General features: G+C 48.3%; 96 protein-coding genes. 52 read left to right on the forward strand and 44 right to left on the reverse strand.

The window, feature by feature from the left end; genetic code table 11:
* A partial coding sequence (locus EQP46_RS11320) for a VCBS domain-containing protein (protein WP_129493758.1) occupies positions 1-7,856 on the forward strand: 7,856 nt, incomplete at its 5' end.
* Between the two features lie 215 nt (positions 7,857-8,071).
* Positions 8,072-8,695: a thiol:disulfide interchange protein DsbA/DsbL gene (locus tag EQP46_RS11325; RefSeq protein WP_129493759.1), complete on the forward strand. Its 624-nt coding sequence runs from the start codon at positions 8,072-8,074 to the stop codon at positions 8,693-8,695.
* A 120-nt stretch (positions 8,696-8,815) separates the two neighbouring features.
* Here EQP46_RS11325 and metC read toward each other — a convergent pair whose 3' ends face one another.
* The gene (gene metC, locus EQP46_RS11330; RefSeq protein ID WP_129493760.1) at positions 8,816-10,006 is read right to left on the reverse strand and encodes a cystathionine beta-lyase; all 1,191 of its coding nucleotides are present in this window, start codon (positions 10,004-10,006) and stop codon (positions 8,816-8,818) included.
* 299 nt (positions 10,007-10,305) lie between these two features.
* Here metC and EQP46_RS11335 point away from each other — a divergent pair, with 299 nt between their 5' ends.
* Together EQP46_RS11335 and EQP46_RS11340 are read left to right on the forward strand one after the other, a co-directional pair.
* On the forward strand, positions 10,306-11,181 hold the full coding sequence (locus tag EQP46_RS11335) for a phosphate/phosphite/phosphonate ABC transporter substrate-binding protein (protein WP_129493761.1): 876 nt from the start codon (positions 10,306-10,308) through the stop codon (positions 11,179-11,181).
* Positions 11,182-11,194: 13 nt separating this feature from the next.
* Positions 11,195-13,843, forward strand: coding sequence for a hybrid sensor histidine kinase/response regulator (locus EQP46_RS11340; protein ID WP_129493762.1), 2,649 nt, complete (start codon positions 11,195-11,197; stop codon positions 13,841-13,843).
* 102 nt (positions 13,844-13,945) lie between these two features.
* On the opposite strand, the gene EQP46_RS11345 is transcribed toward EQP46_RS11340, so the two are convergent.
* The 4 genes from EQP46_RS11345 to mak form a co-directional block, all read right to left on the reverse strand.
* Positions 13,946-14,428 carry an NfeD family protein gene (locus EQP46_RS11345; RefSeq protein WP_129493763.1) on the reverse strand — a complete coding sequence of 161 codons (483 nt, stop codon included), beginning with the start codon at positions 14,426-14,428 and terminating at the stop codon, positions 13,946-13,948.
* Positions 14,428-15,375, reverse strand: a complete 948-nt coding sequence (locus tag EQP46_RS11350; protein WP_129493764.1) for an SPFH domain-containing protein — start codon at positions 15,373-15,375, stop codon at positions 14,428-14,430. The genes EQP46_RS11345 and EQP46_RS11350 overlap by 1 nt, the downstream gene beginning before the upstream one ends.
* A 335-nt stretch (positions 15,376-15,710) precedes the next feature.
* Entirely contained in the window at positions 15,711-16,253 is a 543-nt protein-coding gene (locus tag EQP46_RS11355) for a dihydrofolate reductase family protein (RefSeq protein WP_129493765.1), read from the reverse strand.
* Positions 16,254-16,361: 108 nt separating this feature from the next.
* Complete coding sequence (gene mak, locus EQP46_RS11360) at positions 16,362-17,261, reverse strand: fructokinase (RefSeq protein WP_129493766.1); 900 nt, start codon at positions 17,259-17,261, stop codon at positions 16,362-16,364.
* A gap of 578 nt (positions 17,262-17,839) precedes the next feature.
* Between mak and cspE the strand changes: the two genes are divergently transcribed.
* From cspE to EQP46_RS11405, 9 genes are all read left to right on the forward strand, one after another.
* The gene (gene cspE / locus EQP46_RS11365) at positions 17,840-18,046 is read left to right on the forward strand and encodes a transcription antiterminator/RNA stability regulator CspE (protein ID WP_005504837.1); all 207 of its coding nucleotides are present in this window, start codon (positions 17,840-17,842) and stop codon (positions 18,044-18,046) included.
* 231 nt (positions 18,047-18,277) lie between these two features.
* Positions 18,278-19,108 carry an AraC family transcriptional regulator gene (locus EQP46_RS11370; protein WP_129493767.1) on the forward strand — a complete coding sequence of 277 codons (831 nt, stop codon included), beginning with the start codon at positions 18,278-18,280 and terminating at the stop codon, positions 19,106-19,108.
* A gap of 46 nt (positions 19,109-19,154) precedes the next feature.
* Positions 19,155-19,931 carry an AzlC family ABC transporter permease gene (locus EQP46_RS11375; protein WP_129493768.1) on the forward strand — a complete coding sequence of 259 codons (777 nt, stop codon included), beginning with the start codon at positions 19,155-19,157 and terminating at the stop codon, positions 19,929-19,931.
* A complete protein-coding gene (locus EQP46_RS11380; protein WP_129493769.1) occupies positions 19,928-20,233 on the forward strand; it encodes an AzlD domain-containing protein in 306 nt (101 codons plus the stop codon). The genes EQP46_RS11375 and EQP46_RS11380 overlap by 4 nt, the downstream gene beginning before the upstream one ends.
* Positions 20,234-20,364: 131 nt before the next feature.
* Positions 20,365-21,378 (forward strand): response regulator, encoded by a 1,014-nt coding sequence (locus tag EQP46_RS11385; protein WP_129493770.1) that lies wholly within the window; start codon positions 20,365-20,367, stop codon positions 21,376-21,378.
* A gap of 12 nt (positions 21,379-21,390) precedes the next feature.
* The gene (locus EQP46_RS11390) at positions 21,391-25,419 is read left to right on the forward strand and encodes a hybrid sensor histidine kinase/response regulator (RefSeq protein WP_129493771.1); all 4,029 of its coding nucleotides are present in this window, start codon (positions 21,391-21,393) and stop codon (positions 25,417-25,419) included.
* A gap of 296 nt (positions 25,420-25,715) precedes the next feature.
* Positions 25,716-25,943, forward strand: a complete 228-nt coding sequence (locus EQP46_RS11395) for a hypothetical protein (RefSeq protein ID WP_240671713.1) — start codon at positions 25,716-25,718, stop codon at positions 25,941-25,943.
* 365 nt (positions 25,944-26,308) lie between these two features.
* Positions 26,309-27,895, forward strand: coding sequence for an HlyD family efflux transporter periplasmic adaptor subunit (locus EQP46_RS11400; RefSeq protein WP_129493773.1), 1,587 nt, complete (start codon positions 26,309-26,311; stop codon positions 27,893-27,895).
* Positions 27,892-29,400: a glycosyltransferase gene (locus tag EQP46_RS11405; protein WP_129493774.1), complete on the forward strand. Its 1,509-nt coding sequence runs from the start codon at positions 27,892-27,894 to the stop codon at positions 29,398-29,400. The genes EQP46_RS11400 and EQP46_RS11405 overlap by 4 nt, the downstream gene beginning before the upstream one ends.
* Here the strand turns inward: EQP46_RS11405 and EQP46_RS11410 are convergent.
* Complete coding sequence (locus EQP46_RS11410; RefSeq protein WP_017007732.1) at positions 29,391-29,714, reverse strand: DUF4156 domain-containing protein; 324 nt, start codon at positions 29,712-29,714, stop codon at positions 29,391-29,393. The genes EQP46_RS11405 and EQP46_RS11410 overlap by 10 nt on opposite strands.
* 230 nt (positions 29,715-29,944) lie before the next feature.
* Between EQP46_RS11410 and imuA the strand changes: the two genes are divergently transcribed.
* From imuA to EQP46_RS11425, 3 genes are read left to right on the forward strand one after another with little or no spacing between them, the layout of a single operon-like run.
* Positions 29,945-30,682 carry a translesion DNA synthesis-associated protein ImuA gene (gene imuA / locus EQP46_RS11415; RefSeq protein ID WP_129493775.1) on the forward strand — a complete coding sequence of 246 codons (738 nt, stop codon included), beginning with the start codon at positions 29,945-29,947 and terminating at the stop codon, positions 30,680-30,682.
* Positions 30,679-32,085 (forward strand): Y-family DNA polymerase, encoded by a 1,407-nt coding sequence (locus EQP46_RS11420; protein ID WP_129493776.1) that lies wholly within the window; start codon positions 30,679-30,681, stop codon positions 32,083-32,085. The genes imuA and EQP46_RS11420 overlap by 4 nt, the downstream gene beginning before the upstream one ends.
* Positions 32,069-35,197, forward strand: a complete 3,129-nt coding sequence (locus EQP46_RS11425; RefSeq protein WP_129493777.1) for an error-prone DNA polymerase — start codon at positions 32,069-32,071, stop codon at positions 35,195-35,197. Before EQP46_RS11420 ends, EQP46_RS11425 begins: the two co-directional genes overlap by 17 nt.
* A gap of 23 nt (positions 35,198-35,220) precedes the next feature.
* Here EQP46_RS11425 and EQP46_RS11430 read toward each other — a convergent pair whose 3' ends face one another.
* The 3 genes from EQP46_RS11430 to EQP46_RS24450 form a co-directional block, all read right to left on the reverse strand.
* The gene (locus EQP46_RS11430; protein WP_129493778.1) at positions 35,221-36,480 is read right to left on the reverse strand and encodes an RNA polymerase sigma factor; all 1,260 of its coding nucleotides are present in this window, start codon (positions 36,478-36,480) and stop codon (positions 35,221-35,223) included.
* On the reverse strand, positions 36,481-36,843 hold the full coding sequence (locus EQP46_RS11435) for a YciI family protein (RefSeq protein WP_129493779.1): 363 nt from the start codon (positions 36,841-36,843) through the stop codon (positions 36,481-36,483). It lies immediately after the preceding gene.
* A gap of 228 nt (positions 36,844-37,071) precedes the next feature.
* Positions 37,072-37,431, reverse strand: coding sequence for an AsmA family protein (locus EQP46_RS24450; RefSeq protein WP_240671714.1), 360 nt, complete (start codon positions 37,429-37,431; stop codon positions 37,072-37,074).
* A 245-nt stretch (positions 37,432-37,676) separates the two neighbouring features.
* Here EQP46_RS24450 and EQP46_RS11445 point away from each other — a divergent pair, with 245 nt between their 5' ends.
* Positions 37,677-38,090: a hypothetical protein gene (locus EQP46_RS11445; protein WP_129493780.1), complete on the forward strand. Its 414-nt coding sequence runs from the start codon at positions 37,677-37,679 to the stop codon at positions 38,088-38,090.
* A 162-nt stretch (positions 38,091-38,252) separates the two neighbouring features.
* On the opposite strand, the gene EQP46_RS11450 is transcribed toward EQP46_RS11445, so the two are convergent.
* On the reverse strand, positions 38,253-38,405 hold the full coding sequence (locus EQP46_RS11450; protein ID WP_129493781.1) for a hypothetical protein: 153 nt from the start codon (positions 38,403-38,405) through the stop codon (positions 38,253-38,255).
* 75 nt (positions 38,406-38,480) lie between these two features.
* Between EQP46_RS11450 and EQP46_RS11455 the strand changes: the two genes are divergently transcribed.
* Both EQP46_RS11455 and EQP46_RS24620 read left to right on the forward strand, forming a co-directional pair.
* Entirely contained in the window at positions 38,481-38,825 is a 345-nt protein-coding gene (locus EQP46_RS11455; protein ID WP_129493782.1) for an elongation factor Ts, read from the forward strand.
* Positions 38,826-38,949: 124 nt separating this feature from the next.
* On the forward strand, positions 38,950-39,165 hold the full coding sequence (locus EQP46_RS24620; protein ID WP_420841376.1) for a GNAT family N-acetyltransferase: 216 nt from the start codon (positions 38,950-38,952) through the stop codon (positions 39,163-39,165).
* 64 nt (positions 39,166-39,229) lie between these two features.
* On the opposite strand, the gene EQP46_RS11460 is transcribed toward EQP46_RS24620, so the two are convergent.
* The 8 genes from EQP46_RS11460 to EQP46_RS11500 all read right to left on the reverse strand — a co-directional run bounded on the left by EQP46_RS11460 (position 39,230) and on the right by EQP46_RS11500 (position 50,647).
* Entirely contained in the window at positions 39,230-39,862 is a 633-nt protein-coding gene (locus tag EQP46_RS11460) for a site-2 protease family protein (RefSeq protein ID WP_129493783.1), read from the reverse strand.
* Positions 39,863-39,999: 137 nt separating this feature from the next.
* The gene (locus EQP46_RS11465; protein ID WP_129493784.1) at positions 40,000-40,377 is read right to left on the reverse strand and encodes a VOC family protein; all 378 of its coding nucleotides are present in this window, start codon (positions 40,375-40,377) and stop codon (positions 40,000-40,002) included.
* A gap of 502 nt (positions 40,378-40,879) precedes the next feature.
* Entirely contained in the window at positions 40,880-41,446 is a 567-nt protein-coding gene (locus tag EQP46_RS11470; protein WP_129493785.1) for a hypothetical protein, read from the reverse strand.
* A 394-nt stretch (positions 41,447-41,840) separates the two neighbouring features.
* Positions 41,841-42,287 (reverse strand): GNAT family N-acetyltransferase, encoded by a 447-nt coding sequence (locus EQP46_RS11475; RefSeq protein WP_129493786.1) that lies wholly within the window; start codon positions 42,285-42,287, stop codon positions 41,841-41,843.
* An 8-nt stretch (positions 42,288-42,295) separates the two neighbouring features.
* Complete coding sequence (locus EQP46_RS11480) at positions 42,296-42,673, reverse strand: VOC family protein (protein ID WP_129493787.1); 378 nt, start codon at positions 42,671-42,673, stop codon at positions 42,296-42,298.
* A gap of 611 nt (positions 42,674-43,284) precedes the next feature.
* Complete coding sequence (locus EQP46_RS11485) at positions 43,285-47,415, reverse strand: esterase/lipase family protein (protein ID WP_129493788.1); 4,131 nt, start codon at positions 47,413-47,415, stop codon at positions 43,285-43,287.
* 484 nt (positions 47,416-47,899) lie between these two features.
* Positions 47,900-49,258, reverse strand: a complete 1,359-nt coding sequence (locus EQP46_RS11495) for a hypothetical protein (protein WP_129493789.1) — start codon at positions 49,256-49,258, stop codon at positions 47,900-47,902.
* Between the two features lie 441 nt (positions 49,259-49,699).
* Positions 49,700-50,647, reverse strand: coding sequence for a chemotaxis protein CheV (locus EQP46_RS11500; protein ID WP_129493790.1), 948 nt, complete (start codon positions 50,645-50,647; stop codon positions 49,700-49,702).
* A gap of 358 nt (positions 50,648-51,005) precedes the next feature.
* Between EQP46_RS11500 and EQP46_RS11505 the strand changes: the two genes are divergently transcribed.
* Together EQP46_RS11505 and EQP46_RS11510 are read left to right on the forward strand one after the other, a co-directional pair.
* Positions 51,006-51,929, forward strand: a complete 924-nt coding sequence (locus EQP46_RS11505; RefSeq protein WP_129493791.1) for a chemotaxis protein — start codon at positions 51,006-51,008, stop codon at positions 51,927-51,929.
* A 224-nt stretch (positions 51,930-52,153) separates the two neighbouring features.
* On the forward strand, positions 52,154-52,459 hold the full coding sequence (locus EQP46_RS11510) for a DUF496 family protein (RefSeq protein ID WP_017007718.1): 306 nt from the start codon (positions 52,154-52,156) through the stop codon (positions 52,457-52,459).
* 181 nt (positions 52,460-52,640) lie between these two features.
* Here the strand turns inward: EQP46_RS11510 and EQP46_RS11515 are convergent, their stop codons facing one another.
* The gene (locus EQP46_RS11515; RefSeq protein WP_129493792.1) at positions 52,641-53,669 is read right to left on the reverse strand and encodes a porin; all 1,029 of its coding nucleotides are present in this window, start codon (positions 53,667-53,669) and stop codon (positions 52,641-52,643) included.
* Positions 53,670-54,088: 419 nt separating this feature from the next.
* Positions 54,089-56,092 carry a sigma-54-dependent Fis family transcriptional regulator gene (locus EQP46_RS11520; protein WP_129493793.1) on the reverse strand — a complete coding sequence of 668 codons (2,004 nt, stop codon included), beginning with the start codon at positions 56,090-56,092 and terminating at the stop codon, positions 54,089-54,091.
* A gap of 346 nt (positions 56,093-56,438) precedes the next feature.
* Here EQP46_RS11520 and EQP46_RS11525 point away from each other — a divergent pair, with 346 nt between their 5' ends.
* The 7 genes from EQP46_RS11525 (at position 56,439) to EQP46_RS11555 (ending at position 63,151) form a co-directional block, all read left to right on the forward strand.
* Positions 56,439-57,518 (forward strand): ABC transporter ATP-binding protein, encoded by a 1,080-nt coding sequence (locus tag EQP46_RS11525; protein WP_129493794.1) that lies wholly within the window; start codon positions 56,439-56,441, stop codon positions 57,516-57,518.
* A gap of 9 nt (positions 57,519-57,527) precedes the next feature.
* Positions 57,528-58,670 (forward strand): ABC transporter ATP-binding protein, encoded by a 1,143-nt coding sequence (locus EQP46_RS11530; RefSeq protein ID WP_129493795.1) that lies wholly within the window; start codon positions 57,528-57,530, stop codon positions 58,668-58,670.
* On the forward strand, positions 58,660-59,529 hold the full coding sequence (locus tag EQP46_RS11535) for a carbohydrate ABC transporter permease (RefSeq protein WP_129493796.1): 870 nt from the start codon (positions 58,660-58,662) through the stop codon (positions 59,527-59,529). The genes EQP46_RS11530 and EQP46_RS11535 overlap by 11 nt, the downstream gene beginning before the upstream one ends.
* Before the next feature lie 3 nt (positions 59,530-59,532).
* Positions 59,533-60,330, forward strand: a complete 798-nt coding sequence (locus EQP46_RS11540) for a carbohydrate ABC transporter permease (protein WP_017007712.1) — start codon at positions 59,533-59,535, stop codon at positions 60,328-60,330.
* A 10-nt stretch (positions 60,331-60,340) separates the two neighbouring features.
* Positions 60,341-60,613, forward strand: a complete 273-nt coding sequence (locus EQP46_RS11545) for a DUF2160 domain-containing protein (protein WP_102319198.1) — start codon at positions 60,341-60,343, stop codon at positions 60,611-60,613.
* Positions 60,614-60,640: 27 nt separating this feature from the next.
* Entirely contained in the window at positions 60,641-62,380 is a 1,740-nt protein-coding gene (locus tag EQP46_RS11550) for an ABC transporter substrate-binding protein (protein WP_129493797.1), read from the forward strand.
* A 315-nt stretch (positions 62,381-62,695) separates the two neighbouring features.
* Complete coding sequence (locus EQP46_RS11555; RefSeq protein WP_129493798.1) at positions 62,696-63,151, forward strand: hypothetical protein; 456 nt, start codon at positions 62,696-62,698, stop codon at positions 63,149-63,151.
* A gap of 74 nt (positions 63,152-63,225) precedes the next feature.
* Here EQP46_RS11555 and EQP46_RS11560 read toward each other — a convergent pair whose 3' ends face one another.
* Positions 63,226-65,532 carry a response regulator gene (locus tag EQP46_RS11560; protein WP_129493799.1) on the reverse strand — a complete coding sequence of 769 codons (2,307 nt, stop codon included), beginning with the start codon at positions 65,530-65,532 and terminating at the stop codon, positions 63,226-63,228.
* A 91-nt stretch (positions 65,533-65,623) separates the two neighbouring features.
* Between EQP46_RS11560 and EQP46_RS11565 the strand changes: the two genes are divergently transcribed.
* The gene (locus tag EQP46_RS11565; protein WP_240671715.1) at positions 65,624-66,397 is read left to right on the forward strand and encodes a substrate-binding periplasmic protein; all 774 of its coding nucleotides are present in this window, start codon (positions 65,624-65,626) and stop codon (positions 66,395-66,397) included.
* A gap of 192 nt (positions 66,398-66,589) precedes the next feature.
* Here EQP46_RS11565 and hppD read toward each other — a convergent pair whose 3' ends face one another.
* From hppD to EQP46_RS11580, 3 genes are all read right to left on the reverse strand, one after another.
* Complete coding sequence (gene hppD, locus EQP46_RS11570) at positions 66,590-67,705, reverse strand: 4-hydroxyphenylpyruvate dioxygenase (RefSeq protein WP_129493801.1); 1,116 nt, start codon at positions 67,703-67,705, stop codon at positions 66,590-66,592.
* 237 nt (positions 67,706-67,942) lie between these two features.
* A complete protein-coding gene (locus EQP46_RS11575) occupies positions 67,943-68,302 on the reverse strand; it encodes a DUF2750 domain-containing protein (RefSeq protein ID WP_129493802.1) in 360 nt (119 codons plus the stop codon).
* Positions 68,303-68,432: 130 nt separating this feature from the next.
* On the reverse strand, positions 68,433-69,338 hold the full coding sequence (locus EQP46_RS11580) for a helix-turn-helix domain-containing protein (RefSeq protein WP_129493803.1): 906 nt from the start codon (positions 69,336-69,338) through the stop codon (positions 68,433-68,435).
* A gap of 300 nt (positions 69,339-69,638) precedes the next feature.
* Between EQP46_RS11580 and EQP46_RS11585 the strand changes: the two genes are divergently transcribed.
* Positions 69,639-70,544, forward strand: a complete 906-nt coding sequence (locus EQP46_RS11585) for a DMT family transporter (RefSeq protein WP_129493804.1) — start codon at positions 69,639-69,641, stop codon at positions 70,542-70,544.
* A gap of 27 nt (positions 70,545-70,571) precedes the next feature.
* Here the strand turns inward: EQP46_RS11585 and EQP46_RS24235 are convergent, their stop codons facing one another.
* On the reverse strand, positions 70,572-70,745 hold the full coding sequence (locus EQP46_RS24235) for a hypothetical protein (protein ID WP_167482764.1): 174 nt from the start codon (positions 70,743-70,745) through the stop codon (positions 70,572-70,574).
* Between the two features lie 153 nt (positions 70,746-70,898).
* Between EQP46_RS24235 and EQP46_RS11590 the strand changes: the two genes are divergently transcribed.
* On the forward strand, positions 70,899-71,264 hold the full coding sequence (locus EQP46_RS11590) for a cupin domain-containing protein (protein WP_129493805.1): 366 nt from the start codon (positions 70,899-70,901) through the stop codon (positions 71,262-71,264).
* Positions 71,265-71,321: 57 nt separating this feature from the next.
* On the opposite strand, the gene EQP46_RS11595 is transcribed toward EQP46_RS11590, so the two are convergent.
* From EQP46_RS11595 to EQP46_RS11615, 5 genes are all read right to left on the reverse strand, one after another.
* Positions 71,322-71,756: a VOC family protein gene (locus EQP46_RS11595; RefSeq protein WP_129493806.1), complete on the reverse strand. Its 435-nt coding sequence runs from the start codon at positions 71,754-71,756 to the stop codon at positions 71,322-71,324.
* A gap of 177 nt (positions 71,757-71,933) precedes the next feature.
* Positions 71,934-72,281, reverse strand: a complete 348-nt coding sequence (locus EQP46_RS11600) for a hypothetical protein (RefSeq protein WP_129493807.1) — start codon at positions 72,279-72,281, stop codon at positions 71,934-71,936.
* Between the two features lie 255 nt (positions 72,282-72,536).
* Complete coding sequence (locus tag EQP46_RS11605; RefSeq protein ID WP_129493808.1) at positions 72,537-73,772, reverse strand: ABC transporter substrate-binding protein; 1,236 nt, start codon at positions 73,770-73,772, stop codon at positions 72,537-72,539.
* A gap of 53 nt (positions 73,773-73,825) precedes the next feature.
* Positions 73,826-74,677, reverse strand: coding sequence for a carbohydrate ABC transporter permease (locus EQP46_RS11610; RefSeq protein ID WP_129493809.1), 852 nt, complete (start codon positions 74,675-74,677; stop codon positions 73,826-73,828).
* Positions 74,677-75,579: a carbohydrate ABC transporter permease gene (locus tag EQP46_RS11615; RefSeq protein WP_129493810.1), complete on the reverse strand. Its 903-nt coding sequence runs from the start codon at positions 75,577-75,579 to the stop codon at positions 74,677-74,679. The genes EQP46_RS11610 and EQP46_RS11615 overlap by 1 nt, the downstream gene beginning before the upstream one ends.
* A 205-nt stretch (positions 75,580-75,784) precedes the next feature.
* On the opposite strand from EQP46_RS11615, the gene EQP46_RS11620 reads away from it, so the two are divergent.
* The 5 genes from EQP46_RS11620 to EQP46_RS11640 all read left to right on the forward strand — a co-directional run bounded on the left by EQP46_RS11620 (position 75,785) and on the right by EQP46_RS11640 (position 84,268).
* A complete protein-coding gene (locus tag EQP46_RS11620) occupies positions 75,785-76,915 on the forward strand; it encodes an ABC transporter ATP-binding protein (protein ID WP_129493811.1) in 1,131 nt (376 codons plus the stop codon).
* A gap of 63 nt (positions 76,916-76,978) precedes the next feature.
* Positions 76,979-77,995 (forward strand): substrate-binding domain-containing protein, encoded by a 1,017-nt coding sequence (locus tag EQP46_RS11625; RefSeq protein ID WP_129493812.1) that lies wholly within the window; start codon positions 76,979-76,981, stop codon positions 77,993-77,995.
* Positions 77,996-78,028: 33 nt separating this feature from the next.
* Positions 78,029-80,173 carry an alpha-galactosidase gene (locus EQP46_RS11630; protein ID WP_129493813.1) on the forward strand — a complete coding sequence of 715 codons (2,145 nt, stop codon included), beginning with the start codon at positions 78,029-78,031 and terminating at the stop codon, positions 80,171-80,173.
* A gap of 55 nt (positions 80,174-80,228) precedes the next feature.
* Positions 80,229-83,324 carry a beta-galactosidase gene (locus EQP46_RS11635; protein WP_129493814.1) on the forward strand — a complete coding sequence of 1,032 codons (3,096 nt, stop codon included), beginning with the start codon at positions 80,229-80,231 and terminating at the stop codon, positions 83,322-83,324.
* A 221-nt stretch (positions 83,325-83,545) separates the two neighbouring features.
* Positions 83,546-84,268: an SDR family oxidoreductase gene (locus tag EQP46_RS11640; RefSeq protein WP_129493815.1), complete on the forward strand. Its 723-nt coding sequence runs from the start codon at positions 83,546-83,548 to the stop codon at positions 84,266-84,268.
* 30 nt (positions 84,269-84,298) lie between these two features.
* Here the strand turns inward: EQP46_RS11640 and EQP46_RS11645 are convergent, their stop codons facing one another.
* Positions 84,299-84,928, reverse strand: coding sequence for a hypothetical protein (locus tag EQP46_RS11645; RefSeq protein WP_240671716.1), 630 nt, complete (start codon positions 84,926-84,928; stop codon positions 84,299-84,301).
* Between the two features lie 239 nt (positions 84,929-85,167).
* Between EQP46_RS11645 and rluF the strand changes: the two genes are divergently transcribed.
* The 5 genes from rluF to ykgO all read left to right on the forward strand — a co-directional run bounded on the left by rluF (position 85,168) and on the right by ykgO (position 88,574).
* On the forward strand, positions 85,168-86,499 hold the full coding sequence (gene rluF, locus EQP46_RS11650; protein ID WP_129493817.1) for a 23S rRNA pseudouridine(2604) synthase RluF: 1,332 nt from the start codon (positions 85,168-85,170) through the stop codon (positions 86,497-86,499).
* A gap of 260 nt (positions 86,500-86,759) precedes the next feature.
* Positions 86,760-87,161, forward strand: coding sequence for a phosphate-starvation-inducible protein PsiE (locus EQP46_RS11655; protein ID WP_129493818.1), 402 nt, complete (start codon positions 86,760-86,762; stop codon positions 87,159-87,161).
* 119 nt (positions 87,162-87,280) lie between these two features.
* The gene (locus EQP46_RS11660; RefSeq protein WP_129493819.1) at positions 87,281-88,048 is read left to right on the forward strand and encodes an isocitrate lyase/PEP mutase family protein; all 768 of its coding nucleotides are present in this window, start codon (positions 87,281-87,283) and stop codon (positions 88,046-88,048) included.
* 122 nt (positions 88,049-88,170) lie between these two features.
* A complete protein-coding gene (locus EQP46_RS11665; RefSeq protein ID WP_017012004.1) occupies positions 88,171-88,431 on the forward strand; it encodes a type B 50S ribosomal protein L31 in 261 nt (86 codons plus the stop codon).
* Positions 88,431-88,574: a type B 50S ribosomal protein L36 gene (gene ykgO, locus EQP46_RS11670; protein WP_017012003.1), complete on the forward strand. Its 144-nt coding sequence runs from the start codon at positions 88,431-88,433 to the stop codon at positions 88,572-88,574. The genes EQP46_RS11665 and ykgO overlap by 1 nt, the downstream gene beginning before the upstream one ends.
* 66 nt (positions 88,575-88,640) lie before the next feature.
* On the opposite strand, the gene EQP46_RS11675 is transcribed toward ykgO, so the two are convergent.
* Positions 88,641-89,096 (reverse strand): Lrp/AsnC family transcriptional regulator, encoded by a 456-nt coding sequence (locus tag EQP46_RS11675; protein ID WP_017012002.1) that lies wholly within the window; start codon positions 89,094-89,096, stop codon positions 88,641-88,643.
* 260 nt (positions 89,097-89,356) lie between these two features.
* Here EQP46_RS11675 and EQP46_RS11680 point away from each other — a divergent pair, with 260 nt between their 5' ends.
* A complete protein-coding gene (locus EQP46_RS11680; protein ID WP_240671721.1) occupies positions 89,357-90,298 on the forward strand; it encodes a DMT family transporter in 942 nt (313 codons plus the stop codon).
* 239 nt (positions 90,299-90,537) lie between these two features.
* Here the strand turns inward: EQP46_RS11680 and EQP46_RS11685 are convergent, their stop codons facing one another.
* The 4 genes from EQP46_RS11685 to EQP46_RS11700 all read right to left on the reverse strand — a co-directional run bounded on the left by EQP46_RS11685 (position 90,538) and on the right by EQP46_RS11700 (position 94,164).
* Positions 90,538-91,017, reverse strand: a complete 480-nt coding sequence (locus EQP46_RS11685; protein ID WP_129493821.1) for a carboxymuconolactone decarboxylase family protein — start codon at positions 91,015-91,017, stop codon at positions 90,538-90,540.
* Positions 91,018-91,058: 41 nt separating this feature from the next.
* Positions 91,059-91,499, reverse strand: a complete 441-nt coding sequence (gene msrB, locus EQP46_RS11690; protein WP_129493822.1) for a peptide-methionine (R)-S-oxide reductase MsrB — start codon at positions 91,497-91,499, stop codon at positions 91,059-91,061.
* Positions 91,500-91,769: 270 nt separating this feature from the next.
* Positions 91,770-92,489, reverse strand: coding sequence for a hypothetical protein (locus EQP46_RS11695; protein ID WP_129493823.1), 720 nt, complete (start codon positions 92,487-92,489; stop codon positions 91,770-91,772).
* A 985-nt stretch (positions 92,490-93,474) separates the two neighbouring features.
* Entirely contained in the window at positions 93,475-94,164 is a 690-nt protein-coding gene (locus EQP46_RS11700; protein WP_129493824.1) for a hypothetical protein, read from the reverse strand.
* Between the two features lie 295 nt (positions 94,165-94,459).
* Between EQP46_RS11700 and EQP46_RS11705 the strand changes: the two genes are divergently transcribed.
* A complete protein-coding gene (locus EQP46_RS11705) occupies positions 94,460-95,167 on the forward strand; it encodes a DUF445 domain-containing protein (RefSeq protein WP_129493825.1) in 708 nt (235 codons plus the stop codon).
* Positions 95,168-95,488: 321 nt separating this feature from the next.
* The gene (locus EQP46_RS11710; protein WP_129493826.1) at positions 95,489-96,004 is read left to right on the forward strand and encodes a hypothetical protein; all 516 of its coding nucleotides are present in this window, start codon (positions 95,489-95,491) and stop codon (positions 96,002-96,004) included.
* Between the two features lie 198 nt (positions 96,005-96,202).
* Here EQP46_RS11710 and EQP46_RS11715 read toward each other — a convergent pair whose 3' ends face one another.
* The 7 genes from EQP46_RS11715 to EQP46_RS11745 form a co-directional block, all read right to left on the reverse strand.
* Positions 96,203-97,990, reverse strand: a complete 1,788-nt coding sequence (locus tag EQP46_RS11715; protein WP_129493827.1) for a lysophospholipid acyltransferase family protein — start codon at positions 97,988-97,990, stop codon at positions 96,203-96,205.
* Positions 97,991-98,091: 101 nt separating this feature from the next.
* The gene (locus EQP46_RS11720; RefSeq protein ID WP_129493828.1) at positions 98,092-98,523 is read right to left on the reverse strand and encodes a YHS domain-containing (seleno)protein; all 432 of its coding nucleotides are present in this window, start codon (positions 98,521-98,523) and stop codon (positions 98,092-98,094) included.
* Between the two features lie 125 nt (positions 98,524-98,648).
* Positions 98,649-99,077, reverse strand: coding sequence for a YHS domain-containing (seleno)protein (locus EQP46_RS11725; protein ID WP_129493829.1), 429 nt, complete (start codon positions 99,075-99,077; stop codon positions 98,649-98,651).
* A gap of 61 nt (positions 99,078-99,138) precedes the next feature.
* Entirely contained in the window at positions 99,139-99,894 is a 756-nt protein-coding gene (locus tag EQP46_RS11730; protein WP_129493830.1) for an NRDE family protein, read from the reverse strand.
* Positions 99,894-100,448, reverse strand: coding sequence for a DinB family protein (locus EQP46_RS11735; RefSeq protein ID WP_129493831.1), 555 nt, complete (start codon positions 100,446-100,448; stop codon positions 99,894-99,896). The genes EQP46_RS11730 and EQP46_RS11735 overlap by 1 nt, the downstream gene beginning before the upstream one ends.
* A gap of 134 nt (positions 100,449-100,582) precedes the next feature.
* Positions 100,583-101,659, reverse strand: coding sequence for an ATP-grasp domain-containing protein (locus EQP46_RS11740; protein ID WP_192545504.1), 1,077 nt, complete (start codon positions 101,657-101,659; stop codon positions 100,583-100,585).
* A gap of 47 nt (positions 101,660-101,706) precedes the next feature.
* Positions 101,707-102,285, reverse strand: a complete 579-nt coding sequence (locus EQP46_RS11745) for a DedA family protein (protein WP_017010467.1) — start codon at positions 102,283-102,285, stop codon at positions 101,707-101,709.
* 254 nt (positions 102,286-102,539) lie between these two features.
* Between EQP46_RS11745 and EQP46_RS11750 the strand changes: the two genes are divergently transcribed.
* The 4 genes from EQP46_RS11750 (at position 102,540) to EQP46_RS11765 (ending at position 110,879) form a co-directional block, all read left to right on the forward strand.
* Positions 102,540-102,902, forward strand: coding sequence for a nucleotide pyrophosphohydrolase (locus tag EQP46_RS11750; RefSeq protein ID WP_129493833.1), 363 nt, complete (start codon positions 102,540-102,542; stop codon positions 102,900-102,902).
* A gap of 258 nt (positions 102,903-103,160) precedes the next feature.
* A complete protein-coding gene (locus EQP46_RS11755; RefSeq protein ID WP_129493834.1) occupies positions 103,161-107,138 on the forward strand; it encodes an EAL domain-containing protein in 3,978 nt (1,325 codons plus the stop codon).
* A 124-nt stretch (positions 107,139-107,262) separates the two neighbouring features.
* Positions 107,263-108,462, forward strand: coding sequence for an L-2-hydroxyglutarate oxidase (gene lhgO, locus EQP46_RS11760; protein WP_192545501.1), 1,200 nt, complete (start codon positions 107,263-107,265; stop codon positions 108,460-108,462).
* Positions 108,463-109,088: 626 nt separating this feature from the next.
* Positions 109,089-110,879, forward strand: a complete 1,791-nt coding sequence (locus tag EQP46_RS11765; protein ID WP_129493836.1) for an amidohydrolase — start codon at positions 109,089-109,091, stop codon at positions 110,877-110,879.
* A gap of 77 nt (positions 110,880-110,956) precedes the next feature.
* Here EQP46_RS11765 and EQP46_RS11770 read toward each other — a convergent pair whose 3' ends face one another.
* On the reverse strand, positions 110,957-111,304 hold the full coding sequence (locus EQP46_RS11770) for a S24 family peptidase (RefSeq protein WP_129493837.1): 348 nt from the start codon (positions 111,302-111,304) through the stop codon (positions 110,957-110,959).
* Between the two features lie 515 nt (positions 111,305-111,819).
* Here EQP46_RS11770 and EQP46_RS11775 point away from each other — a divergent pair.
* The 4 genes from EQP46_RS11775 to EQP46_RS11790 all read left to right on the forward strand — a co-directional run bounded on the left by EQP46_RS11775 (position 111,820) and on the right by EQP46_RS11790 (position 114,987).
* Positions 111,820-112,800 carry a type IV toxin-antitoxin system AbiEi family antitoxin gene (locus tag EQP46_RS11775; protein WP_129493838.1) on the forward strand — a complete coding sequence of 327 codons (981 nt, stop codon included), beginning with the start codon at positions 111,820-111,822 and terminating at the stop codon, positions 112,798-112,800.
* The gene (locus EQP46_RS11780) at positions 112,766-113,581 is read left to right on the forward strand and encodes a nucleotidyl transferase AbiEii/AbiGii toxin family protein (protein WP_129493839.1); all 816 of its coding nucleotides are present in this window, start codon (positions 112,766-112,768) and stop codon (positions 113,579-113,581) included. Before EQP46_RS11775 ends, EQP46_RS11780 begins: the two co-directional genes overlap by 35 nt.
* Before the next feature lie 373 nt (positions 113,582-113,954).
* Positions 113,955-114,161, forward strand: coding sequence for a hypothetical protein (locus tag EQP46_RS11785; protein ID WP_129493840.1), 207 nt, complete (start codon positions 113,955-113,957; stop codon positions 114,159-114,161).
* A 625-nt stretch (positions 114,162-114,786) separates the two neighbouring features.
* The gene (locus EQP46_RS11790; RefSeq protein WP_129493841.1) at positions 114,787-114,987 is read left to right on the forward strand and encodes a hypothetical protein; all 201 of its coding nucleotides are present in this window, start codon (positions 114,787-114,789) and stop codon (positions 114,985-114,987) included.
* Positions 114,988-115,343: the final 356 nt, after the last annotated feature.

Below are 115,343 nucleotides of genomic sequence, written 5' to 3' on the forward strand. Positions count from 1 at the left end.
AAACCAGTGTCTCTGGTACGCTCTCGATCACTGATGTGGATGACGGCGACACCCCGAGCTTCGACAATGTCTCTATCGACGGCGATTACGGTACCTTCACGCTGACTGACGGTAACTGGACCTACACGGTCGATCCGTCTAAAGCCGACGCACTGAACGACAACCAGACCGAGCAAGAGGTGTTTACCCTCACCGCCTCGGATGGCACGGTGCAACAAATCACAGTGGATGTCACGGGTGCAGATGATGCGGCGGTTATCACGGGTGATAGCACCGCCAGCATCACTGAAGATACGGGCGCACAAACCGCGACGGGCACCATCACGATCACCGATGCAGACACCGGTGATACCCCAACCATTCCGAACGGCACCTTGGCGGGTGAATACGGTTCGCTGACCTTGGTGGATGGCGCTTGGACGTATACCGCGGACAGCGCATCGATCCAATCGCTGGCTGACGGCGATACCGCGACGGACACCATCACGGTCACGGCATCCGATGGCACTACGCAAGATATTGTCATCACCATTACAGGCACGGATGATGCCGCTGTGGTGACAGGTGATACCACCGGCACCACCACGGACCAAGGCACCTCGGTGTCGGGCTCTATCAGCATCAGTGATGTGGATAACGGTGAAAACCCAACCATCAGTAACACCACCATCGACGGGGAATACGGTAGCCTCACGCTGACCGACGGTGAGTGGACGTACACGGTTAACAGCGAAAGCGCACAAACCTTACCGGACGGCGAATCAGCCAACGACACCTTCACCCTCACAGCGTCTGATGGCTCAACCCATCAAATCACAGTGACGGTTGAAGGCACCGATGATGCCGCAGTCGTCACAGGCGACTTGAGTGCAAGTGTGGCTGAAGGCGGCGATGCGTCTGTCTCTGGCTCTATTAACATCAGCGACCCAGATGCGGCGGTACAACCGACCCTTGAAAACGGCACGGTGGAAGGTGAATACGGTAGCCTGACTCTGACTGATGGCGAATGGACCTACACGGTCAACCCTGACAATGCACAATCTCTGGGTGACGGTGATTCAGCCACAGACACCATCACAGTGACTGCATCGGATGGCTCTGAGCACCAAATTACCATCACAGTAACGGGCAGCGATGATGCCTCTGTGGTCACTGGCGTTACTACTGGCGGCATTGATTTAGGCGCTGACACACCAGAAACCAGTGTCTCTGGCACACTCTCGATCACTGACGTGGATGACGGCGACACCCCGAGCTTTGACAATGTCTCTATCGACGGCGATTACGGTACCTTCACGCTGACCGACGGTAACTGGACCTACACGGTCGATCCGTCTAAAGCGGATGCACTGAACGACAACCAGACCGAGCAAGAGGTGTTTACCCTCACCGCCTCGGATGGCACGGTGCAACAAATCACAGTGGATGTCACGGGCGCAGATGATGCGGCGGTTATCACGGGTGATAGCACCGCGAGCATCACTGAAGATGCCGGCGCACAAACCGCGTCAGGCACCATCACGATCACCGATGCGGACACTGGCGATACGCCAACCATTCCGAACGGCACCTTGGCGGGTGAATACGGTTCGCTGACCTTGGTGGATGGCGCTTGGACATATACCGCGGACAGTGCATCGATCCAATCGCTGGCAGATGGCGATACCGCGACGGATACCATCACGGTCACGGCATCCGATGGCACTACGCAAGATATTGTCATCACCATTACAGGCACGGATGATGCGGCGGTCATTGAAGGCAATACGTCAGGGGCTATCACTGAAGATACAGGCGCACAAACGGCCTCTGGCACCATCACCATCACCGATGCAGATACTGGCGAAACGCCGACCATTCCTAACGGCACCTTGGCGGGTGAATACGGCTCGTTGACTCTCGTCGACGGTGCATGGACGTACACCGCTGACAGCGCCTCTATCCAATCGCTGGCAGATGGCGATACTGCAACCGATACCATCACGGTCACAGCGTCAGATGGGTCAACCCAAGACATCGTGATTACCATCACGGGTACTGACGATGCGGCGGTCGTTGAAGGCGATACGTCAGGCACTGTTACTGAAGGTGATATCGGCGATGTTTCGACCGCAACGGGCGAACTGAACATTGTCGACCCTGATGGCGAACCTGTTAACTTCCCTGATGCGAATGTCAGCGGTGAATACGGCAGCTTAACCCTCGTAGATGGTGCTTGGACGTACACACTTGATCAAGACGCCACCCAATCGCTCAATCAAGATCAAGAAGTGACAGATACCATTACCGTCACAGCATCTGATGGGACAACGCAAGACATCACGATAACCGTGACGGGCACAGACGATGCCGCTGAAGTATCAGGCACATTTACTGCGAGTGTCGATACTGATGGCTTCAGTTTGAATGCGTCTGAAAGTGGAAACATTCAGGCTGGTGATGCAACAACCGGCGATAGCAATGGCGCTTGGACGACAACGACAACCACCATCGATGGAGTCCCGTATGTAATTTCAACGTCGTTCGGGTATGACGGCACCACTATCATCTCTCGCGTAGAGGATGATGGTTCTTTGACCGAAACAGATCGTATTTCCTACGACAGTTCTACAGGGACAGTAACATCCACGTCAGGCGGTGATATCACTGATGTGATTGAAAACGCAGGCGTCTCTGTGGGCGCGATGGGGAATGGCCTGACACAATCTAATGTGTCTAACATTGATGGCCAAGATACGTTGTTCCTGACATCACAGAACAGCGGCTCTCTCTCCGCTTGGGAAATTTCTAGCGACGGTACCTTGTCACTGAATGGTGGCCTCACCTTCGGTAACTCACAGACGGGCATTGTCCGTGAAAACGTCACCTTTGAAGCGGATGATGGCACAGAGTATGTCTTCGTCGCACGCCCTCAAGGGGACTCGATCGACACGCTTACCTATAACCCTGAAACGGGCGAATTCGCTGAAACAGGCAATTCGATTGCGGCAGGTGATTTGGTATCAGGGGTCGATATTATTACCGTTGATGGTCAGTCCTTCCTCGCATCCAGCAGTGATGATGGCATCAATATCTATTCCGTTGACAGTGACACAGGGAACTTGACGCTCGTCGATAGCCAGCCTCTTGATCTAAGCGATGGAAATTCCGTTAACTTCTATCAAACAGGTGATGGCACGACATACGCGATTGCATCAAGCGATGGCAGCGATAACGCCTCTATATTTGAAGTCGGGGCGAACGGTTCAATGACGCTAACCGACACCGTCTCTGGTGGTGGTGCGTATATGTCATCTGCCGGATACATCGATGGCGAACCTGTCTTTGTCATGCCAAACGCAACGGAAGGGGTTGATCTCTATACCATCAATGACTCGGGCGACTTGGTGCTTCAAACCACGGTCACCGGCATAGAAAATGACAAGACACCACCGGTTATCGTGCAAACATCCGACGGCAGTTACTACCTTGTCGATGGCGATGGTCAGTCAACAACCGTCAAACTCGACTTTGGCAACGATTCAGACATTACGGTGTCTGGCACACTCAGTATTTCCGATGCAGACAGCGATGACTCGCCATCCTTTGAGAACACCACTGTCGAAGGCGAATACGGAACACTTACCCTCACAGATGGTGTGTGGACTTACACGGTAGATGAAGCGAAATCGCAATCTATTGGGGAAGACCAGGTCGAAACCGACACCATTACACTGACAGCGACCGATGGCACCCAGCAAGATATTTCCATCACAGTGACAGGCACTGATGATCAACCAGAAGTATCCGGTAACTTTACTGGCAATGTTGTCGATGCGAAAGAACCTGCTGTTGGCGACAATTTACTGATCAATGGAGATTTCGAAACATACGGTAATGATTCAGGTAATCAATGGACACGATTGGAAGGAGATGAACTCACGGGTTGGCAGGCGGGCGAGCATGGCGTAGATGTCGTTCAGGGCACTTATTCATACATGGCACCCAATGCGACAGACAACACAATTATTGAGTTAGATACCTACGCCAACTCATCCTTAGAACAAACCGTAGATGTTTCCTCAATTACTGCTTCTGAAGGTTCGGAGTTTAACCTTTCATTCGATTATGCAAGCCGTAACCATATTGATGGCACAAGTGCTTTTCAGGTCGAAGTACTAGATCAAGATGGTAATGTATTGTTCTCCGAGTTTTTTGAAAATAATCAAACGTCCGACCATTACGAACATTTCGATGTGAACTTTACAGTTGCGGAAGGCGTGGAGAATCTAACTCTGTCCCTTAAAGCAGAAGGAAATTCGGATGGCGGCGGTGCGAATTTAGATAATTTTTCTCTTGCTCCAATAGTGAGTATCGAAGAGCAAACTGTTACATCGGGCACCATAGATATCACCGATGCTGATGATGAAGATTCACCTACTTTTGAAAACACGACAGTAGAAGGAGAGTACGGAACATTAACACTCACTGATGGTGAATGGACATATGTCCTTGATTCAGAAAAGGCACAATCATTGGCAGAAGGCCAAGCAGCAACAGACACCATCACTGTCACTGCGTCTGACGGCACCTCGCAAGACATTGAAATCAGTCTAACGGGTACTGACGACGCTGCCGTTGTCACGGGTGACACATCAGCCTCAGTCACCGCTAACAGTTCACAAAACATCACAATCGGTAATGCGTTTGTGATGGATCAAAATGTCGATTATGAAAGTGGCTCTTTCGTCACATGGAGCTTCCCGCCGGAACTCAACTTCAGTGATAGCGGTATCACCGTTCAAATTACTGATAACGATGGTCAACTCAACAGTGACGACAGCAAAAATGAGACGAGCGAAGACAAAACGCAGTCCATCACTTTGGATGGCGAAGATTACAGCGTAAACGTAGATTACTCTCTTTCTTATGAAGACGGAGCGGGTAATACCTACACCTTTGCCGTAGTCGATGTTGACATGAACGGTGATGGCAGCAATGCCGTTAGCGGCACAGAAAGCGGAAAAGTATTGATTCAGCTGGATGGGCCTGAAATCACACCAGACACATCATTGAGTCTGGTTCCGGATTCATACCAAAACATCAGTAGCCTTGATTATGCTGACATTGAGGAAGCTGCAACGGTCTCGGGTACGCTGAACATCACAGATGTGGACGCCGCAGAAGCGCCAGCCTTCGAGAACACAACCATTGAAGGCGAGTATGGCTCCCTGACATTGGTTGACGGTGAATGGACATATACCGTTGATACAGAAAAAGCACAATCTTTAGGAGAAGATCAAACCGCAACAGATACCATCACACTGACAGCAACAGACGGCACCACACAGAACATTGATATCACTGTGTCAGGTGTCGATGAAGCCGCGGTGGTCAGCGGTGACACGACAGGCAACATTTCTACCGTTAATCAAACAACCGTCGAAACATCAGTCACTCGCGGAAGCGAAGGGATGTGGGATACGAACGGCGGAGACTCCATGACGCTGGACTTTAGTCATGTGACAACCAGCGCAGCCTATGACAACTCCGTCGGATACTACGTGCTTGATGCCGAAGGCAATGTACTTCGAGCGGAAATCATATTTGATGACGCACACAGCGTGACAAGTGCGACTGCGGATATTAACACCGAAGGCGGCGAAAAAGTCGGGCTGTTCATCATCCCTGACGGTGACAACAAAGGCTTTAATGCTGGCGAAGTCACTCTCAGCTTTGGCAGCAACGGGGTCACTGCATATCAAGGCTATGCATCTGGCACAACGCTCGTGTCTGAGTCCTCGAAAAATGGCAACGGCTTCGACTACGAGTCTAACTCTGGCAGCAGTTCATCTTGGGAAGATATTGTTGGTGGCGGCGACCGTGATTTCAATGACGTCACCTTTACGGTTAACGCCAGCCAAGAGGTATCACAAAACATCACCACCAGCGGAACGATTTCCATCTCAGATGTCGATGAAGGTCAAACGCCAACCTTGCCAAATACAACCGTTGAAGGTGAGTACGGCTCACTGACTTTGGTCGATGGCGAGTGGACATACACCTTGGATCCTGAGCTTGCCGTTGCAGCAGGTGAAGAATCCATCGATACCATTGTCATTACAGCATCTGACGGTAGCCAACATGAAATCGTGATTGCGATTGCAGGTACCGATGATGCACCGGAGGTCAGTGGCGTATTCACAGGCACTGTAAACGAAGGAGACCTCGGCGACACAGTGTCTATCAGCGGTTCCATATCCATCACAGATGTTGATTCAGAAGATACTCCTGAATTCGAAGACACCACCATTACAGGTCAATACGGGTCTTTGGATTTGGTGGATGGCGTATGGACATACACTGTTGATAACGAGAAAACCCAAGAACTCGATACGGGTACGTCGGTGAAAGACACTATCACACTCACCGCCTCTGATGGCACCACGCAAAACATCGAAGTCACGGTGCAAGGGACGGATGATGCGCCGTTCGTAGTGGGCACAAACAGTGCCGCGATTGTCGCACCTGAACCTGTTTCAAATGACTTCATTGAGGTTAACAATGGTTTCATCTTGAACGAAGGTTATTCTTTTGATAGCGGCGACATGCAGTACTACGGCAATGAACCCACGCTGAACTTTAACCAAGCGGGGCAAACAATCCGTATCTATGATGAAGACGGCACCATGGACGGTGACAACTATCAGAATGAATATGTTCAGGATACGAGCCAAAAAGTCGAAATTGGCGGTGTCATGTATACCGCCACCTATGACTACCAACTCGACTATCAAGATAGTGCCGGCAACATCTACACCTTCGCCGTTCTGGATGTCGATTTAGATGGCGATGGTTCGTTCCGATATGATTCGAATGAACAGGGTAAGATGATCATCCAGATCGGCGGTCCAGAAATAACCCCTGGAATGTCAATGGATTACCTCCGCGACACACCAAACCAGGGACGCACAATGTCCTATGAAGACATTGCGGTGGATACAGCGGCGGCGGCGGCATCAGTGACAGGTCAACTATCACTGACGGATGTTGATGCCGGAGATTCGCCATACTTTGCTAACAACACCGTTGAAGGCAGCTATGGATCGTTAGAATTGGTGGATGGAAGTTGGACCTATACCCTCAACCCAGATTCAACCTCGCACCTTCAGCACAATGACGTCGTTACTGATGTCATCACACTAACCGCATCTGACGGCGTCACTCAAACGGATGTGAATATCACCATTGGCGGCTCAGAAACAGCCCTAGCGGTAAATTCGCATACGATGACCAGTGAGAGCATGTCGGACGTCATCTCGTTGGAGGACATCACCTTCACAGGCTCAAGCGGTGACGACAAGATTGCCGGAAGCGATGCCCACGACGTGCTTCTTGCGCAAGCAGGCGACGATTTGATTTTGGGCGGCGGTGGTAATGACGTCCTGGACGGTGGTTTAGGCCATGACATTCTTGTCGGCGGACAAGGTAATGACACCATGGCTGGCGGCGCGGGGGCGGATACGTTTGCCTTCTTACACGGCGACCAAGGAACAGCGTCAGACCCTGCCATTGACCATATTACTGACTTCGACACGCAAAACGATGCGCTCAATTTGTCAGACCTCGTGCAAACCGAAGAAGCAGAAAGCATGGAAAGCTATCTCTCTTTGATGGACGGCGAAGACGGCAACGCGACGTTAAGTATTTCCTCACAAGGTGATGGAAATGTCGATCAGAAAGTGGTCTTCGACAACATGAGCGTAGAGGACATGGCTGATGCTTACAGCGTTGACATTGGAGGCATGACATCAGAACAAATCAGCTCTTCTGTCATCGACGCCATGATTGCGCAATCTAAGGTGATCATCGACTAGGGTCATTACACACAAAAAGAGTTGCTCCAAATAGCGCTCAACTAAGAAGCGCCTTGCGCTAACCTTAGCCAGTCAGTCCCCCTGACTGGCTTTTTTCTTTATGTTGACGAAGGTTTACATTCTCCCCCTGCCCCTTTCAAACAACGCACGATATAATCCCACCTTAATTTGCGGTCATCAGGCCGTCGACTCGACAACCTAGGCGAATGCTTTCAATGAAACTAAAACAACTTTTCGTGCCGCTCCTTGCTGTTTTTGCCCTATCTGCATGCAGCGATGACGCACCAACAAGCCAAGCAGAAAAATACACCACCCTTGAAACGCCTGTGAAGGTTGCCGATCTTGCACCTGTAACCGAAGTCTTTAGCCTTTCTTGCGGCCATTGCCGTTCAATGGAAAGCGCTATTCCGGCAATTGAAGAAGCAGCCAGCGTCAAAATTGGCAAAGCACACGTTACCTTCAACGAAAGCGCCACCTTTGCCGCGTTGATTTACTACGCTGCAAGCACCCAAGAAGACGGCAACCCGCCAAAAGACTTGGTTGCAGCACTGTTTGAGTATGTTCAAGAGCAACAAACGGATTCCGCAGAAGATAACAAGCGTTTGCTGGGAGACGTATTCGCGAAATTTGGCCTCACCAGCCCTTATGAATTGGACGAAGCGCAACAAGCCAAATTGTTTACTGCCATTGAACAAGCCGATGCGCTGACCGTGCAGTCTGGCATTAACTCAGTACCAACCTTCTTGGTGAAAGGCAAATATGTGGTAAACACTAGCGCACATGAAAGTGCAGAAGAGCTAGGTGCAACACTGAAAATGCTGCTGAATAAAGCGGATTAAACACGTCTCTATCTAGGCGCTTAAAGATCAGAGCGCTTAAAAACTAGAAGTCTTAAAGATCAAAAACGGCGCGAATCGCGCCGTTTTTATTTCTACATTATCTCTTTGGCATCAACAGTATTACTGCGCCAATCGCGCAAATCCTGCGTCCAAATCAGCAATCAAATCTTCCACATCTTCCAAACCGATATGAACACGCACCAAGGTGCCATCAAAATCGACAGGGCCCGCAGGGCGAATGGCATTCAACTCTTCAGGTTGGTTAGCCAGAATCAGAGATTCATAACCACCCCATGAATACGCCATGCTGAAATGGGTAAAGTTATCGAGGAAATTCGCCACTTGTTCGGCAGAGAGCTTGTCTTTCAGAATAAAGGAGAACAAACCACACGCACCGGAAAAATCACGGACAAAATTCTCATGACCGATTGCGCCTTCCACAGCAGGGTGATTCACACGGGCTACTTCAGGACGCGCTTTCAACCACTCAGCAATCGCAACGCCGTTTTCATGATGCTGCTTTAAGCGCACACCCAAAGTGCGCAACCCGCGAGAAGCCATGTACGCCGTATCCGCATCGACCATTTGACCCATGAGGTAAGAACGTTCACGTAAGGTTTCCCATGTGCGCGCATTGGCAACCGCAGTGCCTATCATGGCATCCGAATGACCGATGATGTATTTCGTGCCCGCTTGTACCGAAATATCAATGTCGTGGTCCAGTGCCTTAAACAACACACCTGCTGCCCACGTGTTATCCATGATGATCACGGCATTTGGGTTCTTCGCGCGCACGGCGCGCACAATGGCGGGAATGTCTGGCACTTCCATGGTGATAGAGTTTGGAGACTCAAGAAACACCACGCTCGTCGATGGGGAGACAAGTTCGCCAATCCCCGTGCCAAGCATAGGGTCGTAATAGGTGGTCGACACGCCTAGGCTGGCCAGAATGTTGTCACAAAAGGCTTGCGTCGGCTCGTAAGCGCCGCCCGTCATCAATACGTTGTCACCGGTTTTGACGAAAGAAAGAATGGTATTTGCAATGGCAGCGGCTCCACACGGGTACAACACACACCCGGCTCCACCTTCTAACTCTGTCATTGCATCTTGAAATGAAAAGTGAGTGAGCGTGCCGCGACGTCCGTAAAACAATTCGCCTTCGCCGCGCTTCGCTGTCGCCGCTTTTTTCTGTTCAACAGAATCAAACACAATGGATGAAGCGCGTTGAATAACACTGTTCACGCTGCCTTGGCAGTATCGCTTATCGCGTCCCGCAGAGACCAATGTTGTATTGAGTTTTTCAGACGACATAGTTGTTCCTTATTCCCTTACTGTTGAACCGACTCTCTGAGTCGCTGTTCCTCTTTCCATAATGGCAACAGATTACCTTAGAAGCGCCCCGAATGCAGCGCGATATTGTTTTTGGACGTCAACGCTATGTGCTTGATTCAACAGTGTCTCATTATTTTTGACATGACGTCTTCGCTAGAACACATCCAAAACGTCTCATGCACGACGAGATATCGTCCCCATTCACACGACCCAAAAACCCATAAATGAGACTGTGTACTATATTTAAAACACGTCATTTTGAGAGTGAGAGTTTATCAATGAGATCAATCAGTAAAGGTGACCAAAAGTCGGCATTGTCCCTCACTTGGCTACCCTTTATGTTTGCCCTAGTTTTCGCATTTGCGAGCCTGCCAGCTTTTAGCGCAGTGAAAAGCCAAGGAAAAGATGTGTTGGTATTTGGCATTGTACCTCAACAGTCATCCGCAAAACTCATTCGAAATTGGGGGCCTCTGCTCAAAGAAATCAGCGAATACTCTGGATTAACGCTGCGCTTTGCAACAGCTCCCAACATACCTGAGTTCGAGAAACGCCTGGCAGAAGGCAAGTATGATCTGGCTTATATGAACCCTTATCACTTTACGGTGTTCAACGAATCACCTGGCTATTCCGCGCTGGTGCATGCCAAAAACAAACGCATTAAAGGCATCTTAGTGGTGAAGAAGGGGGAAGACATTGAAACGCTCTCCGATCTTGAAGGCAAAGACGTTGCTTTCCCTGCGCCCGCCGCGTTTGCAGCAACCCTGCTGACCCAAGCGGCACTGAACAATGCGGGCGTTTCATTTACCCCCCACTATGTGGGTTCCCATGACTCTTCTTACCTTGCCGTTGCAGACGGCATGTTTGACGCAGGTGGCGGCATTATCCGCACCTTCGGCGCAAGCTCAGACGAAACAAAAAACCAATTGAATGTTCTTCATATCACGCAAGATTTCACCCCCCATGCCGTTGCGGCTCACCCGTCGGTCAATGAAGAAACCATGCAAAAAATCGTTCAGGCCTTTATTGAACTCAGCGACACAAAAAAAGGCAAAGCAGCACTAAAAACATTGAACATAAAAGGATTCAAAGCGGCAAAAGACAGCGATTGGGATGACGTAAGATCGCTAAATATCTCCGTCATCACCAACAAGTAACGCGACTACACGTATGTCGTTTCGCTTAAAAACCATCATCGGCATCGCCTTAATCGAGTTGGTATTGCTCGCGATACTGGTTTTTTCAGGGTTGAATTGGCTGCGGGGTTCAAACGAACAACAAATTGAGCTGGATGGCCAACTGCTTTCCAGCACATTTGCCATTGCTACGCGCGATGCCATCATTTCAACGGATCTCGCCAACCTTAATGCGTTCACCCAAGATGCCATTGCCAACAAAAACATCCTTTACATCAACGTAAAAAATGATGAGGGAAGACTTCTTGCGGGTGCATCATCGTTGCCTGACGACAAACACACCCCCAACTATGACCAACGCCCTTCTGAATCCGAAGATGGCATTTACGATATCCGAACGGATGTTGTCATAGATGAATGGAAGGTGGGGCAAATCGAATTCGGTTTGAACGTATCCGCCTTCAATGCCCTGCTCTACAACGCGCAAAAATACGCAGTTGCCATTGCTGTACTCGAAATTGTATTGGTGGCACTTTTTTCTTTTGCCTTTGGCTCACTGCTTACTAATCAATTGAAAAAGCTGCAAATCGGGGCAAAGCGCATTTCGAAAAAAGGCCCAGGTGAAACGGTACCCGTAAAAGGAAACGATGAAGTGGCGCAGGTGACCCTTGCGTTTAATGAGATGTCGCTCGCCCTTGCCCACTCTTATACCGAGATTTCACATGAAAAAAACCGGTACAAGGTCTTGGCTGATCAAAACATGATGCTGGCTGAGATTGTTGAGCAAAGTCATGAAGTCATTTTGGTCACCAACACGGAAGGGAAAATCCAGCGCGTAAACCACGCATTCAGTGACATTTTTGGCTACAAAGAAAAGGGCATTTTAGACAAAGGGGTTATGCCATTACTCTTTAGGGAAAGCATGGATACCGCCTCCGCTCACTGCATTTCAGACGCCATTGAAGCTGCTAGCATTGCGACGGTGAAGACGCAGTGCCTGAATCGTGAAAACGTGGAGTTCTGGACAGAGATAACCGTCTTCCCCATAAAAAGTTATGCAGGAAACGTGGAGAGGCTGGCCTTCATTGTCCGAGACATTACCGAAAACCACGAGTTTGAGACCAAACTCAAAGAGGCCGTTAACCGCGCAGAATCCGCAACCAAAGCGAAATCAGAGTTTCTTGCAAACATGAGCCATGAAATTCGAACACCAATGAACGGCATTATCGGTATGTCTGACATGCTGCAAGAAACCCCGCTAAACCGCGAGCAACTCGGATTCATTGATATCATCAATTCCTCAGCGAGGGACCTCCTCTATCTGCTCAACGACATTCTCGACTTCTCAAAATTAGAAGCACAGAAACTGTCGCTCCAAGAAGAGTATTTCTGCTTGAGGAAAGTGATTGAAGAAACCATGACCATGATATCCATTGATGCAGCGAAGAAAGATCTGATGCTGGCGATTGATATCGACCCAGCCTTGAAAACAGAGGCGTATGGCGACGGCTTTCGATTAAGACAGATACTCAACAACCTACTGGTCAATGCCGTGAAATTCACCGAACACGGGTACATCAAACTCATCGTTACCGGCTCGGAAGACATCGCGAAAAACCGCATCGATTACACGTTCTGTGTTGAAGATTCCGGCATTGGTATTCCAGAGTCCAAAATCAACGAGATTACCAACGCCTTTCAACAAGTGGATGGCACAACATCTCGCCGCTATGAAGGCACAGGGCTTGGGCTTGCTATCACACAGCGCTTGTTAACCCTGTTCAATGGCACACTACACATCGAATCGAAAGAAAACCATGGTAGCCAATTCTGGTTCACGATCCGACTTCCCTTACTCGGCGAGAACCGCTCTACAAAATTTGCGCTGGATGGCAAAAACATCGCCATCATTAACGCTGACCCTTTGCACCGCGCCATCTTCAACAAATACTTTGCGCATTGGTGTGCCGATATCCATTACCTGAACAACCCCGACAGCGTGGACAAAGGCCAAACACGCTATGACGTCGCCATTGTCTTGCTGTCAAACACGGTCACATTACCGCCTTCCAGCGCCTGCCCTGTCATTGGCGTGACACCACACATAGAAGACAGAACGCCTCATGCCGATGAGGCGGGTATTATTCTGATATCTAAGCCTATTCGCATGCATGTGTTACTGCGAGAAATGCTGCACGCGTTAAATCAAAAGCCGTTGCCAATGCTCGAACCGTCATCAGATAGCTATCGCCCTCACCTTCCAGAGAGCATCAAGAAAATGTCCATCGTGGTGGTGGATGACATTTCCTACAACCGTGAAGTTATTCGGGTTTACCTCTCGGAGCTTGAGCCGAACATCCAGTTTTTATCGAATGCTCAACAAGCCTTGGAGCACTATAAGCATCACCCGTTCGACATTCTGCTGACGGATGTGTCCATGCCCGGTCGCGACGGCTATGAACTCACGCAACAGCTGCGACGCTTTGAGAAAGAACACAACATTCCCGCCGCCTGTATTATTGGCCTTTCCGCCCATGCAGGCCGCCAGGATTTCAGTCGTGCCATTGAGTCAGGCATGGACAATTACCTCACCAAGCCCATCGTCAGAGAAGATTTGACCGAAGCGCTAATCAAAGCCTGCAGAACACGACAAGCGTTACTCGCCAACAATGCGCCATCTTAAAAGCGGCGACACGTCCTTTTCTTTCTGACATAAAAAAGCCTCCCAATACATTGGAAGGCTTTAACTATGTGTCGCGTTTACGGGTTAGCTACGGCTATATGCTCAGCGAATAGGTTCGACCGTAAACTTGCCGACATCAACGGCAATCACCTTTACGGAATCACCCGCCTCGAGCTGCACGTCTTTGAACGCAGGCCCAAGCACTAATTTCCAGCTCACACCGGAATATTTCACCGTTGCGGGTGTGTGTGCATCCATGGCGGTTTCAAGCTCAAAGACCAAACCAATGAGATCGCTGTGAATGTTATACTCACGGCTTTCGCCTTTCTGCATACGTTTCATCGGCCCCCAAAGCACGGCTGTCAACACACCAGCGCCAATGCCTGAACCAGAGATAACGCCAACAATCGTTGCAGGCACAATGCCAGCCCAAACCAGCACACCCGTGGTGATGGTCGAAAGGCCGAGCGCGAGCAAGACGATGGTGGACAATCCCAACACCCAAATTTCCACGATCAGAAAAATGAGTCCGATGATGATGGTGACTTCCGCCAAATTATCTTGAAGATAACTGACTACATCCATTAAGACCTACCTGCATTCAAGGTGTTAATGATGCTCATGGATTCAGCAACAAGGGCTGCTGCGCCCGATGAGCTATCAGGGAGAAGCACCACGGAAGATTCTTTCGCGATGGCTTTTTTCGCTTCAATGGCTTTATCTGCCAAATCAAGCTGAATCGCTTTTTGACCTTCAGGCGTTGCCGCTGTGCGACCTACCACTTCCAGTGCTTCGGCTTGAGCTTGTGCAACAGCAAGAATCGCCTGCGCTTCACCTTCTGCTTTCAGGATTTGCTCAGATTTTTCTGCTTCTGCTGCCAATACGCGCGCTTGTTTGTGACCTTCAGCCACGTTGATTTCAGATTGACGCGCACCTTCCGACTCTAGAATTACAGCACGTTTTTCACGTTCTGCCTTCATTTGACGCTCCATCGCATCCAATACAGAGCGCGGTGGATCGATGTCTTTGATCTCGTAACGCAACACTTGAACACCCCAAGGCACCGCGGCTTCGTTGATGGCGGTGACAATCGCAGTGTTTAGGTTTTCACGCTCTTCAAACGTTTTATCCAGCTCCATACGGCCAATCTCTGAACGCATCGACGTTTGCGCAAGTTGCGTCACAGAGAAGATGTAGTCATCGACGCCATAACACGCTTTGACGGGATCCAACACTTTCAGGTAAAGCACACCATCAACCACCAAGGAGATGTTATCGCGGGTGATCGCAGATTGACTCGGTACATCGAACGCTTGTTCTTTCAACGTGCGCACGTACGCAACACGGTCAATAAACGGAACCAGAATATTCAGGCCCGCTTCCATGGTTTTATTGTATTTACCGAAACGCTCAATGATGTATGAGGTATTTTGAGGCACGAATTTTACAGCACCGCGTAATACGATGACGATCAAAATCGCGAGAACGACCCAAGTACTGAGGATCGTCGGGAGAAGCTCTAAAATTTCCATTTTTATTTTTCCTAGCCAGCTAATTTGTAACCAGCATACCTAAATTCACCGTGCACTTTTACTTGCATATTAAGATTTTAGGGGTAATCAACAAAATTGACCGAGAGGTGATTGCGTCGTGTTTAGGATGCGAGATTCTGACGGCAAAAGTGTTCTGAAGGAACAAGAAAAAAAGAGGGCAGACAGAAGGGAAAACTAAGCAGCCCTGAACGTACTGCTTGGTAGAGACGCGTGCTGTCAGCGCAAAAGCTTCGAGCATGCTTATCTATATCCAAACAATTTGAAGATGCCGGATTCAGCGAGCATCTTCAGGTTGTTTGGGTATATAGGGTATATCAGGCGCAAGTTCGCTCACGCACAAACGTATTCTTCACCAAACAGCCCAGTAACGGCTCTGAACTAACATGTTTGAATTTCAGCGGTTCGGCCAAATCACCAAACAAAGGAATGCCGCCGCCCAACAAAACAGGGATCGTCGTGATGATGAGTTCATCAATCAAATCTTGCTTTAAAAAGCCCTGCACCGTCACACCACCGTCAATGTAGAGATCGGCGTAGCCTTGTTCATTCAGCACGCGAACAACATCTTTTAGGTCACCATTTACCAAGAAAATCTTGTCTTCATAGCCCGCAGGCACAGACGTCAAAGTGTTCGACAACATAAAAACAGGTTTGGTATAGGGCCAATCGCAACCGAAGCTCAACACCATCTCAACGGTGTTTCGTCCCATCACGATCGCATCAATACGATCCATGAATGCGCTAAAACCCAAGTCCGAACCGTCAGGGTTAGGAATGTCATGCAGCCATTCAATGCGGTTGTTTTTGTCTGCTATGAAGCCATCAAGGCTCGTTGCGATATAAACGATGTTAGACATAAGCGGATCTCGCGCCAGTAAAAAGAACGGTATACAAAAAAGCGTGGGCATTTGCACCACGCTTTTCTCAAAAAACACATTTTATTTATTCAAATGACGTTCTTTCGCTTACCAAAGCCAAGCTGCGCCGCGCACGCCGCTTGAATCGCCATATTTTGCTTTAACAATCGGTGTCGCACATTCACCGCCTAACACCCATTGACCCATAAGCGGAGGCACATTGGTATAAAGACGCTCAACGTTAGACATGCCACCGCCGAGCACGATCACATCTGGGTCAAGCATGTTAACCATGGAGCCCAGTGCTCGCGCAAGACGTTGCTCGTAACGGACCAAACATGCTTCAGCTTCCGCATCACCTTGTTTGGCGAGTTCTACTATTTCTGGGCCTTTCAGGCTTCGACCCGTCGTCAGTTCAAAGTCTTTCCAAAATCCAGTACCTGAAAGGAAGGTTTCAATGCAACCCGGTTTGCCACAATAACATTCGATGTGTTCTGCGTGCTGGCGATCAACATCGTTTTGCCAAGGCAATGGATTGTGTCCCCATTCACCTGCAACACCGTTTCCACCCACATGCACTTTGCCGTTTAGCGCCAAACCACCGCCACAGCCTGTGCCAATGATCACGCCATAAACCATGCCTTTACCCGCACCAGCGCCATCAACAGCTTCAGAAACGGCAAGACAGTTGGCGTCATTCGCAATGCGCACTTCGCACCCCATCAAGGCTTCTAGGTCTTTATCAAGTGGCTGACCATTCAACCACACAGAGTTGGCATTCTTGACTAAGCCCGTCACTGGCGAGAGTGTACCGGGAATACCCATGCCCACCGTGCATGTTTCACCTACCGCTTTTTCGGCGTCGTCTACGAGCCCTTTAATGGCTAACAGCGTTGCCTGATAATCATGTTGTGGCGTAGGTACACGTTGTTGGAAGATTTGTTCGCCCTGATCGGTTAGGACAACCGCTTCAATTTTCGTTCCGCCTAAATCAATCCCTATTTTCACCGGTTCCTCCGTCTCTCGCCTCGCGAGCGTGTTCAATTCTTCATCCTAAAACTAAGCATATCGTCAGATGCGCTTTAGCAATGAGACCCTCACTAAAAAGATGGTTTTTTGTTCTGTAAGGGCGCCTCAATTATCAGAAAGATGACAGTTATATGAAACTAAATTGTACATTTATCCTGTTAAATTCCTGATTCCTAAAATAAATGTGGCTTTCTATTTAAAAACCGAGATATGTCTCACTTTCTTTTCCCTAAAATAAGTCTATTTTTAGAGTGTGCACGGTTTAGTCGATGATTGCGGTGTGTTACACAACATGAAGAGACGGCACGCACAAGATTGCGCAGAGAGACCTAAATGTTATATACATGTAGGTTCGCTGTGCTAACATCGTTCGGCCTGGTTAATAGAGCTCATTATGCTGCAATTGAATACACACTTCGTTACACCCTACCTTCGCAAAAGTAAGTTGTCCTGAAGTCCTGAAGATATTCGCAACATTTGACACCATAAGTGATTCATTAATAGGCTACATGCGCAAGCGCAAAAACTAGTAAGTAGAAATATATTCAGGAGACAACATGTCTAAATCTACCGGTACCGTGAAGTGGTTTAACGAAGAAAAAGGTTTTGGTTTCATTCAGCAAGAAAATGGCCCAGACGTTTTCGTTCACTTCCGCGCTATCACTGGCGAAGGTTTCAAAACTCTGGCTGAAGGCCAACAAGTAGCATTTGAAATCGAGCAAGGCCAAAAAGGCCCACAAGCTGCAAACGTAGAAAAAGTATAATTTTTCTTCACGCAGAGAATTTAAAAGGATGCCCTTGGGCGTCCTTTTTTACGTTTTAGGCTTCCTTTTTCCTCGCCTTCTGTACCATTAGTTTTTCCGCCCGAACCCCGCTACCACGCCCTAGAAGTCGCTAGCTTCACCAATATCCGCTGCGAAAAACCGCAAGAATGTACAAAACTTTTGTTACGAATGTGTTTACACTGACCAGTACGACGGTCAAAAAGGTGCGCAATGGAGTCTGCTCACTACAATTCTTCGCCCCTGCTTGGTGGGTTGGAGATTTTGCAAGCAACGTACGATAAGCAGAATTTTTCGCGACATACTCACGAAGGTTATACCGTGGGCGTTATTCAGAATGGCGCGCAGCGCTTCTGGCGCAATGGCGCTTATCACCTTGCCCCTAAAAACAGCGTCATTTTGGTCAATGCCGACCAAATTCATGATGGTCATGCTGCGACAGATGGTGGATGGTCTTATCAGGCTATGTATCCAACAGAAGCGCAATTCCACGCCGTCGCGAAAGATTTGGGGCTGGCATCAAACACGCCCTATTTCCCGTTTGCAGTAGAGCATGATCAACGGTTAGCGAATCAGCTTCTTCAGCTATTTACGTTGCTTCACGATAACCAAGACACCTTGTTGACTGAGACCTATACACACCATGTTTTGCTGTCGTTGTTGTGTCGCTATAACAAGCGCCAGCAAACGCCGAACAACACGGTCAAATTGGGTAAGCAACTCGCCACGATCCGAGATTATCTCCACCAGCATTTTACAGAATCCATCTCCTTGGAAGGTTTGAGTGAACTCTCTGGCGTTAGCCCTTATCACCTTGTTCGACAGTTCAAAGAAAAATACGGTCTGCCACCGCACGCTTATCAAATTCAACTGCGCGTGAGGCATGCTCAGCACTTGATGAAGTCAGGCATGTCCCTCGCTGACAGCGCCATCGCAAGTGGGTTCCACGATCAAAGCCACCTTCATCGACACTTTCGACGCGCCATGGGTGTCACCCCAAAACAATATCAACGCGCAATTTCGTCCAATTTTCCCTCTGCATAAATCGGTATTACTTTATCTACCGAACAACAAATGATGTGACCTACTCATGAATCAAGACGCTTCTCTCCCCCGCGAACGGATATGGCTTTCTGCAATCTCCGACATGTTGCCGCTCAGCCTCGCCGTTGTGCCTTGGGGTATTCTTTGCGGCTCACTGGCCATTCAGGCAGGAATGACCCCATTTCAGGCACAAGCCATGTCGCTGTTTGTGTTCGCCGGTGCGGCGCAACTTTCCGGCACCAATATGATTGGGGCTGGCGCGCCGGTTGGCACGCTGTTTGGTTCAACCTTCGTGATCAGTGCTCGCCACCTGCTTTACTCGGTAAATATGCGCCAACACATACGTGCATTACCGCTTCGATGGCGTTTGCCACTCGGCTTTTTGCTCACCGATGAAATGTACGTTGTCAGCGCAGCTCACACAGAACGCACAGGCAAGTTTAGCCCTCACTTTGCGCTGTATACCGGGGGCTTTTTCTACCTCTGTTGGAACCTTGCGACTTTGGTGGGCGTCATCGGGGGGTCGCAGTTCGACAACATCGAAGAGTTCGGCCTTGAATTCGCGATCGCCGCGACCTTCATTGCGCTCGTGATCCCAACGATAAAAGACATACCCGTAGCAATTAGCGTCTTGGTGTCGGCCTTCATGATGATGATCTTGACTTTGATGGGCATGGAAAATGCGCTCCTTGCCGCCGCCATTCTCGGCATGATCGCAGGCTTTACCGCGGAGAGCTTGATGCCAAAGAAAATCAACACAGAAAGCGTTGAACAGGCAGAAAAAACAGCAAAAGAGACACATAAAACGGAGGATGACCAATGAACACATGGATGATGATTTTAGGCATGGCGTGCATTACGTTTTCTGTTCGCTACATCTTTCTCGCGAGAAGTATTCCCTTCCAAGTGACGCCGACCATGCAGCGGATCCTAAAGTTCAGTGCGCCAGCAGTGCTTACTGCCCTTGCTGTGCCTATTCTTGTGTTTCCTCACGGCGACTTTTTTGTTTCCACCAATAACCCGTATTTACTGGCAGGGATCTTTGTGTGTGTACTCGGTTTCTTGCGATTGGGTACATTGAGCACGGTACTTATCTCAATGATATTTTTCTGGTTTATTCGCTAGAAATTTATAAAACGAGATGCGCATCAGAGACCCTTATTCCAATTTGGGAAACAGATGCTTCTTTTATTGAAATATCAGCGATATAGACTATTTCTTATATAGAGGGAAACAAGAAAAAAGGAGGACGCTCTATGCTTGACCGATGTCTTGTCGTTGATGATCACGAAATGATTCGCGAAACCATCGCTATTATGGCGACTTCGCTTGGCTTTAAAGAATCGATCATGGCCATTGATGGTGCGGATGCCATTTCAAAAATATTCCATGAACGCCCTTCTCTCATTATCACCGATCTTCAAATGGAACCCATTGACGGCTTAGAGATGCTTCGTCTGATCAGAAGCGGACGCTATGGGTTACAACACGACATCCCTATTATCATTTTGACGGCGAATGCATCTGAAAGCGTCATTGCTCAGTGCATCGCGTTCGACGTGGATGCGTTTCTGGTAAAACCCGTCAATCGACAAGCGCTTCAAGAGCGTATTAACCAACTCTCGCAGCAGGCGAAAGCCAAGAAAACGGTCGAACACTACTTCGACATGTACCAACAAGATCCTGCTAAATCCACCGCATTCCAAATGAACGGACAGGTCGCCTTCTCAGATTCGGATGTCAGCGAATTCGATGCGCTCATCAAAGACCAAAAGCCTGTGGAGCCCACACAGCCCAGCGAACCTGTTTCCCTATCCGTTGCTCCGGCACCTGAACCCGCATCTAAACCAACACCCGATAACAAAAAATACTTCATTAAATGGCAAGACCGTTTCAGTGTCGGTCACTCAGATCTCGATGAGAGTAATATGCAGTTGCTCGACATCATTAATGACACCTACGACCTCATCGTAAACCACGAACATGATGACCATGTGTTTGAGGACGTTGCCAAGCGGTTTCAACACTACGTTAATAACCACATCACACTCGAAGAAGCCTTGCTCACTGAGCGCGTTTATCCGCGATTAAAAATGCATACCGACATGCACGGACGCCTTATCAAACAAGCAGAGTTCGTGATACTGAAATGCCAGGCCGACCCCAGTTTTTACCGCACCGACTTTTTCCGATTATTACGGTTTTGGTGGGTCAAACATGTTGTTCAGGAAGATACCAAATACAAATCTGTCTTTACTGAACTCGTTTAAGTAAGGCCGTGAATGCAGAATCATTCTCCCTTCTCTAACCCTGAGTCACGTAACACCCTTATCCAACTGATCGTCAGTGGGACAGCCGTTGTCGCCATTATCATGCTGTCTTTTCTTTGGTTTTACCGCTCCATCGTGAATGACACTCAGCTAAAAATTGAATACTTCCTTCAATCTGAAATCGCAAACATCAACGTTGCCATCTCCGATTGGTACCATCACCGTGAGCGCGAACTCGCGCTCGTCGCGAACGATAAAATCCTCGTCAGCAACATGTATCGCTATGCCAAGTCGTTCGAAAAAGGCCGTCACCCTAGCGAAGCGCACGCCAATGTTGTGCTGCCAAACTCAGATGAAACTATCCGTACGACACTCTCTGAATATCTCGAAAATTTCGAATATGACAACGCCCTGTTGTTTTCAGAGAATGGTGAACTGCTCTTAAGCGTCACCCCGTTCAATCCAACCTGGGCAGACCAAATCTATCGAAGTCACGGGCAACGTATTCAAACCCAAGAAGAATACATAAGCGCACCAGAGAAAGGCCCAAGGCAAACAGACAGCACCTACATCTCTCTCGGGTTCTCTCTTCATATTGCGAATCAAACATCGGCCTCTCTACCGGTAGATCAACGCCCCATTGTTGTCTTACTTCGCAACAGCCAAGAGTTTGACCGCATATTCATTAATCAAGAACAGATAGACACGCGACTCGCCTTTGCCGTCAATAACAACGGGGAACGCATCGCGCCTTATCACACTGCCGATGCATCAGCTTATCCCTTCTCGTTGAATCGTCCTGCATTAAGCAGCCAAGCTGGCGTGTCACCTTGGTCATTGCTCACGAGCGATGAGACCGCGGCAAAAATGAATGTCACTGGCTACCAAGGTCATCTCAACGGTGATGTGGTCGGTGTGTGGCAGTGGCATGAGCAATACCCCATGGCTGTGGTCATTGAGTTTAACGCCGACAGCGCCCTCAACGCGATTTACTACACGCGAAATTACCTGCTTTGGGTGTTTTTAGCCGTCACCGCCGCGTTCACCATTTTCTTGGCCTTGCATGCAAAGACATCACTCAAGATAAGTTTCAGCAAGCTGTATCTCGAATCGATCCTCCGAAACTACGCGGATGGCGTGATCGTATTAGACAACAAAGGCATGACAGTCTCGGTCAATGACAAAGCCTTCAAACTGGCGTTGTTACCCATTGATATTCCTCAACCCTGCTCCCTAAGCGCATTTCGAACATTAGAAAATCAGAAGCTTATTCAGCTACTCGATGACATTTATGTCGATGCCATAAATAGGGGCGAAATGGGCAATATTCACCGCTATGGCATTCAGGACCAAACGGTTTACCTGAAGATAAAAGCCACAAAGCAGCACATCAGCGGGAACGATTATGTCGTGGTGAACCTCAGAGATATCACCAAACAAAGCACCATTGAAGATAAGCTAAGTCGAAGCAATGCCCTGTATTCAGTATTCAATACAGTGCAAGACATGTACATGACCACGGGGGATTCAGAACGAAGCTTCAAAAAAGCCCTCGTGGTATTAGCAAGCTTTACGGAAAGTACCTTGGCGGCCATGTTGTCTTTCGATGAGGGTGAACAGAAGGTCATGTTCAAGCATGAAACAGGTCGCCAATCGAATGAATTTACTGGGCTACCGGATTCCTTGCTTTCTTATGCAGATACCGCCCTTTCCTTGCGCCGCACCGAGTTTTCATCACTGCACTTTACGGTCGAATCAGATCACGCCGATTTTTATAAACATTACACGCTGATCCCCTTGGTTTCGAAGCGTGATACCTTGGGTTTAATCGTGTTGGCAGGACGCGACTCGCCTTACAGTGAAAAGCAAATTGATTGGATTGCACCAGTTGTAAAGAGTATCTGCAGCATGATGTATTCAGACAAGCAAACCCAGCTTAACCAAGAGGTGACAGAGGCGCTGCGTACGGCAAAAGAAGACGCAGAACACGCCAATGAAGCCAAATCGACCTTCTTAGCGATGATGAGCCACGAGATCCGCACGCCCATCAACGGCATTATCGGTATGTCAGAAATCCTTGGAAACACAGATCTGGCTTACGAACAGAAGCATTACAACAACACCATTTCAGTCTCTGCTAACGCGCTTCTCGACATCATCAACGACGTATTGGATCTTTCTAAAATTGAAGCGGGCAAAATGCCCATCCGCGAAGAAACCTTTGCGGTCAGTGAGCTAATGGAAAATATCACCAACATCGTTGCCCCTCGCGTGAAAGATGGTGTCACCTTTACCTCTTATGTCGACCCACGTTTGCCTTTCGAACTCACTGGGGATTTTTCTAAGCTTCGTCAGATCCTCGTGAACATTGCTGGTAACTCAGCGAAATTCACCGACAGTGGGTTCGTGGATGTGTCTATTCGCTTGCAGGACACACATTCAAGTGCATCAAATAACGTGTGTCACGTGGAAATGAAAGTCACGGACACGGGGATAGGCATTAAAAAAGAACACCTAGATAGGGTGTTCGAAAACTTCTCTCAGATCGATAACAGCTCAAAACGTCGATACCAAGGCACTGGGTTAGGGTTGCCTATCTGTCGGAAGTTCGTGGATTTGCTCGGTGGCACGATCCACGCAGACAGCGAAGTGGGTGAAGGCTCAGTGTTCACCATCAACCTAAACCTCAAGCTCCCCGAAGATACGCTTCAAGATTTGCTGCAATCGTCAGAGTCGCTCAAGAAGAAACGTGCATTGGTGGTTTCACGCTGCGTCAGCCAGACGAAAAACGTGAAACGCTACCTTGAATACCATGACATGCAGGTAGTAACAGCGCTGGATGAAAGTGCGGCCTCCCGCGCGTTATCATCATGTGATCCTTTCTTGGTCACTTTGCTCGACCACTCCATTTCGCTGGAAGAACTGCGCGCCTGTATTGAGCCGACCACCAACACACAACACGTGCTGTACTTAGCGGATATTAAAGGCGTGCTCACCCATCGCCCTTACTCTATCTCTGCGGCGCTGACTGCCCCATTCACCATACTGAACCTGACACAAGCGCTTGAAACCATTGTTCAAATGCACGAGCAAGGTTTCAGTCGCGACGATGTGTATAAGCAACTGGCACAGCGTGAAGAAATAGCAAAAAATGCGGATACCCAACTACTGAAAACAGGGCTTTCTGTATTGGTTGCAGAAGATCACCCCGTCAACCAAGAGCTTATCTGCACCGTGTTACGCAAACTGAACTGCATTCCGACGATTGCCGATAACGGCGCCATTGCCTTTGAGCGTTTCGTTGCAAACCGTTACGACATGATCTTCATGGATTGCCAAATGCCGGTCATGGATGGATATGAAGCCACGCGCAAAATTCGCCAACTAGAAGCTGAGAATAATCTGCCTGCCATCCCTATTATCGCCATGACCGCCAATGCGCTCGCGGGCGACAGAGAGCGATGCCTACAGGAAGGGATGACCGAATACATCGCAAAGCCCTTTAAACAACAAGCACTGATCACCATGATGAACCAACTCATGCCTGAACATCTTGAATCTCAGTCTGAGTCTATGCCTGCGTTAGACACTCAACATCACCTCGTTACACCTGATGTCGGCACCCCCAGTGTTGATACACGCACAGAGGCCTTTGCTGTGAATACACAGCCTGTCTCGACGGTCGATAGCGCACCGAACGCAGATGCCGTTGCGCCGTTTGATCTCAGCACGTTGAAAGAAACCACTGGCGATGATCCTGACTTAATCCAAATGTTGGTGGGGCGATTTTTGAAGGTGCAAACCGATGACATTGAGGCCTTACAAGTCGCCTGGGATGAAAAGCGGTTTTCAGATGTGAAGAAAATCGCGCACAAAATGAAAGGGGCAGCACTGATGGTGGGCGCTATCGACTTTTCGACAGAGTGTAAAAAACTTGAACTTCATGATGTTGAAGACAGCGACACCATGGAGGCGCACTACCAAAGTCTACTGAAAAGTTCCGAAAATCTTTGCGCCAGAATGCTAGAATCAACGCGGTAGTAGACGACTTGAAATAATGCAAGCGCGATAAGGTTGCTTTTTACTCCCTTTATATGAAGTTTGCTAACCTAGCTGCACTATGGCAAGCGCACCCTAGGCAAGTGGGTGTTTTTTATCTAGTTTTAAGTACAAATACAAAAAAATAATAATTTATATCCTCTATTTATATTTTAAGAGTAAACGCTATGCCGACAGTTATTGCATTCCCATCAAAAAGTGCGCCCACTTCCTCTCAAACATGCGCTGTTACAGACATGATCAGGGAAGAGTTAAGCTACCTGAGCTCGAATGATCACATGATTAATTGCATCTTAGAGCGAATGAAACCGTTCATTGCGACCTTGGATTTTGACCTTGGGCTAGATGTAGAGATCAACGAAGAAAATCAACAAGGTGTGATGGATATTATTCCTGCCGTGCAATCTATGCAGGCCCGCTTTGACGACATCATCTCGGAGATCATTTCTGAGCGCATTCTTCACGAAATTCACATGTTTCACATAGAACGCGCCACTAAAATGTAAACGTGGCCGATACAACACATCATTCCTTAAAAAAGAGCATTTCTCGCTCTTTTTTCTTTTATATTTAAGGTGATACCGTATAACCTCCAGATCGCATTTTGCAAAAAAACGTCCTCTTTTTTATGCAAAATAGAAACACGCTTGGCGCAACACACTTTCTCGCTCGTCAACATTCTGACTGTTTCATCACGCATTTTATGCTGTCAGTTCACATCAAGCACACGTTTCCCCACGATTTCTCAATCAGCTTATATACTTACCAATTACTCATTAAAGAAACAAAGTTCTCATATATTTGTCACATGTAAACTTGGCGCAACTCTTGCAGCACATGTAACAACGCGATTAAGGACATGGAGGCATTCATGGGAGTAGCAGCAATCAGCACTGGCTCGATTCATACGTTTCGATCACGATCAGGTGCGCGAAAATTTCCTCGTATTGAGTTCCCTGCTCAGGTCGAAATCGATGGTGTTATGTACCCTACCAACGAATGGAGTGTAGGCGGCTTTTCTCTGCATGATAATAAGTACATGGGCAAGAAAGGCGACAAAGGCGCGGGCAATCTTTGTTTCGACCTGCCTGTGGGTCGCTTTTCTACCCCCTGTCAGTTTGAAGTGATGCGTGTCAGTGAAGAAGGCTACGTTCTCGGCTGCCAATTTTACTCCCTCAACTCCGGCCACCAAAAAACACTCCAGTCCATCGTTGATACTTACCTTACCGGTGAAACCATTTCGCTGGAAAGCGTGACATCTTATGGTGTCAAAGCGCAGCTTCACGAAGAAGAAGTGAAGCGCATGCAACAGAACTGGTGGCGCTTTGCCATCGTCGCCATCGTTGCACTTACTCTGATTACTATCGCTGCCTTAATGATTCAATCTCGCGTACTTTCTATTGAGTCGCAACATGCTGCCGTCAGTCAACCTGTGCTTACACAGAAAAGTTACAGCAACGGGGTATTGCGTTTGGGGGACTTTAAGCCCGGGCAGTTAGTTGAGAAGGGGCAATTGCTGTTCTCGATATACACCGAGGAAGGCACCGATTTGCTGGCCAAAGACAAACAAGAGCTCAGCAATATCAACAGCGAAATTTTGTATTACCAAACCTTGCTACGCCAGAGTAAAGAGGCCGTCGCCAGGTACAATTCGCGCTTGTTTAAAGAGCTTCAGTACATTTCCGACAAACGTAGTTTGTTAGAAGACGAGCTCGCAGCACGAGAAAGCATTTTACGCCTGTATAACAATGGGGTGAGGTCTGGCTCGGTAGATGTCGTTTCACGTGAATTGGAGCGTGTTGAAATCTTCGAAATCAAACGGGATATTCTGACGATCGATACGCACATTGAAGGCATTGAAAATCAGCTTGATCAAATCTTGCTTGGTGTACCGCCACGGGAAGCGCAGGTCGACATGAAGTCTCCGTTTGAAGTGCAGAGCAAGCTCGATATTTTGGTTAAGCGTAAAGATAAGATCCTTGAAGAAATTGAACGTTTGAAAACCCGTGGCCTTGCTTACGCACCGTGTAATTGTTACATCGTTGCCATCAATGCCTCTGATGGTCAGGTTGTACAAACGGGTACATCGGTGTTTGAGTTATCACCAATCGCATCCTCAGAAAGAACTGAACGCTCTATCCTCGCATTGATGCCATTAGAACGTGCCGCATTATTGAAAATCGGCATGCCCGTTGAATACCGGCTGGCAAGCAACGACGAAAAACTCGTCGGAACCATTGAAATGATTCAATTCTACAGTGCATCCAACAGTGATATTTACAACGAAGAAGGGGAATCCCTCAGTGGCCTACCTAAAACGTTGCCGCGTTTGAACCAATACACACTCATAAAAGTGACACCGTCACCTGAAGACATTGACTCGATAGTCAATGAGCCCGCAAAAGTTGTCGCGACAGTGAAATGGAAAGACGTGTTCAAGCACTGGTTTAACTTATGAATCCAGACAAACTCGTTGTTAAAGGCTTTCACCGAGATGACCCCACACACGTCACGGTGCTTTGGTGGTTGTTCTTCGCAGGCCTTCTACTCGGACTGTGGGCGATTTATACCATTTTACCCAGTGACAAGGTGCAGCCAGAGGTCCTCTATACCCTAGGCATTATTGGGGCATGGCGATACGGATGGAAAACCTTGCACCTGCTGCGTGGGTTGTACTATCAATATGTGCGTTACCCCGTCCTCTCTTCGCTGGCTGACATGACCAAAAAGCCCAGTGAAATTTTGCTGGTGATCCCTTGTTACCGCACCACGCCCGAAATCAGTGCCCCCGTGTTCAAAGCGTTGATCGATGAGATCGGCAACTTTGGCGTCTCTTGTCGCGCCGTGGCTTGTGTGTCTGATGAATCAGACCTTGGCATCATTGAAACGCAGTTCGACAAACTTCAAGATAAAGTGCCTGTCAGTTTGTACATCATCGACCAAGATGGCACAGGCAAGCGAAGCACCATGGCCGATGCACTGACATTGCTTGCCGAAGAACGCCCTGTATCGAAAGATGCCATATTGGTGCTCATGGATGCCGATACCGTTTTACCCGAAGGGATCTTAAAGAAAGCCTCTGGCTTTTTAATGCGTTACCACGATCTTGGCGCCGTAACGACACACAATAAGCCTATTGTTAAAGGAAATTCACTGATACGCCAATGGTACCGCCAGCGTATGTGCCAGCGTCACTTTTACATGAGTTCCCTTAGCCTAACCTATCGCGTACTGGTATTAACGGGGCGATTTTCCGTGTATCGCGCATCCCTTGCGCTCTCCCCAGATTTCATTGATAACCTGCGATATGACCATGTGAAACACTGGCGCTATGGCCGCATTCGAATGCTCACGGGGGATGATAAGAGCACCTGGTATTACGTGCTGAAAGAGCGTTGGAAAATGATGTACCTCCCTGATGTCACCGTGACTTGCTTAGAAGATGCACCATCCGGCGGCTTTCTAAAAGCCAGCCTGTCACTCATGACACGTTGGTACGGAAACATGCTACGCAGTAACATTCGTGCCATCGCGCTCGGACCACGTCAAGCGGGTTGGTTTTTGTGGTTCTGTTTACTCGATCAGCGCATCAGTATGTGGACCACATTAATTGGCCCCTCATTGGCACTGGTTGTCGCAACCTATATGGGCACAAAAGTGGTGATTGCTTACTTGTTTTGGGTCATCGCGACGCGGAGTTTGAATGTGTTATTAATATGTGTTCAATCTCGCCAGTTTCATCCCATCTTTGTGGTGTTACTCTGGTATGAACAACTGATTGGCTCTTTGGTCAAGGTATATCTGTTCTTCCATCCCAATGTACAGCGTTGGACGCGACAAGGTATCAGTGGTGTCGTAGAAGACAAATCTGTTTCAGGTCAAATCAAGCGCTGGCTGCCGCATTTGCAGACGACAGCCGCGTTCAGCACGCTATTGATTTTCGTCATGTGGCTTTACGGATGACAACGGTACGCTTTCGCTAAAAACGTGACTGACGTTGAAAAAGGTTTTGGGGCATACAGCAGTACCGTGTCTGCTTCCAAAGCCATGGCCTTGTTTCTCAATTGACTCACAGCACCCTCAGTCAGCTCACCATCATTGATCAACCAATAGTCATACCAGTGGCCTTGAGAGCCCACAACCACCCCTTTATCTTCACAATGCATCATCTCTAATGCATCTCCCCATAGAACGTTAATGTTTTCGCTTTCTGGTAACGGGGCTGTAACACATGCCGACAACAAAAGGGGGGCTAAAATGGCGAGAGGTTTTCGCATGTTTTTCTCTTGGTTTATAAAGGCGTTATTGACGATCTTAACGACCGAACGAGGTGACTAAGTTATCTCACCAATTATACCCCTAAAAACGCAGACTGGGCAGCGTTACTGACTATTTCACGATGCAATGCTCTTTCTTGAAATCCAATATTTTATGCATCACAACGCACTTGCTCTTGTGCTGTTCTCACACTAGAATAATACTGTATATAAACACAGTATTATTCATTATGCTCGATAACCTTCTCGCACTACATTCCGGCCTTTGGACTGCCAATCGCCTCTATCAACCTCAGACTCACTGCCGCCCTAGCGGCTTTGCGCTGTTGGATGAAAAACTCGAGGGCGGCTGGCCAGAATCCGGCGTGGTTGAACTTCAACTGACGTGTTTTGGTGTCGGTGAATTACGTCTCGTGTTGCCAGCCATTGCTACCGCACTCAAAGACAGTGAACTCACCCTCTTCGCTTGCCCGCCGGGCGATGTAAACCCTGTTGCACTGTGTCAGGCGGGCATCGATTTAGACAAAGTGGTGGTGCTCGCACCGTCTACCGACGCAAGCCTTTGGTGTGTTGAGCAAGCCTTGAAAAGCGGCTGCTGTCGTACCGCAGTGTTATGGGGGGATGCCCTGTCTGTCACGCAAGCGCGTCGCCTTCAATTGGCCGCGACAGAAAACGACTGCTTACTCTTCATGATCACCCACAAGAAAAGTGTTCAAGGGCTACCTGTGAGTTGCCGTCTTGCCCTCACACCGAGTGACAGTGGCATTGCCATCAATGTTGTTAAACGCCGAGGTCTGCCCGTGCAACCTTTCACGCTGACCATGCCAGCGATGTATACCGAGCACCATTGGTCGTCGAAAACGCACCCTATTTCCGAACGCAAAACACCGCCACAAGTACTGGGTTCATCCCCATCAGAGCAACAACATCTGCCCGTCCCCAACAACGTGGTGTCCTTGTTCCGATGATGCTCTGGCTCTATTTATATTTTCCGGCACTCTTTCTCAACACGTTAGAGCGGGATAACGACAACCAATCGCCGCTGATTGTATTGTCGCGCGCCACGGGGAACGTGTGTCAGGCTAACCAACAAGCTCAAGAACATGGTATTCGCCTCGGCAACGATTTGGGTACAGCAAGCGCACTCTGCCACGCCTTAAACGTGGTCGATTACGATGAAGAGAAAGAAGCAGAACGTGTGCAGCAATTGGCCTCACTGATATACCAAGTCAATGCCGATATCATTGTGCACGCACCCGCTGGCTTGATGATGAAAGTCTCGCCCATGCTTGCCCTGTACGGCTCACTGGAAGCGTATTGGGACGCGCTTCGTCCTGTCTTGGTCGAACAACAGGTGCAATTTCATTTTGCCTTCAGCCCTTATCCAGAGGCCGCGAAACAGCTCGCCATATCAGGAGCAGATTGCGTATTTCTCACCGAAGAAAACACCCGTGCCGCCTTGGCATTGTTGTCGGTTCGCCAACTCGGTTTCAGCGCCGCGCACGTGACTCAACTCGAACGCATGGGCATTCGTCAGGCTCAGCAATTGCTCGATCTGCCCTTAGCATCACTTGGGCAACGTTTTGGCAAACCGCTGACCGCGCAAATTCGGCGCCTGACTGACACCCAGATCGCACATGCAGCCACCTTCACGCCACCCGCGTATTTTCGGCAATCTCTCGAACTGCTGCATGACATTGAGAACAGCCAAACACTCTGCTTTCCGCTTCAACGTATGTTGCGAGAAATGGAAGCCTTCTTGCAGGTGCGAGAAGCCGTTGTGCCCAGCATTACCCTGTATTTTGCCCAACGCGATCATGATGAAAAAACACTCACGATCACGGCTGCAGCACCTGAATCTGCCACCAGCCGATGGATGACGTTACTCCAGCTTTATCTGGAAAAGCTCAAGCTTGATGCGCCAGTGATGCACATTCGCTTACACGCTGACACCCTGCTGCCTAAGCAATCCCCGACCCAAGATTTGTTTGCGGGAAAACGCGGCCAGCTAACCCCAGCGGAGTTGATCAGTTTGATGCAAGCCAAGGCCGGCGAGCACTGCGTGTATGGTGTGTCATTGAAGAACGATCATCGCCCAGAGCACGCTTTTCATCGACAAACACCCTTGATGAAAAGTGACCAACAATTGCCTGAGCATTTACCCGCCAGACCTTCATTGCTGCACATGACGCCACGCCCACTCATGTCGCGCCCCGCCCTATTGACGGGCCCAGAGCGCATTAGCGGCGGGTGGTGGGATCGCATGCCTGTTCAGCGTGATTATTTCGTTGCCCGGAATACTCGCGGCCAGCTGTGCTGGGTATTTAGAAATGCCATAGGGGAGTGGTTTGAACATGGCCTCTTCTGCTAACGACGAACAAAGCCAAACTCCAGAGCGTCACTACGCCGAACTTCACTGTAAAAGTAATTACAGCTTTTTAACTGGCGCATCGCACCCTGAAGAGCTCGTAACACGGGCTGCAACGCTGGGCTATCACGCCATCGCCATCACCGACGAATGCTCGCTCGCAGGCATTGTGCGAGCGTACACCTGCATCCGCGATCAAGCATTGCCGATAAAACTGATCATTGGTGCTGAAATCACCTATCAGGACGAAAAGCTGGTGCTCTTATGCCCGACGCGCAAAGCCTATGGCGAGTTGGCACGTTTAATTACCCAAGCGCGCATGCGCAGTGAAAAAGGCCATTACCACGTATTCAGCGATGATTTTAGCCACATCTCGCAGTGTCTGTGTATTTGGGAGCCTCGCCTTTCTCACCTTGAACGTCACGATGCCTCCCACATCCAACAGTGGTTGAAGAAAACCTTTGAAGGGCGTTTATGGATTGGCGCACAACGTTTGCTTCTGCCAAATGAAGAAACTTACCTGAATATGGTAGACACACTGGCGGATACCCTCGATGTGCCCGTGACCTGCGTAAACGATGTGCTGATGCACCACCCACAGCGTCAGCCTTTGCTAGACGTGGTCACGGCGATCCGTGAAGGGAAACCCTTACAAGAATGCGGACACGCGCTACCACGCAATGGCGAACAAGCCTTAAAGCCCCTCAGCAAACTGATAAAGCTGTACCCTGACGCGTGGATAAAAGAAACCAAGCACATCGCCAATTTATGCCATTTCAGTTTGAGCGAACTGCGCTACGAATACCCTGCTGAATTGGTGCCTGACGGTTTCACGGCCAGCAGTTATTTGCGCCATTTGGTGCACATTGGCATCAAGCTACGCTTTCCCAACGGCATCAAACCCGAAATCAGCGCCACCATCGAAAAAGAACTCATGCTCATCAGCGAGCAACGTTACGAATACTTTTTCCTGACCATTTACGACATCGTTCAGTTCGCCAAATCCCAAGGGATTTTGTACCAAGGGCGCGGCTCGGCAGCAAACTCCATCGTCTGTTATTGCTTGGAAATCACCGCCGTCAACCCAGAGAAAATCAGCGTCTTGTTTGAACGCTTCATCTCCAAAGAGCGGGATGAGCCACCTGACATTGATGTGGATTTCGAGCATGAGCGACGCGAAGAGATCTTCCGCTATATCTACAAAAAATACGGCCGCCAACGTGCCGCCATTGCCGCGACCGTCATTACCTATCGCTTCAAAAGCGCGTTTCGCGACGTCGGTAAAGCACTGGGGATCAACGAAACCCAGTTGGATTACTACATCAAGAATTTGAACCACCGAGACAAAGGGCTCGATAAGACAGAGCAGCTCAGTGCATTAGGGTTAGACACCCAATCACATCTTGGCCGCTGGCTACTCGATTTGGTGGAAGAAATTCGGGGTTTTCCGCGCCACCTCAGCCAACATGTCGGCGGCTTCATCATTTCCGCAGGGCCGCTTTACGAACTCGTGCCGGTTGAAAATGCCGCCATGGCAGAACGCAGTGTGATCCAGTGGGACAAAGACGATTTGGAATCCCTAGGTTTGCTCAAAGTGGACATCCTTGCGCTTGGCATGCTGAGCGCCATCCGCAAAGCCTTTGCCATTATCAGTAGCCAGCACCACCGTGCACTGTCCATCGCCAGCATTACGGCCATGGGCGACGACCCTAACGTGTACCAACAGCTTCAAAAAGGCGATTCCGTGGGCGTGTTTCAGGTGGAATCTCGCGCGCAAATGAACATGCTGCCTCGACTCCGCCCTGCCTGCTACTACGACTTGGTGATTCAAATCGCCATCGTCAGACCAGGCCCAATTCAAGGTGACATGGTGCACCCTTTCCTTAAACGACGTTGGGGTAAGGAAGCGGTTACTTACCCGTCAAAAGAGGTAGAGTCTGTCTTGTCTCGTACCATGGGCGTTCCCATCTTCCAAGAACAAGTGATTCAACTTGCCATGGTTGCAGCGGGGTTCAGTGGCGGTGAAGCAGACAAATTACGTCGCGCCATGGCGGCATGGAAACGCAATGGCAAACTGGCACCGTTTCGAGAAAAACTCATTAACGGCATGCAAGCACGTGGCTACAACATTGAGTTTGCCGAGCAGATTTTTCGCCAAATTCAAGGGTTCGGTGAATACGGATTCCCTGAGTCTCACAGCGCCTCATTTGCGGTGTTGGCGTATACCTCATCGTGGCTCAAGCATTATTACCCCGTCGCGTTTTACTGCGCCTTGCTCAACAGTCAGCCCATGGGGTTTTATAGCCCGTCTCAATTGCTGCAAGATGCCACGCGACATGGTGTGGTTGTACTCCCCGTGTGCGTAAACAACAGTCTGTGGGATCATCAACAAATCCTCACACCACAAGGCCCGGCATTGCGGTTAGGGTTTCGTTTGATCAAAGGCTTTTCGTCTCAAGGCGCTGAACGCTTGCTCGCGCAAAGACCAAACAATGGCTTTCAGAACCTGAACCAGTTACGCCGCTGCGGGTTAAGTCGTGGCGATTTAGAAGCACTTGCCAGCGCGAATGCCACCCAAATATTGGCCAACAACCGCTTCTCTGCCCGTTGGCAGATGATGGATGACAGCCATACCCTTCCACTCTTGTCACAAAGCGCTACCGACACCAATGATGCCAACGTCATTCACGCGCCCTCTGCAGTGGAAGATTTGGTGGAAGACTACGCCGCAACGGGCATTACCTTGGGTAAACACCCTATCGCGCTATTGGATGAAAGCGGCAAGTTAGGCAAACACCGACTCGCGAATGAATTAACCAGCATCAAATCAGGCACGGCCGTCACCGTTGCTGGTATCGTCACAGGTCGACAGCGCCCCGGCACCGCCAGTGGCGTGACCTTTATGACCTTGGAAGATCAAACCGGCAATATCAATGTGGTGGTGTGGCTTGCCACCGCGCGCGCGCAAAATGCCCCCTTTGTCACCGCGAAGATTCTGAAGGTGAAGGGCATATTAGAACGTGAAGGCGATGTGGTGCACATTATCGCAGGGCGATTTATCGATATGACCTCAACACTGGATCAACTGCTCATCCACTCAAGGGATTTCCACTAGCTCATTCAGGGCGCGGAACATGGTCATTCCTGTGTCTTAACAGACTGGGCTGATGCGAGGGAACAGCGTTGTAGCTCTCGCGCCAGAAACCGCCGTGATGCGTCGTTTGGCGCGTTCTGGATAGCGTGGTGATAAGCCGCGCACGCTTCGGGGGTGTTGCCCAGTTTACTCAGAACATGGGCGCGAGCCGCATGCCAAGGTTGGTAATTCCCGAGCTCAGTTTGCAACTCATCAAGGCGTTGTAACGCACGTTCACATTGTCCCAATTCGGCCATGACCACGGCCCAGTTCAGGGCGACGACAGGCGTTGGTTCATAAACCCACAGAGAGCGGTAGAGTAAAGACATCTGGAACCAGTCAGGCTTGGGCTGCATCATGTGGCAATCTGCAATGGCAGCCTTAATCTGAAAAGGGCCCGGCTGTTTTCGTACAATCGCTTCCTCAAGAATGCGCTGCGCTTCGGAAATCATATCATCCTGCCAAAGGTCTGGATCCTGCTGTTCAACAGGTACGATTGCCCCGTCCGCGTCAATCCTTGCTCGCCGCCTTGATTCTGTAAGCAACATCAGCGCAAGCGCACCCTCAATTTCAGGGTCATACGGGCAAAGCTGGCGTAAGAGGCGCGTCAGGAAAATACCTTCTTGGCACAGATCACGAGGGCTACTGTCTTCTGATACATAGCCGGAGGTAAAAACCAGATACAAGGACGACAGCACTGTGCTCAACCTTTCCGACCATCGCTCGGGTTCTGGCACCGAAAAGCCGATGCCTTTGGATCTGATCTTGGCTTTTGCTCTGGAAAGTCGCTGGCCCAGCGTTTGCTCGCTATCAAGAAAGGCGGCGGCTATCTCGCGCGTCGTCAGGTTACACACAGTGCGCAGCGTCAACGCAATGCGGGATTTTTCTTCTAGCGCGGGGTGACAACAGGTAAAAATGAGCCGCAGTCGCTCATCGGGTATCGTTTCGTCGATGTCGTCGCAGATAACGTCCACGGAGAGGCTCGCGAGGTCGGACGTTCTCTTCGTTTCGCGTTGTACAGCGCGGATGTGGTCAATCCCCTTGTTCAATCCCACCTTCATCAACCACGCCACGGGATCGTGAGGAACACCCGTTCGCCCCCAATGCTTGAGCGCAGCAATCGATGCCTCCTGCAGCGCATCTTCGCCCAACTGAAAATCGCCGAGCCTTGAAATTAGCCCAGCTAAAAGCCGCCCCCGATCGTGGCGTAGCACCTCATCAAGACGGTGAGAGACCGCGATGGCGTTGGGAACGGCATGTTTCATTTAACCGTCCGCTGGGTCATAGTCCAACAATGGTCGAATCTCGACAGTGCCGAAATGGGCGATGGGGATCATTTCAGCGTATTTCAATGCCGAATCCAGATCCGCCACATCCAACACATAATACCCGCCCAAATGCTCACGCGTTTCTGCAAACGGGCCATCCATGGTTTCGACCTTGCCCGCTTTGATCCGCAGTGAGGTTGCTGTTTCAACCCCTTGTAATCCTTCTCCACCCACAAGCACGCCGTCGTTTTTGAAGGTGTCACTGGTCGCAGCAAACGCCTCCATCATGTCATCAAACTCTGGGGTGCCGTAGGCAGGCTCTTTATCCGGCGCAGCATAGAGCAACAGCATATATTTCATGTCGAACTTCCTTCTCTTTTGATGGTTCATGCTACAAGGACGATCCCGTTCCTCAATTTTCGACATGTCCCGATTTAATTTATGTTTTTTTTCTAAATCTAGGCGAGAAAACGGGAAGTAGGCACTTCCAATATAGTCAGAGTGGGGATGCTAAGGTGCGCATGAGGTTGAAAACGCCAAATGCGTTGATGGAAAGCACATCTAGCAAATGGTGAAAGCAGATTGTGACTATTGAGTGGGGACTAGCTTTTCACCATTCGTTAAATCGATATCTTCACCAAAATAGGAGCCAAGATCCGTCAGCGTTACCTCATCAAGCTCTGAGCCTTTATAGATAAACGGACCTTCGTAATAAACCTCATCCGGCGAGTTCATGGTGATTTTTATCCGATATTCAGGATGGGCTGATTCAAGGATCTTAAACCCGATGCCACCATCTGGTGCGTCATACCAAATCACATCCCCAACAAGTTGCGCGTCGGCGTTATGTTCCACGGGCGCGATTTTTAAAAAACCAAAAAAGAAAATCACTAAAGCCACAAACACTGACAGTAAGAAAAGCAGTGATATTTTCAGTATTTTTTTCATTTTAATCAGATACCTCTAACGAGCCTGTTTCGTAGTAATAGTCTAAATCTGGCTGTGTCAGTTGGAATTGTTCTATGTATGCAGTAGGAACAACAACGGCAGGTCTCCAAGACGTTTCTAACGCTAAATAGTCAGCCAGAGAGTGTAATCTAAGTTCTCACCATAACTCATGATTTCGGAAATTTAGTCGCAGAAATGTCTCTACCTAGCTGATAATATGGAAAAAACACACTCAAACCAATCCTATGATTATTGAATGCCCCCACTGCGCAACTAATAACAGCATTGATTTTGCAGAGCACATCACTTGTTGTGAATGTAAAAAAAGCTTCAAAGGACAGTCTTTCCGTAAATTGAAAAAGCCGTTGCTTTCTGCAGGTACCGCCGTTGTTTTAGGTATCATTGGTGGGATAAAAACGGAGCAATTCTTGGACGAGAATCGCTATCCCATCCATGTTGAATATGCGATTGTCGATACGTGTTTGAACAGCTCCAATCGAACACTACATATCAGCCAATACAAAGATAAACGATCTGTGTGCCTCTGCGCTATTGAGAGCACCATTGCGAATGTGTCTTATAGAGATTTTAAAGAATCGCAAAAGCTGTTTAATGAACCGTTTAAGGCTGCGATAGCTGAGTGCAAAAGAGGCTCCTAAGAGCCCCTGTGTATTATCGACTATTTACCTTTTGGCTCATTACCCCTGCCACGTCCAGAAGGATTGCCCGTCTTGCTTGGGTAGTTAGGATTTGGACGTGGTACTGAGCTTGGCTTAGGCGCAGATTTCGACATGTGGATCTCCTTATTCAACTATCGGTAATTATTTCGTTGATTGATTTTTGGCTTTATCCGCAGCTCGCTGAGCTCGCGGCGCAAATCCACCTTTGTTAACTTTTCCACCGTTCTGTTTTGCTTCTGCGCCTTGAATTCGAGCAGCGGCTTCGGGTGTCATTGGCTTTTTAGGATTGTTCATTTTTTAGTTCCCTATTTCAGTGAAAGTGATGTCTTCGCTAAGACAGGGACATAATACGAGAGGCTATGGGGACAGATGGGGACAGTAAGAAAACAAAAAGAAATTAAGTACCTATTAAAAGTAATGAGTTGGAGCCATCGAGAGCTTGCTGGAGCGGTTTTCGAATATGACAATGATGATTTTGTTGAAGATGAAAAGCAAAAAATAGCAAAATTGTCCGACGCTATTAAAAAGCAGCTAACCCGAACAACAACTGCAGAAGCACGGCTGGACCATTACTTGGAAGTTATAGAGAGTCACCCGTCATTTAATCGATTAAAACTCGACAGCTTTCGACCAAAATATGTCAGCCACGATTGTTTAGAAGATGATTTGCTACTTGAGCTTACAGCGACATCACAGCACCTTGATGAAGAATAATTCCCTATCAATGCTCATAAGAAAGCCAAACGTAACCATTTTGCTTAAGGAAGGGAAAGGGGATTTACGCGACCTATTCATACGAGATGACTACGTATCTTCTTGACCATGGTTTTGGCCTGTCATCAAGCATTCGCATAACTTTAGAAACTGCAGCCTTGGAAGTGAACTCCTAATTCGCGCGATAGAGCATTGCAAGGGTTTGGGTTGCACCCAAATCGATGGCTGGATGCATGGGGATATAAAGAGATTGAGGTTGTTTTACGAGCGATTCGGTTTCAAAACATCTGGTATTGTTATCTCACTAACCTTAAAAGACTTCAGGAAAAACGAGCTGTGATCGCCTTCTCGAGAGAAACACTCCATGACTAAACAATAAAGGCTGCATTGTGAAGAAAATGGTTTTATACCAAAAGACCCATCAAAAAGAAGCACCAACCCACCATCATTAATATGAACACCGCTGAGCTGATTCTATGCAGAAAAGAGGCAATTTTTTCAGGTATCCCAAATAACTCAATAAGGGCCGCACCACCATTCATAAATGTAAATGGGAAGAGATTGATTGCTGCGAGTTTAATCGCAACCAAAGAGAACACTTGCATGGGCGCTTCATTCACCAATACAGCTTTAATTTGCTCATAATAGAGGGCACTTAAACCGGGTACTCCGCTAAATAGAAACTGCTCAAATCCCGAAGCTAAAGATGCAAAGGCCTGAACACCAGAAAGCAAGAGTGAAATAGCGACGAGAACAAAGCTTCCTGAAAGAATGATAGAAGCCCTTACCCAGCGACTTTGATGATCAAATGCTTTTGACATTTGTTCAGTGTCGATTTCATCTACGCGAGAGTCTAAAAGCTTAACCATGCCAGTAAAAGGCAAACAGCGTATCTCTATTTTTCGATATTTAAAAAGCGTTGGACCTAAGCCAATGATTATCTTACGTACTTCGACACCATAGCGCTCCGCAACAAACGCCATCGTTAGAATGTGAATTGAAGTCAGAAAAGCCAACGAGACAAAGAGGAAATCCATAGCTACCTTGAATATTCGTTACGAGGTTTAAAAGCAGGATCAAAAGTCTAACAATTTATCACGCATCATTTTCTCTAAGATATTGGAAAAATTGATGAAAATTCCACATTTAACGTCGGGATATTTCATCTTCTCCCCTATCCAAGTTTCCACGGTGGGTTTAATCGGTTTTCACCCGCCCAATATAGCTTAATTTTATTTCCTGACGGATCGCTCAGGCTTGCTTCTCTCCAAAGGAAGGATTGATCTACCGGGTCATGGTCAAACTGAACGCCTTTTGACTTGAGTTCATCCACCCACTTATCGAGTTCTTGGTGCTCAAAATACACAACGCCTCTGGAGGGTAAGCCCTCTTTATCGGGGTCAAGATAGACAGAAAATGAAGCATCACCGTCAGGGAAGGCAAATCGCGCATAATGGTCATCTGCGACGATCTGTATTAACCCCAATGTCTTGTAGAACGCAACGGCTTCCTCGATATCATTCACGGCCAGTGTCACTTGGTTTAGGTTCATTTAATTTCCTTGTTCTTTTGTCCATTGCGTTGTAAATACTGGAGTCGATTCATGCGAGTCGCTGCTTTTTAGAACGCTTCTATTGATAACAATACATGAGTAACAGTGTGCATGTAAGCATCTAATTATGCTGCGAAAAAACCATCAGATCATGGATTCAGCCCCATAAAACAACAAAACCACCTTAACGATGGTCTTGTTGTTGCGAGGACGAGAAGGTGACATTTCCTCTGAAATCTACAGATATCTGGTATGCAGGAAAATCACGAAAAGATTTCCCTAATCACCTAGCTCAAAATTGGACAGAAGTGTGTTAGAGGGCGTGCGCGCTACCATCTGTTTTGGATTAGTTTAATTTGGGAGAAATGAGCTTGTCGCGTGGATTGCTATACATAAGGAGAAACAACAGCAGCTTTCACTTAACTTAACCTCAGCACCTAGGTGTATCCCCGTCATCGCAATAGCCTAGCACGTCAGTCTTGGAGAGCGATTTTATAGGGTATTATTGGTCTTTAACCTCAAAGGCATTTAGCCATTTATCACCCCATAGATATCTGGCAATCCAATATCTATTAGGCTCAATAATTTCGGGATCTAATTTCAAATTATCGATTAGTTTCAGCATGTTGAGCTCTATAGTATCAGCACCTAATGCTTGAAAAATTTCATCTTTTGCTGTCAAAGCATATGCATCTTCTTCATAGATATTGAAAAAGAAATCACCACTTTCATTTGTGATTATATGGCACATACCTATGAAACCTTCGGCTGCAACAAGACCTCTAAAGTAATTTGCATCTCTATTTTCTCTAACGTTTTCTAATACGAACCAATCGCCAATTTTATCCGAACTGTAATCTGGGATTGGGAATGCAATAAACGTTGATATCAGTTCTTTTTCAATTAGCCTATCTAGAAGGCTGTAGGCATGATGAAAATCATCAAAGTAAATCCTAGATGACATGCCTTGGGCTTCGCAGCAAATATCGAGCATCGGTAGATATCGATACTCCTTATTGATGTATTTTTTGCCAATTTCCTTGATGATATCAACGTCAGTCTTATTCACTACGTATCTCCTTATCAAATGACCCGTTCGTAAATAACATTATGTTTGCTAAATTTACCATTCCCAATCAGAGCAAACTAAGGACAGGCATGCATAAAATTCAATTCATCTTTACCACGCACCTTTGAGCCTGAAAGCACTAACGCATGCAACTGATAAGGTTATGTTTTTCTTAGCTGTCAATGGTTCATGCTACAAGGACGATACCGTTCCTCAATTTTCGACATGTCCCGATTTAATTTATGTTTTTTTTCTAAATCTAGGCGAGAAAACGGGAAGTAGGAACTTTCAATATAGCCAGAGTGGGGAGGCTGAGGTGCATTAGAGGGGAGACGATCACTAAGGATTGCGGTGTTTTGGGGCAACCCCTCAATGGCAGATGTCGAATGCAGAACTAAAGGACTTTGTAGAGCCTCAACATGTCTTGATGCTGGATGCCATGTTCAAAGATAGGCTCGGAATAGTTGCGCAGAAAATGGTCTTTCACCACGGAGTCCACGCGAAAACCAAGCCGCTGATAATAGGTCAATTGATACCCAAATGTCCCCGTACCCAACTCGACGCGCGTGACGCCTTTGTTGGGTAACTGCGATAGCACAAAGGTGAGAAGCGCTGAGCCAATGCCTTGACCTTGATACTCGGGATAAACGGACACGTTATAGATTTCGGCAAGGCCGTCATTCAGAGATTTCACGACACAAGCGGCGAGGATTCGCGCATTGTCGGAGGCAGTAAAGCACCATGAATCTGATAAATACGATGAAATACTCGCTTCAGATGGATCGGCTTCGAGGAGCAAATCGAGCGGAATATCACTGCTTTTAGCTTCGATATATTTCATCTTCTCCCCTATTCAAGTTTCCACGGTGGGTTTAATCGGTTTTCACCTGCCCAATATAGCTTAATTTTGTTTCCCGATGGATCGCTCAGGCTTGCTTCTCTCCAAAGGAAAGATTGATCTATCGGGTCATGGTCAAACGGAACGCCTTTTGACTTGAGTTCATCCACCCACTTATCGAGTTCTTGATGCTCAAAATACACAACGCCTCTGGAGGGTAAGCCCTCTTTATCGGGGTCAAGATAGACAGAAAATGAAGCATCACCGTCAGGGAAGGCAAATCGCGCATAGTGGTCATCTGCGACGATCTGTATTAAGCCCAGCTTTTTGTAGAACGTAACGGCTTCCTCGATATCATTCACAGCGAGTGTCACTTGGTTTAGGTTCATTTACTTTCCTTGTTCTCTTGTCCATTGCGTTGTAAATACTGGAGTCGATTCATGCGAGTTGCTGCTTTTTAGAACGCCTCCTATTGATAACAATACATGAGTGACAGTTTACATGTAAGCATCTAATTATTAATGGAAAACACCATCAATCCATGGATTCAGCCCCATAAAAAAACAAAACCACCTTAACGGTGGTCTTGTTGTTGCGAGGACGAGAAGGTGACATTTCCTCTGAAATCTACAGATATCTGGTATGCAGGAAAATTACGAAAAGATTTCCCTAATCACCTAGCTCAAAATTGGACAAAAGTAAGTTAGAAAAGAAGTTCATCCATTAGTTCGGTTACTAACCTCAAACGATTAGAATTTCTATTATTTTAACTTGGGCTAACTAGCGTTTATATAATACTAACATCCCGTTTGGATCAGATATTTAAATGTATTCATAGTGATGAGCATATTTTAGGCTGAAAAGAATTTAGCTCAAACCTAAGCTGACAGTCTCCGATTTAAAAAATCGTGTAACTGTCAAATCAAGTCTGAGCTAGTACAATGTTTGAAAATTTTTCAATTGACTCAACAAAGTGAAATTATGGTTCTTGAACTATCAACTACCACTCAAACCTCTCATTGCTCTCTGAGTCACGTTCTGCTTCTCTTTCGTATTCACTAGCAATGTATGCTTCCCATTGAGCTTTTTTTGCAACCCCCCATTTTGATATATCTTCGTTAGTTGAATCTATCAAGGGTTGAAATAAAGCTAATCGAGACTCAAGTACCTGGGCTCTTGAACCTGTACACCCATTTGGACTGAAGCTGGATAAGTATTTATCCAAAACCACAGCTGGTTCTGGACAAGCTTGTAACAATTCGACCGCTAATTGTGTCCACTCAACAGTTTTTTCATTTGATTGATATGGCGTAATTATAGATGCGAGCGCTGGGTAACTATCTCTACCATTGTTTTTACACCAATCTAGCGTGCTTTTGTTATCAATTTTAGAGAAAGGACTTACTTTCTTGTCAAATCTACCTTTTATAGCGTTCCTTATCTGGCACTCGATTTCACTGCTTTTACCAATAAAAACTTCAAGAGCTAATATTGGGTGTAACTGAATAACTGTAGACATAAATTCAGGGAAATCATATCTGCCGATAATATGAGCCAAAATTTTCACTTTAATTGCTTTTAGAACAGTCAAAGCACTTTCTTCATTTGTACCATCACAAAAGCAGACATTGGCTATTTGGGTTAAACTATAATCGCTGCCTCCGGAAGCCCCTTGTTCTTCTGAGTAATCAAATGATGCTAAAAGTGATGCAGATTTCTCTTTAAGCAAATCTGAAACAACATAGTTTTCGTTTTGCTTTAGTCCATGAAAGCGCATTGATAGTATTTCTATCGCAACTGCCTGGCCGTCTTTTTGTTTCCAAATTAAATCTAACATTTCACTTAGCTGATCGTCGGCTATTGGTTCGTGACTGCGACCACATGCTAAGTTTCTATACATCCAAACTGGAGATGTGTTTTCTTTTAATGCTTTAAGTATTCGAGCAATTGCATCTTGGTCGATAACGTAACTCAGTTGGACTAATATAAAGTATTGCTTGAGTTCAGGGTGTTTTATGAATTCATCTAAGAAAGTATTGGTAAGGTTGATATTAACTTTCGAGAGGTGCTTAATTTGTCCACATAAGAAGTTAATGTTTCTTTCTTTTTCAGGGGCTTTTTCTAATGCAGAAACAGTCAAAGCTAATAACTCTTTGTTTTTATCCGTTCCTTCTGCGCAGCCTTCTCCAAATTCAAATAAGTTAGAGCTAGAACCACTGTATGATAGAAGTTCAGTCAACATAGATTGAAGTAACTCACTATTAGTACTTGCTACTTTTACTCCCAAATCTATAGAGTATTGCTGTCCTTTTTTATAACCACGCTCAATTACAACACCATCCTCATCGTATTCTTCTAAATCATGAAATTTCCATTTATCAGCCAATACATACATGTTTATATCGTCTAATAAGGACTTAGGTGATAATTGCTTTGCGATTGATTGCAACCTTTGTATTTCTGTTTCTATGGAAGTTTTGCAGTCCCATTTTAAGATATCATGAATGGCAGAAAAGCCATCAGCCCACATTCCTAAAGTGCTTATTTTTATACAAGTATTTTCAATTAAATCTCTTAAGTTATTTTGTCGCCATAAGCTACGCAGGTTTTTGGCTAGTACTTTTTGGGCTCGCTCTGACTGGGGAGTTTTATTAATAATAAATTCAGATGTATATTCAATGAACAACCGATACCAGTCTGAAACATCTTGGTTGGTTTTTGGTCTGTAACCAAAGTCTCTTGGGTTCGCACCAAAATCAAAGCTATGGCTTGAGGAAAAGTGCCAAGCTTCAAGAGATGAATCTAAAAGTTCGAAAGCTAGCTCTATACTAGGCTCGGTAGCGGTAGAAATTAAATTTTTTATAATATCTAAACGCTGCTCCTTGGTTGCATGAGTTCCAGATAAATAAAGTTGAAACAATGACTTTAAAATATCTCTGATAGAGTTGTAATTTTCGGCTTTATCTTCTGATAGAGTAAATTTGCATAACAATTTGGCACATATATCAAAATATTGTTCATCATAAGCAATAGATCTGATAAGCCTTGTTATTTCTGTAAATTGTTTATTTTTTCGTGTACAAAATTCAGGCTGTTTAGCTAAATTTTCAATGTGAAGTAAAACTTCTTTAGTTGAAATAGGTGCTATATTGGTGAGCAATAACCAAGCAAGTTCACTTTTTCCTTCGGCGAACAGTTTATGTAACAATCCATCTTCATTTAACCAATCATTAACGATGATTTTGGCTTCTTCACATTTAGATAAGTAGCCCAACCTCCTTGAGAAGGATTTTAGTAAGCGTTCATCTGTTGCTTCATTAATGTTATCAGAAATAACACCTGTACTTATATTTTCTAACGCATACTTTGATAACCTATTCGCGATTGGGTGCGGTAAAACTGCCATCCATTTACTTCGTTGCTGAACTAAATTTCGACGCTTTAGCTCTTTAGCTGATTCATAAATATCTCTTGGTGGAATTTCTGATAAGTTACTGAGGAAAGTAATATCATCACTATAAGTCTTCTCACTGTTAATTTGGAATGAATAAACTAGTGAAAGATATTGAGCGGCTGTTTCGAGTGACTTTTCATTAGCATGACGTTGGTAAAATAGCCTTTTAAATAGTTCTTCATCCCTTAAACTTGAGATGTTTTCGTCTTTGCCTATTGTTTCAGCTAAAGCCAAAGCTATTCTTGAGTTACCACCTGAAAATTCACTAATTGTTCTAGCGTTTTGCTGACCTAGATGCTGATATCTAGCGTTAAGTATTTTTTCTATAAGCTCAATTGAAGATGGTTCTAAAGAGAATACTTCAGTTTGCTCTGGTTGATCTTCTCTTAAATCATATTCGACAGTCAATAAATTGGTGTTGCTACTTTCAGTGCTGCATAAGGTTGTAAGAGATCTATGTAGGTCAGGTGGACAGTTATCTATAATTAAAATTGCTTTTCGACCTTCGCCAGCGATTTTTTCAGCTAAAGCTTGAGGTGTTGGTTTTGGGCCATTTGCCATATCAGTATAAAATACAGCCTTGTGGGGCAAAGGGTTTTCACCAATGCGCTCATCAAATAAGGCTTGAACGAACCTAGTTTTTCCAACACCAGATAAACCAACAAGTCTAATAGACGCTTTTCGCTCTAATAACTTGTTTCTAATAAGGTTCAAGCCGTCTAAACCTTTAAGCCCTTCATTATTGCTTGAAGATGAATCAAGCAATCTAACCTGGTCATCAACGAAATATTCACCGGATGTCCCATGGGGGCAATGTGCCCAGTTATTATATCCTTCCCATGAGTTTGTATCGTTATAAAACCTAGAGTTTATCCATAGCTCATGAAACTCTCTTTTTTTTTGAGATAAAAAGCCTTTTATGTGCGTGTAAATCTCGTCATTTTTATCATTTGGCTTGCATATGTTTTCATGACTAACTGAAATAGGGATAGCTCTAACACCTGCTATTCCTGGATCGGCACTGTCAGGTTTAACAACTGTGACAATACCGTACATTTTTTCAGTTTCTGTTAGAACAAGATGCCTTATATCTTTATGCTGACACCAATCTCTATACCAAGTATTCAGCTCTCTTAAGTTAGGATCATTTCTGCTTAAAGATGCAGCAACAATAGATGGTTGTTGAAATGTAAAACATCTCAACAGGCCTTTGGCAAAAATATTATGGCCATGAACCGCAATATCTGAGCCGAGGTGAGGCGTTCCTAAAAAGGCTACACCAGAAACTCTGCCCAAAAATTGTTTTACTTCGACTCTATTAGTTTGATCATTAGCTATTCTAAGTATCTGCTTTGTGATTAACCCTCCAAGACTATGGCAAACAAATATTATTTCTCCTTCGGCTAATTCGGGAACTTTTAATATGTGCTCAAATATATTTACAGCGAGATCTGGTATGCCCATTCCTGAGCTATCAAATTTAAGCTTGGGAGCGTCATATTCCACTGTCCATATATTTAGGTCACAATTATCTTCAGCTAACCAAATTGGCCAAGCTTCATCTTTAGATCCCTTTTTAAGCCATGTGCCATTTGCGTCTCCACCTAATCCATGTAGAAAAATAACATGGATATCTTTTATCTCATTAGAGCCTGTCCTAAGTACTATCTTTGCCACTGCTTTTTCTCTTCAATCTACTGTTCGGTATCTGCACGCTTAAACGCCAGTTCTCGTCGATTTTCAAGCTTTGGAAGCTTAGTTCGCTATCTAATCGGTAAGTAATTTTTTCATTGAGTTTTAAATAGAACGCTAATTCTTGAATAGTGAGTACATCACCAACTATTCACAATGCTCCTAACTTAGTCCAATCCTAACATATGAATAAATTGAGTAATTAGAAAGGTAAAAAGAATTCACACGCCACACACTGCATGAAAATGATTTTTGTCCATAGATAAGTTAGTTTACATCTGCCTTCCTAACTCGGAAAGGGGCATAAACGTGCCAGAACTGATCGGCCTGACACGGGTTTAGGCGAATTTTTCAACCAAAGCTTGTTTTCATATGCACTCACCCTTACGGCCGAATTGCTTCGAAGAGACAAAAACAACAAAACCACCATTATCGGTGGTTTTGTCTTTTCTCTGCCTTCTCAGCGGTATTAACTAAACACTTCTTCGACATCGACAACTTTGGAACGGTTCACTGTGATCTTCCAGCGTTGCAGAGTGATGGTGCCATCAGGCCCTTTTTGCTTGGCGATCAGGTTGAACTGGTGGCGTTTATCGATCGATTCACGCGTGACTTGCCCGTCGCTCAATGCGTAGTAACGTTCTTTACCGCGCGCCATGAGGCGTGAAAAAGGGCGGAAATCCATGCGCCACACTTCTCGTGTCATGTCATAGCCACTGAGAAATTTGGTGGTGGACATGTTGGTCAGCATCTTCATGCGAACCACAGATTCTTCACGCTGACGCAATTTGCCTTTACGCATTTTGCGCACGTCATCAGGGATCTTGTCGAAGGCGATGTAATCCAGCCATTCTAACTGGCTGCCGATACGCTGGCCGGATGTGGGATCTGTGAATAATTTACGCCATTTCGGACGGCCACGGCGAATGAAACGCCAAAGCACATCACGCAAATCATCTTTAAAGATCTCCCTGAGCGCATACAACCCCGCCATTGCGAGGGCGAACGACAAGGTAATCTCACCCAAGAAACTGCGCATACGGATGATTGCCACAGTGACAAATATCATCACGAGACCTGCCGCTGCGCCTTTCGCTAACTTGTTCAGGTTTTGCCCCAGCACCACGTCTTTCTGACGGATAGTAACGGGGTATTCGATCAAGCGGCGAGCAAGACGCATCTTGTTCACCATGCGCGTAGAATCAACCTGTGCTTTGTCTGAGTTGTAGTTTTGCTGAATGCGGTACGCCGACTCTGACTCTACAAAGGCTATCAACTGTTCTCTGATCGGTTTAAAGGCGGCGCTACGTGGCATGTGCGCCACCAGCGATAAGAAGCGCTGCTCCGTCAGCCAAGACAGGTAATTATCGATATTGTTGTAATACTTAATCAGGCTGTCTTCTTTAGGCACATAACGGCGCAAGCGACGCAAGATCTCAACCGCCATGTCCGTGATGTATTCAAGCTGTTCAACCGCTTCTTCTTCTTCAACATCGGCTACCGTATCAAAGAATCGGTGCGTGGTTTTTTCCAGCGACAGCGCATATTGGTAGGCATACAAGCTCAAGCTGACGCGGTATTTGTCCGAGGGGAGTTTGTCCCGGCTAGCAAGGCGAGAATGCACCAAAGGAAGGTGGTGTTGAGACGTAAAATAGGTACGCGTGTTTGAAAGGACGGTGTTGTAAAACGCGTCCTCGCTTAACACTTTATTGGAGAAGTTCAGCTCTCCGGGCACGAAAAGGTAGAATTCGACATCCTGTCGTTTTACTTCTTCATTAATCAGCGCTATCCGTGCGGTTAACCCCTCATATTTCTCTACAGAGATCAATGTGTACTCCAAACATTCGTCATCTCAAAGCAAGCATGCAAACCGCATTTATTCGCTATTGTCATCCTATGCGGCGGCTTAGTGTAACGAATTTATCCATTAAGTCAGAAACAAAAAATGTCATTATCTTCAGACATAAAGCGCACTGAACAATTTATGACCAATCTTTGATGATCCGGCTGCATCGCCCATATTCTCAAGTTTGAGATAGACACAGCCTCACAACATCAACTGGGTTATCCACAGAAAAAGTGAATAAGTTTTTAGTAACGTCGAGATGATTCAAGCACACGCTTTCAGACTTGATCGTCCACAAAACGCGCATCACACAAACTCAACAAACAGACATCTCGTCGTAGGATGGTAAATAACTGCGAAGGTGTTGCCCTAGCGCCGTTAGCCTAGGGCACAAACATGATAGAAAAGTGACGGGAACGCGCGTTATTTCCCCGTTTCTAACGCTTGGCGCATACGGGTTTGCACCACATCAACCAAGAGATCGGGCTGGAATTTGGATACAAACCGATCACACCCTACTTTCTCAACCATGGCTTCGTTAAAACTGCCACTGAGCGAGGTGTTCAGGGCCACGTATAAGTGACTCATTCGCGCGTCTGCACGTACTTCAGAGGTCAATTTATAGCCGTCCATTTCCGGCATTTCAGCATCCGTGATCATCATGAGAATCTCATCGGTGACGTTCTTGCCTTCATCACACCACGCTTTCAATGTCGCCAACGCCTGAGCGCCGTTTTTCCTTTCAATACATTCTATGCCGAGCTGTGCGAGCGTTTCTCGAACCTGCGTACGCGCTGTCGAGGAATCGTCCACGATCAACACTTTCTGGCCTGACAGATGCGCTGACAAATCGCCGTCCAGCACGTCTTCTGATATACCAATGTCATAAGACACGATTTCGGCCAAAACCTTTTCAACATCGATGATTTCAATGAGTCTGCTTTCGCCTTCATGCTCAAGCTTGCTGATTGCCGTGAGGTAGTTCCCGTGCCCCGTGCTCGGCGGCTCCATGATTTCATCCCACCCCATGTTCTTGATGTACACCACTTCGCCCACAAGGAAAGCCTGAATCGTTCGGTTGTATTCCGTCACTATCAGGTTGGCTTGCTGCTCTTTGCCCAAGGGGCGAAACCCGATGGACTGGCGCATATCAATCACTGGGATCGACTTACCACGAATGGTTGCGACACCACTGATCTTAGGGTGAGCCCCCGGCATCTGGTTTAGGTGCGGCACTTTGAGTACTTCGCGCACTTTGAAAACGTTGATAGCAAAAAGCTGCCGAGTGCCTAGCTGAAAAATAAGCAACTCAAGTCTGTTTTCCCCAACAAGACGGGTTCGTGAATCTACAGAATCTAAAATACTCGTCATCTTACACTTTGCCGTTTTCAATCACTGTCGTGATGTTTCGTTATGCCTATCGTTTCAATCAGTAAAACACATTCATACGCCACTGGCATCAGGTGTTGATGTAATTAGCGTGCTATTTATCATTTCAACAATAATAGTAGGAAAAGTCTGAGAATAATGCGAAGCATCGCCGCGCAAAGCCTTACCATATGCAACAGAGAGAGGCGTTGGTTATTTATTGTTCCATGTGCATATTTTCATCTGCCACGAAAGAAAGGACATGCCCATAAACAGAAACAACCGAGGTGTTATCCTCGCAATCTAACGCTACAATTAGAAAAGTATTAGAACGGTTCAACTGTCGACTACAGGCGCTGAAATGAAAAGCAAAGCCAATGAATCTCAGGGAATGTTGCTCTTTAGATTGTCTGCAACGCAGACGTTTGCAATCGGCACATTAAAAGTGCGCGAGATCGTCCCTTTTTGTCCGCTAACTGCATTACCCGGCTCTCACCCCACGGTTGTGGGTACCGCCAATATTCGAGGGATCACGACACCTGTTATCGACATGGCAAAAGCCATCGGGTATCAACCTGTCGACAAAGACGAATACAAAAATTGCTTCATTATTATCACGGACTGCCAGCGTCGCGTGGTGGGTTTTTTGGTACGTGGCATTGAGAAAATCAGCGAGTGTGACTGGCGAAACATCACCCCGCCCCCAGAATCGTTGGGAACACGCGCATTCCTAACCGGTGTGATGAACGTTGATAAGAAGCTTGTACAACTGCTCGACGTTGAGCTGGTGATGTCGAAGATTTTCCCAACCTCCGCCGATAAGCTCCACCCTATTCTTGCGGATGTGGATCGTGAAAAGCTCAAGCCTATGCACATCATTTTGATTGATGACAGTAGCTTGGCGAGACGCCAGCTCTCTGAGGCGCTCGACAGTATCAACATCCCCTATGAAGTCAGTGCAAACGGGCTTGATGCGCTTGAGAAGATGAAAACCTCCGCCGCAAACGGTCGACCTTTCGACATAGTGGTGAGCGATATTGAGATGCCTGGCATCGATGGCTACGAATTAGCGTTTGAAATTCGAAGCAATGAGCCGCTGGCTGAAGCGTACCTGATCCTTCATACCTCTCTTTCTAGTGAAATCAGTGTTGACCGCGCCCACCAAGTCGGCGCTCACGAAGCCTTAACCAAGTTCGATGCCACCGAGTTAGTCAATGCCATGCTGCGCGGTGCGAGACTAAAAACCGAAAGTGACTCTGTGCGCTTAGAAGGCACGGTGGAGTAATTTACTTTCATTTGTACCCCTGAGCGTAAACCGTACGTTTAGGGGTAAATTCATTGATACAACTATCATCAATCTCGTCGTCCTCAATTTGCTTTGCGTTGACCTGTGTTACAAACCGAAACCACCAATGCAAATTCCTGCCTTTTCCTTGATCAAAAGACTGTTTCCCAACCTGTCAATGTGGTTTAATTTCGTCAGGATCACACATAGAAGGCTATAGACCTATGAGTAACGTATTCGAAATCGTGAAATTCTCACGTCGTAAGAACAAACTGAAGCGGGAAATTCAGGACAACGAGAAAAAGATTCGCGATAACCAAAAGCGTGTCACCCTGCTTGAGAACATGCTTGATTACATTCAGCCAGAAATGACGCACGATGAAATCGTAGAAATCGTGAAAAACATGAAAGCCGACTATGAAGATCGCGTTGATGACCACATCATCAAGAGTGCTGAGATTTCAAAAGAACGTCGTGAAATCAGCCGTCAGATCAAAGAGCTGACCCGCTTGGAAAAAGAAGGCAAATAATACGCCGCTTTCTTCAACACAAAGAATATCTTAAAGGAGGCTTAGCCTCCTTTTTTATTGCCCACGCTTCAGCCTCGGTGTCGTATTCATGAATAAACTCTCCGTGAGGCTGACGAAAAAAAGCCTGACGTTCGTCAGGCTTTGAAAGGCAAGGGAAGTTAAAGCGTGTTAATGGCAGGGATTACCAGTAAACACGTGCACCGATGGCATATTTCATTTCGCTGTCAGCGGTTGCGCCTGCTGCGACTGTCCAATCGTTTTTGTTGTTCGTGAAACCGGCGGTTGTGCCGTCTGCGTAAGCCGCTTCACCATAAACACGGAAGAACGAGTTAAACTTGTGCACTGCGCCTAGGTAAACCAGTGTTGCGTCATCGCTTTCAACGACAGATGAAGCCGCATCTTTTACATCGAACTCACTGAATTCGTAACCGCCGTATACAGACGATTTCTCTGACAGACCGTAACTAAGAGCTAGACCATAACCTGTGCGATCAAGCTCCATGTTAATCGCATCGCTCTCGATTTTACTCGATGCGTACTGGACACCAACGCTTAGGTCGCCAAAGGTACGCTCAACCCACACTGTGTGGTAGAAATCATCCAGCTCACCTTCTGGCACGCCATCAAATGCAGCGTGACCTTGTGTCGCCTGAGACACACCGGCTGTGACATCAAAGCCCGCGACATTTACGCGACCAAACAGTTCGAACACTTCAGGGTTTGCGTCGTCTTCAGCGAAGGCGTAGCTCGCATCAACATAGAATGCATCGTTTTCGAAAACATAACGCACAGAGCTATCGTGCTTACCGCCTGAAATCGTACCCTCAACGATGTGTGAACCACCGTAGAAGTATGAGTTATCAACACCCCACAGATCATCTGCTGTCAGGTATTGCTTACCAATGGTCACTTTACCCCAGTCACCGCTCGCACCAATATAGCTGTAACGGTTTTTAAATTCGTCTGCCAGGCTATATTCAATAGCACCTAGCACATCAAAATATTCATTCACTGTATATGTTGCATTAACGCCAGCACGAGAACTGCCGTCATCTAATTTAATATCTTTGCCTTCATCTTTCGTCAATTTCGCGCGGAGCTGACCGTATACTTCTACTGAACCTTCGTCGCTGCTAAATACTTCATACGCGCTTACATTGCTTGCCAAAAGTACTGCTGGAATTGCTACTGCTAAAATTTTCTTATTCATACAATACGTTCCTGTATTTATTATTCATTCCGTTTGCAAAGATGTTGCGGAATAAAAATTAACATCGGTGAAACACAGGAGCAATGATACAAATACTTACAAAATACAAAGGATAACGAACAATACGTTCACTTTTCGCGCAAATAACAGTGACGTATTTCAAACACACTAACCGCATAAAAAGTCACAAAAATAAGACAGGAAGCCACCAAATATTCATATGGAGTCACTAATCCGACCTGTTTATTCCATGCAACAGCATGCAATTCCGTTTAATATTTGTACAATTAGATAAATGCAGCAACAAACATTAATTGCGAGCGTATTCACAATTAAAACAAATACAATTCAGCGTTATATCGGGAATATATTGTGCCACGCGCAATTATTAGCCACAAACTGATGACATATTGGACAATCTATTTTAACCCTAGCTTTCTGAGCCGCTTATAAATGGTATTACGACTCACGCCTGTTATTTGTGCAATTTGGGAAATGTTTCCTTCTGTTGAACGAAATAACGCGGGTAGCGTATCTTGCCACGGTGAAGGAATGGGGGAAGCAGAAGGTTGGTGGGAATAATGCGGGAAACCTTGCTCGCTCTGGTTACTGCCGAGTCTTTCAGCCGATGCTTCGGAATGACCAGCCTCGCCCTGAGCTACACGATCAATACTGGCAACCTCTGCTGGCGAGTCATCGTTTGATTGTAAATCAAGAAAGAAATCATCCGACAAATGGAGCCGGGTGATCACGTCACCGTCAGACAGTGCTAACGCCACGCGAAGCACGTTCACCAATTGGCGAATGTTGCCCGGCCAAGGGTGGGCTTGGAAAAGCGACATCACGTCATCGCTGATCATGGGAGCAACGCCCTGTTCCGACAATGACATCAATAACTCCGCCACCAGCTCACGCAAATCGGTACGTTCACGCAGTGAAGGGAGGAAAAGGGTTAACCCGTTCACGCGGTAATAAAGATCATCTCGAAACTGCTTCTTGGCGACCGCATCACGCAAAGATTGGTGGGTGGCACATACAATCCGAAAATCGACGGGGTAACTGTCAGTGCTGCCCAGCGGGGTGACGGATTTTTCCTGCAACACACGCAGCAATCGTGCTTGCACATGCAGCGGCATATCACCAATTTCATCAAGAAACAGGGTGCCACCGTCAGCTTGTCGAATGTAGCCTAAGCTGCCTTTGGCATTTGCGCCCGTAAACGCCCCTTTCACGTAGCCAAACAATTCAGACTCAACCAGCTCCGCGGGGATCGCCGCACAGTTAACCGCAACCAATTTTTCAGAGGCGCGCTCAGACGTCGCATGGACTGCCTGTGCGAACACTTCTTTGCCAACACCGGTTTCCCCTTGTATCACCAGAGGAATGTCGCTGTTCACCACGCTTTGCGCTTGGCGGATCGCGCGGTGCATTTTGGCATCGCCCAAATCAAGCATCGGCAGAATGCGAACGGATGAAGAAGAGGAAGAGTGGGCGTTGCTCGCAGGTGACGATGCAACTGCATTTAGCTTGGTGTGAGAAAACGCCGCGGGTGCAGTGATGCGCGGAATGTGTGCGGCTTGCGGGTGTTTCACCGTGGCAAACAAGCGGTATTTAGGCAACCCAATAAATGAAAGCGTTTGATTTTCAGGATGCGCTGACAAGTGCAACGGCGAAATGCCTGTCACGAGATCAATGGATAACCCGCGCAGCGCTTGCCCCACCAACAAATCCGCCCGTCGGTTTGCTGCAATAATGGTGCCTTCCTCATTGAACACCAATAGCCCCGCCCATTGGCTATCTAAGTTATCGCTACTGGTGTTAAAAATAAGCATGTGGTTGTGCTGTCGATAAGTCGCGATGATGAGCTGATTCTCCACCGCTTGCGTCATCACTTTTACCATGCCATTCACATGAGAGGTCGGCAGATAAGCATCAGATGAAATGTTCAACACGCCGACCAAGCGGCGATCACTGTTATAGATCGGGGCAGCAGACGCTGTCATATAGCGGTTCGCAATCAGAAAATGTTCATCGCGCCCCACCACCACAGATTCTCCGGTTTGAATCGCCGTGCCTACCGCGTTCGTGCCGTTGTATTTTTCCTGCCAACTGGTGCCGTTTTCGAACAGGTGCTTGTCCATTTGCCCAACAAACCCCGGTCGTCCCCACTGACTCAGCAAGGTGCCTTCATGGTCAGCCAACAGCACCAAGCTGTTACTGTTAACCAGAATATTTTCATAGTAAGGCAGCACTTGTTCTTGCGTGGTCGCGATCAAATCATTCGCGCGTGCTTTGGCGTCCTGCCAATCACCGCGATTGAGTTGAATGATTTCCGGAGACGATTTTGGTGTCAGCCCGAAAGACCGGCATCGATGCCAAGATGCCTGAATGACTTCATCGTGCGTGTGAGCCATATCGCTCATCCACCCTTCCTTTTTGCGCGTTCGAAAACGTTACGTGAGCGTTAATCATTGTTCACATAGTGTTAACAGTCAACAGTTTCATGCGCAGAAACTGCACAGTGACAGTGCTCACATTAAATTTTAATTCAATACTTTCAATAAGATAAAAGAGTGCCAATTATTGGCACACTTCTGGCGTATGTCATGTTGAATATTTTAAAAGCCAATGTACGGCGTCTGTCAGAGAACGAGCATCACGAAAAACACAGAAACAAAAGAAAAAGGAAAAATGCCGCTGTTTTTTCACTGACGAGACATCGCACGGCTCAATGCCAACGATTGGCAACGATCAGATCAGGGAGTGTTCATGTCCTTAGCGCTAGAGAACGTCACAAGGATCAGTAACAACGAAAGCTGGCTTGAAGAGATCAATCTGACTCTTGAACCCGGCTCATTCAATGTCCTTTTGGGAAGAACCTTGGCAGGTAAAACCAGCTTAATGCGATTGATGGCGGGGCTAGACAAGCCCACCACAGGGCGCGTGTTATTTAACAGCCAAGACATGACAGGTGTGCCTGTTCGCCACCGCAATGTGTCCATGGTTTACCAGCAATTCATTAACTACCCCAACCTTTCCGTATTCGAAAACATTGCCTCTCCATTGCGTTTGGAAAAGCATCCCGAATCCGTCATTCGCGAACGGGTGCAAGAAACCGCAGAAATGCTCCACATTGAACAGTTTCTTCATCGCCTTCCCCTCGAACTGTCTGGTGGTCAGCAACAACGCACCGCCATGGCGAGGGCTTTGGTAAAAAATGCCGACCTCATATTGTTTGATGAGCCGCTGGTGAACCTTGATTACAAGTTGCGCGAAGAACTGCGTCAGGAAATGCGCGAGCTTTTTGCGACCAGAAACACCATCGCCGTCTACGCTACAACAGAACCGAATGAGGCGCTCGCGCTCGGCGGCAATGTGGTGCTCATGCACGAAGGCAAAGTGATTCAATCCGGCCCTACCGCCGAGGTTTACCACCACCCTTCTTCGGTAACGAGTGCCGAGTTGTTCGGCGAGCCCCCCATCAACATGATCAACGGCCACATTGCTGACGGGAATGTGTCCTTTGCTGAGCACATTCACTTCCCTGTTAACACCGACCTCAGCGAGCTAGAAGAAGGGGAATACCTTTTTGGCATTCGCCCGAATCACCTCAGCCTTGTTCCCCACAATGACGACGACCTTGAGCTGTCCGTCGACGTGGAGCTGGCTGAAATCAGCGGCAGCGAAACCTTTCTTCATGTCCGAAATCGCGATGTCAGCATGGTGCTGCACTTACCGGGCGTGCACGACTATCAAGTGGATCAGCGCATCAGTATTTATGTGCCGACACATAAGTTGTACGTGTTCGACAGTACAGAAAAACGCATCCAATCCGCCCGTTATCGCTAAGGAGTATGTATGGCTGAAATCGTCTTAGAATCTCTCGCACATTCGTACATGCCCTCACCGAGCGGCGCGAATGATTACGCCATCCGAAGGATGACCCACACCTGGCGAAATGGCGGTGCCTATGCGCTGCTAGGGCCATCAGGCTGTGGCAAAAGCACCATGCTAAACATCATCTCAGGGTTGCTCACCCCATCAGAAGGCAAAGTGGTGTTCGACAAGCAGGATGTGAGTCACCTTGCCCCGCAAGAACGCAACATTGCGCAAGTGTTCCAGTTCCCCGTGGTGTACGACACCATGACGGTGGCCGATAACCTCGCCTTTCCGCTGCGTAACATGAAAACGCCAGAGGCCAAGGTGCGTTCACGGGTGAGTGAAGTTGCAGAGTTGCTAGAGCTCACGTCTGTGCTGAACAAACGCGCAAGCAATCTCACTGCCGACGAAAAACAAAAGGTTTCCATGGGACGCGGCCTCGTGCGTGAAGATGTCTCGGCCATTTTGTTTGATGAGCCCCTGACGGTGATCGACCCGCAGCTGAAATGGAAATTGCGCCGCAAGCTTCGCCAAATCCATGAGCAACTGCATATCACCATGGTGTATGTCACCCACGATCAGCTCGAAGCCGCCACCTTTGCGGAAGAAATCGCCGTCATGTACGACGGCGCGATTGTGCAATTTGGATCGCCTCGCGAGCTTTTCGAATCCCCCAACCACACATTTGTCGGTTACTTCATTGGTAGCCCAGGCATGAACTTGCTTCCCGTTACCCGAAGCAAAAATGGCGTGACGTTTGAGGGCAATCATATCCCCCTGACTGACGAACAAACCCATGCGCTCGATGCGTCATCCAGTGACAACATCAAAGTCGGCATTCGCCCTGAATTCGTGCATTTGTGGCAAGACGCCCGTGACGATGCATGGCAAGTGCCCGTGCAGTACGTGGAAGACCTCGGCACCTACAAAATCATCACGGTGAAATTTGGCAGCATTCCGTTCAAGTTACGCATTGATGAAGAAACCCCCGTGCCGAAAGAGCACACATGGATCAGCTTTCCCGCTCAGTGGTTAAAGCTCTACATCGACGAATACCTTATCGGGGAGCCAACCCCCTCTAACGTGGTATCGGCAGAGCAAGGAGCGCCTCATGCAGACTAAAACCGAAAACAACCACGCATGGTGGCTCGTGCTGCCTGTGTTCTTGCTGGTTGCCTTCTCCGCCATCATTCCGCTGATGACGGTGGTGAACTATTCGATTCAAGATATCTTCGATCAAAACACGGCGTATTTTGTCGGTACAGAGTGGTATCGAGAAATCCTGAACGACCCACGCTTGCACGATTCGCTGGTACGGCAGTTTATCTATTCCTTCTGTGTCCTTGCGATTGAAATTCCCTTAGGGATCGCCGTGGCACTCACCATGCCAGCACGCGGTTTGAAAGCATCACTGGTGCTGATCGTGCTTGCCATTCCCTTGCTGATCCCGTGGAACGTGGTCGGCACCATTTGGCAGATTTTCGGACGCGCTGACATTGGCTTACTGGGCTGGTTCTTGAACAGCATTGGCGTGAGCTATAACTATGCATCTGACCCCGTTGATGCGTGGATAACGGTGCTGGTGATGGACGTGTGGCATTGGACATCCTTGGTGGCCCTGCTTTGCTACTCCGGCCTTCGCGCCATTCCGGATGTGTATTATCAAGCTGCAAAGATTGACCGCGCGTCTAACTGGGCGGTGTTCCGCTACATCCAACTGCCCAAACTCAAAAGCGTGCTGCTGCTCGGCGTGTTACTGCGCTTTATGGACAGCTTCATGATTTACACCGAACCCTTCGTCCTCACCGGTGGTGGCCCGGGTAACTCCACCACCTTCTTGTCGCAAACCCTCACGAAAATGGCCGTCGGTCAGTTCGACTTAGGCCCGGCAGCGGCGTTCTCAATTATCTATTTCTTGATCATCTTGTTGGTGTGTTGGGTGTTCTACACCGCCATGACCAGCATGGACAATAGGAGCTAAACGATGCAGAAAAAAACGCTTGGCCTTATTGCCTACATCATCTTCTTAATGCTGCCAATTTACTGGCTGCTGATGATGTCTTTCAAAACCAACGAAGAGATTCTGGGCGGATTAACCTTTTGGCCGCAATCACCAACGCTCGCGAACTACGCGATCATCTTCTCTGACCCCAGTTGGTATTCAGGGTATTTGAACTCACTCACGTACGTGACCATCAATACCTTGCTGTCACTGGCTGTTGCCTTACCCGCTGCCTATGCGTTTTCACGCTATCGCTTCGTGGGCGACAAGCATCTGTTCTTCTGGCTACTCACCAACAGAATGGCGCCACCTGCCGTCTTCCTGTTGCCTTTTTTCCAGCTTTACAGCTCCGTTGGCTTATTCGATACCCACATTGCGGTCGCACTTGCCCACTGTCTGTTTAACGTGCCGCTCGCGGTGTGGATTTTGGAAGGCTTCATGTCTGGTGTGCCGAAAGAGATCGACGAAACCGCCTACATCGATGGCTACAGTTTCCCGCGATTCTTCGGCCGCATTTTCATACCCATGATCCGCTCTGGCATCGGCGTAACCGCGTTCTTCTGTTTCATGTTCAGTTGGGTGGAGCTCTTGCTTGCCAGAACGCTGACATCTGTTAACGCCAAACCCATTGTTGCCACCATGACACGAACCGTCAGCGCCTCTGGTATCGACTGGGGCGTACTCGCTGCCGCCGGTGTACTGACCATTGTGCCGGGGCTGCTGGTGATTTGGTTCGTGCGTAATCACGTTGCTAAAGGATTCGCGTTGGGACGCGTTTAAGGAGAATCACATGAATTGGATGGCTTGGACTCAACCCAGTGCACTTTTTTTTATCACCATCGGCTGCATTTTGCTGGTGATGACCACTTTCGAAGTACTCCGACCGTGCGTTGCTCGTAAAGGCTTTCTGCCTATCACAACCACACGGGGTGATCGACTCTTTATAGGCCTACTGAGCAGTGCCTATATACACCTTTTCTTCATCGGTATGACAGATCTTGCCATATGGTATCCGTTTGGGATTTCCATCGTTTGGCTCGGTATTGTTCTACGCTGGGGTTAGGGAAATACGTTAAAGGAGCTAAAAACTATGAAGCACTTACCTGCATCAAAGCAATGGACGCCTCTCGGATTCCTAATCGGGATGCTGCTTGCGCCAAGTGCGCTGGCAGACCAATACAAAGATGCTGCGCAGAAATGGGTATACGATGAATTCACCCCTTCTACGTTAAGCAGCAAGCGCCAACTTGAAGAAATGGCGTGGTTTACCAATGCCTCAAAAGCGTTTCGGGGCATGGAAATCAAAGTGGTCTCAGAAACCATTACCACCCATGAATACGAGTCAAAAGTACTCGCAAAAGCCTTTGAAGAAATCACAGGCATTAAAGTCACCCACGATTTGATTCAAGAAGGCGACGTGGTAGAAAAACTGCAAACGGAAATGCAATCGAACCGCAGCATCTACGACGCCTACATCAATGACTCGGATCTGATTGGTACGCACTTTCGCTACGGTAAAGTGTTCCCTATCAGTGATTACATGGAAGGCGAAGGCCGCACCATTACCTTGCCAACGCTCGACATCGGCGACTTTATCGGTACCGAGTTCACCACCGGCCCGGACGGAAAACTCTATCAACTGCCCGATCAGCAGTTCGCCAACCTTTACTGGTTCCGTGCCGACTGGTTTGAACGTGATGATTTGAAAAAACAATTCAAAGACATTTACGGCTACGAGCTGGGTGTGCCCGTCAACTGGTCTGCCTATGAAGACATCGCAGAATTCTTCTCTGTCCATGTCAAAGAGATCGACGGCCAACGCGTTTACGGCCACATGGATTACGGGAAAAAAGACCCGTCACTGGGCTGGCGTTTCACCGATGCTTGGTTCTCGATGGCGGGGGCGGGTGACAAAGGCATTCCAAACGGCAAGCCTGTCGATGAATGGGGCATCCGTGTCGAAGGCTGTCGCCCTGTGGGTTCCAGTGTGGAACGTGGTGGCGCAACTAACGGCCCTGCCGCTGTATACGCAACAACCAAATACGTGGATTGGCTGCGCAAGTACGCGCCACCAGAAGCACAAGGCATGACCTTCTCAGAAGCTGGCCCTGTTCCCGCTCAAGGGTCGATTGCTCAGCAAATCTTCTGGTACACCGCTTTCACCGCCGACATGACCAAGCCAAATTTGGCCGTGGTAAACACAGACGGCACGCCGAAATGGCGCATGGCCCCTTCGCCTAAAGGCCCGTACTGGGAAGAAGGCATGAAATTGGGCTACCAAGACACAGGCTCGTGGACGCTGATGAAAGCGACCGATCCGAAACGTCGTGCCGCAGCGTGGTTGTACGCGCAGTTTACTGTGTCTAAAACCGTATCGTTGAAAAAGACACTGGTTGGCTTAACGCCAATTCGTGAATCTGACATCAACTCGCAAGCGATGACGGATGCCGCGCCAAAACTTGGCGGCCTCGTCGAATTCTACCGCAGTCCTGCCCGAGTTCAGTGGACACCAACAGGAACTAACGTGCCAGATTATCCCAAACTGGCGCAACTGTGGTGGCAATTCATTGCGGAAGCTGCAAACGGCGAAAACACACCACAAGAAGCGCTCAATGGCTTAGCAAAAGCGCAAGATCGCGTGCTGCAACGTCTAGAGCGTGCCAATGTTCAAGGGGAATGTGGCCCGAAACTCAACGACAAACGCGATGCGTCTTACTGGCTAGAACAACCTGGCGCACCAAAAGCCAAACTGGCCAATGAGAAACCTCAAGGTGTCACCATCTCGTATGACGAGCTGCTGAAATCTTGGAAAACAGATTCACCTCAATAAGTTGCGCTTAATGGACTCGCAGAAGCATTCATGCGCTTCTGCTTTTCCACTCTGAGGATGAAGCCGTTCGATTCGAACGGCATGATGATGAAACGTGATACCACGTTGCGTAAGCAAAACGCCTGCAGATGCAGGCGTTTTTTATTTTGGTTTGCCCGTGACGAAACCCTTTGGATTTAAATTCAAACAATGCAAATTCGCATAGCTGACTCACCCCGTATCTACAAAATAGGCGCATAATCAAGAAACTGCGTGCATGGCTTTTCAATTGCTAAAGCAAACAAAGGAGGCGCAGCGAATCCAAGGAGAGGAACGTTGAAAAAATTTTTCAAGATGTTATGCGTCTTCACAGCTATTGCTATCTTTGGCTTTGCCAGTTTGTGGTATTGGTCGTTTACCAGTATTGAAGAAACAAAAGCAAAAGCCATCCCATTTATCCAACAGAACATGCCTTTGATAATGACTTGGGATGCGGAACAATTCAGCGAAATTCTGACGCCAGAAGCGCTGGCTATCTTTCAAAGCGAGAGGGGCAAGAAAATATCTGCCTACCTTTCAACGATAGGTAAACTCGTCCGGCATGATGAGCCTGAATTTGTACAAATAAAATCAAGTGTTAATACAAGTGGTAATGGTATTGAGTTGGCGATATTTAGGGTGCCAGCTTTATTTGAAAATGGGTCAGGTCTTCTAACCATCATGTTGGTAGAAGAGAATGGTGAATACCTCTTTCATCATATTCAACTGAATTCGGATTTCTTTATTAAATAGCCACCCAGCATTCACCCCCAAAACAAAACGAGCCGCTTTTCACCAGAAAAGCGGCTCGTTGCTTACCTTGCGCCTTAAATCGTCTGAGCTTGCTCTTCAGAGGCACCTGGCATGTGCAGTTTGATGACACGTTCGAGGTTAGCTTTGCTCACAGGCTTGGCGATGTAATCGTCCATGCCGGATTTCAAGCACTCTTCTTTGTCGTGCGCCGTGGCATTTGCCGTTAAAGCGACAATCGGCGTTTGTGGCGCAAGATCATGGTCACGAATCAAACGCGAGGCTTGGTAACCGTCCATGATCGGCATTTGGCAATCCATTAAGATCAGATCGAACGCTTCGGCTTCACACAAATCAACGGCAATTTTCCCGTTTTCTGCGACAACAACGTCAACACCCAGCCGCGTTAACATGGCTTCGGTTACACGTTGGTTAACCAAGGTATCTTCCACCACCAAAATACGACCTGAGTAGGTATTGTTAGTGTTTGAACCCAAACGGTTGCTCGCTTCTTTAAGAGGCACCACATCCAATTGCGGTTGTTGGCTACGAAGAATACGTATCAACACGTTTTTCAAATCGTTAAATTTGTACGGACGCGACAAGTAGCCTTGGATATTGAAGCTGTCGAGTTTAACCGTGTCATGCACTTCTGGCGCTGCCGTGATCATGATCATGTTCGGACAACGTTTCCCAAAGCGGCTTTGAAGCTGTGATGCAACAGAGAAACCGTCAGTGCCCGGCATCAGCTTATCGAGAATGACAATCTTGAACGGCTTGGACGTTTCAATGCGCTCAGCAATCATTTCTTCCGCATCTTCCGGGTGCACACAACAGGTCACCTGACAGCCTAAGTTGCTCAATTGGGCGCTGGTGATGCGCATGTTTAAACGGCTGTCATCCACCAGCAGCATCGCCGCATCAGAGAACATGAGCGCATCAATCGGCGTCGCTTCTGGCGTTTCAGCGCGGTCAAACGTGGCCGAGAAGTAAAAACGGCTTCCCACGCCTTCTTTACTTTCAAGTTTCAGGCTACCGCCCATGAGCTCCACAATCTGACTGGAAATCGCAAGACCAAGCCCTGTTCCGCCAAAGTTTCGGCTCATGCTGCCGTCTGCTTGTTCGAATTTCTCGAAGATTTGGGATTGTTTGTTCTCTGGAATACCAATACCGGTATCGAGCACCTCAAACAGCACGGTGATGCGATCGCCCGCTTCTTCGACCAATCGGATATTGACGTCGATACGGCCTCGCTCAGTGAATTTCACGGCGTTTCCGACCAAGTTAATCATGACTTGGCGTAACCGCGGTGCATCGCCCATCAGTAACGGCGACAACACGTCGTCGATATTGCAGCGGAAATCGATGCCTTTTTCTTTGGTACGCAGCTTGAACAGGTGTTCGATGTCTTTGTTCAGTTCAAACAGGTTGAGTTCAAGAATATCGAGGTCGAGCTTACCCGCTTCGATTTTCGAGAAGTCGAGAATGTCGTTGATGATGTCGAGCAGTGACAAAGAAGACGTTTCAAGCATCTCTATAAATTCACGCTGCTCTTCATCGAGCTTGGTGCCTTTTAACAAAGATGCCATGCCGATGATGCCATTCATCGGGGTGCGAATCTCATGGCTCATGTTGGCGAGAAATTCACTTTTCTTTTGATTAGCGACTTCTGCTTGTTCTTTCGCGTCGTTAAGCTCAGCGTTGTAAACCCGAATTTTTTCAACGGTGTCATTGTACTGTTCGTACAAAATCACGAGCTCTTCGCCCAAGGCGCGCTGAGGTTGTTTGATGGGTTTCGGCAGATGATCGGCGTCAAACTTGGTCACACTGTGGGCAATCCAAGTCAACGGCTTGACCACATCGGCATACACAATGGCAAACACGATACCGCCAAGGATCAATGTCGCGCCGCCCAAGAACAACAGCAGAATAACAAAACGTTCGGTGAGCGAATTGTAGATACCTTGCAAGCCCACTTCGAGCTGCATATAACCGAGGTTATAGTTCTTCCCGAACTGCTCGTGAACCAACGGCCATTGATATGCAAGTTTAGGCGTGTTTGGAATGCTACCTTGCTCTGCCAAGACGCGTTCATTATCAAACACTTTCACATAAGAGACATCTGGATCACGCAATATGCCTTCAACGATAACACTTAATTGCTTTGTGTCCTCTTGCCAGACACTATTCGTAATGCTGGCTAGGTCCGTTTGCTGGATTAATAGTGCGTGCTCACGTACCTGTTCAGACTTCGCCTTGTAATCTAGATAGAGTGCAAATGCGGCGACCAAAAAAGCAAGTAAGGTACAAACAAGCAATATTCGGCCCACTAATCGGGCTGCGATGCTAACTGGCTGACGAACTTTCTCTTTTTTATTCAACATAGACTAGGCTTATTAGTGTCTTAAAAGTAAAGCATCCTGTTTAAGGATAGCTGCAAACTGACAATTACCAACGATGAATAAAATGACTCGTATGTTTGATAAAACTAATTTCAATGCAACATCCTTATTATTTGCAGTGTCTGCGATTTTATTTAGTCACACTGTCTCTAGCGAAGTGCTCGACTATTATGTCGTTCAGGACCAAGCTGAACCCTTTCAAATCCAAGATAAGGGTACCAACCATCACGGTATCATTACTGACATTCTATACAAAGCGCTTGAAGGGTCTAAATATACCCTCGATATCCATACCTACCCGTTTAATCGAATGATGGCAGAAATGTCTTCAAATCAAGATAAAAATTGGATCACGTATGGCAGCCCTTTGTGGGGTGACATGCAATCAGCGAACCTATCAACGCAGCCTATCTTCGATGTTGAGCACAGCATACTTAGCAGCACAAACTCAACGTTTTCTTATAAGAACCCAGAAGATCTCGATGGCAAGGTTGCGGTGTTATTGCTCGGATTCAACTACCCAGGGCTTGATGGCGAGATTGAGAGTGGTGCGTTAAGCGAAGTTCGCGTTAAAAATCACCAGTCTGCATTTCGTGTCGTCAACCGACTAAAAGACATCGGCGGCTTTGTCGAAATGGACCTTCGTCTCCAATACCATTTGAAGCGCCTTGGCTTCACGAACAAAGATTACAAGCTTGAGAGCATCAGCAATGTCATTCCAAACTATGGCATCCACATTGCCTTTTCTCCGGGCATCGATCACGAAATTAAGGAATTCATTGATAATCGTCTACAAGAAATGGCCGAGAAAAACGAAATAGAAGCCATCATCGCGAAATACCAGTAATTTCTTATAAAAATAGGCGCATAAGGCGCTTCTTTTTATTCCTAGCATGTTCGAAATCAGATGCCACGCGTATTCACGAATAATGCAAAGCGGCAGAAAGGCGAAACACGTAAATATTACGCCAGCCTTTCACACCAATAAAAAACAGGTCGCATAAGCGACCTGTTTTTTATTCCAGACTTTCCTTAACCATTACCCGGCATCTAACACGCCGCGTCGAATCTGATCGAGTTCGATGGATTCAAACAAGGCTTGGAAATTACCTTCCCCAAAACCCTGATTGCCTTTGCGTTGAATAATTTCGAAGAACACTGGGCCAATCACAGTGTCAGTGAAGATCTGCAACAAAATACCCGAACTCACGCTGCCATCGATCAGCACACGCATATTTCGCAGGGTTTCTACATTCTCATCATGGCCTTCCACACGGGCATCAATGTTCTCGTAGTAGGTGTCTGGCGTGTTCATGAATGCCATACCGCGCTGACGCAATGTTTCGACAGTTTGGTAGATGTCATCTGTGCTCAAAGCAATGTGCTGAATGCCCTCGCCGTTGTACTCTTTCAGATATTCTGCGATTTGTGATTTGTCATCGCTCGATTCATTGATAGGAATTCGGATTTTTCCGCATGGCGCGGTCAGCGCGCGGGATTTCAACCCTGTGAGTTTACCTTCGATGTCGAAATAACGGATCTCCTTGAAGTTCGCGATACGATCATAAAAGTCTGCCCACACATCCATGTTGCCCTTCTCGACATTATGAGTGAGATGATCGATGAACTTGAGGCCCGCATCGGAGGCTGCGACCTTTTCTTTCCAATCGGGGTAGTAATCGAAATCAATGCTGTAAATGTCATTGTCACCATAGCGGTCGACGAAATACAGGTACGAACCGCCAATGCCATGCACCGCTGGAATGTTGAGCTCCATCGGTCCAATGCGCGGTTCACAGGCCTCTGCGCCCTGCTTCACGGCGTAATTCATTGCATGAAGCGCATCCTTTACGCGAAACGCCATGGCATTCACGCTCGCACCATGTTGTTTAGCGAAGCCTTCGGCTTGCGAATCATGCTCTCCATTCACAATGAAATTCACTTCACCTTGACGATAAAGCCACACGTCTTTGTGCTTGTGCTTCGCGACTTCGGCAAACCCCATCAATGAAAACAGAGATTTTAACGCATCGATGCCTTCGGCATTCGGGGCGGTATACTCCACAAATTCGAAACCGTCTGTCCCCATCGGGTTGATCGTTTTCACTGTGTGGGCTTCCATCTGAGCCTTGTCTTGATGTGCTGCTTTTGCCATTGATGCATCCTCCATTCGCGCTAGTAGCTACAGTGCCTTGCTCTGTTAGGAATAGCAGTCGGTATAGGACGCAGCCAGAAACGGGCATGGGTTGCCAAGGGAAAAGGTGTAAATCAGAAAATGTACACTGGGATTGACAGTAACCCGCAATATGCCGCGCACATTGCAGGCAACCGAAAAAATTAGACGATATAAATCAGGAGAATAGAAAAAACACGTGCCGTATTGGCGGATGAATTAATTTAATAGCGTTGGATCTTGATACTTTGTGGCCAAATCCACCGGATCCACTTCTTCACCGCTCAATTCTTTGCCCCAATCAGGACCCAGCATGACTTCATCTCTTGCAAGATCCACCAGCCATTCTTCGATGAAGGTTTGCAAAGGAATCGACACAGGTGCGAAGTCTTCCCATTCATCCACACAATGCACAGCAGCCGCATCACGGGATGACCAAAAGGGCATCACGTCCGTGTCTTCATAGATCGCAGAGTCACAGATAACCCAGCCATCTTTACAGTGTAAACCCCATATCTCGCCCTTTAAGCGCGACGCTGAGATGAAATCGCCCAGGGATTCGATATCGCTTGTCGTCATGCCCTTTCTCCTTTTAAACACTCACGCGCGATGCAAGCCACAACTTGGCTCTTCGATATTTCAATCTACGCAGTCATCAGCAGGTTGTGTGTATTAAAAATGAGGATTATGGCCAAGCATTAAAGGAGGGTTAACGCAGAAACTTGCCCTTTGCGTTTCTAAACGCCGCAGGTGTAATGCCAACACGCTGTTTAAATTGCTGCGACAGGTGTTGTTGCGACGAAAATCCACATGCCAGCGAGATCTCAGACAAAGATTGCTGGGTGTCTAACAGTAAACGTTTGGCATGTTCAACACGGCGCGAAAGCACGTACTGATGCGGCGTGCAGTTGAAGCTGACTTTGAACATTCTGGCAAAGTGAAATTCACTAAGCTGGGTCAACGCCGCCAAATCCCCTAGCGAAAAAGAGGTCGGCAAATGCGCTTCAATGTAATCCAGCACCTTGCGTTGATTCGCCGGTGACAATCCACCAACAGACAATGCTTTGTAGATTGGCTGATGGCAGTGTTGACGAATGAGGTGGAGCAACACCATTTGCTGCGCATGAGAGGCCATCAAACCGTCGGTAGGGTTTGACCAATCCAGTTTCAACATGGTTTCGCGCACAAACTGGGTGATAAAAGGATCGTCAACAAACGTGCGTTCTTTTAGCTCGATGTGACGCCCTTCTTTGTCGAACACTTGCTCCGCAAAGTGTTGCAGGTGCGCTTGTTCAAAGTAGAGGTGGTAGAAGCTGAAAGGATCAGCGAATGACCAGTCTGAGTGATGATCGATAGGCATCAAGCAAAGTTTATTTTCACCACCAAACAGATCACCGGTTTGCAGGTTTCGTTTAGTGTTGTGTCCACCCTCAAGGTAAAAGCTCAAGGTGTGGTGGCCGGGTTTGTCATACCTTGCGCAGCCATGACTGTTGCTCCACACAGCCGAACCCATGCCGTTTTCCAGCCACAGTTCGTTGTGCAATTTTGCCGTGTTGTCTTGCAACACATTATAAACCCGTTGTCTCTGAATCCGTTGAGACTTGCCTTTACCCATCACGACTCCTTGATGATGCTCCCCCTAATATACTGATTGCCTATCTGGATGAACACCAAGCAAAAAAGAAAAGCGCAAGAATCTATAAAAATAGCAATTCCATGAAAGAACGACGATCGATTGCGCGTTATCGTGGCATTGCATTAAACCGATGTCTTAACTGTTTTTGATATTTCCTATCGACACGCGACGACGGTGCATTTCATAAAAACAACGTCTTTGGCTAGGCGTCATACCTAAGTAAGCAGCGGGTTGTTTTCATTCCAACGCACTGGGTATGTAAACGGAGAGTGGTAGCGCATGAACGGAATATTATACGCAGCAACCGTGTTTATCTGGGGTTCAACTTGGCTCGCCATTGCTTATCAAATCGGTGACACCTCTGTGGTGGTCTCCGTGGGGTGGCGATTTGGGCTGGCGTCATTAGCGCTGTTTGCTGTGTTGATGTTTCGCAATGCGTTGCCACGCCTCTCTGCCGAAAATCACAAAATGGCCGCAATGCTCGCACTGTGTCTGTTTTCAAACAACTTCCTGTGTTTCTACGCAGCAACGCAATATTTGCCGAGCGGACTCAACGCCGTGGTGTTCTCACTGGCACCTATTTTAAATGCGTTCAATCTGTGGATATTGGAAAAGCGCCGCCCTGCTGGCACCTTTATTCAAGGGGCGCTCATGGGATTCACTGGGGTTGTTTTACTCTTTGCTTCTCAATTTCTCAGTGCAGAAATGGACACCAGCATCTTGCTAGGCCTCGCCCTGTCGTTGGTTGGCACGTATTTCTTCTCTATGGGGAACATGGTGTCGGCTAAAGCCCAGAAGAAAGAGATGCCATTGCTACCAACAACTGCATGGGCAATGGGCTACGGCGCGATTTACCTATTCGTTATTGCGCTCTTCATGGGTGTGCCATTGGATGTGCCAACCACACCGCTGTATCTTTCCGCGCTCGTCTATCTGGCCATTGTTGGCTCAGTCATCGGCTTTAACACCTACCTCGCTTTGGTGGGCAGAATTGGCGCGGCAAAAGCGGCCTATTGCACCGTGCTCTTCCCGCTGGTTGCTCTGTCGCTCTCTACCGTGTTCGAAGGGTATGAATGGACAGGGTTGTCCGCGCTAGGTGTCGTACTCGTGTTGGCAGGTAACCTGCGCGTATTTGGGTTGCCAGAGCCTGTAAAACGTTCAATCAAGCGTTGGCAAAACGCCTAGGATAGTCGCCATCAGGCTTATACCTATTTAATGGGCCGCCAGTTGAATCAGCCACACTAAACAAATCAACAGCGGCCATAACCATGACGGAATACCAAACGAAAACTGCTGTAAGAAGCCGTTTTCTTTTGCAGGGCGTTCACGCCAGTCTGCAACGCGGTTTCGACGAATATAGCGGCCAGGTTCTGTTTGCTTGCTCATCATTAATCTCATCATTTCTTTGGTTGTTAATGACCATTACACACGCTGTAGATGTCAACGCCGTGGCGGAAAAATGGAAATTTGATGAACAAAAAAGGCGAAATGATGGCGGCGTTCACCACATGCCGCTCACATCAGTAAAAGGAATTTAGGATGGATAAGATTTCACTCACGGAGAAATTCTCACTCTTTGATGAAGAATGGACACCCAAGATTCTCGCCGAGTCCAATGGGCAGTTAGTGAAGATTGCGAAAGGCAGTGGTGAGCTGGTGTGGCACAGTCATGAAAACGAGGACGAATTGTTTCTGGTGTGGAAGGGACAACTTACCTTGAAACTCCGGGACAAGGAGATTGTACTCAACCCAGGTGAAATGTATGTCGTACCAAAAGGCGTGGAGCATTGCCCATTAGCAACGCCCGACACGCATTTCATCATGATAGAGCCCGCATCCACGCAACACACAGGCAATGACGTGACGGGCGTGACTGTCGCCACAGACGATCAAACGTGGATTTGACCTGCGCCAGTTAGAGAATGGCGCACGATCTTAGATCGTATTGAGTTTCAAACAACGTCAGGTTTCGAAAAGCTGCGCCTCGATGTCCTTGAACGATTTGAATTCCAACGCGTTGCCCGAAGGGTCATAGAAGAACATGGTCGCCTGCTCTCCCGGCTCGCCTTTGAAACGCACATACGGCTCAATCACAAAGGTTACGCCGTTTTCTTTCAGCCACGCTGAGAGCGCTTCCCAATCCGCCATTTCAAGCACCACACCAATGTGAGGCACAGGCACGGAATGGCTATCCACCGAGTTATGGTGAAGCCGAACTTTCCCTTCTTCACCTATCGTGGGGTCATGGTGGATCACCAATTGATGACCATAAAGATTAAAGTCCACCCAGCAATCGCTGCTGCGTCCTTCGCTACAACGTAAAACATCGCGATAAAACGCGCGAGATTCTTCGAGGTGTCGAACAGGAATGGCGACATGAAAGGGGGTTAGGGCCATACACACTCCTTTGCGTGATGAGAGGACACACATCCACTCTAGCTTAGTTCGCCACGAGAAACGGTAACGTGAACAAGAAAGTGGTGCTGTTAGCTGATCAAAGTGTGTGGCAGGTGTGTCGCTGACGTTTGCTTTAAGTGCGTGGCAATAACGCGTTATCGGATATCAACGCCCACGCTAGATCTTAAAATCATAGCTACGTGCGTTACTTTGCGGGGTGATGGTGTTTTCCACCTGTTTGAGCAGTTCTTGTTGTTGTGTGGTGTACGCAGAGAACTTGGATTTTTGCGCTTCTTGCTCTGCGACGCGGTCAATTAAGCCACGAAAATCACGCTTTTGTGGCGCTTCTTCTTGTGCTGCTTCTGCTTGTTTCTTTTCTTCGCGCTCTTTCCTCAGTAACTCTGCACGTTCAGTCGCTGACAAATTGGAATTATTGACACTGCCCGCAGCCAGTTCATCCCGCTCTTTTGAGCGAGAATTCATGTACGTCGAATTCATGTAGCTGTCATTAATCAGGTTGGGCATGGCACCGTCCAAGCAAATCGCGCAGCGCGTTGAAACAACACACTGACGTTATGAAACCAGTTCCTTAACTCTAGTACACCAACAACCGTTTTGTGACAGATATCGCGTCAATCGCCAGGAGGGTTGGTGCGATTGAGTGTATGAAAATCGAGCCAATCCGAGAGAACATGTAGGGTGTAGCGGTGTGCAATGTGGAAATAAAAAAGCGGAGGCCGTCGAGGGGGCCTCCGCAAATGCTAGCAAGGTTTCTTGTTGTTATTCTTTAAAGGTACGCTGACGCGTTTTCTCTAATTTTTTCAAGATCTTGTCGATACGATCAGGGTGTACCATGTATTGCTGGAAGCCCTTCATGCCTTCTTTTGCCATTGAAGGATCTGTATCGCGGTCATAAAACTGCGCTGTACCTGCCGCTTCACTTAACATCAGAACACCAGCATTCAGATACTCATCATCTTTTGGTTTCGCCTTGTTGTTGGTTGGGATTTGCAACAGCGATTCATTGATCATGGTCTGAATCTCAGGTTGAGCCACAAACGCAAGGAACTTACGCGCGTCTTCCTTGTTCTTTGCTTTCGCTGGAATGTGGATCGTATCCATTGGAGCGTCTTCTGCGTTAGGCACGGACGGGTCGATCACAGGGAACTGGAAGAAGCCCATTTTCGGACGTACTTCGTCAGTAAAGTTTGCCGCCAAGAAGTTACCCATCAAGTACATCGCCGCTTCGCCGTTGTACAAGAATGGTTGTGCTTCCTGCCAAGAGTAAGACGCATGGTTATCCAAGAAGTAACCAGGTTTGACTAACTCGTCCCACTTTGTAAATACCGCTTTCACACGTGGATCCGTGTAGGGCACTTTGCCGTCCATCAGATCGATGTGGAAGTCCAAACCATTCACACGCATGTTCATGTAGTCAAACCAACCTGCGGCTGTCCAAAGGTATTTCGTACCAATGGTGAAAGGCGTTACGCCATTGTCTTTCAGCGTTTTTGATGCTGCGACAAACTCGTCCCATGTTTTCGGTACGGCGATATCATATTTCTCAAACAAGTCTTTGCGGTAATACATGCCCCATTGGTAATAGGTGTATGGCACGCCATATTGCTTACCGTTTGCTGTCATTGCAGGCATGGCGCTTGAGAAATCTTCTGCCATGTTGTTTGCTGACCAAATATCACTGACATCTTCGAACAAACCACGGTCAACGAAGGTTTTCATACGGTTACCTGCGTACCAGAACACAACGTCTGGTGGTGAGGTTACCAACCAGTTACGGATCGTCGTTTTGTACGCTTCGTGGTCATACAGGTTATATTTTACCGTGATGTCTGGGTTTGCTTCTTCAAATTTCGCAATCACCTCAGCCCATGCTTTTTTCGGTGCTGGGTCTGAAGCATCTGAGTTGATCACCAACTCCCCTGCGTTGACTGAGCCACTTAGCAGAAGAAACAGACTGCACAGTACGCCAAAGCTTTTTTTTGCAAGCGTTCTCATTCTCTTCATCCTTTCTGTTGTTCGAAAATATCCGTCATTCAGTAAAACCAGCGTTACCCTTTTGTCGCTCCCAGGGTTAAACCAGCAATAAAGTGTCGTTGCATCGTAAAGAACAGTGCCACTGGAGGCAGCGCGGCAATCACCGCCCCCGCTGACATGTATTGCCAAGACGCGAGCCACTGGCCTTGCAATGCATTCAGGCCTGCCGTAACAGGACGAACTTCATCGCTTTGAACCAGTACTAACGCCCAGAAAAAGTCATTCCAAATAAAGGTAAAGACCAAAACAGACAATGCCGCCAGTGCAGGCCTCACCAAAGGAAGCACCACATACCAGAAGATGCGCCATTCGCTCACACCTTCAACCCGCGCCGCTTCGATCAGCGCGTCCGGTATGCCCACCATAAAGTTGCGCATAAACAGCGTACAAAAGCCTGCTTGGAACGCCACATGGAAGAAAATCAGCGCCCAATGCGTGTCGTACAACCCTAAATCAATGGTCAAATCACGCACTGGGATCATCAAAATTTGGAAAGGCACGAAGTTACCGCCGATAAACATCGCGAAAAGCAGCACATTGCCTTTGAATTTGTACTTCGCGAGCGCAAAACCCGCCAATGTAGAAAGTGCCACTGCGCCAGCCACTGCCGGCAAGCTGATCAACAAACTGTTCAGTAAGTAGCGCGCCATCGGTGTGGCAATGAACACCTGTGTATAGTTTTCAATGAACTGTAATTCATCCGGCCACCCCCAGTAATTACCCGCATTGATATCAGCAATGGAGCGAATCGAGGTCATCAGTACCGCGGCAAGCGGGATGAGCCAGAGAATGACCGCAATATAAAGCGCTACGCGATAGCCGACATTGATGAATTTGCCTTGGTGTTCAATCGGTCTCGGAAACATTAGCGCTCTCCTTTCAGCATGCGCCACAAGAAGTAGGCGATATAGATATCCATAATGAGGAACAGCACCACAGCCACCGCAGCGCCGTAACCCATGCGGTAGTTGAAGATCGACTCTTCGTACATCATGTACGCAAGCACGGTTGAGCTGCCCCATGGCCCCCCTGCTGTCATGGTTGCCACTAAGTCGAAAGACCTCAATGCGCCAATGACAGTCACTACCACCGCAATAAAGGTGGCAGGTTTGAGCTGTGGCACCACCACGTACCACATCATCTTCCAACTACGTGCACCATCTAAACGCGCCGCTTCAAGCTGTTCTGGGTCGAGGTTGTTCAAGCCTGTGAGGTACAAAATCATGCAATATGCCACTTGCGGCCAAAGCCCCGCCGCGATGATGCCGTACGTCACCAAATCTTCATCAGCAAGAATGGACACGGGGTCAAAGCCCATACCCACCATGATTTGCGTCAGTAAGCCAAATGACGGGTCATAAAACCACGCAAACACGAGACCAACGACGACCTGAGAAATAACAAAAGGGAAGAAAAACAGGGCTTTAATCAGGCGAATACCCGCAACTTTCTGATTCAGAAAGAGCGCAATCATCAAGCCAATCGGTGGCGCTAACATGAAGAGCACCATCCAAAGGAAGTTGTTGAACAATGAGGTATAAAACGCCTCTGAATCGAACAGCTCGACATAATTATCAAACCCGACCCACGTTTTCTCCCCAAGACCATCCCATTCAAAAAAACTTAACCAAACACTTTGTAAGATGGGATACATCACATAAAGCGAAAAAATCGCAATAGCCGGCGCAAGGAATAACCAAGGGGCCAAAGTCAGACTACTTCTGCTCGGCGAGCTGCCTGACGTTGCGGTTGAAGAAAGCCTAGTCATATTACGTCCTGTCCTTAATTTGCAATGTTCAACCCGTGAACATGTGACGATGTTGTTACGGTGAAGTTGGCTTTATTTAAAACTAGTTCACAAAATTATGAATGTAAACGTTTCCATAAAGCAAAAAACACACTATTTTTAAAAAAGGACGACCCGAGCATAAAAATGAGCGGTGTCGAGAACAGCACGGCATAGGACATGCGTTATGGCAAATATCACGTTAAGAAACGTTATCAAACGCTTTGGCAAAGTTGAGACCATTCATGGCATCGATTTAGACATCACTGGAGGAGAGTTCGTTGTTTTTGTCGGACCTTCAGGGTGCGGTAAGTCAACCTTGCTTCGCTTGGTGGCGGGATTAGAAACCATCAGTGATGGTGCCATTAGCATCGATGGCACAGAAGTGAACAACGTCGACCCTGCGGATCGCGGTGTGGCAATGGTGTTCCAATCCTATGCGCTGTATCCGCACATGACGGTGCGCGAAAACATGGGATTTGGCTTGAAGATGAATGGCGTTGACCCTGCTGAAATTAAGCGTCACGTCGATCGTGCTGCAAAAACACTGCAGCTCGAGCCATTGCTCGATCGCAAACCCAAGGCCCTTTCTGGCGGTCAACGCCAACGCGTTGCCATTGGCCGCGCCATTGTGCGAGACCCGAAAGTGTTCTTGTTTGATGAACCCCTGTCGAACCTGGATGCCGAACTTCGCGTAGAAATGCGTCTGCAAATCGCCAAGCTGCATCAAGAATTGAAGAACACCATGATCTACGTAACGCACGATCAGGTGGAAGCCATGACACTGGCAGACAAGATTGTTGTTTTACGTGCAGGCAATGTTGAACAAGTCGGTTCTCCGCTGGCGCTTTACCACAACCCAGACAACCTATTCGTCGCCGGTTTTATCGGTTCTCCAAGAATGAATTTCATCTCTGGGCGTGTGTCAGCCGTGAGTGGTTCAGACGCCATGATAACCATGCCTGACGGACAAACACTGACAGTGACACTGGCAAAACCGGTGAGCGAAGGTGCAGAGGTGACGGTAGGTATTCGCCCAGAGCACATTCAAATCGGTCAAGGTGATGGCTTCAACTTCGAATTCCACAGTGAAGTGGTTGAGCGTTTGGGTAACGGCACTTACCTGTTTGGTCAGTATGCGGGCGTCGATGGATTTAAAGTTCACATTCCTGGCGACAATGCTGTGAAAGCATTCCAAACCGTTCAACTACGCTGCTCACCAAGCGATATTCATGTGTTCGACAGCAACGAACAAGCCCTGACCTATCGTGAACAAACGAACGAAGAAGTGTCCGTGACATCGCTTGAGCAAAACTAGCCCCGGCATGATCTCGAGAGGTGTTCAATTTGTTGATTAACCCACCAGTGAGGACGGGGTGCAATGGCAACCATTAAAGATGTCGCAAAGCGTGCAGGCGTTTCCGTCGCTACGGTCTCACGGGTGATCAACCAGTCGCCGCAAACACGCCCCGATACCGTTGAATTGGTCAAAAGCGCCATGAATGCGTTAGGTTATCGCCCCAATGCGGCGGCAAGAACCTTGGTCAGCAAGAAGAGTCTTGCCATTGGTGTGGTTGTGGCAGATGTGTCTGACCCTTTCTTTGGCACCCTTGTAAAACACGTGGATACCATGGCGTTGCAACAAGGCCATCACCTCTTAATCGGTAACGGCTACCACCAAGAAGAGCGCGAAAGACACGCCATTGAGTCCCTGATTCAAAATCAAGTCGGTGCATTCATCATTCACAGCAAAGCCTTGGACGATAACACCTTGCAGGCATACGCATCGGAGCATGATGCCATGGTGTTTATTAACCGCTTAATCCCGGGGTTGGAAGACCGCTGCATTCATCTTGATAACTATCGAGGTGCGTATTTAGCAACGGAGCACTTGATTCAGCAAGGCCATAAAGCCATTGCTTGCATCAGTTCCAACCACAATATCGAGGATAGTCAGCAGCGCCGTCGTGGCTATTTAGATGCACTCAAAGCGCACGGTTTAGGTCAACATGATTGCTCGCGCGAAACCCTAGGTTGGATTGCAACGGGCTGGCCTGATGAGCAAGGCGGGGAAGATGCCATGCTCAAATTGCTCAAAGACAGCAAGCAGATTACTGCGGTGTTTTGTTACAACGACATCATGGCAGCTGGGGCAATGACCGCGATAACCGATAACAAATATCGCGTGCCTGAGGACATTTCCGTGGTGGGGTTCGATGACAGCCTCATCGCGCGTTATTTGCACCCCAAACTCACCACTGTGCGTTATCCCATTGAAGAAATGGCAGCACAAGCGGCTGAGCTGGCTATTTCACTCTCCAATGACACACACAACTCAACAACTAATGGCGGCTACAAGCCAACCTTGGTCAGACGACAATCTGTCCAGCGGGTTTGAGTTTTCGCCCCATTTTTAGGGATGACATAGACAGTGAAGACATCTACTTCTCACGTAAAAAATGCGCCGACAGAGCGCTTTCTTCATTTGCAGTCGAACGATAACAGCCTGATCCTGTTGCTTGACCCCATCCCCGCAATCATCTTCTGGGGACGTAAAATCGACCGCGATCATTTGATCCCTTCAGAGCTTTTTGATGTTCCCGTCGGCCAAGCAAGACTCGACCAACATGTGGTATTGGCGCTGTGCCCTGAACACGGGCGTGGAGATTTTGGTAGCCCGGGCATTGAAGGCCACCGCCAAGGCCGCGATTGGGCCCCCGTTTTCAATCTTACCGCGGTGGAACACACAGACTCTGCCGCCACCCTGACCTTGAGCGACCCGCGTTCGGGACTGGAACTGACGATTTACCTCGCGCTTGATCCAGAAAGCAACGTGATGACATTGCGCCAACGCGTCGTCAATGTCGGCGAGACAGATTACACCCTGGATCGTCTGGCGCTGACCCTGCCGCTATCAGAAAACCTTGGCGAACTGATCACCTATCACGGTCGCTGGTCACACGAATTCCAAATGCAGCGCATTCCTCTTTCGCACGGTGGTTTCATTCAAGAAAACCGCCGTGGTCGCACGTCGCACGAATCTTTTCCCGGCATCATTGCGCTTCAACCTGAAACCGATGATGTGCATGGCAATGTCATCGGGATGCACTTTGGCTGGAGCGGGAACCACCGTCTTCGCGCACAAGTAAAAAGTGATGGTCGACGCTATTTGCAAGCCGAGCCGTTGCTGTCTTCGGGCGAAGTGATTTTGCCGCCCAATGGCGTGTTCGAAACGCCAACCATGTATGCCAACTTCTCCCATCGAGGATTGAACGGCATGAAGCAAGGCTTCCACCATTATGTTCGCAATCACGTTATCAACTTCCCTGAAGCCAAGCCTCGCCCTGTTCACTTCAACACATGGGAAGGCATTTATTTCGACCACGACCCTAAACGCATCATGGCAATGGCCGACGAAGTGGCAGGCATGGGCGTTGAACGCTTCATCTTGGATGATGGGTGGTTCTTAAACCGCGATGGCGAAACCCGCGCGTTAGGCGATTGGATTGTCGATCCGAAGAAATACCCGCAAGGGCTCACGCCGCTGGTTGATCATGTGAATCAACTCGGCATGGAGTTTGGTTTATGGGTTGAACCCGAAATGGTAAGCAAAGATTCAGAGGTGTATCGCGCCCATCCAGACTGGATGCTGGGGCTAGACGACTTAGGTTATCAGCAGCCTGCAGGTCGTTATCAACACGTGATGGATCTGCAAAACCCTGATGCCTACAACTACCTTTTGTCGGCGCTTGATAGCTTGCTGACGGAATACAACATCACCTACCTCAAATGGGACATGAACCGTGAACTGGTGCAAGCTGGTCACAATGGTGTACCGGCATATCACGGTCAAACCCTTGCGCTGTACACCATGATCGACACCTTGCGCGAGCGTCACCCGTTAGTCGAAATCGAATCCTGTGCATCGGGGGGCGGTCGTGTGGATTACGAAGTGTTAAAACGCACCCACCGTTTTTGGACATCCGACTGTAACGACGCCATGGAGCGCCAAAGTATCCAGCACGGCATGTTGATGTTTTTCCCGCCCGAGGTCATGGGCAGCCACATTGGCCCTTACCGCAGCCACACCACACGTCGTGTTCATGACATGTCCTTGCGAGGGCTCACCGCCTTATTCGGTCATATGGGTGCAGAACTCGACCCGGTCGGCTTGCCCGATTTTGAATTGGACGCCTTTGCGCGCTACATCGACTTGCACAAGCAGTATCGCGATCTGCTGCACAGCGGCAAATGCTTCAACATCCCGTCTGGCGATCCGGGCCGATTAATTTACGGCGTGATGAACGAAGACGTGGTGCTTTTGGCCGTGGTGCAAATCGCCATGCCGCAATACGCACTCGCAGGCCGTTTACGCTTGCCTGTACTTGATGGTGACAAACGTTACCGTGTCGACGTACTTGATGCACCCGCAGCCTTCTCTTCCACCATGAAACAACAACCTTCATGGATGGCGAAACCACTTTCAATTCAAGGCGATCAGCTCATTCAAATTGGGCTAAGCTTGCCAATAATGGACCCTGAAAGTGCCATGTTACTGTCGTTTTCGCTTGAGTAATTCTTAAGCAAAACATGCTGCATTTTTAGAGAGATAGAATCACCTTGGAGCAAGAATGACTCGATACGCAGAACTCATCCAACAACGTCATTGGGAGAACCCCGCTGTGACGCAGATTCATCGTCTGCCTGCGCATTGCCCGCTCTCTTCATATCCCAATGTCGATCTGGCGGTGGATGATGCAGACAACATCATCCCCTGCTCAAACAGCCGAATCAGCCTCAATGGCGATTGGAAATTTTCACTGTTTGTGTCGCCAGAATCCGTGCCTGCTCTGTCGGTGTGCCCCGAGTTTGATGACGAAACGTGGCGTACCATGCCCGTGCCGTCAAACTGGCAACTGCAAGGCACCGAAGACATCCCGATTTACACCAACGTGCAATACCCGTTTGAAACCAAGCCCCCCATCGTGCCCGTGGACAACCCGACCGCGGTGTATCGCACCCATTTCACACTGCACGAAGCGTGGTCGATGTCTCAAACCCTGATTTGCTTTGAAGGGGTCAGCGCGGCGTTTTATGTGTGGTGTAACGGCGAGTTTGTTGGTTACAGCCAAGACAGCCGATTGCCGGCTGAATTCGATTTATCCAACGCTGCACATGTGGGCGAAAACCAACTGACAGTCATCGTGCTTCGCTGGTGCGATGGCAGTTATTTGGAAGACCAAGATATGTGGTGGTTAAGCGGCATTTTCCGTGATGTCACCCTGCGCAAAAAACCGCGCAATGCGATCATGGATTTTTCCGTGAACACCACCATGGATCCGACACATCAAACCGGCATGCTCACGGTCAACACCAAAGTGCGCGGCAGTTACACCCGCGTCGCGATCCAACTGTTTGACGAAGGCGCTGACATATCCGGCCCCGTCATCGCAGAATGCGGTCAACGTGTGATTGATGAAAAAGGCACATGGGCAGATCGTTGTGAACACAGCTTTGCCATTTCCTGCCCACGCCTTTGGAGTGACGAAGATCCACACCTATACCGCTTGGTAGTGTCACTGCTGGATGACAACGACGAACCGCTCGACATCGAAGCCTGCAACGTCGGTTTTCGCCAAGTCGATATCACTAACGGCATTTTACGCGTCAATGATGAACCTGTGCTGATCCGCGGTGTAAACCGACACGAATGTCACCCCGAAAAAGGCTATGTCCAAACCGTTGATGACATTGAGCAAGACATCAAGCTCATCAAACAACACAACTTCAACGCCATTCGTACCGCACATTATCCAAACCACCCTGCGTTTTACGCACTGTGTGATAAATACGGCGTGTATGTGGTTGATGAAGCCAACATCGAAACCCACGGCATGACGCCAATGTGTGGCTTGTCTGACAACACAGAATGGCTCAACGCCTACATGGAACGCGTCACGCGAATGGTCGAGCGTGATAAAAACCATCCGTGCGTGATCATCTGGTCGCTGGGCAATGAATCTGGCATCGGTTCAAACCATCACGCCATGTACCAGTGGTTAAAACAGCGCGATCCGAGCCGTCCTGTGCAATACGAAGGTGGCGGCGCTGACACAAACGCGACCGACATCATTTGCCCTATGTACGCGCGCGTTGAAGAAGACCAATTGCAGTGGGGATGTCCAAAATGGGCGATTCCAAAATGGATTGGTTTTCCTGAAGAAACTCGCCCACTGATCCTTTGCGAATACGCCCACGCCATGGGCAATAGCCTCGGCAGTTTTGATAAATATTGGAACGCGTTCCGCAGCCACCCTCGCCTGCAAGGCGGCTTCATTTGGGATTGGGCAGATCAAGGCTTAACGCGGAAAGATGATCAAGGCAACGAGTACTGGGCATACGGCGGCGATTTTGGCGATACGCCCAACGATCGTCAGTTCTGTATCAATGGGTTAGTGTTCCCTGATCGCACACCGCACCCCAGTGTTTTCGAAGCAAAATTCCACCAGCAATACTTTGGCTATCACCTCGTGAGCACCTCTCCGCTCATGGTCACGCTCTCGAATGAGTATGTGTTCCACCCGCCAGAGAATTTGGTGCTCCGTTGGTCGTTACAAGAAAACGGCAAACAAATCGTGGGCGGTGAAGAAACCCTGCACCTGCGCGCTGGTGTCGCCATGGATTACAAACTGCTTGATGCTTTGCCCCCTGCCAAATCAGGCCGCGAGTATTTCCTCAACCTTGACGTGGTGTTGTCTGCTGCAGAGCCGTGGGCGAGCGCAGGCAGCGTGCTGGGTTGGTCGCAGCTTGCGTTGCCAGTGAGCCGTGCCTTACCTGTGCCTACCGTGTCGCCAGACACCTTGCCCGAGGTAACAGAGCACTCTGATCATTGGACAATTTGCGGTGACGAATTTGAGCTTCGCTTCGATAAGCAAAGCGGCCACATGGTGCAGTGGTTAATCGACGGCGAAGAACAGATCTTAGATGCGCCCAAAGATAACTTCATTCGCCCGCCGATTGATAATGACATCGGAGCCAGTGAAGCCGGTAAACCTGATCCCAGCGCATGGCTTGGGAAATGGGAACACGCGGGGCTGTTTGAACTTCGTCATGAGAACTTGTTTAACACGGTCGATATTCTCAGTGATGTGGTGCAGGTACGCGCGCATCATGGGTACTTCGTCGGTGACGACATGGTCATCAGCACCTTCTGGCGTTATGAAGTCAGTGTGTCTGGCGCGATCGATTTACATGTTGATGTGAACGTTGCGCCGGATATGCCGCCATTGCCACGAATCGGGCTTGAATTTGCTCTGCCATTGACGGATTCCATCAGTTGGTTTGGTCGTGGACCCTTTGAGAACTACCCCGACCGCAAGTCAGCTGCCATGGTGAGCCGTTACCTTGCACACATTGATGACATGCACACACCGTATGTATTCCCGTCAGAAAATGGTCTGCGTAGCGATGTGAGAACGCTGGATGTCGACAACATTCGGGTAAATGGCCTCTTCCATTTCTCCATCAGCCGATACAGTCAAGAAACCCTCACGGCAGCGAAACACGATCATGAATTGGTGGCAGATGATCACCTGTACCTAAGAATTGATGGCTATCACATGGGTATCGGTGGCGATGATTCATGGAGCCCAAGTGTTCACCCTGAGTTTTTGTTGTCTGAGCGCAGCTATCAATATTCGCTGACACTGATGCCGAAACAGGGTTAGTGCGCGTTAGCAAGCTATAAACCTTTCCAACCGATCGTCTCACGCTGTTACGTGCTCCTGCGTAGCAGTGTGAGATTAAGCCTCTCTGAGCCAACTGCACACGTGTAAAACGTGCACATCCCGCTTCCCCGCTATATGCTCATTCACGCTGAGAGAATCCCAGAAACAATTGTGTTAAAAAAGACAGAGAGCGCGCATCTACCCACAGAAAAGGCACACGCATGGACAAGGCAACGTTTGCTTCACACCCCAACAAACACCTTCTGATCACTGGCGCAAACCGAGGCATTGGTTTGGCATTAACCACGCTGTATCTAAATGCAGGATGGCAAGTCGATGCGTGTTGTCGTGATCCAGAATCGGCCGATGAGCTCAACGCCTTAACATCCACGTTCGATTCCCTGCAGATTCATGAACTCGACGTCACTGACCACGCCGCCATTGATGCCCTTTCCACTGAGCTCACTTCGCGGGAATTCGATCTTATCATTAACAATGCTGGATATTACGGCCCGAAAGGCGATCGATTTGGCAGCACAGACATGGACGAGTGGCGCAAGGTGCTAGACATTAACACCCTCGCACCGCTCAAAATCGCTGAAGCATTTCACGGGCAATTGCTCGCTGGAAAACCCGGTGTCTACGCGGCCTTATCATCCAAAGTTGGCAGCATGACAGACAACACCTCTGGCGGCGGATACATCTACCGCTCATCAAAAGCGGCGCTAAATGCCGTGGTTAAAAGCCTCTCCATCGATCTCGCCCCTCAAGGCATCATCGCGGTCGCCCTGCACCCTGGCTGGGTAAAAACTGAAATGGGCGGGCCAAATGCCTTAATTTCGTCGCAAGAAAGCGCCCAAGGTTTGTTTGATGTCTTAGCGGCTTTGAAACACGAAGATAGTGGCAAATTCTTAAACTACGATGGGCAGGTGTTGCCTTGGTAGAAACGCGTTAAATACCAGTAAGTATCACGCTTATTCAGAGCCCGTATACCCACGCCATGTTTCCACCATGTCTGCGCTGTATTGATCGGATTTTTCCTTCAGTGCATCGTAGAAACTACTGCCGAACTCAGCGGATTTACGCTGTGCGTCGTCGAAAGAGGCTTTGGCTTTCGCGCTGAGTTCGTCAGCCGTGGGAACCTCATAACCGCAGACTTTATCGGTTTCTGCTGTCACGTCTTCACTTTCAATACCGAGATCAGTTTGTAAGGTTTCGATGTCTGAGAGGGTTTCGCAGGCATCGTAAATGTCATAGCTTAACGAACCGACCACCGCAGCGGCGCCGATGTAGGGAACGGCTTCCATCAACGAAGCACCCACGTTTCTGGCTGCGGCGGTCGCCGTGCGTTTTGCGATGCGCTTGGTGACCGAACGAGTTTGCGCTTTGAGTGCCTTGTTGGCTTTCTTGGTTGCTGCCAGTTCTCTATTGGCTTTAGTGAGCCGAGAAGAGGGGCTGTGTGCAGTGAATTGCGAAATAGGTAAAGCATTGACCAGCTTGAACATGGCATCGTGCACGACGGCGCTGGTTAAGATCAGGATATTGAGGCTAATGAGCCCGAGAATGACAAAAACATTAATCACACCAAAGATACGTCGAAACACGCCGCCATCACTCCCTTTCATTAACAAACAAAAAACCGCCCATGCCGCTATCGTGGGGCGTTCGGTTTCAAGTATAATCGCCGATTACATCGAGAAAGAAGCCCAGAAAACGGTGAAATACTCACCCTTTGCGGCCACAAGAAGCTTGATAACCACGGCATGTCATTCATTTCGACAATCAGCTAACGCCGAGGTTCTCAGCTAAACGCGATCAGTACAATTTGAGATAAGAAACGTTTGTGAACACAAATAGCGGAATACGTCTAAATAAATTCATCAGTGATTCTGGTTTTTGCTCGCGTCGCGAAGCAGACAAATTCATTGAGCAGCGGAAAGTGACCATCAACGGTATCGTGCCTGAGCTTGGCACAAAAGTGATGCCGGGCGATGAAGTGCTTGTAAACAATCAACGCATTGATACCGTGCCAGAGAACAAATCTGACCGTGTTTACATTGCTTACAACAAGCCAATCGGCATTACCTGCACCACGGCGCGTAATGTGAGTGGCAACATTGTTGATGCTATCCGTCACCCGAAACGTATCTTCCCGATTGGTCGCTTAGACAAACCTTCTGAAGGTTTGATCTTCCTTACCAGCGATGGCGACATCGTGAATAAAATTCTTCGTGCGGGTAACAACCACGAAAAAGAATATATCGTTACCGTTGATAAGCCTATCACGCCGAAGTTCGTTGAATTGATGTCTAACGGCATCCCGATTCTCGACACGGTGACCAAACCATGTTTCGTTGAACGCCAAAGCAAGTTTGTCTTCAAAATCATTCTGACACAGGGTTTGAACCGTCAAATTCGCCGCATGTGTGAATACTTAGGTTTTGAAGTGACCAAGCTGAAACGTATCCGCATCATGAACGTGAAGCTGGGCACACTGAAACTGGGTGAGTGGCGTGAACTGACCGAAAAAGAAATGGATGAAATCAACAATGCCGTTGCTCATTCTAAAAGCACGTTCGAGCCAGACACAGACTACGAAAACAACGACATCGCTTCTGGCGATGTGAAAACAGGCAGCAGTGATGCGGCGCAAGAGAACCTAAAATCAGGCAAGATCTCTTTCGCTAAACCGAAAGCAAAATCTAAGCTTGGTCAACGCACAGGCCATGGTGACAAGCGCAGTTTCTCAAAAGATCGCCCTGCCCGTGATGGTGCACGTCGTGACGGCTTTAACAAAGACGGTAACCACCAAGGTGGCCAACGTTCTGACCGTTCACGCTCAGACAACAACCGCAATGAAAATGGCCGTCCTGAGCATCGTGCAGACAGAGATCGCAACCGCAGCGATCGTGGACGCAACGAGAACAACCGCTCAGATCGCAACCGCGCCGAAGGTGGACGCTCAGACAATCGTCGCCCAAATAACGACCGTTCTGGCAGTGAACGTCCGAACGCAAACCGTTCTGGTGGTCGTCCAAACCAAGGCCGTCCTGGCGATAAGCGCCGTGATGGTAGCAATAAAGACGGTAACCGCGGCGACAACAACGCACGTCGTGAAGGCCCGCGCAGCAGTGGCGCACCGAACAACCGTAAACCTAAAGATCGTCGCCCATAGGGCACTTGGCTGACACAAAAAACGAAAAGGAGTGACTAGGTCACTCCTTTTTTTATGCACGATTTCTGCGGGTAACCGCCGCGCAATCGATAGCTTCAAGCACGAGTAAATGGCAACTTTTTCACGCAAACATTTGCATTAAACCCTGCAACGTTAGCGCGCCAATGGTGCAACCGTGGTTGGAAAAACTCTCATCATTGAAACGAAGTAACGTCATGCTCGCTCGTTAGAATAGAGCTTCACCGAGAGGGCTGGCCAATATGTTGAATCAAACGTCCACGATAAAGTTCATCCATGCACTGGAGCATTTTGTGCTCAGCTTGATTGTTATCGCAACAATCTATGCCATCGGCGAAGAAATTTACCTCGTGATCGTCAACAGTACCGTGACGGTGGGCGATTTGCTGCTTCTCTTCATCTATCTCGAAGTGCTTGCCATGGTGCGGATATTCTTCGAATCCGGCAAAGTGCCCGTTCGAATGCCGCTTTATATCGGCATTGTCGCCCTCGCGCGTTACCTCATCCTCGACATGAAAAACATGGATGATTGGCGCATCATGGTTGTGTCTCTGTCAGGGCTTATCATCGCCATCACCGTGCTTGTTATCCGCATTGGGCAACTCAAATTCCCTTACCCCAAAAGCACCAACTTGAAGGAATAAAACACAACGCACAAAGGTGTTCAGTGCCGTTTCTGGCGAGCCTCTTCTCGTTGATTCGTTATAGTGATGACAGATGGATTCACCCCATAAAGATTCAATGACGACAGGGAGAAATGAGTATGACGTTTTTGGCATTACACCAGCAGGACACCCCTTTGTTGATTGGCAATGTGTGGGATGCGAGCAGTGCGAAGATAGTGTCGCAATTGGGCTTTAACGCTGTTGGCACATCCAGCGCGGCCATTGCCTATACCTTGGGCTATGAAGACGGTGAAAACATGCCGTTTGACGAATTGTTGTTTATGGTCGAGCGCATTGCGCGCGTGGTCTCCGTGCCGCTCACGGTCGATCTTGAAGCAGGATACGGTGACACTGCCGAAGACATTGTGGCGAATATCTTACAGCTCGCCGCACTTGGCGTGGTCGGCATCAATCTGGAAGACAGCAAAGTCATCAATGGGAAACGCACCCTGCTGGATGCAGCCGATTTTGCTCTCACGCTCTCTCGCATTCGCTCAGCACTTAACCACGCCAATATCGACATGTTCATCAATGCACGTGCCGATGCCTTCATCATGAAAGCCGATGATGCCCTCGTACAAACTTTGGATCGCGCGACACGTTATGAAGCGGCGGGCGCAAGTGGTCTCTTTGTTCCTTATCTTCGCGCAGAACAAGACATCGCTGCAGTTGTTGCGCATACCGCGTTGCCTGTGAATGTGCTTTGTGTGCCAGAACTTCCCGACTTTGCCACCCTCGCGAGCTTTGGCGTTAAGCGCATTAGCATGGGGGATTTCGCCTATGAAAAGCTGCAAAGAACGCTGCATTCGTCACTAGAAACCGTACTTGATGAGGGGTCGTTTTCGTCGTTGTTTACACCAACGTAAGCAACCATCACCGAAAAAACATTATTGATAATAATTCTCACTAAGCTTTGCATCTATAAATTGTTATGTTATAACATTGCTCAACAGTCAATTCAGGCTGACAGTACAGCGAGGATTAAACAATGAAACCAGGCATTCACCCTGAATACCGCACCGTCGCATTCCACGATACAGGTGCTGACAAATACATTTTGGTAGGCTCCACCGTGCAAACCTCAAGAACCGTTGAGGTTGATGGTCAGACTTATCCGTATGTCACGCTTGACGTGTCTTCACACTCTCATCCGTTTTATACCGGTAAACAGAAAGTGGTAAACCAAGACGGACGTGTTGCGCGCTTTAACAAGCAATTCGGCGCGCTGAGCAAGAAGGCGACCAAATAATGCAAGTACTTAGCTCGTTGAAAAGTGCAAAGAAACGCAGCAAGGATTGCCAAATCGTTAAACGTCGCGGGCGGATTTACGTGATTTGTAAATCTAACCCGCGATTTAAAGCGGTACAGGGAAAAACGAAGAAGAAAGCATGATGATATACCCAAACAACCTGAAGATGCAGGATTCAGCTTGTTTGGGTATATTAGGGTCTGTTGACCCTAGACATACACAGGCAGAATGCCGCGATCCTTCACCTTTCGGATGGCAAGCTGTGTGTGTATGTCTTTCACATTTTGTAAGCACTGAAGCTTGCGGGTGAACTGCTCATACCCCACCAAATCTTTCGCGACCACTTCCAGTAAATAATCGTATGCGCCAGACACCACGTGGCAACTTACAACCTCCTGCATATCACTGATCGCTTGTTCAAACTCATCCACAGACGTGACCTGATGGTTGTTTAAACTCACTTCAACAAACATCGTCATGGCGATGCCGACCTTGTCGCGCGACAAAGAAGCGTGATACCCCGCAACAATATTGTCTTTCTCTAGTCGCTTTATTCGCCTTGCACACGGCGAAGGCGAAAGCCCCACCAAGTCAGCTAACTCAGCAGTGGTCAGCCTTGCGTCTTTTTGCATCCATTCCAATAGCTGCTTATCAATACGATCCATCTTTACTGCGCTTTTTATCATCAATAATTCGATAAATATTAGCTAAAACCATCAATAAGTGCTCAACTTAGGTCTCAATTTGCCACCCTACACCAATGAGCCTGCTTGATAATGGTGCTTTCGCATCGTTGGCAAGGAAGACACGAAAAATGGCACAAAGGATCGCGGCAAGTACCGAGGCAGTCAGTGATGCAGGCATACGCGAAAGCTCAGGAACAGGAGCAGGAGCAGGAGCAGGAGCTAAAAGATTACGCGCTGTCATGTCGACCAAAGCATCAGGCTACTTCGCCATGCTCGTCACCCTATTGTTGTGGGCAGGCTTTTTTCTCTCATTGAAAGGTGGCGCAAATTCCATATTGCTCCCCGCTGACATCGCGATCACCCGCTTTCTCGCGCCCGCTATCTTGCTCGCCCCTTTCGTTTATAAAGCGCGTAAACACATTGCCGCGATACCGAAGCGGTATTTGCTCGGCATGTTCATCGGCAGTGGCTTGCCTTACCTTTTGGTTGCCAGCACTGCCATGCAATACGTGCCCGTCTCCCACGGCAGCGCCTTGGTTCCCGGTACCTTGCCCTTGTTCGTGACCGCGATAGCGGTAATCGTTTTCCGCCAGCCCATCAGTCACCATCGCATCATCGGGCTTATCGCTATCGTCATTGGAACGGGGCTTTTCATTTCAACCAATCTGCAAGGCAGCTACAACTGGGTGCAATCTCAAGGTCATCTATTGTTTCTGATCGGCAGTGTAATGTGGGCAACCTTCACGATATGCGCGCGCGTCGCCAACCTTAATGCGTTGGCGTGCTCGGGATTGCTGGCGATATGCTCCAGCCTCATGTTGTTGATCGCGATTGCGTTTAACCTCCTGCCCAGCACCTTACATACCACTGAATTCACCACATGGCCTTGGCGCGACGTATTTAGTCATACCTTGCTGCAAGGCGTGGGCGCAGGCATTTTGTCGTCCTGTACCTTTCTCTACGCCGTCAAGCAGCTAGGCGCGGAACGCAGCGCTGCGTTTGGTAGCGCAACGCCTGTTATCGCAACATTGATCGCTTTCCCCGTGTTTGGCGAACAGCCCGATCTGGTGACCTGTTTCGCGCTGGGGTTTGTGTGTTTGGGGAGTGTGGTGGCAAGTAACATCTTCTTGAAGCAAGATGCGTCGATGCATTATCAGCCACCCGTTCATGAAAAACGGTAAACCCTTAAGCATGATGAAGAAGAGAGGAAGATTTGATGGGAATGTCGCTCGAAGATGACAAGAGGCTGAGCTGGTCATTTTTTATGCACAGTTTCTGTGGGTAAGTCCGAAGCAAACGATCGCGTCAAGCACTTGCGGATTGCAACATTATTTTGTTTGTTTTTTGTTCTTTTTCTCGCAAGAAACCCGCTCACTGAGCCATTCACGAACAGCGAGCGGATCGTTATAGGACGATAACCCTATGGATTTTCGCCGTTTTCATCTTTCACTTCTGGCGTTGCACCTTGAGCCAATTTCAAGCGCACCCAAAGATTCATGTTGATGACGATCGCCGCGATTTCTGCGATCTCTTTTTCATCAAAATAGTTTTGAAGCGCCAGGTGTGTTGACGGGAACGACGACAAATCGTACGCCGTTAAGGCTTCGCAATACGCCAGTGCAGCGCGTTCATCGTTCGAGAACATGTTGCTCTCGCGCCAGCTCGCAAGGTGCGCAATTTTTGCAGCGGAAATCTCTTGGTCATGGGCTGCTTTGGTGTGCAGAATCAAACAATACGAACACGGATTGATTTGCGCGACACGCAAACGTAGCAACTGCGCCAGTTGTTTATCTACCTTGAGTGCGGCGGTGTATCCCACACTTTTTGCCATCTGTTTCGCCACATCGTGGAATTCGATCAGATCCGGGTCAAAGCGTGTATTGACGAATGATATTTCCATGTTATTCCCTTAGCGCTGTTTTCTCTGGCCGTTCACAGGCGTTATTCGCCCGCTTGGTCGAGATAATCGCCGTATCCTTCGGCGTCCATTTGGTCTTTTGGTACAAAGCGCAGCGACGCAGAGTTAATGCAGTATCTCAACCCGCCTTGATCTGCTGGGCCATCCGTAAACACGTGCCCTAAATGGCTGTCGCCATGCTTAGAGCGCACTTCAGTGCGGCGCATGCCGTGGCTTTCATCAAAATGTTCGGTCACATAGATCTTTTCAATCGGCTTGGAAAATGCAGGCCAGCCACACCCTGAATTGTATTTTGCCGATGAAGCAAACAAGGGTTCGCCCGACACAATATCGACGTAAATTCCGGGTTCGAAGTGTTTATCGTACTCCCCCGTAAATGGCCGCTCTGTGCCACTTTCTTGCGTGATTCGATATTGTTCAGGGGTGAGTTTTTCAATGGCATCTTTCGACTTTGAGTAGGTCATCTGTTCGCCCTCTTTTTTGTTATGTCGACATCCTGACAATGGGTATCAAAACAGAAAACCTAACAGGGAGATGTACCACTACTGATACAAAAATTGGTTTTGCGCCGTGGTGTTTTCTATTTGATCATTCGGGAAGATTTCCCTTGGCATTACTCAGGTTTTCTTGACACTAACCTTAGTAAATACAAGGGATAAGTGTGAAATAAAAAGAGAAAAGAGAATGCGTGCTTTTTCGCTTTTTTAGCGCACAGAGACGTGAAGTTCGCTGCGTTAAATGCAACGCCTTTCGACTTCTTGATCCAGCAGGTACAGATTGGGGTTTACGTCGATGATGACGTAAGCGCGACGCGCCTTGCACCATGCAATATCAACGAAGATGTGGGCAAGATTAGGTGAAGTCTCAAACGGTTCAAGCGACGCCCACCACACCTTAATCTCCTCCAGATATTCATCGTGATAATCACGACGGCTGCAGTAGCAATTCACCCCTTGAATCTTTCCGTGCGACACAGAGAGTCGATATTCAGATCGTTCGCGGAAATCTTGGTTGGGAAACAAATACAGTTTTGGCGTATTTGACGCGCAGCGATAGGCGTGTAAAGTCAACGCCATGCGATCAGAAATGGCATTCAGCCAGCACTCCAGCACAGGGGAATAGTCCGCCGTATTGAGTAACGCATCAGGGATGGTCTGCATACCCACCACGTCTTTCCAACTCACCACCCCCAATTTAGGAAACAAACTCTGGGAAAAGGCGCGGGGTAAAGCGGGGAAATGCACAGGCATTTGCGTCAACCCAAAGCGCTCTCTGTAACGCGCGTTGTTCGACAGTATCGCCAATAATTGATCATGAGAAACGGGCAACGTTTCAATGGGTTCCGCGTAAAACTGATTCAGTAATACCGAGGGTAAGCATTCAAACTCGGTTGAGATAATAGGTTGAGCATGCATTTCAACAGAAGCAAAACCTTTGCGATTAATATCAAACAAACAGACCTTCCGTGATTATGAATTCAGACGTAATCACAAATTGTTCAGCACAATTTGCATCATCGGCGCGATGAAACACACTGAGTGTGGAGAAACAAGGTTCCCTGTTGCATGTTCCGCTCAAATCCGTGAAACGGTATGGGGGAAGATCAAACAGGCATCGTCATCCTGTTTCAATAAAGCACCTAGTCGAGGAAGGAAGACAACCATTCGTAAAACACCGTACGAATAAACAAACATGCCAACGACTTTACGTTTCTAACTCTGCCATCTTTTCAAGCGTCAAAATGTCTTCTTATGTAGACAAAGCTAATAAGAGTGCTAATTGCTTGGTTAGAAGTGCATACAGTTGCTGTTAGATTGCTTTGATTTTTTTAGTCTTGCTTTCTTTCCCAACTCACTTTCTCGCTCGATAACGGCGTACAACATTGCAGACAGCGCGGCGAAGCGTGACGAGACTTCAGTCATCAGAGTGATTGGCAAAGCGTTTAACAGCCGCGTTTCCCGCCTGCAAACGTTGTAATGCATGCACGTTGAGGGCGCACATCCACCGCAAAAAAGCCAATCGGTTACTGATCACTCTCGCCAGTTTCCGTTTCCAGTCCTAATCGTGAGTTATTCCTAGCAACGACGTTGATCGCTAACCGCCAGTAACGCCTAAAGAAAAAAACACGGACAAGCAAACACCCGTCCGTTATGCGCCATCTGTAGAGGGGGGCAATGAGGTTGGCAACTCAACACCCTCAGCAATGTGGCTAACTAACAATCAAGTCAATCGATGCACAAATTGATCCAATTATTTAGGCACACCAAATCAATGGGTTATGTAAAGAGAAGAAATAGACAGGCAATTTATGACTCAACATTTAGCAAATTCTCGCTCGAAATGACAAAAAGTTGCCCGAAGCAAGATCACGGAGAATGTTAAATAAATGCAATAATTTTAATGTGTTAACCATACTAAAACGATGACATCGGTGCTGTTTTAGATGGGGAAGAAGGTCATAGAAGCGACACCGTGCACCACTTGGTTGATTGCACGGTTTGTGCTGTCGGAGACCATTTTCGCCATCATGTCTTGGATAATGATCATTTGGCCAAGGGTGCGCTCAAAGCTGTAATTCGGCGTACCGTCGAGTGTGAGCCCATTACCAAGCAGCAATAACTCCCCTTTTTCGTCCTCGCGGGTATTGAGTAGCCAAGCAACGGTTTCGAGATTGCGTGCGCTGTTATAAAGCTTTTGCTGGTCAATATCATCGAGAATGAAAAACTCGAGTTGGTGGTTATAGCTGCTGCTCAACATGCCCGTGACGCCTACCATCAAAGCAAAGACCCTGTCCCCCTCAAACCGCTCTGCAAATGCCAAATGAAGGGCATCCACGCCATCAACATACCCGAGCTCTGGATAGCCATAGACAGGGCGCTCAATGGTCATGACAGCGTCAAGGCGAGAGGTCACGGTTTGGTTGGGGACTTTGGCAAGCTCTCTGGGGTTGCGTTTATAGAGTTTGATCATCAGGCTTCGCGTGAGCGAACGCACTTCAGCGATATGAATATCCGTGATCAAATCCATGTCTGATTTGGCGAGGTTTTTAATATCAAAAGGACGGCTATTGCTGCTGCAGGCACTCAGCATAAAAACACACATCATTATCAAGCAACGACGAACAACCATCCTTTGTAATCCTTTTACTGAATGCTATACCCAAACAACCTGAAGATGCAGGATTCAGGTTGTTTGGGTATATACCTTCAAGATTAATCGACTTCACACAAACAAGTGCGGCGCGTTATCAGAATTTCTCGTGATCTCTCAAAGCAGGCGGTTTTGATTGTCCCTTATGGTTCTGTCCATCCGTGTCAGACACCGCGCCCATCCTGCCTCATTTTTCATGGTAATAGCCGTTGTTCTGCACGGCATCGTCCATTAGAATCCCCGCTTTCTACATTGAATTCAAAGAGCAATAACAATGAATAAAAGCTTTCTGACTAACGTCATTGCTGCCGCTATTTTTGCTGCTGGTTACTACCTTGACCAACCTATTGCCCTTTATGGCGGTTTGTTTGCGCTGTCAGGCTCATTGACCAACTTGTTGGCCGTTCACATGCTGTTTGAAAAAGTGCCGGGCCTTTACGGTTCTGGGGTTATTCAAGCGCGCTTTGAAGCCTTCAAACTGGGCATTAAATCCTTGATGATGGATCAGTTCTTTACCAAGGAAAATATCGATCGCTTCCTCAATAAAGAAATGACCGATGGCACCAGCTTGAATCTTTCACCGATCATCGAAAAAATCGACTTCAACCCGACATTCGATGGCCTTGTTGATGTGATAAACAACAGCCAGTTCGGCGGCATGTTGATGATGTTTGGTGGTTCAGAAGCCCTCACGCCTTTGCGTGAACCTTTCGTCGAGAAAATGCGCGAATCTGTAGTCGACATTACTCAGCAAGATGGCTTCCGTGATGCGTTGAAAAACCAAATCGAACAGCCTGACATGATGGGTGACATCACCGCCAACATTGAAACTGTGATTGAGCAGCGCTTGGATGAACTCACCCCAGACATGGTGAAAGACATTGTTCAGACGATGATCCGCGAACACTTAGGCTGGCTCGTGGTTTGGGGTGGTGTGTTCGGTGGTTTGATTGGTGTGGTGTCTGCACTTCTCACGGCGTAACCCCCCTAAAAAGCTATCGCTGAAACAGAAGGGTAAACGCCCACTCTGCGCGGCTTTCCATTGAAATACAAACCGAAAAACGGCACCGATTAGGTGCCGTTTTTTTATCTCGACCTTTCTCCTTCGCCACCTTTTCCCCGATATAAACCGTTTAATAAGTCACATTCCTTGGGGGGCAGTTCACAAATATCTGATCTGGTTGCCAATTTTAAGTACGCCTTAACACGCCTTTAAGCATTCACTCCTACAATATTAGCCAGACACTCGTCGCACAATTGTGACGAATACCACTGCTTTCTGACCATCACATGAGGTGAATACATGGCCATCAAACGGATCATTACAGCCCTTCCTGCACTTGGTGCTTTACTTTTTGCATCTTCTTCTACTGCCATGGTGCTTCCTCTTCAAATCGGTGCAGATGCAGGTATCACGGACGTGAAATACAAAGGAAACAGCGCAACAGGCTATTTCTGGGCGATTAACGGCACGTTACGCATCAACGATTTCACCAGTGTGTATTCTGGTTACGGCGAAACCACGGCCGACATTCCGGATGACGCTGGCATTGATCAAGATTTTAAATCCACCTCCATTCCGCTTGCACTGCAAGTGAACCTGCCAATTGTGCTGGGTGATGTTTACGTGCGTGGTGGCGGTAACTACTACGAAAACACCTACGCGACCGAGTCTGAAGATGGTTGGGGTGTACTGGGTGCCGTCGGCATTAGCCTTGCGCCAGCGATTGGCCCAGGCTTGGCGCTGGAATTGGGTTATCAAGATCGCGGTAGCGCAGAAACCAGCACCGTGTCTGTGGGCGCGAAGCTGAACTTCTAACCAGCGTGTTTAACTCTGAGGTTTCGCGCTGTACACTGCTGAAGTGTTCTATGTAGACGTAAATACGTAGATGCTCTGATACATAAACACACAGCGAAAACGCATGACATACACGATCAAAAAAGCGCCTTATCGGCGCTTTTTTCTTTTTGGTGCTCGCGAAAGTTCACGAGCGTGACGTCCTAATAGCGAGGCAGTTTACGTATCTTCGGCTTCCGATGTGGCTTCCGATGCGGTTTCGTCAGCATGAAAAGCAAGATAACGCTGGGCTTCTTCTTTCCCCATATAGCGCCCTAAGGTTCTGACAGGCACGTTACGAAGATCCACCACAATCAGGCCATCCAGCGCATCGTTGAACGCAGGGTCAACGTTAAAGCACACCAGTTTGCCGTTTAAGCCGAGGTACTGCCTTAGCAGGACAGGCACGCCCAACCCTTCACTCATGCGCCCAATCACTTTGGACAAGAGCTGCATGTCGCCCAAACCAGAAAGCATCGACGTGTGCCAAGGCACGGGGGACGAGTTCTCAAGCGGCGTGGTCGGTTGAACCAACTTCGCCATGCCTTCGTCGTAGTGGTGAATGCTCAAGCTCTCTGCAAGCAAACGACGCGCTTGTAACGGGTAATCATTGCTGATGCTGACAGGGCCAAACAGCGTCGTGATGTCAGGGTCACGACTCACATAAGTCGCAATGCCTTTCCAAAGCAGCAACAAGGCGCTCAAGCTGCGTTGGTATTTCACATCAATCACGGAGCGGCCCATTTCCAACGCATTGCCCATGCTTTGGATGAGGCGTTCGTCATATTGGAACAAGCTGCGAGAATACAAACCGTCCAAACCACGTCGCGCAATGATGTCATCAACACGTCCAATGCGGTAAGCACCCACCAATTGCTTTGCGTCACGATCCCAAATAAACAAGTGTTTGTAGTCGTTATCGTAATCATCTAAATCACAGGCAAGGCCTGTCCCTTCGCCCACCGCACGAAAATTCACTTCTCGAATACGGCCAATATCCTGCAACACATTCGGGATCTGTGTGCTTTCGCAACACAGCACATCGAATTCGCCAGAGGACAACAGGTGTGAAGACGCTGGCAATGCGTCGATTTCGGCTTGCAACACATCGCCATCGGCTTCAGGTGCAATGGCTTCGCCCGCGCTTTCTTGCAGCGGAGACGTTAGCGTCGTTTCACGGCTTAATAAGTACGTATTTAAACGCAGGTAATTGACGAGCGAATCATCAGATTCAAAGCCGCGGCTCTCTTTCCATGCGATCGGCTCACCGATAGAAATAGGAATAGACTGCCCGCGCTTATTGAGCAGCTCACGACCGAGAAGCGCCGTGCGCAGCAGCGGGTGAATGCCTCCCGCTCGGTAGAACTTACGGCTGTTTCGGCCACCGATGAAGACAGGCAACGCGGCCGCTTTGTGTTTTCTTACCATGGCACCGACAGAGCGACTCCACGCTTTATCGCGCAGTAGACCGTTCTCATCAAAGGTTGATACTTCACCCGCAGGAAATACCAGCAACAAGCCACCATCACTCAGATGTTGGTGGGCTTCGCGAAGTGCGCGCATGTTTGCACGTCGGGCGTTTTCACCTTCAAACACATCTACACCAATGAACAAATCGCTCAATTCAGGAATGCGTTTTAGATAGTGGTTCGCCAACACTTTGACGTCACTGCGCACTTGTCGCAGCAGTTTCGCCAGAATGACACCTTCCACACCGCCCAATGGGTGATTGGCAACAACCACTGTCGTGCCCGATGCTGGAACGTGTTCTATGTCAGAGGGAGACGCAAAATAATCAATCCCCAGCACATCTAAGGTGTAAGTGAGGAAGGCATCTGTATCGAGCTCATCCGGGCGCTTGCGGTAATATTTGTCGAGGGTGCGAAGTCCAGTAATGGACTCTAGCGTTTTCTCTACAACGCCAAATGGGCTCTTTCTCGGCAACAAAAAGGGGCTGGTTGTCGTCATGGGTTCTCCCACTTATTCTTTTTCACTGAGACCGAGCAAGATGGAGCACTGCAGATGCTCGGCCAGTGAGTTATTTATTTTTTACGCTGAATAATGAGCGCTTATTTACGTTTTTCCCAGTTCTCGTCACCTTTAACGATGAAACCTGGAATATCGGTATGCCATGTCTCTGACACTTTTTTGTCGTAATTCAGATAGAGCTTGTTATCCACGATTTTCCAATAGGTTGGGTCGCCTGGCGCTAAGCCATCATTGGCTGCGATGGCCCATGCACAGTGACCGCCATATTGCGGTGCGTACTTCTCAGGGTTTGCCAGAAACTTGTCGAGGTTTTCTTGGCTCGCAAACTTCCAATCTGCACCGCGATATTCTGTTTCAAACTCCGATTTCCCTTCAATCGGGCCGCCTTCCCAAAATGAGACGGTGTCATAGCCACTCACCGCATCGTTGTTGAAAAGACCGGTATAAATCTCTTGCGCTGCAAACGTCGTTGACGAAAACAACAACGACATCAGAAGTAAAAAACGTTTCATGATATAGATTCCCTTTTTCCGCCCTCATCGATTTCTTAGTGTCGACGTAGGGATAAATGTAAAAAATGAAGCCATGCACGGTAACGATCAGGTCATGCTGTTACCGTGCACACAGTATTAAGCGATTAACGCTTCGCCCAGTTGTCATCACCCAGTTCAATGAAACCCGGAATGTCCGCATTCCATTTGTTCTGAATATCGTCGTCGTAGTTTAGGTACAACTTACCGTCTACCACTTTCCAGTGGTCAGGGTCACCCGGCGCTAAATCGTCTTTCTCAGCGATAGCCCAAGCACAATATCCACCGTACTGTGGCGCGTACTTGTCAGGGTCAGCCAAAAACTTGTCTAAATTAGCTTGGCTCGAAAACAGCCAATCTGCCCCTTTATATTCAGTTTTGAACGATGATTTTCCTTCAACAGGCTTGCCATCGTGAAACGAGACAGTGTCATACCCGCTCACGGCTTTATTGCTAAAGAAGCCGGTATAAATGTCGTCAGACGCCATTGCGAATGAACTAAAAAACAACGAAATAAGAAGAAGTAAACGAGACATTTTTGTGCTCCTTTGAAAAAAATAAGTGCTACCTATAAGACCGAGGAAGCCCTTAGTTCTTTCACACTTTTTCACTCGCAACCAATTTCAATCGCGGTGTGTTTTTCTGCAAATGTGTTGTGACAGCAGGGCCTTCCTTGCATGGCGCGCCATCGACATAAGCCATCTGCATTTCATCTTCATTCACTTTCACGTGCGTAAAGCTCACGGTGTTGGCATCTTCGCGGTGCATACACACAGATTTGTAACCCGCTTCAGGCACATGACTGCGATGAAACGCCCACGCCTTTTCCACGGTGCGCGGTTCCGTCATGATGGATTGGTACGCCTCTTGGCGGGCAAGCATCACTTCTTCATACGCCACGGACGATGAAATCATGGGTTCTTTACTTGGGCGCTGGGTCAGCACATGGCCATCCCATTGAAACGCGATCACATGCCCTTGGTTTGCAGACAAATCTGGCGCGAACACCAACAAGGTAAAGGGCGCGTAAGAGCCGAGGTGGAGATCGTTCAACACCGCCACAACGTCAGCCACACAGGCAGACGGGGCAAGCCGTTTCACCAACAAACCACGGCTGATCAAAGGCAAATCAGGAATATCGCCTTGGTAAAAGTTCAACAAGCACAAAGACAGGCCTTGGTTATTCATGGCAATCCATGTGCCGCCGCCGTCTGGGTCAACCGGCATGGCAAACTGCACATCGTTTTGCGTGAAATGCTGAGGTGGTTGCGCAATCGCACGGCCTTTTTGCTCATCGCGATTGAAAAACACTTCATAGCCCTTATCGTGCAATAACCAACTTACGGTACACATTAGTTCCCCCCACGACAGAACGTCGCAGTGGCAGGTGCCAAGCCGAAGCTGGCATCGGTTTCAATGCCCTGCGCACCCAAGCTCACGCGGATAAGCGCGAAATGGTGCACAGCATGGCTTGCCACAAAAGCCAACTCACGGCCCAGTGTCGATGCCGTAATGGACGGCGCATGGTGCGTCAGACTCACTTCGCCATTCACACGTAACGCCATGTTGATAGACGCAGGCGTAATGCTAGCCAACCATTCAACGATCGCGTTCCACTCTGTCTGTGCAATCGTGAAATCAGTTTCCACAGGGTGAGCTCGGCGACGCGCGTCATAATCAATGAAATCGCTGTCTGGCCACGCCATTAAGGCATGGTAAACATCCAAAATATGTCGCATGTGCTGACCAATCGAACTTTGCAAATAAGGTGCAGCCACAAACTGGTATTGCTCATCATTCATCAAAGACAGTAAGTTTTGGGCTTGCTTTGCAACATCGAAGTTTCCCTCTACCTCTGCAGGTAAGGTGTGATCGTCATGCGTCGACGTTGCTTCCTTGGCTAACATGCATTCCCCTTAGGTATCATCAATTCTCTCGTTCGTTTCATGGTTGTCATCGGCATCATTGTTATTATCAGACCGACTTTTTTAGATGGTGCTTTGTGTTTTCTTGGCGAAGTCCTTACCGAGCCGCCTGTCCATTAATCTGTCGATGGGTAATCTTGCACCAACGCTTTTTCTTTACGCCATGCGCGGTATAGCTCCATCAATGTCGGTACCTGGTGCCCCAATGCGCGCTGCTTGTTTCCAATTTCAAACAACATGCGGTACTGCGTTAACAAGGTCGAAAACGCATCTTTCAGTGTCGCGCCGCGATCCCATATATGGGCGGCTTCACTGCTTGCGCCATTAGCCTCAAGCATCACGAAATCGTTACCCGCCATCAGACTGTCGATGTCTTTGAACTTAAGATCCAATCGTCCAAAATGATAACCGGGGAAATCGTTAAAAATTTCATCTAATCGATCCACCAGCGCATCGGTGATGTACGCATTGCCGTTACGAAATATCGCACCACGGCTATGGCTACCTGCAAACGCGAGGCGGAAGGTTTCCCCGTCAGCCAGCACCAAATCCAGTTTGTCTTCATGCCTTGCGCGGTAAAGGTGGCTCAATTGCCCCGCACGCGGATCGTCGTCGATTAGCTGCGCCAAATTGCGTTCGCCATCGCCCGTTACGAACGGGTTGTATTTCAATGTAAGAGAGAAAATACGGCCGCGTTCTTCGCCGGGGTAACGGACATAAAACACCCCCGCTTCCGCGTTGTACGGCGCTTTTTGTTGCAGCATTAATCGCGCGCCGTCAGGGAACAAACGCAAGTATTCTTCGAGTTCGCCCCGGTTTTCGACCAAGCGAACGCCCGCGCCACGACACCCTAAATCAGGCTTTGCGACAACCGGAAACCCCAACCCTTCTGCTTGAAGCAAAGACATGGCTTGATGCGCTTGCGATTCAGGGGACGCATCGTTTTTTTCCCACATGACGTAGGGCAACACCCAAGGTTTTGCCTTTTCACCGGCAAGCGACAAGATGGCATCTTTGGATTCGCCCACCATGCCACTGAGCTCAATGCCCGGGTTCGCTACTAGCGGCAAACTGAAACTGCGGTATTTAATGCCGTACCAAAGCCACTGCGCGACAACGGGGGTGTAGAAAAACCATGCCGGCCAAAATTCAAACATCGAGAGCGGTTTGCCGTCAGTATCGAGGGTTGGCATACCATGGTTCACTGGCAACGCAGGTGAGGTTTTTTCGTCAACCAGTTTTAATCTGTGCAAACTGTTTTCTCCTTGAGCTTTCTGCCCGCAACACGATTCACGACGAAGAGTGCGATGAGGGCAAGTGGTATCAACCCCCAGCTCACGTTGCGGTTGATCCAATCAATTTCTCCAAGCTGGTAAACCGCGGTAAAGACCAATGCTGTCCATATAGCGGTCGCAGCAATGACAGCCATTAAGAAAGGACGCAGGCCGACCCTGAAAAAGCCACTTAAACAAAAGCCAACGAATCGGAGACCGGGAATAAACCGGATGAGGAAAATGTTGCCAAAAGCATGCGTTCTTAATTTCCGACGAAGGAAACGCACACTTTGTTTAGTGAGGAGGAAACCTCTTAGCGCCCGCCATTTTCGCGCCCAGAGACCCAAGCCATACAGGCCGAGATCCCCCGTCGCGATGCCTATAAAAATGGCCAGTAACGCGAGCGGCAGTGACATAACGTCTTGCGAGGCGGCGACAGCGGCAGAAATTATCGCTAAATCTTCTAATAAGTAAGACAGCAAAATAACCGCAAAGAAGAGCGTCAGTGGGGAGTACGTAAGCAAGGTTGCTGTCGTTTCGTTCAAAATCTCTGCCTATATCTCATTCACAACTAAGAGAATAGACAGGTAATAACAGGAAACCCTTTCATATTTTCGTGAAAGTATGAGAAATCACAAAAATGGGACATGAAACGTCAGAATCATGTGCCACGGGAAGAATTTTCAACACACTGAAATCCATCAGCAATATGAAACTCAGCATGTCGTTGTAAACGGTTCTCACGGTCTGCAAGACGTGCCACACTGTGTGCCTCAATCAGTATTTCGACGGTTTAATAATGAAAGACATCACTACCAACCCTATTGAGCGCCTTCAATCTGACATGGCGGAATTTGCGAAAGAACGGAATTGGGAGCAATTCCATAACCCTAAAAATTTGGTGATGGCTTTAAGTGGCGAGGTGGGCGAACTGGCCGAATTGTTTCAGTGGCTTACCCCTGAGCAAGCGGAAAACTTTCCGGCAGAAAAACGCCAAGCCTTAGAGCATGAGCTTGCGGATGTTCAACTCTATTTGCTACGCATTGCCGATCGCTGTGGCGTGGATTTGATTACAGCGTGCGATGAAAAAATCGCCCACAACAGAGCAAAATACCCTGTCGACAAATGCTACGGCAGCACAAAGAAATACACGGAGCTGTAATCATTCAGGCCTTTCGTCGCCTGAACCTGAGTGTTTTTTCCACACAGCCTCCCTCATCCCTGCCCGTTCAATCTGTATTGGATTGAACTGCCGGATGTTGGGTGAAGAGCCGACGCCACATTTCAGCGCCGCCTTCACGCCTTTCTCGATCGCCCCTACCTCGCGGATAAACCGCCTCATTATTGAGACTTGAACTAGACTTTACCTCAGTAGCCGCATCGCCATGACGTCGCTCCACTCCATGAGTGGAGCGTTTTGATGATGAATGCATTGCTTATAAACCGATTTTCGATTTGTGGGCTGACATCATCGTCATGCGTTGATCTGTTTTCATGGCGACAACGCCAACCAAAAGAATTGGGTATGTCCAACACACCACAGAACGTCAAAGACTTCTTCCCAGAAGACGCACTGATAAGGCGTCTTACGCTGGTGTTTTTTGGCTGCCTGCTTTCTTCCCTGTTCGCCATTTACTTACTTCGTCAGCCCGGCAGTGCCGCCTTTATCTGGTTTGCCAATGGGTTGGCTATTGCCGTCATTACGCTTGCGCCATCCTCTCAACGTTTTTCACTGACCTGTGCGGCGTTCATGGCGATTTTGAGCGCCAATTTGTTGTGGGGGGATGACATACTCCAAAGCCTACTTTTGTCTGCCGCCAATACCGCCACCATCACGGTAGGAATGCTCTCACTCTCTTATGCGGCACGCAGCGGCGACCCTTTCTTTACGCAGCGCGCATTTCGCTTTTTCATTGGTTTGACGGTGTTGCTCTCCCCGTTAACAGGGGCATTTTTAGGCGGGTATATTTTACATTTGGCATTAGGCGTCCCCTTCACAACGTTAGTCACGGCTTGGTATCTCGGAGACGTCATTGGCTTTCTTGCCATACTCCCCATGACTTATGTGTTGCTTAAACGCCCCCAGTTACCTTCCACAATGGCACTGAGCCCTCGTACCGTGCTGTTCATTGTCGCTGCGGCCATTTTCAGTGGTTGGCTGATCACAGAAATCCATTTTCCCTTCATTGCTATCGCCATCATTCTCACTCTGACCGGCGCAATACTCGATAGGCTTCCCGCTTTCACCACCACCTTTTTCGTTTCGCTAGTGCTCGATTTCCTATTGGTGAAGCATTCTTTCACCATCACGGCAGGCACAGCAGACATTGGCACCATTGAGCTTCTTATCCCTATTGCTGGCGCGATGTTGCTTGGCATGGCATTGGCCGTAAAATCCGCCAACCTTCGGCAAATACAAATCCAGAGCGACGAAAAAGCCTCCCTCTTTAGTAATGCCATGCAAGTCTCAGTCATCGGCATGGTGATCGTGTCGCCCGAAGGAAAAGTACTGAACGCCAATCGCAGCTTTACGGAGTTTTCAGGGTTCAATGACGCAGAACTCGACGTGCGGTCGTTCATGCAGCTCATTTTCCCCGCCGACAAATCCCTTCTCGACGAGAAGATCGCGGAACTCACCAAGGGTCATATTGACAATTTCCACATTGAGTTACGCTTCTTGCGGAAAAACAGGGATGTGTGCTGGGCGCGAATCGCCGTGTCGTCGGTGAAGGAAACATGGAGCACCAACGTTATCCACTTCGTTTTTCAGGTACAAGACATTGATAAACACCGGCGATTGGAAGCGGAAAGGCAGCTTTGGGCAAAGAAATTTCAGTTTGCGTTGAGCTTCAACAAACTGGCGATTTACGAATTGGAGTGCCACACCAAGTACCTGCATTTCTCGGACAACTCGCTCCCCATTATTGGGATTTCGATGGGGGCGATTCACCGCTTGTATGAGTGGATGGCGCGCATTCACCCAGATGATCTTCATGAATACCAACACACCATCGCGAATGTTGGCACCTCAAGTGTCACGCTGGAATACCGCTTGCTCGATGACAACCAATGCTACCGCTGGGTGCGCGATTGTTGCCAACCACAGCAAGATGACGAAGGCAACGGCATCAAAACGCGCGTGCTCGGCACGATCGCAGACATCACTGCCGAGCGTGAAGCGTTAGAAAACATCAAACATGTCGCTGAACGCGCCGATTTAGCCACCAGTGTGGGGAATTTTGGTGTGTGGGAATATTGCCCGAACACTGAAAAGCTGATTTGGGATGCGTGCATGCGCGATCTCTACGAATGCCAAGATGCAGCGTTAGTTTCCCTACCTTGGTGGCGTGAACATGTGCTTCCGAATGACATTGCCGCGTTCAACAAGATCCTATCGACACGCCAGCATTCGCCAACCAACTGGGAAATGGGAGCAACGAAGAACGGAACCGTGTCCACGACATTTCGCATTGCGCTCAAAGACGGAAGAATTAAGCATATTTACGCCTCTGGCAGCCATGTTCTTGACGATCAGGGTCAACCTCGCATTGTCGGTTTGAACACGGATATTTCAGATGTCATGACACTCAATCACACATTGCGCACGGAAAAAGACAGATTGAGCTTAACGCTACACACGATGGAAGATGGCATCATCACGCTCGATGCCGCCCATCGCGTCACGTTTATCAACGAGCAGGCCCGCCAATTATCCCGCATTCACAGCGATGTGATAGGGGTGAACATTGAGAAATGCGTGACCTGGTACGACGATGATGCCGAAATTCCTTTTAATACGTTGCTGGAACAGGCCTCCGTTTCACTTGCGACGGCACAAGCACACAAGCAATTCTCGTTGCACATTGGTGCTGTCTCTAACTCGCCGATCACCTTAACCATCGCACCACTTTCAGAACCCTCGCCCAGCGCCACACAAACAACGATTTCTTCCCTCTCTACGCCTTTATCTCGCCCGAGTCTCAAGTTGGTCGGTTGGGTGCTCACCTTACGTAAACAAGAAGACAGCGCAACTACCGCCAATGTACCGAACTTTAGCGCCACGCATGATTACGTCACGGGTTTGATGAACCGACAGGGGCTAGAGCGCGCCCTTAGCAATCATGCCGAAGAACAAATGCTTCAACGGGGTGATCACACCCTTGCCGTCCTGCGCATAACTGGGCTTGATGAAATAGAGCGACAAGCCAGCCGCCCTGCGAAGAACCAAATGCTGAAATCCGTCAGCTTAACCCTTCGCGCGGCAGCAAGACGGAACGATCTTCTGGCTAAAATCAGTGATGATGATTTCGCCATGTTGCTGAGAGGCTGCTCAAAAACCAACGCCCACACATTTTTGCAGGATGTAACGGAAAGCATCGAGCAATTGCACTATCAAGCACTTCCGTCGAGTAACAAAGACAGCGCCTTGTATCTATCTTGCTTTATTGGGTTAACGTCAGCCAATGCGTCTGATATCGCGCCCTATCACATCATTCATGAGGCGGAATTTGCGTTAGAAAGCGCGTCAATTTCGAACGAGTCAAAGATTTCAAATTACAGCGAGCTCATGAGCGCAGATCCCGAGTTTGGGCAAAACACCCTGCTTGACCGCCTTGATAACGCCATATCCTCTTCCTCCTTCAGCTTGCTTTGCATGCCGATTGTGCCCAATCACAGCGGGCTCACCACTTGGCATGAAGTGCTGGTACGAATGATCACCGAAGAAGGCGAGCTGCTCGCCCCTAAATCCTTCATCGATTCCGCAGAACCCGCAGGCCGCTTGAACGATATTGAACGTTGGGTGTTCAATGAAATCTTGGTGACACAAGCCGTCGCGTTGAGAGATTGCCAGTTGTTCATCGCCATCAACCTCTCTGAAACCGCCTTCTATGATGAAACATTTATCAACGACATGGTGGGACAAATCAAACGCAGCGCCTTGCCCGCAAGGCAACTGTGCATTGAAATCGAAGAAAGCACCTTGATGAAAGATGTCATTAAAGCAATCAACACGGTGGCGACGTTCAGAAAAATCGGTTGCCATATCGCCGTGGATAATTTTGGTTCTGAAATGGCGTCATTCAGCTATTTGAGGAAGTTCGATATCAGCATGGTGAAGATAGACGGAGACATGATTTCGCTCATGCGTTCAAGCCAAGTCGACAAGAAAATCGTCGAGTCCATCAAACACATCAGTGAATCACTCAATGCCATTACCGTCGCGCAGCGAGTGAACAAAAACGCAGATTTGCAACTGGTTCAGGAAATGGGTATTCATTACACCCAAGGCTTTGTTTTCGGCGAGCCCGTGCCACTGTCTCGCATTATTTCCTCATCCAAGGCAGGATTGCTCAACGCACAAGGCTATGTCACCTCCCACCGAAAATCCGCGGGGTAGACGCTCTTCCGACGCCTTTATCGCCACGTATCACACCCTGCAAACACACACCTTTCACTCAACCTCGTTTTGGCTTTCAATCGAGGTTCAGCATTCCACTTCAAACGTAAAACGGGACGACATCATGATCAGTTGTGATTATTTGATTGTTGGCGCGGGCATTGTAGGGCTCAGCGTCGCGAATGAACTTCAACAACGTCACCCTGATAAACGCATCGTCGTGGTTGATAAAGAACCGGCGGTCGCCAGTCACCAAACAGGTCGCAATAGCGGCGTGATCCATGCCGGTGTCTACTACACACCGGGCAGCCTAAAAGCCAGATTTTGCACCGAAGGCAACATCGCCATCAAGGCCTTCTGCCAGCAGCATGACATCGCGTTCGAAGAATGCGGAAAACTGCTCGTTGCCACCAACGACATTGAACTAACACGCATGCAGGCGCTAATCGCCCGTGCAGAGCAGAACGGCTTAGCGTTTGAGGTGTTGGATGCCAATGAACTGCAAAAACGCGAACCCAATGTGAAAGGCGTAGGCGCGATTTTTGTGCCCTCAACAGGCATCGTGAGCTATCGCGAAATCTGCCAGAAACTGCATCAACTCATCGAGAAGAATGGCGGACAAGTCCACCTTGATAGCCCTGTCAGTTACTTGAAAGAGACCGAAGAAGGCGTCACCGCTGTCGCGGGGGATCATACCTTTCACGCCGATCGCATTGTTGCGTGCTGCGGCGTGATGTCAGACCGCATTGTGCGTTTGCTGGGTGAAACTCCGGACTTCCAAATCATTCCGTTTCGTGGCGATTACTTCCAGTTAGCGCCCCAACACAACACCATCATCAACAGCCTGATTTACCCTATTCCTGATCCTGCATTGCCGTTTCTTGGCGTTCACCTCACCAAGATGATCGATGGCTCTGTCACCGTCGGCCCCAACGCCGTATTGAGCTTCGCCCGCGAAGGCTACGACCGCACATCTTTCAACATGCCAGACACCATGGACATGCTCGGCTTCCCCGGATTCTACAATGTGATCCGCAGAAATTTCCGCTCTGCCATGAAAGAGCTTCGCAATGGATTGTGGAAGTCAGGCTACTTAAAAGAAGTGCAAAAATACTGCCCTTCACTCACCAACGATGACCTAAACACCTACCCGTCAGGCATTCGCGCCCAAGCGGTATATCAAAACGGCGACTTGGTGGATGATTTCTTATTCCACCAAACACAACGCGCCCTTGTGGTGTGCAACGCCCCCTCACCTGCCGCCACGTCATGCTTTCCGATTGCGCGATATGTGGTTGATACGCTGGAGGAGAAAAGAGAATAAGACCGAGGAGTTAGTACGGAGGCTAGATCCAATAGCAGGTGAACGCACTTGATCTGCGCCCTTGCCAATCCAGCCCTTATCGCGCCCCCAATGAACAAAGACGTTGCGAAGCGCGGAGAGACTAAAACCATTCCAACGCTCGGCGATGTTCGCAACCTTGTTGCGCTTGCTCATCATAGCCTCAGAAAAACGACCGACGAACACAACGGGAAACTGAACAATACAAAAAACATATCGTTATAAAACCCCGTCTATTCATCTTTACCACACACCTTTGAGTCTGAAAGCACTAACGGTTTTTTATAAGGCCAGTCCCTGCTGAGTCACGAAAGCGGACGTATCTTCAAGATGACCAATTCAACGACTGTTCTTGTTTAGAGAACAAAGAGTTCAAAATGTGTGTGTTGATCTCTTTTTTTGCGACCACTAAATTCAGGACAGGCATCGAGGCCTCAAGGGGCTTGATGGGAACTGGAAGGATAGCCAGTGCGATACGAAATCCAGCAAAGGGCGCTTCGTTCGCAAGCAACCTCAGTGTTGAAGCTGGATCGCCGTGGATGGTGGACCAGGTCCGAGACCGCTTTCGTGAAATCATCTTAGAACAATAATGAGCACAGGAGATCAGAATGAGACGGATACTCGCATTAACAGTTCTTGTCGGTACCATCGCCTTGGGCGGCTCTCCCGCTTTCGGACAGACCCAGTTTGCAGACTTGGTCGTCAAGAATGCAAAAGTCACCACGCAGAGTCATTTGCAGCCTTCAGCTGCGGCGTTGGCAGTTCGCGATGGGCGTTTTGCCAAGGTCGGATCGATTGGTGACATCACCCCCCTCATCGGGCCAAAAACGCAGGTTATCGATGCCGACGGCCGTCGCATTGTGCCCGGCTTGATCGACTCGCACTCACATTTCCTACGATCCGGTCTGACCTATACACGAGAACTCAGGTGGGATGGCGTGCCAACCTTGAAGCAGGCATTGGCGATGCTAAGCGAACAGGCCAAGCGAACACCAGAGGGGGAGTGGGTACGCGTCATCGGCGGTTGGACGCCGTGGCAATTCAAGGAACAGCGCCTCCCGACCGTTGCAGAGATCAACGAAGCGGCGCCGAACACACCGGTTTATATTCAGTATTTCTACAGTGTCGGGCTCGTGAACCGCGTAGCGATGGCACGCCTTGGGATCAACCAGCAAAGCGAGGATCCGAAAGGTGGGCGATTTGTTCGCGACAGCTCAGGTAATCCGACAGGTTTAATGATTGCTGACCCGCATCCGGGAATTTTCTACGGCAAGATTGCAGCTCTGCCTAACGCTGCGCCTGACGTCGAAGCCAACTCAACGATGCACATGTTCTTTGAACTGGCACGCTGGGGCATTACGGGCGTAATCGACGCGGGCGGCGGCGGCTTCCGTTTCCCTGAGCACTATTCCACGGCTCAGAAGCTCGCAGCATCGGGCAAACTTCCTATTCGGGCAAGCTTCTTTCTGTTTGCACAACGTCCGGGCAAAGAAGCAGAGGACTTTTCCAATTGGACGAATAAATACACCGCTGGTTGGAATTTCGACCCCGTCAAGCCGAACGGGTTTCAACTTGGTGGTGGCGGCGAATATATTCTTTGGGATGCAGCAGATTTCGAGAACTTCCGTTCGCCACGCCCCGATTTACCGGCTGGCATGGAGGAGCGCCTCGAATTAGTTCTGAAAACGCTGATCAAGAAACGCTGGTTCTTTCGAATTCACGCGACCTATGATGAATCGATTTCTCGTATTCTCGATGTCATCGAAGCTGTCAATAAAGAGACACCACTTAACGGCCTGCGCTGGTCCATCGAGCATGGCGAAACCATTTCGGAGAAATCAGTGTTGAGAATACGCGCGCTTGGCGGCGGTCTAGCCATTCAGAACCGGATGATCTTTCTTGGTGATGATTTTGTCTTGCGCTACGGAGCCGAAAAAGCCAAAGCAACACCACCGCTGCGTACCATACTCGACAGTGGCATTCCGGTTGGCATGGGGACTGATGCAACACGTGGCTCGACCTTCAACCCATGGATCTCGCTCCATTATCTTGTGACCGGCGAAACTGCCAGTGGCCGGAAACTTTACGATGCCGACAACCTGATGACCCGCGCCGAGGCGCTGCACGTGCACACCATTGGCAGTGCCTGGTTTTCCGGTGAGGAAGACATCAAAGGCCGCATCGTGCCGGGTCAACTGGCGGATTTTGCAATCCTGAACAAGGACTACTTCGAGGTGCCGGTCAACGAGATCAAGACGATCAAGTCGGACGTTACGGTCGTTGGCGGCAATGTCGTGTATGGAGCGGGGCCGTTTAAAGCGCTGTCGCCGGAGTTGCCAGCCATTCTACCGGAATGGTCACCGCTCAAGCATTACGGCGCATATTGGTCCGATCGCTAGGGCTCGCGATTCAAATTTGAACAATAGAAGGGCCTCAGCCTTGAGGGCATGAAGATAACAGCGATGAAGAAACCCAACTAAGGACAGACATACTTAAAAATCGTGATGGCCACAGAGGAATACTTGTCATTGGCCGAGAGCAGTAGACGGCGCGGAACATCAAGCAGCTTGCAGATAAACTCGCCGTTTAAGTTCGCTACAATCACATCACCGTCTCTGGCGGTAACGTGACGATCTACAACCAAAATATCACCGTCGAAAATCCCCACACCTTGCATTGACTCACCTGACGCTTTGCCAATGAAAGTCGCGCTTGGATGTTCGACAAGCAACTCATCCAGGCTTAAAGGAAGTTGGCAGTAATCACTGGCTGATGATTCAAAACCAGTGATACCTCCACTGGCAAAAATAGGGATAATGTTCATATTTTACACTGTCTATATATACAGTATCAATTCTAGCTTTTTTCGTCCCACAAGCACGATCTAGGTTTTCTGACAGCGGGAAGTTTAAGCAAAGCAGAACGTCATGAAAGACAGAACAAAAAGAAAAAAAGCCGGAATTCCGGCTTCTAAGGTTACCTTGCTAGAAACTCTATCAAGGTAGGTAGGTAAAAACATAAGACTACTATTACTGCTATCAATTTTACTTCGGTCTTACTGAGCATGTTTAACATGGCTTTCTCCTTAGTTGTTAAGCCACGCCCCACGTTATAGAAAAATCAGGGCTTTAATTCCCGCTAACGATGGTTTTTTCGTTGATTGGCCTTGAGTAGGACAGTTTTCCATCCTGTACCTGAACATCCTCACTCCCCATTTCCAGACATTCAGACGACTGACAGCACCACTTAAATACCTCGAAGGGGTCTATATCCAACTGGAAAATATATTACCCTAGTGATATATTTCATGAATCATGAAAATTATTTAATCGTGAAAAAATGGAACAGCAGATATTGAGTCAGGCATTGGATGCACTGCCTGAGCACATCGAGATCACCGACATCCATTATCAGTACACCGATGCGCGAGACAGTGGCGTAGATGCCACCGTGGCCCTAAAAATAGCAGGGGAAACACGGACATTTGATATCGACATCAAACGTATTCACCGCAAAGCGACACTGGATGCTTTTCTACAAGCACAACGCCAGCGTGAAACCCTGCTGATCTGCAATCCACTCAGCGCTTTTTTGCGACAGTACAGTGAAGAGAAAGGCATCAACTATATAGACGAAGCTGGTAACGCCCATATTGTTCAGCCCGGCTTTTTCCTCCATATAGAAGGAAAGAAGCAGGAAAAGACTCAGGACACGCGCCCCACCTTGAGTGTGGGGATCATGAAATGCCTGTTTGCCCTGCTGGCTGACGATACGCTCCTCAATCGCCCCTATGAAGTGATAGCCGAAAAGTCCGGTGTTTCACTCGGGATGGTCAGTAAAACACTGAAGTACCTTATCGATATTCAGGCTATCCCCAAAGACAAAAAGTCCCGACGCTTTTTGGATAGATCTACCCTTATTCAGCAATGGCTGGCGGCATACCCTCAAGTGCTCAGAAAAAAACTGGCCCCCTTTCGGGTAAAAACGCCGCTGCATTGGCAAGCCATGACGCTGGGAGAGGGAGAGCTCTGGGGGGGAGAAGTCGCAGCAGCACAGTTAACCGATTATCTGGAGCCGGAAGAATACTGGCTGTTTACCCGCGATCCGATACAGAAAAAAATGCGCGAGCTTGAGGCGCGCCCCTCCGCTGATGGGCAACTCCTGATTGCTGCCCCTTTTTGGGGAAAAAGCCTAAGTGTAAACACAACCGCTCAGGCCCTGCTCACCGTGGCAGAGCTTCTGGCCAGCAACGATAGCCGTAACCGAGAAGCCGCAGAGATTTTAAATGACCAATACCTACACCTTCACTCACTCCCTTAACCCGCAGTTTGAACAGGCACTTGATAACCTGGTGCGGATCATTAACGGGCTTGGTGTACCTTATTTCATTGCCGGAGCCACCGCCCGTGATGTGGTGCTTCACGGCATTCATGGCTACCCGCCAATCCGCGCCACACGGGATATTGATACCGCTATTTTGGTCGACAGCTGGGACGCTTTTCATGCAACCAGAGAGAAGCTGCTGACAGCTGGCTTAAAAACCTCCCGTGTTGAACACCGGTTAACTGAGCCTAAGACGCAGCTACCGATTGATATCATTCCGTTCGGCGCAGTGGCAGATTCGAAAGGTGATATCACCTGGCCACCGCATTTTGATATCACCATGTCGGTGGCCGGCTTTCAGGAAGCCTATGACTCCTCCCAGACCGTGGCCTGGAACGATCTCACTTTTCAGGTAGCTTCCCTGCCTGGGCTCGCACTTTTGAAGCTGATAGCCTGGCTCGAACGCGGGGCAGAAAACCGTAAAGATGCAACGGATTTCTTCACGGTACTTAACCGCTACCACGAAATTCATGACGGGCGTTTATGGGAGGATTACGTTCCTGGTGAAGCACTCGGCTACGATGTTGAAAGACAAGGCGCTTACTTGCTGGGCATTGACTTGAAACCGCTACTCACCACTTCGACGCTTGACGCTGTCACAACGGTTCACGACAAACCGGACCCTTTTATCGCTGCCATTGCTGCGACACACCGTGGCGCTGATATTGACCGTGTCAGTCAGTTACTCGCCGATTTCTGGCTAGGGTGCGAGATATAGCCCTTTAAACAACGGGCATCACTGACGTAAGTGATGACCGTTATGCCAATTCAATAAACCAGCACTAAAGCCTGGTATTCAGCCCTGTTAACTCACTGAACACCCCTTCGAGCATGTCGCAATACACCCCAGACTGACTGCCCATTTCCGGACATTCAAACGACCGGCGGCACAGCTTAAACGCCGTGACGGTGTAAGTATCAGACGGGTCCAGCACCACCCGAATGCGGTTAATGCCCCCTCATCGCCGTTTTCGCCTGCCTTCCCGAAGGCGCTGCACGGTTCTGGCCATCAAGGGCGCGCCGTTTGCGTTTATTTACCCTTGAAGGACAGGTTCAGCAGTGCCAAGGAAAAGAAGGCGGCGAGAGCGACGATGAAGGGAAACCACAAGGAGAAAACCACAGGTGAAACCGCCCACCGCCTTAGCAGCACTTTGGCGAAGACGGTGAAAGCTCTTGATCTGCGCCCTTACCAATCCAGCCCTGATAGTTACCCGAATGGGCCAAGACGTTGCGAAGCGTGGTTAGACTTGGTTGAACCGGCGAGACAAGGGAGGAACGACCGCCGGAGAGACGTGTGAAATAGAGCATGGTTGCCCGAAGGGTGCTGATAAATTTGCGTGATACGTTGCACTTTTTAATACGCTTTTCTCAAATATTGAAGCTTATCCGCACTAATCAGATAGATAAAAAACGCATCCTATTTGGCTATGATCTAAATCAACGTATTTGTCCCTTCGTGATCGTCTAATCACCAGATTGAGAGGGAGAGCAAACCACTCAAGATCATGATATTAAATAAAAAAAAGCCCCGCATTTTATGCGGAGCTTTAATTAAAAGGAACCCGTATGACAGAAATCATCGAATTTCTTTTGGCCATTACTGGAGTGATTACCGCACTCACAGGCCTTTTGAAAGTTTACATGTCAAACAAACAGGAGAGCTAACCCCATAACTGTGTATTGTTCCCGCAATGCACAGTTCCTATTTGATAAGAAAACCTAACATATAGAGCAATTCAAAAAATTGATCTAGATGATAGGAGAGAGAAATTCACCGCACCAAGAAAACAAACCAATGTTAGTTTCTTGACGGTAACCACTTGAAAAAAATGGGTAAAACCCCATCTATTAAATAGCCATAACCTGCTCGTGGCTTACAGACAGGTTTGGTGGCTTCCTCATATCCAATGGAGATTTTCGGATATGAATGGAACCACTAAAGACAAAGACCTAAATGCACCTATAACACTACTCGAAGAACTAGAAAAAGAAGGGAAACTTACTGAAGATCAGAAAGCAAAACTGAACACCATCCGTTCAGGGCAAAAAAGCCGCTTTAACATCACGAGTATCATTAAAGCTTTTTGGTTTCTGTGTAGGCTTTTTGAATTTTTCTATGGCTAATCAAGAGGTGGCACTCATGATTTTGACTTCGAGATAAGGAGGACTATCGAACAGGACAGACTCATCATAGATTCAAGCAACACTTAAACAGCAATACATACGTAAGGAGTAAAATATGAACAAAACTCCTAGTAACCAACAACACTAACCACTGTAACCACTTGGGGGAGCGCCATTTCCTCCGGTGAGGGATACAAAGTTTGAAGCAGCAATATTTGTATTCAAGAGCGGGACACTGAAACAGTGACTACTTTCTTCGGACAACAAGTAAATATAACCAACTATCGACCAGTAAAACTGGGCCTTAGCTACACAAATCAACGTGTGTTAGCTGGCTTAGAATTTACTACGTGGGT

The sequence above is a fragment of the Enterovibrio baiacu genome (assembly GCF_004120195.1).
GTDB classification, from domain to species: domain Bacteria; phylum Pseudomonadota; class Gammaproteobacteria; order Enterobacterales; family Vibrionaceae; genus Enterovibrio; species Enterovibrio baiacui.

Coding starts and splice junctions, on each gene's coding strand:
- EQP46_RS11325 (WP_129493759.1), top strand. CDS start 8,072: ATGAAACTAAAACAACTTTTCGTGCCGCTCCTTGCTGTTTTTGCCCTA.
- metC (WP_129493760.1), bottom strand. CDS start 10,006: ATGTCGTCTGAAAAACTCAATACAACATTGGTCTCTGCGGGACGCGAT.
- EQP46_RS11335 (WP_129493761.1), top strand. CDS start 10,306: ATGAGATCAATCAGTAAAGGTGACCAAAAGTCGGCATTGTCCCTCACT.
- EQP46_RS11340 (WP_129493762.1), top strand. CDS start 11,195: ATGTCGTTTCGCTTAAAAACCATCATCGGCATCGCCTTAATCGAGTTG.
- EQP46_RS11345 (WP_129493763.1), bottom strand. CDS start 14,428: ATGGATGTAGTCAGTTATCTTCAAGATAATTTGGCGGAAGTCACCATC.
- EQP46_RS11350 (WP_129493764.1), bottom strand. CDS start 15,375: ATGGAAATTTTAGAGCTTCTCCCGACGATCCTCAGTACTTGGGTCGTT.
- EQP46_RS11355 (WP_129493765.1), bottom strand. CDS start 16,253: ATGTCTAACATCGTTTATATCGCAACGAGCCTTGATGGCTTCATAGCA.
- cspE (WP_005504837.1), top strand. CDS start 17,840: ATGTCTAAATCTACCGGTACCGTGAAGTGGTTTAACGAAGAAAAAGGT.
- EQP46_RS11370 (WP_129493767.1), top strand. CDS start 18,278: ATGGAGTCTGCTCACTACAATTCTTCGCCCCTGCTTGGTGGGTTGGAG.
- EQP46_RS11375 (WP_129493768.1), top strand. CDS start 19,155: ATGAATCAAGACGCTTCTCTCCCCCGCGAACGGATATGGCTTTCTGCA.
- EQP46_RS11380 (WP_129493769.1), top strand. CDS start 19,928: ATGAACACATGGATGATGATTTTAGGCATGGCGTGCATTACGTTTTCT.
- EQP46_RS11385 (WP_129493770.1), top strand. CDS start 20,365: ATGCTTGACCGATGTCTTGTCGTTGATGATCACGAAATGATTCGCGAA.
- EQP46_RS11390 (WP_129493771.1), top strand. CDS start 21,391: ATGCAGAATCATTCTCCCTTCTCTAACCCTGAGTCACGTAACACCCTT.
- EQP46_RS11395 (WP_240671713.1), top strand. CDS start 25,716: ATGATTAATTGCATCTTAGAGCGAATGAAACCGTTCATTGCGACCTTG.
- EQP46_RS11400 (WP_129493773.1), top strand. CDS start 26,309: ATGGGAGTAGCAGCAATCAGCACTGGCTCGATTCATACGTTTCGATCA.
- EQP46_RS11405 (WP_129493774.1), top strand. CDS start 27,892: ATGAATCCAGACAAACTCGTTGTTAAAGGCTTTCACCGAGATGACCCC.
- EQP46_RS11410 (WP_017007732.1), bottom strand. CDS start 29,714: ATGCGAAAACCTCTCGCCATTTTAGCCCCCCTTTTGTTGTCGGCATGT.
- imuA (WP_129493775.1), top strand. CDS start 29,945: ATGCTCGATAACCTTCTCGCACTACATTCCGGCCTTTGGACTGCCAAT.
- EQP46_RS11420 (WP_129493776.1), top strand. CDS start 30,679: ATGATGCTCTGGCTCTATTTATATTTTCCGGCACTCTTTCTCAACACG.
- EQP46_RS11425 (WP_129493777.1), top strand. CDS start 32,069: ATGGCCTCTTCTGCTAACGACGAACAAAGCCAAACTCCAGAGCGTCAC.
- EQP46_RS11430 (WP_129493778.1), bottom strand. CDS start 36,480: ATGAAACATGCCGTTCCCAACGCCATCGCGGTCTCTCACCGTCTTGAT.
- EQP46_RS11435 (WP_129493779.1), bottom strand. CDS start 36,843: ATGAAATATATGCTGTTGCTCTATGCTGCGCCGGATAAAGAGCCTGCC.
- EQP46_RS24450 (WP_240671714.1), bottom strand. CDS start 37,431: ATGAAAAAAATACTGAAAATATCACTGCTTTTCTTACTGTCAGTGTTT.
- EQP46_RS11445 (WP_129493780.1), top strand. CDS start 37,677: ATGATTATTGAATGCCCCCACTGCGCAACTAATAACAGCATTGATTTT.
- EQP46_RS11450 (WP_129493781.1), bottom strand. CDS start 38,405: ATGAACAATCCTAAAAAGCCAATGACACCCGAAGCCGCTGCTCGAATT.
- EQP46_RS11455 (WP_129493782.1), top strand. CDS start 38,481: ATGGGGACAGTAAGAAAACAAAAAGAAATTAAGTACCTATTAAAAGTA.
- EQP46_RS11460 (WP_129493783.1), bottom strand. CDS start 39,862: ATGGATTTCCTCTTTGTCTCGTTGGCTTTTCTGACTTCAATTCACATT.
- EQP46_RS11465 (WP_129493784.1), bottom strand. CDS start 40,377: ATGAACCTAAACCAAGTGACACTGGCCGTGAATGATATCGAGGAAGCC.
- EQP46_RS11475 (WP_129493786.1), bottom strand. CDS start 42,287: ATGAAATATATCGAAGCTAAAAGCAGTGATATTCCGCTCGATTTGCTC.
- EQP46_RS11480 (WP_129493787.1), bottom strand. CDS start 42,673: ATGAACCTAAACCAAGTGACACTCGCTGTGAATGATATCGAGGAAGCC.
- EQP46_RS11500 (WP_129493790.1), bottom strand. CDS start 50,647: ATGACGAGTATTTTAGATTCTGTAGATTCACGAACCCGTCTTGTTGGG.
- EQP46_RS11505 (WP_129493791.1), top strand. CDS start 51,006: ATGAAAAGCAAAGCCAATGAATCTCAGGGAATGTTGCTCTTTAGATTG.
- EQP46_RS11510 (WP_017007718.1), top strand. CDS start 52,154: ATGAGTAACGTATTCGAAATCGTGAAATTCTCACGTCGTAAGAACAAA.
- EQP46_RS11515 (WP_129493792.1), bottom strand. CDS start 53,669: ATGAATAAGAAAATTTTAGCAGTAGCAATTCCAGCAGTACTTTTGGCA.
- EQP46_RS11520 (WP_129493793.1), bottom strand. CDS start 56,092: ATGAGCGATATGGCTCACACGCACGATGAAGTCATTCAGGCATCTTGG.
- EQP46_RS11525 (WP_129493794.1), top strand. CDS start 56,439: ATGTCCTTAGCGCTAGAGAACGTCACAAGGATCAGTAACAACGAAAGC.
- EQP46_RS11530 (WP_129493795.1), top strand. CDS start 57,528: ATGGCTGAAATCGTCTTAGAATCTCTCGCACATTCGTACATGCCCTCA.
- EQP46_RS11535 (WP_129493796.1), top strand. CDS start 58,660: ATGCAGACTAAAACCGAAAACAACCACGCATGGTGGCTCGTGCTGCCT.
- EQP46_RS11540 (WP_017007712.1), top strand. CDS start 59,533: ATGCAGAAAAAAACGCTTGGCCTTATTGCCTACATCATCTTCTTAATG.
- EQP46_RS11545 (WP_102319198.1), top strand. CDS start 60,341: ATGAATTGGATGGCTTGGACTCAACCCAGTGCACTTTTTTTTATCACC.
- EQP46_RS11550 (WP_129493797.1), top strand. CDS start 60,641: ATGAAGCACTTACCTGCATCAAAGCAATGGACGCCTCTCGGATTCCTA.
- EQP46_RS11560 (WP_129493799.1), bottom strand. CDS start 65,532: ATGTTGAATAAAAAAGAGAAAGTTCGTCAGCCAGTTAGCATCGCAGCC.
- EQP46_RS11565 (WP_240671715.1), top strand. CDS start 65,624: ATGTTTGATAAAACTAATTTCAATGCAACATCCTTATTATTTGCAGTG.
- hppD (WP_129493801.1), bottom strand. CDS start 67,705: ATGGCAAAAGCAGCACATCAAGACAAGGCTCAGATGGAAGCCCACACA.
- EQP46_RS11575 (WP_129493802.1), bottom strand. CDS start 68,302: ATGACGACAAGCGATATCGAATCCCTGGGCGATTTCATCTCAGCGTCG.
- EQP46_RS11580 (WP_129493803.1), bottom strand. CDS start 69,338: ATGGGTAAAGGCAAGTCTCAACGGATTCAGAGACAACGGGTTTATAAT.
- EQP46_RS11585 (WP_129493804.1), top strand. CDS start 69,639: ATGAACGGAATATTATACGCAGCAACCGTGTTTATCTGGGGTTCAACT.
- EQP46_RS24235 (WP_167482764.1), bottom strand. CDS start 70,745: ATGAGCAAGCAAACAGAACCTGGCCGCTATATTCGTCGAAACCGCGTT.
- EQP46_RS11590 (WP_129493805.1), top strand. CDS start 70,899: ATGGATAAGATTTCACTCACGGAGAAATTCTCACTCTTTGATGAAGAA.
- EQP46_RS11595 (WP_129493806.1), bottom strand. CDS start 71,756: ATGGCCCTAACCCCCTTTCATGTCGCCATTCCTGTTCGACACCTCGAA.
- EQP46_RS11600 (WP_129493807.1), bottom strand. CDS start 72,281: ATGCCCAACCTGATTAATGACAGCTACATGAATTCGACGTACATGAAT.
- EQP46_RS11605 (WP_129493808.1), bottom strand. CDS start 73,772: ATGAGAACGCTTGCAAAAAAAAGCTTTGGCGTACTGTGCAGTCTGTTT.
- EQP46_RS11610 (WP_129493809.1), bottom strand. CDS start 74,677: ATGTTTCCGAGACCGATTGAACACCAAGGCAAATTCATCAATGTCGGC.
- EQP46_RS11615 (WP_129493810.1), bottom strand. CDS start 75,579: ATGACTAGGCTTTCTTCAACCGCAACGTCAGGCAGCTCGCCGAGCAGA.
- EQP46_RS11620 (WP_129493811.1), top strand. CDS start 75,785: ATGGCAAATATCACGTTAAGAAACGTTATCAAACGCTTTGGCAAAGTT.
- EQP46_RS11625 (WP_129493812.1), top strand. CDS start 76,979: ATGGCAACCATTAAAGATGTCGCAAAGCGTGCAGGCGTTTCCGTCGCT.
- EQP46_RS11635 (WP_129493814.1), top strand. CDS start 80,229: ATGACTCGATACGCAGAACTCATCCAACAACGTCATTGGGAGAACCCC.
- EQP46_RS11640 (WP_129493815.1), top strand. CDS start 83,546: ATGGACAAGGCAACGTTTGCTTCACACCCCAACAAACACCTTCTGATC.
- EQP46_RS11655 (WP_129493818.1), top strand. CDS start 86,760: ATGTTGAATCAAACGTCCACGATAAAGTTCATCCATGCACTGGAGCAT.
- EQP46_RS11660 (WP_129493819.1), top strand. CDS start 87,281: ATGACGTTTTTGGCATTACACCAGCAGGACACCCCTTTGTTGATTGGC.
- EQP46_RS11665 (WP_017012004.1), top strand. CDS start 88,171: ATGAAACCAGGCATTCACCCTGAATACCGCACCGTCGCATTCCACGAT.
- ykgO (WP_017012003.1), top strand. CDS start 88,431: ATGCAAGTACTTAGCTCGTTGAAAAGTGCAAAGAAACGCAGCAAGGAT.
- EQP46_RS11675 (WP_017012002.1), bottom strand. CDS start 89,096: ATGGATCGTATTGATAAGCAGCTATTGGAATGGATGCAAAAAGACGCA.
- EQP46_RS11680 (WP_240671721.1), top strand. CDS start 89,357: ATGTCGACCAAAGCATCAGGCTACTTCGCCATGCTCGTCACCCTATTG.
- EQP46_RS11685 (WP_129493821.1), bottom strand. CDS start 91,017: ATGGAAATATCATTCGTCAATACACGCTTTGACCCGGATCTGATCGAA.
- msrB (WP_129493822.1), bottom strand. CDS start 91,499: ATGACCTACTCAAAGTCGAAAGATGCCATTGAAAAACTCACCCCTGAA.
- EQP46_RS11700 (WP_129493824.1), bottom strand. CDS start 94,164: ATGGTTGTTCGTCGTTGCTTGATAATGATGTGTGTTTTTATGCTGAGT.
- EQP46_RS11705 (WP_129493825.1), top strand. CDS start 94,460: ATGAATAAAAGCTTTCTGACTAACGTCATTGCTGCCGCTATTTTTGCT.
- EQP46_RS11710 (WP_129493826.1), top strand. CDS start 95,489: ATGGCCATCAAACGGATCATTACAGCCCTTCCTGCACTTGGTGCTTTA.
- EQP46_RS11715 (WP_129493827.1), bottom strand. CDS start 97,990: ATGACGACAACCAGCCCCTTTTTGTTGCCGAGAAAGAGCCCATTTGGC.
- EQP46_RS11720 (WP_129493828.1), bottom strand. CDS start 98,523: ATGAAACGTTTTTTACTTCTGATGTCGTTGTTGTTTTCGTCAACGACG.
- EQP46_RS11725 (WP_129493829.1), bottom strand. CDS start 99,077: ATGTCTCGTTTACTTCTTCTTATTTCGTTGTTTTTTAGTTCATTCGCA.
- EQP46_RS11730 (WP_129493830.1), bottom strand. CDS start 99,894: ATGTGTACCGTAAGTTGGTTATTGCACGATAAGGGCTATGAAGTGTTT.
- EQP46_RS11735 (WP_129493831.1), bottom strand. CDS start 100,448: ATGTTAGCCAAGGAAGCAACGTCGACGCATGACGATCACACCTTACCT.
- EQP46_RS11740 (WP_192545504.1), bottom strand. CDS start 101,659: ATGCCAACCCTCGATACTGACGGCAAACCGCTCTCGATGTTTGAATTT.
- EQP46_RS11750 (WP_129493833.1), top strand. CDS start 102,540: ATGAAAGACATCACTACCAACCCTATTGAGCGCCTTCAATCTGACATG.
- EQP46_RS11755 (WP_129493834.1), top strand. CDS start 103,161: ATGATGAATGCATTGCTTATAAACCGATTTTCGATTTGTGGGCTGACA.
- lhgO (WP_192545501.1), top strand. CDS start 107,263: ATGATCAGTTGTGATTATTTGATTGTTGGCGCGGGCATTGTAGGGCTC.
- EQP46_RS11765 (WP_129493836.1), top strand. CDS start 109,089: ATGAGACGGATACTCGCATTAACAGTTCTTGTCGGTACCATCGCCTTG.
- EQP46_RS11770 (WP_129493837.1), bottom strand. CDS start 111,304: ATGAACATTATCCCTATTTTTGCCAGTGGAGGTATCACTGGTTTTGAA.
- EQP46_RS11775 (WP_129493838.1), top strand. CDS start 111,820: ATGGAACAGCAGATATTGAGTCAGGCATTGGATGCACTGCCTGAGCAC.
- EQP46_RS11780 (WP_129493839.1), top strand. CDS start 112,766: ATGACCAATACCTACACCTTCACTCACTCCCTTAACCCGCAGTTTGAA.
- EQP46_RS11785 (WP_129493840.1), top strand. CDS start 113,955: ATGAAGGGAAACCACAAGGAGAAAACCACAGGTGAAACCGCCCACCGC.
- EQP46_RS11790 (WP_129493841.1), top strand. CDS start 114,787: ATGAATGGAACCACTAAAGACAAAGACCTAAATGCACCTATAACACTA.